This is a genomic window from Methylomonas sp. 2F7 (assembly GCF_057126975.1).
This window is the reverse complement of sequence record NZ_CP195203.1, coordinates 3,341,796-3,457,138: the sequence shown is the minus strand read 5'-3', so window position 1 is coordinate 3,457,138 and position 115,343 is coordinate 3,341,796. Positions and strand designations below refer to the sequence as shown.

Genomic DNA, 115,343 nt, shown 5'->3' with positions numbered 1-115,343 from the left:
ACCGACCGAGACAGTATGGTCGGCGATAGCCGGTATCGGCGGTCTGGAACGATGGTTTCCAGTGATTTCCGATTGTCGTGTGATAGGAAATGGCGTCGGGGCCACACGAATTTTGACTTTGGTGGCGGGCGGGGAAATGACTGACAGAATCGAGCTAATCGATGATGGCAACCGGCGCTTTCAATACAACCGCATTGAATCGCCGTTTCCGGTGAGTCATTATCTGGGAACGGTGACGGTTGGCGAAGCGGTTGATGGCGGTAGCATGCTGGAGTGGGTGGTGGATATTGAAGCGGAGGCTATAAGCGACGGCGTGGCTGGATTGGAGCGGGATTTGCTGACTTCAGCTGTGTCACGTTCGGCGTCGGAGGCTTTATGACTTGCGTCCAATCCATCAAATGTATGTCGTTGGCTGCGGCTATTTTCTCAACGCCGGCCAATGCCGCGCAGCGGATAGCGGTTTTGGGTTTCGAATTGAACGACATCACATCGCTGCCGAACACGCCGGAGGAAATAACCCGCACTTCCAGCATGGCGCCTTTGTTGATGGAAGTCTTGAGTCGGTCAGGTAATTATCAAATCAGAGTTGTCGATGCGGATAGTCAGAAAGCCGCCAACGCTAGTTTCGGTTATCTGTTCCGATTTCACGATTTGGCAGCGGACTTGGGTCGGCGGCAGGGGGCGGATTGGGTGCTGGTCAGTCAGCACAGCAAACCGAGCTTTTTATTTTCGTATCTGTGGGTTTATCTTGTCGACGTGAAGCAACGGGCGGCGGTAGCGCGTTACGATATCGAGTTGAAGGGTAATCATCAGAAAGTTACTCAGCATGGCATCGATACGTTGGCTGGAAAGATCAGTGCTACGCTTGCCGCGTATAGCGTTAAGTAGTTTGGCGGTTTCGACAGGCACAAAAAAAGCCGCTTTGCAGCGGCTTTTTCTTGTTCCCAATAAAGAGACGCTTAACGTTTTGAGTATTGAGGACGTTTTCTGGCTTTGTGCAGACCGACTTTCTTACGTTCAACTTCACGAGCGTCGCGAGTAACGTAACCGGCTTTTCTCAGTGACGGTCTCAAGGTTTCGTCGAAAACCATCAGTGCACGGGTCAGACCGTGACGGATCGCGCCAGCTTGGCCTGATGGGCCGCCGCCAGTAACGATGATGTTGATGTCGAAATCACCGGTTTTGCCCAACAATTCCAAAGGTTGTCTGGCAATCATTTCGTCAGTCTTGCGGCCGAAATATTGTTCAACAGGTTGTTTGTTGATAGTGAATTTTCCTGAACCGATGGTGGCGTAGACGCGAGCGATTGCGCTTTTGCGACGACCTGTTCCGTAGTATTGAGCTGCCATAAACTATCTACCTGCTTAGAATTCTAAAACTTTAGGTTGCTGAGATTGATGATTATGCTCAGAACCTGCGTAAACTTTCAATTTTTTGAACATGGCGCGACCCAATGGATTTTTGGGCAGCATGCCTTGTACGGCGGTGGTGATGATTCTGTCCGGGAAAGTTTGTCTTAACTTACCCAAAGAAGCTGACTTCATGTTACCGACATAACCAGTGTGGTGGTAGTACATTTTGTCTTTTTCTTTGTTGCCGGTAACGCCGATTTTTTCGGCGTTGATGACGATGATGTAATCGCCGGTGTCAACGTGTGGTGTGAATTCGGGTTTGTGTTTTCCGCGAAGACGTCGTGCAATTTCAGTAGCAAGGCGACCTAATGTCTTTCCTTCTGCATCAATCACGTACCAATCGCGCTTAACTTCTGCGGGCTTTGCACTAAATGTTTTCATCTTTGCTTTTTAGTCTGTTGAGGCTATAAAAACCGTGAATTGTACTTAATAGGGGCGTTAACTTCAAGTCAAATTAAAGCTTAATTTTCAGGGAATGGAGTTTTCGGTACAAATGTGTACGTTCCATACCGATAGCTGATGCTAGTTTGGCAACGCTGCCGCCGGTTTTTTCGAAATGATATTCCAGGTAGGATTTTTCAAAATGGTCGCGGGCTTCCTTCAGCGGCAAATTGAAAAACTCCGGTACATTCAGGCCCAGCTTGGGTTGCTCGGCGATCGAGCCCAGGGCGGTTTTGACTTCGTCCAGCTCAATGTCGTCACCGGCACCGAGTATCATTAGACGCTGTACGAGATTACGCAGTTCGCGCACATTACCCGGCCAGCTGTAATTACGCAAATAATTTTGCGCCGCCATCGAGAAACGCCGGAACGGCAGCTTTTCCTGGGTAACGAAATGATCAACATAAAAATTCAACAAGCTGGGCACATCTTCGCTGTGTTCACGCAGCGGCGGAATCTCCAGTGTCACCACGTTCAGCAAATAATAAAGATCCTGGCGGAAGCGGCCGCTGTTGACTTCTTCTTCCAGAGACATCCGGGTGGAGGCGACGACGCGCACATCGACGCGCACCGCCTGACTGCCGCCAACCCGCAGGAACGAGCTGGATTCCAGCGCGCTAAGCAAGCGAGTTTGAGTTTCCGGATCCATGCCGCCGATTTCGCCCAGAAATAGCGTGCCGCGATGGGCTTGTTCCAACAAGCCGCGATAAACCCTGCCGTTGTCTTCCCGCCCGAAAAATTCTACCGCCGAATTTTCCGGCGAAATACTACCGACCGACACGTCGACAAAGGAACCGTCGCGCCGCGAACTATTGTTATGCAAATAGCGGGCGAACATTTCCTTGCCGACCCCGGCTTCACCGACGAATAACACTCTGGCGTCATGTTGCGCCAGGCGTTTTAATTTGTCTTTGGTGCGCTCCACCACCGCGCTTTTACCGACCGGGTCCACGCCTATCATCAGCTGTTGCTTCAAACCGGCGTTTTCGCGTTGTAAGGAACTGGTCTCCAGTGCGCGTTCGACGATCAACAGTAATTTAGCCAGCGACAGCGGTTTTTCCAAAAAGTCGTAAGCACCAAGTCGAGTCGCTTCCACCGCCGACTCCACCGAGGCATGCCCGGACATCATGATTACCGGACACAGCGCGTCGTCTTCACTAACCCATTCCCGCAGCAGGGTGATGCCGTCGCTGTCCGGCATCCAGATATCCAGCAGGATCAGATTAGGCGGGCGCTGATTTTTCAGGGCTTTGGCTTCCGTGGCGTTTTCCGCCATGGCGACATCGTAGCCTTCATCTTCGAGAATTTCCGACACCAACTGACGAATGTCCTGCTCGTCATCGACCACCAAAATATACGGTGCTTGCTTATTCATTTAAAGTTCCCAAATTCAAAAACCGGCAGCTGGAGTAAAAACCCCGCGCCGCCATTATAAGACGTATCCACCCAAATCACCCCGCCATGTTCTTCGACGATCTTTTTGACGATGGCCAAGCCCAAACCGGTACCTTTGGCTTTGCTGGTCACATAGGGGTCGAAAATGGTTTCAAGCTGTTCCGCGTTCAGGCCGTTGCCGTTATCGTAGATGCCCAATTCGACATAGTCGGTGTTATTGCGGCTGACTTTGGCGATTTTGATCTCGATGCGGCAGGGGGCCGTGGTGGCCTCTTGGGCGTTTTTTATCAGATTGTGTAGTACTTGGCGCAGGCTGACCGGATCGGCTTCGACCAGTACTCTGTTGCTGGCGAATGCCGTGCTGAAAATGATGCCGGACGGCAGGTATAAGGCCATGACTTCCTGAATCAGATCGACCAGATTGATTTTTTCCACCTGTTTCTTGGATGGGCGGGCATACTCGGAAAAATCGTCCACCATCCGCTTCATCGCTTCCACTTGCTGGACGATGGTGCGGGTGCCGCGTTGCAGAAATTCGGCGGAACCGTCCTGTAACTCCTTGGAGAGCTTGTGCTGCAAGCGTTCGGCCGACAGCTGGATCGGCGTCAACGGGTTTTTGATCTCATGCGCCAGACGTCGCGCCACTTCGCCCCAGGCTGCGTTTTTTTGCGCCTGAATCAGGTCGGTGACGTCGTCGAATACCACGACCGCGCCGGTTCGGGCACCGTGCTGCGAGAACAGCGGCGTACCTCGGCACAACAACTCCTGGCGGCCGTTGGGGCCGAGAAACACGATGCGTTGCTCCCAAATGTCGTCGGCTTTTTCCAGCAAGCTTTGGATCGCGTTCAATACCTCGGCCAGTTCGCTGTGCATGGTCGCCAGGGTTGGCAACGTCTCCCCAACAAAATGGCTGACCGGGATGTGCAGAATCCGGTAGGCGGCTTGATTGGCGGTACGGATGTAAAAGGCCGCGTCGAAACTGATTACGCCGGCGGTCAGATTGGCGAGTATGGTTTCCAAATAGGCGCGCTGGTTTTCCACCTCCAGGCCGGCTGCACGGGTTTCGTCACGGGAGCGGGCGATACGGCGGGTCATCTGGTTGAAGGATTCCACCAGGAAACCCAGGTCGTCCTGATTCATTACCGGCAGCTGCTGTTGATAATCGCCGTCGGCGACCGCTTGCGTACCTTTTACCAATTCTTTTACCGGCGCGACGATGTTGCGGATGCTGATAAAGGCTACCCAAATGGCCGCCAACAGGCTGAGCAGCAACACCAGGAGCAGGATGAGCGAGAAGCTGGTTTTCAGCGAGTCGCGCAGGAAATTCATTTCCTGGTAACGAATGAAGGCAAACTCAATCGAGTCTGCCAGGTCGGTTACCCTAACCGGAATCGGAAACAAGGCTTGCAAAAATCGGCTTTGATCCGCTTCGATAGCCACGATGATGCGGACCAGCATTTCATCGTTATCGCCGGGGTCGAAAGCAAAATATTCCTTATTCTGCCTCAGCAGCAGCCAGATTTGCTCGTCGGGCAGATGCGGCAAAATATCGCTGGGGTTGACGCTGCTGGACGCTAATACCCGACCTTGATTGGAAAATACCGCAATCTCCAATGCCCCGGAATCTGCCCACAGCGAGCCGACTTCCATGGCAATCAAGGCTTCCGATTTGTCGCGGAGTTGATCGGCCATTTGCTTGGTTTGCTTGATATGCCAGTTCATGCGTTGATTCAGCGAGGATTGGCTCAACTCCAACGCATCGTCCATAGCCCGGTCGATTTCAACGTTAAACCAGCTGTCTATGCCTTGATGCAGGAATTGCACGGAGAAATAAAACACGATGGCCGCTGGCGCCAAGGCCAGCAAAACGAACAAGGACACCATGCGTGTGGTAAGTCGGGAGCCGGCTTCTTTTTTCTTTAATTCCCGCACCAACGAATAGGCGTTGAACGCGACCAAACCCAGCAAAATTACTGATCCCAGCGTATTGATGACCAACAGCCAGGAATACATTTCGCCGAGTTCCGATGATTCCTGGGTGGCGCTGCTCATCAATTGCAGCGATAGCAATACGAAGCCGAACAGCAGAATAATGGTGGCGCTGGCCGGTAACTTTATTTTTGAATGGGCCATGTGTACCAGGCACTAGAGAGAAACCAGCGGTTATCCAGATAGGCGACCGGACGCAGCGGTATCGGTAGCTGCTCGCGGTTGAATTGAGTTTTTACCGCCAGCAGGTAAGGTGTGCCGGCTGTCACGCGTTCGGCGGGAATTGGCGTGCTGTCATGCACGGCCGCCATGAAATTCATTGCGGCGCTCAAGGTTAAAAACATTTCGCTGCGATCGAACGGGGTTTGCACCACATATTGATTCAGCAAGGCATGGAATTGCAGGCTGTACGTCAGTTTGTGTTTATGGATTATCGTGTCCCACAACGCGCCGGGCTGGCGCAGTTCTATCGTTACCTCCCAGGTTAGCCGCACGCCTTTGTGCAATGCTTCCTTGGCGGTCGGGCTCAGTCGGTAATCGATATGAGCTCGCACGGTATAACCTTGATCGAGAGGTTGTAACTCGGCGTATTCGATGCGCGCGGCGTAATCGCTAGCTTTAACAAGGCCTGGCGCAAGTTGCAGGCAAAGCATCAATATCCCGTACCTAAGCGGCTTTATGAAGCTTGGCATAATAAAAGCCATCCATTTGCCGGTCGCCAGTGATGATTTGCCGGCCGAGTGGCCGCGCAATGCCCCAGTGCGCGTCGATGCGAATTTCGCTGGCGTTGCTGTGTCGGGCAAGGAATGCGGCGATTTGCGCTTCGTTTTCCTGTTTCAATATCGAGCAGGTGGCGTACAGCAAGATGCCGCCGGGTTTTAGCAATTGCCAGGCATTATCAAGAATCTTGGCTTGCAACGCTTGCAGGGCGGCAATATCGTCGGCGCGGCGCAGTAACTTGATGTCGGGATGGCGGCGGATCACGCCGAAGCCGGAGCAGGGCGCGTCCAGCAGTATCCGGTCGAATTGGCGGTCGCCAGCCCATATCGCTGGCTGGCTGGCGTCGGCGGCTAAGGTCTCGGCGTGTAAATCTAAGCGCTGTAAATTGTCGGTCACTCGTTCCAGGCGGTTTAGATCGACATCGACCGCCAGCAGACCGCCCAAAGCGGGTTGGCGCTCCAGAATCGCCGCCGTCTTGCCGCCCGGTGCGGCGCATAGATCCAGTACCTGCTGGCCGGGTAGGGCATCAAGCAGCTCTGCGGCTAGTTGCGCGGCAGTGTCTTGTACCGATACGCGGCCTTGAGTAAACGCCGGCAATTGCTCGACGGCCAAGGCTTGGTCCAGCCGTATCGCGCTCTCGCAACAATCTACCGGCTGCGCGGCGATGCCTTGCGCGGTGAGTTCGTCCAGATAGGCAGCTCGGCTACCTTGCAGCAGATTGACGCGCAAAGCCATCGGCGGCGCTTGGTCGTTGGCATGCAGGATTTTTTCGTAATGTTCCGGCCAGTCTTGCTTGAGCAAATCCACTATCCAGTTCGGATGGTTGTAGCGGGCCTGACTGTCCCCGGTACAGGCTTGCTGCAAGCTTTCGGCGTCGCGTAAATATTGTCTGAGTATCGCGTTCACCAAGGACTTGGCCCACGGTTTGTGGCTGGTGGCGGCTACCGTTTCCGAGACGGCGGCGTGCGATTTGACCCGCATATATTGCAGTTGATACAGACCAATCAGTAGCAAGGCTTTAATGTCGCTGTCTTTTTGTTTGAGCGGCTTGCTGAGCAGGCGGCCCAGCATAAAATCCAATGCGTAAAAATGACGGATTACCCCGTAGCACAAGGCTTGGACGAAAGCCCGGTCTTTGACATCCTTGATTTTGGGTAGGCCATGCTCCAGGGCGGCGGTCAGCGATTGGCCGTCGTTGAGGACGTGCGCGAGGATCTGTGCCGAGCAGCCGCGCAGATTCATAGGCCTAGGATGACGCGGTCGGCCGGATGGGCATTCATAAAATCTTTGCCGGCGATGCGTTTACCGCCGGGAAGTTGTACTTCCAGTAGGCGCAGTACGCCGTTACCGGTCGCTACGTCCAGCGCGTGTTCTGCGCAACTGACGGTGCCGGGGGCTTGCTCAGCGGTTTTATCGAGCACCTGGCTGCGCCAGACGCGCAACACTTGGCCTTGATAGAGGGTTTGTGCCACCGGCCAGGCGTTCAGGCCACGTACTTGACGATCCAGTTGTACAGCGGAGTTTTGCCAGTCCAAGTTTGATTCCTGTTTTTCCAGTTTGTGGGCGTAAGTGACTAGGGCCTCATCTTGCGGTTCGGCTTGCAGCGACCCATTGGCTATCTGCTCGACCACTTTAACCAGCCCTTCGGCGCCCATGTGCGCCAATTGATCGTGCAGGCTGCTGGAGGTGGCGTCGGCACTGATTGGGCATTCGGCTTTATAAAGCATGTCGCCGGCATCGAGTTTTTTTACTACTTTCATGATGGTGATGCCGGTTTTACTGTCGCCAGCCATGACGGCCCGATGAATCGGCGCCGCGCCGCGCCAACGCGGCAGCAGCGAGCCATGTACATTGATGCAGCCCTGCCTGGGAATGTCTAATACCGCCTTAGGTAGAATCAGGCCGTAAGCCACGACGACCATTAAATCGGCAGTGAGCGACGCTAATTGCGCAATCGATTCGGGGCTTTTGAAGTTTTCCGGCTGATAAACCGGGATATTGGCGGATATGGCCAGTTCCTTGATCGGGCTGGCGGTCAGCTTGCGGCCGCGTCCGGCTGGCCTGTCGGGCTGAGTATAAACCGCACAGACTTGATGCCGCGAATCCAGCAGGGCCTGCAAAGTTGGAACCGCAAAATCCGGCGTACCGGCAAACACGATTTTCATGAGATGTCCTGATTAGCCCTGCGACTTGTGAATTTTATCCAGCTTGGCTTTAATGCGGTTGCGTTTGAAGGCCGAGAGGTAATCGACGAATAACTTGCCTTCCAGATGATCCATTTCGTGTTGAATGCACACCGCCAGTAATTCGCTGGCCTCCAATTCAAAACTTTCGCCGTCGCGGTTTAGCGCCTTGACTTTAATATGTTCGGCGCGGCTGACTTTTTCGAAAAAGCCGGGTACCGACAGGCAACCTTCCTCGGATTCTTCAACACCGTCGCGCTCGATGATTTGTGGGTTGATCAGGCAGATCGGTTCGTCTTTGTTCTCGCTGACGTCCATCACTATAACGCGTTTATGCACGTTTACCTGAGTTGCGGCCAAGCCTACTCCCTTGGCGGCATACATGGTCTCGATCATGTTGTCGACCAAGGTCTTGATGCCGTCATCGACTGTGTCCACCTCGGCGGCGACCGTCCGCAGCCGTTTATCGGGAAACTCCAGAATTGTAAGAATACTCACCCATTACTCCACTTGCTAACTGTAATAGTGGGATTTTATCCGAAATTGCCCAGGGTTTGAACGTGAAGACTAAATAGGGCTGGGTTTAGGTTGGATCGGCTCGTGCTGGCATAATGCCCGAATTAATCTAAACTGTGCGGCAAATCGATGGTTGGTTTTTTACGCATTTGTTTCAATTTGGGCTAAGCGGCATGCACCAGATATTGACGCTTGCCGATTTTGCGTTTGGGCGCTTCGTCCGGCGGATTTTGAACGGTTTTATAAGCTCTGGCAGGATAAATTATGTTTTTTCGCGCGATACTGGGAATATTAATACCACTGGTTTTTGCCGCAGTGGCTTGGGCCGATGAGCTGAAAATAAACCCCAATCATCCCGATCAGTACACGGTTGTTAAAGGCGATACCTTGTGGGATATCTCCGGGAAGTTTTTACAGCACCCTTGGGAATGGCCGCAGCTATGGCATAACAATCCGCAAATCAAGGATCCGCATTGGATTTACCCGGGCGACACTTTGTACTTTTCTTATGTAAACGGCGTGCCGCGTTTGAGTTTCTCGCAGGATGGTAACGACGAAAAACTGTTGCCGCGAGTGCGCGAGTCGGAGATTGATCAAGCCATTAGAATGATCCCCAGCGATGCCATCGTGCAATTCTTGAATTCGCCGAAAGTCGTAACAGCGGAAGAGTTGCAGCACGCACCTTATGTCATCGGGTTTGTCGGCGAACATTTGATCGCCGGGGCCGGAGACGGGGTTTACGTCCGGGCCATCGAAAACCCATCGGGCTTGGGGTATACCATTTATCGAGCAGGCAAGGCCTATGTCAGTCCAGTTACCAAGGAAATTTTGGGCTACGAAGCGCAATATATCGCTGATACCACGCTACAGGAACCGGGTGATCCGGCCACCTTGCTGATTAATAAATCCGATATGGAAATTCAACGCGGCGACCGCTTGATGCCTACTTCAGAGGGTGAGTTAGCTTTAAATTATTTTCCAAGGCCGCCTAAACATCAGGTGGTGGGCAGCATCATTCAAGTGAAGGGCGGCGTGTCGCAGATCGGTCAACACGATGTAGTGGTCATTGACAAAGGTACTGCCGACGGTTTGGAGGTGGGGCATACCTTGGATGTGTATCGTAAAGGGCATGTCATCGTGGATAGGTATCAATCTCAGGAAGCGGTGGCGGTGAAAATGCCGGACGAGCTAGCTGGTGTGTTGATGGTGTTTCGGCCGTTCGAACGCGTCAGCTATGCGTTGGTGATGCAGGCCACTGCCGCGATGCATACGTTGGATAGAGTGCAGACGCCCTAATGGGTTATCTGCCATCAGCAGGCTTTAACTCGCTCTGGATTGCCGTTTAAGCTGTTTTGGAATCCGCACTCAATCCGCAAATCAAGTACTGGCTGGCGATGCTGCGTAGTCCCGGCGTCGGCAGTCAGGCCATTCAGCGCTTGCTGGCGCATTTCGAGCCCGAGCAGATATTCTCGGCGTCGCGAGCCACTTTAACTGGCTTGGGTTTCAGCGAGAAATTGATAGACGCTCTGCAAAAACCGGATTGGCAAAAGGTCGAAGACGACATTCGCTGGTTGGAGCAAGCCGGTAATTATGCATTCACCTTGGACGATGCCGACTATCCGGCGCAACTGCGAGAAATCGCCAATCCCCCGCCGATATTATTTGTCAAAGGCAATCCAGCCTTACTGCAAGAGCCGCAATTGGCAATGGTCGGTAGTCGCAATCCGTCGCCGGTTGGTATCAGCACCGCAATTCAATTTGCCGAGGCCCTAGCCGAGGCTGGTTTTACCGTGACCAGTGGTTTGGCATTAGGGATCGACGCAGCTAGCCACCAAGGTGCGTTAAACGTAAACGGGCAGACCATAGCTGTGGCGGGTACCGGGTTGGATCGAGTTTATCCTGCTTGTCATAAACAGCTGGCTACGCAAATTGTCGAACATGGCGCCTTGGTTTCAGAGTTTCCTCCGGGTACCAATGCCAAAGCCAATCACTTTCCCCGGCGAAACCGAATCATTAGTGGTTTGTGCGTCGGCTTGTTGGTGGTGGAGGCGGCCCAGCAAAGTGGGTCGTTGATTACCGCGCGTTTGGCGCTTGAGCAAAATCGGGAAGTTTTTGCGATTCCCGGCTCGATTCATAACCCTTTGGCGCGCGGTTGCAATGCATTAATTCGCCAGGGAGCTAAATTAGTCGAAACCGCACAAGATATTTTTGAGGAATTAGGTCATTATAATCAAAGGTATATGCGCGCTGAGTCGGAATTGCCGCAGACTTCGCTTGACCTGGAGCAGCAAAATCTATTGAAATTGATTCCGTACAGTCCCACAACGGTCGATACTCTGGTGCGAGATAGCGGTTGGTCGGCGGAAGAAGTTTCCTCGACGCTGCTGGTGTTGGAGTTACAAGGCTACATTGCCGCGCTTGCCGGTGGTGGCTACCTCCGAGTCAAATAAAGGTTCTAATGAAAGAAGATATTTTCGATGTGCTCATTTATCTGTTTGAAAATTATCTGGATGGCGACAGCGATAACTATCCGGATACTGCCGTCATTGCCAGCGAGTTGCTGGATGCGGGTTTTCAGCAGCCTGATGTCAATAAGGCGTTCGATTGGCTGGAGTCTTTAGCCGAAATTGAGAGCATCACACCGGCGGTTTCCTCGTCGTTCCGCATTTTTAGCGGTCAGGAAATCTCCGTGTTCGACATGGAGTGCCGGAATTTCTTGATGTATCTTGAGCACAGCGGCATCTTGACGCCGATCAATCGCGAGATCGCGATTGATCGGGCGATGGCCTTGAAAGACGAAAATATTACTCTGGATAAATTGAAATGGATTGTATTGATGGTGTTATTAAGTCAACCCGGCGATAGTGCCGCTTTTTCCAGAATGGAAGACATAGTTTACGATTTGATACCTACTTCTTTACATTGATTTTTCTACGGACAGCATGAGCAAAAGTTTAGTCATTGTAGAGTCACCGGCAAAATGCAAAACCATAGAGAAGTATCTGGGTAAGGATTTCCAGGTACTGGCGTCATACGGTCACGTCCGCGATTTGATTCCCAAAGAGGGCGCAGTCGATCCGGAAAACGGTTTTGCGATGAAATATCAGGTGATTGATCGCAACCAACGCCATCTGCAAGAGATCGGCAAAGCCATCAAAAATGTCGATACGCTGTATCTGGCGACTGACCCTGATAGGGAAGGCGAGGCGATTTCCTGGCATGTGTTCGAGCATCTTAAGGAAAAAAAGCTTCTAAAAAACAAAGAAGTGCTGCGGGTGGTGTTTCATGAGATCACCAAAAAGGCTGTTACTGAGGCTATCGCCCATCCCACCGAGTTATCTAATAATCTGGTCAACGCTCAACAGGCGCGGCGGGCTTTAGACTATTTGGTTGGTTTTAATCTATCGCCGTTGCTATGGAAGAAAATCCGCCGCGGCTTATCCGCTGGTCGCGTGCAAAGCCCTGCGTTGCGGATGATCGTCGAACGTGAGATGGAGATCGAGGCGTTCAAGACCCGCGAATACTGGTCGCATACCGCTGAAGCCAGTGCGCAAGGGCTGCCGTTTAAAGCCAAATTAACGCATTTCAATGGTGAAAAGCTGAATCAGTTCAGTTTTACCGATGAAGTGCAGGCCAATCAAGTCAAACAAAGCTTGCTGGATGCCGCCGACGGTCAGTTGATCGTTGCCAAGCTGGAGAAAAAGCAACGCAGCAAAAATCCGGCGCCGCCGTTCATCACTTCGACTTTACAACAGGAGGCAGCTCGCAAACTGGGTTTTACCACCAAACGGACGATGATGGTGGCGCAACAGTTATACGAAGGCATTGATCTGGGCGGCGAAACCGTTGGTTTGATTTCGTATATGCGTACCGATTCGGTCAATCTGGCTGAAGAAGCGCTGGCCGATATACGGGCCTTGATAGCCGAAAAATATGGTGCGGACGATGTGCCAAAAGAGCCGCGCCGTTTCAAAACCAAATCTAAAAACGCTCAGGAAGCCCACGAAGCGATACGTCCAACGTCCGTACAGCGCTTGCCCGAGCAGGTAAAAAGCCGGCTCAGCGCAGAGCAATTCAAACTCTACGATTTGATCTGGAAGCGTACCGTTGCTTGCCAAATGATCCACGCCACCTTGAATCAAGTAGCGGTCGATCTGAATTGCGGCAGCGATAAAAACGTATTTCGCGCTACAGGTTCCACGGTGACCAATCCGGGCTTCATGAAGGTTTATCTGGAAGGCGTGGACGACAGCAAGGAAGCAGCGGACGATCAAGACAGTCTGTTGCCGCCGATGGAAGAAGGGCGGCCGGTGGTGTTGAATGAGATTGCAGCCACCCAGCATTTTACCGAGCCGCCACCTCGCTACAGCGAGGCGAGTCTGGTCAAAGCCCTGGAAGAGCATGGCATTGGCCGTCCCTCCACCTACGCGACGATTATCTCGACCTTGCAAAACCGCGAATATGTGACCATCGATAACAAGCGGTTTTATCCGACTGATGTCGGGCGTATCGTCAACAAATTCTTAACCGAGCATTTTACCAAATACGTCGATTACAATTTTACCGCCAACCTCGAAGACGAGTTGGATGCGGTGTCGCGCGGAGAGAAGGACTGGATTCCGTTGATGGACGACTTTTGGCGGCCGTTCACGCAGTTGATCAGCGAGAAAGAAGAAAGTGTACAACGCAAGGATGTCACGCAGGAAAGCATAGACGAGCAGTGCCCGGAATGCGGCAGTCCGCTATCGATTCGCCTGGGTCGGAATGGCCGCTTTATCGGCTGTACCAATTATCCGACCTGTTCCTACACTCGAAATTTGGGTGATGACAACGCCGGTGCCGCATCGGCCGAGCCGGAGGTGGTGGAAGGGAGAGTGTGTCCCAAGTGCGAGTCGACGCTGGTTATAAAGACTGGCAAGTATGGAAAATTTGTCGGCTGTAGTGGATATCCGAAATGTAAGCACATCGAACCTTTGGAAAAGCCTTCCGATACCGGGGTTGAATGTCCGCAGTGCAAGAGCGGAGCGATCCTAAAACGCAAGGCGCGTAGTGGGAAAATTTTTTATTCCTGCTCGGAATATCCGAAATGCGATTATGCCTTGTGGGACGCGCCGGTCAAGGAAAGTTGCCCGGACTGCAACTGGCCGATTCTGACCTTAAAAACCACCAAGCGCCGCGGCACCGAAAAAGTCTGTCCGCAGAAAGAGTGCAAATACGCCACGCCTTACGAGGGTGATCCAGATGACGCAAACGGACCGGCTTGAGTCTAGGGAAGTGCCACTGTTTGCCCGACCTGGATTGCGTGTTTCTCGATAAAGCCCGCTGGCAGTTCCAGTATGTATCTGGCCGCTACTCTGGAATCGTAAATCCGGCACGGATCTTTGGGGCAGGGCTGTAACTTTTTTAACAGACCTGCAATCCGGCCGTCTCCGGTTAAAAACACCACATCCAAAGCCAGTAAGGTATTTTTCATCCACACTGCGCGCTGAGTCTGATCTGGATAGACAAAAAGCATGCCCTGGTCTTCGGCAAGTGTCTGGCGAAACATCAGTCCGTGTTCGCGTTCGCTTTCGTTAGCGGCGATGGCCGCGTAGACGATACGTTGTTGAGCTACAAATGTGATTGGGTTGTTGAACTCTGTAAACGCGTCTGCTAAAGCCCCAGCGCTGTTGAGTGCCGCAAGAAAAGCTATGCCGAAAATTGTGCGGGAAAGATAAGAGTGCATACGGAGTGTCAGTAATATAAGGTTGTCTTTGAGAGTGCGGCTGATTATAATGCCGCGTTCAATTATTTAGCGAGCGTGGCGAAATTGGTAGACGCGCTGGATTTAGGTTCCAGTGGTAACCCCGTGGGAGTTCGAGTCTCCCCGCTCGCACCATATCCTGCGTTATTCGTAACGATACGACCTTAAGTTCCCCAGATCTAAACATCGCCGGCCGGTCTCCCAAAATATAAAACCGTATTTTTAATTTTTTGAGGTAATGCAATGCAAGTTTCTGTCGAGAAGACATCAGAGTTAAGCCGAAAAATGACTGTTAGCATTCCTGATGCCGTGGTTCAGGAGAAAATGGAAACTCGCTTTAAAAAACTCGCTCGCGAAGTCAAAGTGGACGGATTCCGTCCGGGTAAAGTGCCGGCGAGCATGGTGAAAAAGCTGTACGCCGATAGAGTTAGAAACGAAGTAACCGGCGACTTGATTCAATCGACTTATTTTGAAGCGCTGCAACAACAGGATTTGAACCCTGCCGGTCATCCGCATATCCAGCCTACCGAGAAAGCCGAGGGTTTTGAATACATCGCCGAGTTTGAAGTCTATCCGGAGATCGTACTGGATAGCGTTAGCGAATTGAAAGTGGACCGTCCTTTTGCAACTGTGGAAGAGGCCGATGTCGATAACATGATCGAAAAACTGCGTCAGCAAAAGAAAACCTGGAACACTGTCGAGCGCGCTTCGCAGGATGCTGATCGGGTTACCATTCATTTCTCCGGCGTGGCCGATGGCGAGAATTTTACCGACGGTAAGGTCGAAAATTACCAGGTGGAAATCGGCGGCAAACAAATGATTCCCGGTTTCGAAGACGAATTGAAAGGCTTGGTCGCCGGTGCGAGCAAAACCTTTTCAGTGACGTTCCCAGAGCAATACAACAGCGAAAAATTAGCCGGTAAAGTTGCCGAATTTGAGATCGAGTTGGTTAAAGTCGAAGAGCCGGTTTTGCCTGTCGTCGATGCGGAATTTATCAAGGCTTATGGTGTTGAAGACGGCGATGCGGCAAGTTTCCGTAGCGATGTTCGGGCTAACATGGAGAGAGAGCTGAACCAAGGCCTGAAAAACAAGTTAAAAAATGCAGTGATGGATGCCTTATACGAAAACATCGTGATAGCGATGCCTAACGCGTTGATCGATCAAGAAATTCAAGCGTTGATGAAACCGTATGCAGAACGCGCGAAAAACATGCGTTTGAAATTGGAAGACCTGAACTTGCCTAGGGATGCATTTGAAGGTCAGGCCAAGCGCCGCGTGGCCTTGGGCTTGATTTTGGGTGAAATCATTCAAAAGAATGACATCAAGGTCGATGCCGATAAGGTTCGTGCGGTAATTGATGACATGGCGAAGAGTTATGAGCGCCCCGAAGACGTTGTGAACTGGTATTATGCCGACAAGGCTAGGCTGAATGATGTGCAGCAGATGGTTTTAGAAGATCAAGCTGTTGCATGGATTGTCAGTCAGGCTAAAATCACCGACGTAACAGTTGGTTTTGATGATGTCATGGAAAAACAGTAACGAATGAGGGCTAAACGTGTTTAACCAAAATGTGATGAGCGAAATGATGGCGCCGCAAGCGGCGGGCGGTCTAGTGCCTATAGTGGTTGAACAAACAGCCCGTGGGGAAAGATCGTTCGATATTTATTCCCGTTTGCTGAAAGAGCGGGTAATTTTTCTAGTTGGCCAAGTGGAAGATTACTCGGCGAATCTGGTGGTAGCGCAATTGCTATTCTTGGAATCTGAAAATCCGGATAAAGATATACATTTGTATATCAACTCTCCCGGCGGCTCGGTGACAGCAGGTATGTCGATTTATGACACCATGCAATTTATCAAACCGGATGTCAGCACCATGTGCATCGGTCAGGCTGCCAGTATGGGGGCTCTATTATTGGCGGGCGGTGCCCAGGGCAAGCGCTATTGTTTGCCTCATTCCAGGGTGATGATTCATCAACCTTTGGGTGGTTTTCAAGGCCAAGCTTCGGATTTTGATATTCACGCTCGGGAGATTTTGGCTATTCGTGATCGATTGAATAAAATCCTGGCTCATCATACCGGGCAACCGTTGGAAAAAATTCAGCAAGATACGGATCGAGATAACTTTCTGAGTTCTCAGCAAGCGGTTGATTACGGTTTGATCGACAAAGTATTGACTAGTCGTATTGCGTGATAAGTGTCGCGTCGCTTCGTCAAGAGTGCGACGTGATTTGAATGTTGGTTTTTGATATATTTCATCGCCATGACGAGGCAATGTATCACGGTGGAGTCTGTCTATGAGTAGAGACAAGAAAGGTAAAGACGATGAAAAGCTTCTTTACTGTTCTTTTTGCGGTAAAAGTCAAAATGAAGTCAGGAAACTGATTGCAGGTCCATCCGTTTATGTTTGCGACGAATGTGTGGAATTGTGCAACGACATTATCAGAGATGAGTTGCTGGAAGATGAAATGTCCGTGGCCGGCGGTGCGCTGCCTAAGCCGAAGGAAATCAAGCAAGAGTTGGATGGTTATGTCATCGGTCAGGAAAATGCCAAAAAAATTCTGGCCGTCGCTGTTTACAATCATTACAAGCGCTTGCGCAGCAACAGCAAAAAGAACGAAGTCGAGTTGGCGAAAAGCAATATCTTGCTGATCGGGCCTACCGGTTCCGGTAAAACCTTGTTAGCGGAAACATTGGCTAGATTGCTGGATGTGCCTTTCACCATAGCAGACGCCACCACACTGACCGAGGCCGGTTATGTCGGTGAAGATGTTGAAAACATCATTTTGAAGATTCTGCAAAAATGTGATTACGATGTGGAAAAGGCGGAGACCGGGATCGTTTATATCGACGAAATCGATAAAATCTCCCGCAAATCCGATAATCCGTCCATCACTCGCGATGTGTCTGGAGAAGGCGTGCAACAGGCCTTGTTGAAGCTTATCGAAGGGACTGTTGCTTCTGTCCCGCCGCAAGGCGGTCGTAAGCATCCCCAGCAGGATTTTTTGCAGGTTAATACTGCGAATATCTTGTTTATCGTCGGTGGGGCCTTTGCTGGTTTGGATAAGGTCATTAAACATCGCACCGAGAAGGGCGGCATCGGTTTTTCCGCGGAAGTTAAAACCAAGGACGATAAACGCAATGTAGGCGAGATCTTTGCCGATGTGCGTTCCGAGGATTTGATTAAATACGGATTGATTCCGGAGTTTGTCGGTCGTCTGCCGGTTATCGCCACGCTGGACGAGTTGGATGAAGCGGCGTTGATTCAAATTTTGACACAGCCTAAAAATGCTTTGATCAAGCAGTACAAGCATTTGTTTGAAATGGAAGGCGCAGAGTTGGAGTTCAGGGACGACTCGCTGGCTGCTATTGCCCGCAAATCGATGGAACGAAAAACCGGTGCTAGAGGCTTACGCACGATAGTCGAGAACGTGTTGTTGGATACCATGTACGAATTGCCGTCCAACGATAAAATATCGAAAGTCGTGATTGATGAGAACGTCATTTTAGGTAATTCGGAGCCCATTTTGGTTTACGAAGCTGAGCAAAAGCTGGTGGCTTCAGACGCTTCTTAAGTATGGGACTTTGAGCTGTCCTCGCGGTTTCGCAGAGAAATAATCAAATTGAAGGGGGCTTTTTCAATAAAGCCCCCTTTTTTTTGCCTGAAATTAAAGATACTTGTTTTCTGGGAGTTCATCCTCATATAGGATGACATCCAATGTTTTGAGCTGCTCAAGGGAGCAAATGAAATGACCGAGTTAAAAACCAAAGATGAATTAATTCCTGTCTTGCCGTTACGGGACGTGGTGGTCTATCCGCATATGGTGATTCCATTGTTTGTCGGTAGAGGCATGTCGATCGATGCCCTTGATGCCGCCATAAAACAAGACAAACAAGTGTTGTTGATTGCCCAGAAGCAGGCCGATGTCGATGAGCCGGGTTTTGATGACTTATACAGGGTCGGGACCTTGGCCAACATCCTGCAATTATTGAAACTGCCGGACGGTACTGTGAAAGTGTTGGTTGAAGGCAGTCAGCGTTGCTCCGTAACAAAATACCAAGAAGTTGATAATTATTGCGCGGCCAGCGTGGTCGAGTTGAGCGACGAATTAAATATCTCCGAACAGGAAGCGGAAGTTTTGCAGCGAACCGCGATTAACTCGTTCGATCAGTATGTAAAATTGAATAATAAAATTCCGCCTGAAGTATTGAACTCCCTGGCGGGCATTGATGATCCAAGTCGCTTAGCCGACACCATGGCCGCACATATGGCCCTGAAGGTTGAAGAAAAACAGCTGATGCTGGAAATGGTCGATGTCGCCAAGCGCCTGGAAAACTTGATGACGTTGATGGAAGGCGAAGTCGATATTCTGGAGATGGAAAAGAAAATTCGCGGCCGCGTTAAAAAGCAGATGGAAAAAAATCAGCGCGAATACTATTTGAATGAGCAAATGAAGGCTATTCAAAAAGAGCTGGGCGAGATGGACGAAGCCAGCAACGAGATTGAAGAACTGGAGCGAAAAATTGCCGCTGCCGGTATGTCCTCCGAAGCCAAAACCAAAGCTACGGCCGAGCTGAATAAGTTGAAAATGATGTCACCGATGTCGGCGGAAGCGACAGTGGTGCGCAATTACATCGATTGGATGGTCAACGTACCTTGGAAAAAGAAAACCAAGGTTAGGCACGATTTAAAAGTTGCCGAAGAGGTGTTGGAAGCCGAACATTACGGCCTGGATAAAGTAAAAGAGCGGATACTCGAGTATCTCGCGGTGCAACAACGCGTTAAAGCGTTGAAAGGGCCTATTCTGTGTTTGGTCGGTCCTCCGGGGGTTGGTAAAACCTCTCTTGGCCAGTCGATTGCACGGGCTACCAACCGCAAGTACGTACGGATGGCTTTAGGCGGGGTTAGAGATGAAGCGGAAATTCGCGGGCATAGGCGTACCTATATCGGCTCTATGCCCGGCAAAATCCTGCAAAATCTGTCGAAAATCAAAACCCGTAACCCCATGTTCTTGCTGGACGAGATCGACAAAATGGCTGCGGATTTTCGCGGCGATCCCGCTTCCGCGCTTTTGGAAGTGCTTGATCCCGAGCAAAACCATACCTTCTCCGATCATTATTTGGAAGTCGATTTCGATTTGTCCGATGTAATGTTCGTAGCGACAGCGAATACGATGAATATCCCGCCTGCCTTGATGGACAGAATGGAAATTATCCGGTTGGCCGGTTATACGGAAGATGAAAAAATCAATATAGCCATGCGCTTTTTGATTCCGAAGCAGATCAAAAACAATGGTCTGGCAGAAACGGAAATTTCTATCTCCGAAGCGGCGGTTAAGGACATTGTCAGGTACTACACGCGGGAAGCGGGGGTGCGGGGACTGGAGCGGGAAATTTCGAAAATTTGCCGGAAAGTCGTGAAAGATCTGTTGTTGAAATCCCGGAAAAGCCGCATCGCTGTTACGGAAAAAACGCTGGATAAATATCTGGGTGTCAGGCGGTTCAGTTATGGTATCGCCGAGGACAATGATCAAATTGGTCAAGTGACAGGTTTGGCATGGACTGAGGTCGGTGGTGAGTTGCTGACGATAGAAACCGCGGTAATGCCGGGTAAGGGCAAGCAGCTAGCGACAGGTAAGCTGGGTGACGTGATGAAAGAGTCTATCGAGGCTGCCGTTACGGTAGTCAGGAGTCGTGCCAATATCTTGGGTATCGACAGCGATGTGTTTCAGAAAAATGACATTCACATTCATGTACCGGAAGGCGCGACACCAAAAGATGGGCCTAGCGCCGGTATTGGCATGTGTACCGCCATTATTTCCGCGTTGACCAAAATTCCAGTGCGTGCTGATGTGGCGATGACCGGTGAGATCACCCTGCGCGGTGAAGTGTTGCCGATTGGCGGACTGAAAGAAAAGCTGCTGGCGGCGCATCGCGGAGGTATTGCGACTGTGGTGATTCCGGCGGAAAACGAAAAGGACCTCGCCGAGATCCCCGAAAATATCAAACGTAATTTGGCGATTAAGTGCGTCCGTTGGATAGATGAAGTGTTGGAGTTAGCTCTACAGCATATGCCCACCCCAATTGCAGCGATTCCAGTGGCTGAAATAACTGAAACTGCCGCCAGTAAGGCAGAGGTAAAAAAGCCGGGTGTTGTTGCCCATTAAAAGTCGAGTCGGGTCGGCGGAAACCATCAGTTTCGTGGCTTCCGCGGACTTCAGTGCTTGACATCGCTTGCAGGCGATTGATATAAATGTCGGCCTCTCGCACCAGGAGAGGCTGTAAATCGGGTTGGTGGAAAACCGGTTAGCGGGCAAATTCAAACATTTGTTTGCTGAGCATAATTAATACAACGACATCCTAAGGGGAAATAAATGAATAAATCGGAACTTATCGATGCAATCGCCAGTGCGTCCCAGTTAACTAAAGCTGATGCAGGTCGTGCTTTAGATGGTTTTATCAAAGCAGTAGAAGATGCTTTAAAACAAGGCGATTCCGTTGCCTTGGTTGGCTTCGGCACATTCGATGTTAAAGAAAGAGCAGAGCGTAAAGGCCGCAATCCGCAAACCGGTGAAGAGATTACTATTAAAGCCGCGAAAATTCCTTCATTTAAAGCTGGCAAATCTTTAAAAGATGCTGTAAACTAGCCGCTCTTTAGTCGGGTGCTTAGCTCAGCTGGGAGAGCATCGCCCTTACAAGGCGAGGGTCGGGGGTTCGAACCCCTCAGCACCCACCAGACTTTGGAGCGGTAGTTCAGTTGGTTAGAATACCGGCCTGTCACGCCGGGGGTCGCGGGTTCGAGCCCCGTCCGCTCCGCCAAAACAGAAACCTCGGGCCGTATGGTCCGAGGTTTTTTTTTGCCTGTTAATTTTATGGCCTGAAGCATTCGGGTTTAATACTGTTTAAGGACAGCGTTTATGCTTTTAGAGATTAGAGAAAAGGTGCATGGTCTGTTTGCATCGATCATATTGATTTTGATTTGTGTGCTTTTCGGATTGTGGGGCATCCAAAACTATCTTGGCGGCGGTAAAGAAGCGCCAGTGGTGTCTGTCGGAGATAAGGAGTTTTTTCAGCGCGATGTCAGTCAGGCCTATCAGCAATACGCTCAAAATCTGGCAGGGATGAAGTTCGACGAAGAGACGATAAAAAAACAGGCTTTGCAAAAGCTGGTTCGCGACGAGGTGTTGTTGCAATACGTTCAGGATCAAAACCTGTTGGTTAGCGATGAGACGGCAAGAGATTTCATTCAAACCCTGGAGTATTTCCAAAAAGACGGTAAATTCGATAAGACTCAATACCAAACCATGCTCGGTTCACAGGGTATGTCTTCCGCCGAGTTCGTCAATCGCATCAAAAAAGCCTTGGTTATGGAGCAGTTTCAACGCGCCGTGGTGGATAGCAGCTTCGTGACGCCGGCGGAAATCAATAACTTCTTTAAAATCCAGAACCAAACCCGCGATGTCGAATATGTGACCGTACCTTTAACCCCGGTCAGTCAACAGCCTGGCGAGGAAGAAATTACCGCTTATTACCAGCAGCATCAGGATGCTTATCAGACTCCCGAGCAGGTGGCTATCGAATACGTGGAATTATCGTTGGATAAACTGGCCGCGGAGATTAAACCTAGCGAAGAGCAGTTAAAAGCTTATTACGAAGAACAAAAAGTCCAATTCACCACGAAAGAGCGTAGAAAAATCAGCCATATTCTGTTCGCGTTCAGCAAGGATAAAACTGCTGATGAGCTTGCTTTACAAAAAGCCCTGAAGGCAAAACAAGATCTGAAAAGCAAGGATTTTGCCACCCTGGCCGCTGAAGTGTCCGACGATAAACTAACCGCGAAAAATGGCGGCGACCTAGGTTTATTCAATGTCGGCGTGATGGAGAAAGCTTTTGAAGATGCTGCGAGCAGTTTAAAACTAGGCGAAGTATCCGAGCCCGTTAAATCGGCTTTTGGTTATCATTTGATTAAAGTCACCGAATTGATACCCGGCGACGTAAAGCCTTACGAAGCGGTAAAAGCGGAAGTCAGCAAGGCTTATCAAAAAGCGCAGGCCGAAGCCAAATTTAACACCTTGGCCGAGAAAGTTGCCGAAGTTAGTTACGAAAATCCTGATAGTTTGGCGGCGGTTGCGCAATTGTTGGGTGGTGCGACCAGCAAGACCGAAGCCTTCACTCGCGCGGCGGGTGAAGGTATCGCTACCGACGAGAAAGTTCGGGCGGCTGCGTTTTCCGAAGATGTGTTAAAAGGCAGCAACAGCGAACCGCTGGAAATTGGCGGTGACAAAGTCGTGGTGTTGCGCATGTTATCGCATCAACCTGCCGCCAGCAGGGAACTCAAGGATGTTAAAGCGCAGGTCATTGCTGCGATTCAGCAAGATAGAGCAAAACAACAGGCCATCGCCACTGCCGATAAAATTAAGCAGGAATTGGCTGGCGGTAAAACGCTTGTGCAAATTGCCGAAGCGCTGCATTTGCAAACCAAAAAAATCAATGGCTTGACGCGTACTGCTAGTGATTTGCCGGCGGCCGTCACGCAGGAGATTTTTAGAACTGCCAAACCTAAGGCAGGTCAGCCTAGCGTTGCCGTAATCGATGAAGCTAAGGGCGGTAAATTGGTGGTTAGCGTCAACAGCGTTAACGAAGGCGTAATGTCGGACAGCGACAAGAGCAAACAAGCCTTGATTGCCAAAAACATCTCTACGGCCTTCGGTAAGGCGCAGATGGAAGCGGTATTGAATGCGTTGCAGACTAAAGCCGAGATCGTTATCAATACGCAAAAACAGTAAACCGTATAGCGGGCCTGCAAAAAGGGAGCTTCAAGCTCCCTTTTTTTTGCTTGTTTAAGAGGTTAGGTGCTTGCTGCAGTTGATTTCACTGCTGATTTTAGGTCGAGACCTTGAAAGTCCCGCTATTTCCGTTGCCCTTTGCGGCTATAGCTAGCAACACCCAACCCGGATTGGCTTTTAGGCTGACGTTTATTAACATAGCCGGCAGAAAGCCGAATACGGTGGTTTTTCGATCCAGAACGTATCGATATTATTTTCCTGTTCGGTCAACTCATGGGATAAACTTTAAAACCTATAACTAAAAAAGCTTGCTGAAGCAGCTCCCGTCTTAATTTTTATTAGCTCGATGTAAGGAACAACATGATTATCAAACCTCGCGTACGCGGATTTATGTGCGTCACCACCCACCCGGTCGGCTGCGAAGCCAATGTCAAACAGCAAATCGACTACGTCAAAAGTTTCGGCGCTATTCCCAACGGTCCCAAAAATGTGCTTATTCTGGGCGCATCCACCGGTTACGGCCTGGCCTCGCGTATTGTCTCGGCGTTTGGTTCAGGCGCGAAAACCCTGGGCGTGTTTTTTGAGCGCGAAGGTACTGCCGATAAACCTGGCACCCCCGGTTGGTACAACTCAGCAGCGTTTCATAAATTTGCCGAAGCAGAAGGCCTGTATGCCAAAAGTATCAACGGCGACGCCTTTTCCGACGAGATCAAACAGAAAACCATAGCCGCCATCAAACAAGATTTGGGCAAAGTCGATCTGGTGATTTACAGCTTGGCTGCGCCGCGCCGGACTAATCCTAAAACCGGTATCACCCACAACTCCACGCTAAAGCCAATCGGCAAGGATTTGGTACAAAACGGTATCGATACCGATAAAGAAGTCATCAAATCCTTCACCTTGCCAGCTGCTACCCAAGAAGAAATCGATAACACCGTCGCGGTGATGGGCGGTGAAGACTGGCAAATGTGGATCGATGCCTTGGCGGACGCCGGCGTCTTGGCGGAAGGTGCTAAAACCACCGCATATACCTATCTGGGCGAAAAAATTACTTGGGATATTTATTGGGACGGCACCATCGGCGCAGCCAAAAAAGATTTGGACAAACGTGTCATCGATATCCGCAGCAAATTAGCTACTTTGGGTGGCGACGCTAGGGTGTCGGTACTAAAAGCCGTGGTTACCCAAGCCAGTGCGGCGATTCCGGTCATGCCCTTATATCTGGCCTTGCTATTCAAAACCATGAAGGCAGAGGGAACCCACGAAGGTTGTATTGAACAGGTCAACGGCTTGTTCCGCGACAGTCTTTACGGTGCCCATCCCAGCTTGGACGATACCGGTCGCCTACGCGCCGATTTGAAAGAATTGCAGCCGCAAGTGCAAGACAAAGTCAACGCTTTGTGGGAACAAATCAACAATGACAATATCAACGAATTGAGCGATTTTGCCGGTTACAAACACGAGTTCCTGAAGTTGTTCGGTTTCGAGGTAGACGGCGTCGATTACGACGCCGACGTCAATCCCGAGGCACCTATCGCCAATTTGCTATAAAGTTGTATCCCGGTGGCTAGTGCGGCAGCGAGTCACCGGGTTAAAAAGTATGGACACCTGACGCTTTTGCTTACGGTCAGAACTACTTCGGATAGTTCTGACCGTAAGCAAAAGCGTCGCTCAAGTTTCTGTTTAATTTCTGCGAAACACTGGAAACATGCAAACACAATCAACTACCCGAGACTGGATTCTCTACGCGCTACTCAGTTTGACCATTGTGCTGATCGTGTTGGCGATGTATCAAATCGACCGGCAATGGCTGAAATTGAGCGAAATGCAAGCCGCGCTGTCCGAGCAAGCCAAGGATGTGCGCGAACTGCGCGGGGCGATTGCTTCCGGAGCGATTGCCGCCGCCAACCCTTCCGTGAACGCCACCGCGAGCGGTGATGTCGCCCAGGCCTTTCAACGCGCGCATGCTGCGAGTCGTATGCCGGATTACGCCCAGGGTGACTGGAGCGTGGAAGCCTTCGGCACCAATCTCAAGACCATCACGCCGCTGGTGTCCAGTGATGCGTATGCCTCCAATGTGCAAAGTTATGTGCTGGAGAGTCTGATTACCCGTAATCCAGACACCTTGGAATGGGAAGGTTTGGTGGCTAAGGACTGGACCATCAGCGAAGACGGCTTGGTGATTAGCTTCCGGATGCGCGAGGACGTCAGTTTCTCGGACGGTCAACCGCTGACTGCCGACGACGTGGTATTCAGTTTCAATTTCATCATGACCGACGCCATCCAGGCGCCGCGCGAACGCGCCTATCTGGAAAAGATCAAAAGCGTCACAGCCAACGGCAAGTACGAAGTGGTATTTACCTTCAAAGAGCCGTACTTCGAAGCGCTGTCCTTGGCCGGTGGCATCGGCATCATGCCCAAGCATTTTTACGAACCGTATTTAAAAGAGCCGCAAAAATTCAACGAATCCAAAGGTTTGTTATTGGGTAGCGGTCCTTATCGATTAAACGATCCGAAAAACTGGACGCCGGACAAAGGCAATATCGAACTGGTGCGTAACGAGCGTTACTGGGGCGACGTGCAACCGTCTTACCATCGCATTCTCTGGAAAATCATTCAAAACGATAGCGCGCGCTTAACCACCTTTCGCAATGGCGACATCGATTCTTATTCGGCGCGTCCGGTCGAATACCAAGAGCTGAAAAAAGACCCGCAAATCCAGGCCAAGAGCCAAAACTTCGAGTACATGCCACCGGTCGTCGGCTATAGCTACATCGGCTGGAACCAGGAACGCGGCGGCAAGCCAACCCGTTTTGCCGACAAGCGCGTGCGCCAGGCCATGACCTATCTCACCGACGTCAGCCGGGTGATTAAAGATGTGATGTTGGATTACGCCGAGCCGGCGGTCAGTCCGTTCAGTAAAACCAGCAAACAGCATGACGCGGCCTTACAGCCGTATCAAGCCGATTTGGATAAAGCCAAAGCCTTGCTAAAAGATGCCGGCTATCAGGATAAAAATGGTGACGGCGTATTGGAAGATAAGGCCGGTGCACCCTTTGAATTTAAACTGACCTACTTTCAAGCCAACGAAGACACCAAACGCATGGTGCTTTTATTGAAAGATCTCTACGCCCGCGCCGGCGTCAAGCTAATTCCAACCCCGCAGGAATGGCCGGTGATGTTGGAAAATCTGGATAAAAAAGATTTCGACGCGATTACTCTGGGTTGGACCAGCGGTATCGAAACCGATTTGTACCAAATCTTCCATAGCTCGCAAGCCGTCAGCAAAGGTGATAACTACGTCAGTTACAAAAATCCTGCTTTGGATAAATTAATCGACGATGCTCGCCGCACTGTCGATGAAAGCAAACGCATGCCACTCTGGCAGCAAGCTGAACATATCCTTTACGAGGATCAGCCCTATACCTTTTTGATGCGCCGCAAGAGTCTGTTGTTTGTCGACAAGCGTGTCCACAATCTGCAAATGACCAAACTGGGATTAAACTTCGGCTCCTTGCCGCTGGAAAATTACGTGCCGCTGGCGCAGCAAAAATACACCCAATAGGCCAAGGATTCGCCGATGCTGACCTATCTCCTGCGGCGCTTGCTGTTGATGGTTCCCACCTTGTTGGGGATTACCGTACTGGTGTTCAGCGTGATGGCCATGTCGCCGGGCGGCATCAGCGCGCAGACTTTGATCGGCGGCATGGACATGAAGCCGCAGGAAAAGCAGGCGCTGCTGGATTATTACAATAAACGCTACGGCCTGGATCAGCCGGCACCGGTGCAATATCTGCGTTGGCTAAATAATGTCTCGCCAATCGGTTTTGTTACCGACGCCCAAGGCCAGCGCGGCGAGTTTTCCTTCAGAAAGGGCATGGATCTGGGCACCAGCTTTCAATACGGTCGGCCGGTGTCGGACATTCTGGCCGAACGAATTCCGATCACCTTACTGCTAAATCTAGTCACGCTGCCACTTACGTACATCATCGCCATCATGGTGGGCATGAAGGCGGCTACCCAGCGCGGCAGCGCCTTCGATGTCGGCGCGGGTATGTCGATGCTGGCATTGTGGTCGATTCCGACCATGCTGGCCGGCGTGTTGCTGCTAGGGTTTTTTGCCAACATCCAGCATTTTCAATGGTTCCCCACCGCTGGCATCAGCAGTCTGGAAGCGCAGGATATGCCGTTTCTGCCGCATTGGGAGGAGGGTGGATTTGTCCGAGGTTTTTTATTAGACCGAATCTGGCATTTGATTTTGCCGGTGATTTGTCTCTCCTACGGCGGTTTTGCCGCGCTGACCAAATTGACCCGCACCTCGATTCTGGAAAATCTACATGCCGATTACGCCCGCACCGCGCGCGCCAAAGGTCTGGCTGAGAACGATGTGCTCTGGAAACACGTATTCCGCAACAGCCTGCTGCCCTTGATTACCGTCTCCGCTGGTCTACTGCCCAGTTTGCTGGCCGGTTCCTTGATCGTCGAAAATATTTTCAGCATCAACGGCATGGGTCAATTGGCGGTGGAAGCGGTGAAAGGCCGCGACCGCGAGTTGGTGCTATCGATTACCTGGATCAGCGGCTTTTTGACCCTGATTGGCTATTTGATCGCCGATTTTTGTTACACCCTGGCCGATCCGCGGGTGAGTTATGACTAAGCCCGTGATCAGCCGCGAATCGTTTTCTGCGCGTATTTGGCGCAAAACCCTGGCTGGCGTCGGCGTCAAATTTGGCTTGGGCTGGGTGGCGCTGTTAGTGCTTTGCGCGGTATTTGCACCGTTTCTGGCCAACTCCATGCCGCTGCTGATGAGTAAAGATGGCGTGATTTCCGCGCCGGTGTTGGAGTACCTCAGCGTCGAAGATGCCTGGATTTTGGCCAGCTTTTTTATCGCTTTGGCGGTTTATCGGCTTAGCCTGCCTGGCGGCAAGCAGATTTTGTTATTTTTACTGGGCAGTGCCTTGGCTGCCTTAGCGCTTAATATGTTCGTCAAACCGCCGGCCTTGGTGATCTACGACGACTTTCGCAGCACAGCTTACACGCAAGTGGACTGGAAAATCATGCCACCCATCCCCTATGCGCCGGTCGATTATCTGCGCGACTTGGGCAGCAAGGGCCTGGAAGCGCCGTTCGCCACTGAAGGCCACACGCATTTAATGGGCACCGAAGAAAACGGTGCCGACGTGTTAAGTAGGATGATTCACGCCTGCCGCATTTCCTTGAGCATCGGCCTGATCGCCTCCGGCATTGCCTTGGCTATCGGTATCGTAGTCGGCGGCCTGATGGGCTATTTCTCCGGTATCGTCGATATGCTGGGCATGCGGCTGGTGGAGATTTTCGAAGACATACCCACCTTGTTTTTACTGCTGACTTTCGTGGCCTTCTTTGGCCGCAGTTTGTACATGATGATGGTGATCATCGGGGTGACCGGCTGGTCTGGGTATGCACGGTACGTGCGCCAGGAATTTTTGAAACTGCGCAAACAAGATTACGTGCAAGCGGCGGTCGCCAGTGGTTTGCCCTTAAGCTCGATCTTGTTCCGGCATATGTTGCCCAACGGTGTGGCGCCTTTACTGGTAGCAGTCAGCTTTGGCGTGGCCGGGGCGATTCTGTCGGAAGCGACCTTAAGCTTTTTGGGCTTGGGCGTGGTCGATGCCCCTTCCTGGGGGGCGATGCTGGATCAGGCCGTTAAATCCTCGACCTTTAACTGGTGGATGGCGGTGTTTCCCGGTGGCTCTATCTTCATGACGGTGTTTGCCTACAACCTGATCGGCGAAGCATTTAGAGACGCGATTGACCCGCGCTTGTCGGATAAGGCCGGGGTCAAATCATGAGCCAAGCCTTATTGGAGGTGCGCAATCTGCGTACTTATTTAAGGTCCGGCGGCGGCGAAGTGCGGGCGGTGGACGACATCAGTTTCAGCATCCCCAAGGGCGAAACCTTTTGCTTGGTCGGCGAATCCGGCAGCGGCAAGTCGGTCAGTGCCTTGTCGGTGATTCGCTTATTGCCGGACGGTGTGGCTTCGCATCCCAGCGGCGAGATTTTGCTGAACGGTCAGGACTTGCTAACCCTGGACGATCCGGGCATCCGTGCCGTGCGCGGTTTAAAAATCGCCATGATTTTCCAGGAACCGATGACCTCCTTAAATCCGGTGATGAGCATAGGCGAACAAATCACTGAAGCCCTGCAATTACATCATGCCGATATGGACGATGCGGAAGCGACGGAACGTACCATCAAGGCCTTGGAACAGGTGCAAATCCCGAATGCCTCCAGCCGCTTTGCCGACTTCCCGCACCAACTCTCCGGCGGTCAACGCCAACGGGTCATGATCGCGATGGCCCTGGCCTGCCAGCCGCAATTATTGATTGCCGACGAGCCGACCACCGCGCTGGACGTGACCGTGCAAGCCGAGATTTTGAGGCTGATGCGCAAACTCCAGGACGACACCGGCATGAGCATGCTATTCATCACCCACGATTTCGGCGTCGTTGCGCAAATGGCGCATTGGGTAGGCGTGATGCAGCAAGGCAAACTGGTGGAAGTCGGCGCGTGCCAAGCAGTATTGCGTAATCCTCAGCATCCCTACACCCAACAATTGCTTGCGGCGGTGCCGGAAAATCTGGCCAAGCCGGTGGTCGAGCCTGCGCAAGCCGAAGACCTAGACCCAGCCGATGACGAAAGCCTGAGCGACAGCGATAAAAAACTGCTGTCGGTGCTGACGCGCGCCGGTTTACGTGGGAAGTCTAAGCGGCCTGTTTCTCTGGCTAATACGCCCGGTGCGCCGCCAAGTGCAGATGAGCAGCCCTTGCTGCAAATCCGTGACCTGAAAGTCTGGTTCCCCATCAAAAAAGGTTTGTTCCGGCAAACCGTCGATTACGTCAAAGCCGTGGATGAAGTATCGCTGGATATTCCGCGCGGTGAAATCGTCGCCTTGGTCGGCGAGTCCGGCTGCGGCAAAACCACTTTGGGCAGGGCGGTGTTGCAACTGGAATTGCCCACTGCCGGCAGTATCCGCATCGACGGCCAGGAACTCACCGGCTTGTCTGCGCGCGAACTGCGACCGCTGCGGCGCAAAATGCAGATTGCCTTTCAAGACCCGCAATCCTCGCTCAATCCGCGTCTACTGGTGGAAACCACCCTGACCGAACCCATGAAGGTGCATGGCATCGGTGTCAATCAAGAGCAGCGTATCGAACTGGCCGGGCAACTTTTGGAAGATATGCAACTTAGCCGCGAATCACTGTGGCGCTACCCGCACGAGTTTTCCGGCGGCCAACGGCAACGCATCGGTTTGGCGCGAGCTTTGGCCTTGAATCCGGAGTTTGTGGTCTGCGATGAAATCACCAGCGCGCTGGATGTGTCTGTGCAGGCGGAAATTCTGCAATTGCTGCTGGATATTCGTCGGCGGCGTAATCTGACCTTGTTATTTATTACGCACAATATTGGGGTGGTGGAGTATCTCAGTGATCGCACGGTGGTGATGTATAAGGGGAAGGTTGTTGAAGAAGGTTTGACTGCGAAGGTTTGTGGGGCGCCGGAGCATCCGTATACTCAGAAGTTGTTATCGGCGGTGCCGAGGTTGGTGGTGTAGGGGATTGTTTGCGTTGGCGTACGGAAATTATTTTATTGCTTGTTAGGCAATCCGGGGCGATATGAAGTTTGAGCTGGAAGAAAGTCTTAGAGGCGCACCCGATAAAGAACTGTTGGAAGACATGTGTCGAAGTGCCATGGCTCTCGGTAAGGAGACAATTACCATGGCCGAATACGAGAAAATTGGTAAAGCCCACCCAAGCACTATTCAGAGAAGATTTGGCTCTTGGCCTAAGGCACTGGAACTAGCGGAGCTGAAACCCAGTAGGTTTAAAATCGGAATTTCTGACAATGAACTTTTCGAGAACATTAAGTCCTTGTGGATAACGCTAGGACGCCAACCTAGATACAGCGAGGTCAGAGCACCAAATTCCCTGTTTTCAGTTGGAACTTATGAAAATCGATTCGGTTCATGGTCAAAGGCACTTCACGAAACTGTAGCATGGGTTAATTCTGAACCCGCAGATCAACCTGAACAGGTTGCAGAGGAGCATCGGTGCACGATGGATTCAATTTTGCAAACGCCTTCGGCAAAGCGCCGAACTCGCCGAGAAATATCGGACCGCCAAAGATTCCGTATTCTCGTGAGGGACGGTTTTCGGTGCAAAGCTTGCGGCTCAAGTCCATTAGTTAAGCCGGGAGTCGAATTACACGTTGACCATATTCTTCCATGGTCAAAAGGCGGGGAAACAACCGACGACAACCTTGAAACCAAATGTGCACAATGTAATCTTGGCAAAGGAAATGCGTTCCATGCCTAAAAGGCACATAGGATGTGCTGAACAAAGTGAAGCGCATCGGTCGCGTGATCGTTTACATCGTGTTGAATTGCCACGACCTATTTTAATGTCGGGTCTCGGCCCGACAGCCGAGATACTTTTCTTTGCTTGTCCAAAGAAAAGTATCCAAAAGAAAAGACACCCGGATGCCGCTTATTCCCTGCGCTCCTCGCTTTTGCACGGGGTCGCCGAAAGGGGCTTCCTGCCCCTTCGGCAACGCGCCGCATCCCTGCGGCGCCCCTAACGGGCAATTCCGTTCAAAAGCTCCGGTGCTCGGCGCGGCATACGGGAAGAAAACCATCCCGATTGCACGGTAGGGCCATAGGATGTGCTGAACAAAGTGAAGCGCATCGGTCGCGTGATCCTTCGCATCGCGTAGAATTGCCACGACCTATTTTAATGTCGGGTCTCGGCCCGACAGCCGAGATACTTTTCGCTACGAAAACCATCCTTGGTTTTCGCCCTTCGGGCCAGCCTATCGGCTGTTCAAATTCGCTCCAAGCGAATTTGTGCTTGTCCAAAGAAAAGTATCCAAAAGAAAAGACACCCGGATGCCGCTTATTCCCTGCGCTCCTCGCTTTTGAACGGGGTTGCCGAAAGGGGCTTCCTGCCCCTTCGGCAACGCGATGTATCCCTGCATCGCCCCTAACGGGCTGATCCGTTCAAAAGCTCCGGTGCTCGGCGCGGCATACGGGGAGAAAACCATCCCGGTTTCACTATAGGCCTGGGGTGGGCACGGCTTTCTGCCAACGATGATTGTATGGAGTTTTTATGCCTAATTGGATAATTAGCATCATTATGCTCATGTTGGCCATTTGGAAGATCGATAGGCTTCTGCGATACCGAAATCACGACTTGTTTCTTAAAGAAGTTGGAGGGGATTGGCTTGACCGAAGTAGATTGGCAGAAGCTGTCAGGGTCTTCCTTCGTATTGAAATTTTGTTCTTTTCTTCGTTGCCGATAATTCCAGCCGTTACATATATTGAATTTTTAAAACCGTATCTTTGGTATGTTTTTGCTGTGATTTTTGGGCCTATTTTTGTTGCACATTTGTGGTGGTTGTTCTACTACTCGGCCAGGAGACCTAAAGCGTGATTTAGCCCATAGGATGTGCTGAACAAAGTGAAGCGCATCGATCGCGTGATCGTACGCATAGTGTTGAATTGCCACGACCTATTTTAATGTCGGGTCTCGGCCCGACAGCCGAGATACTTTCGCTACGAAAACCATCCGTGGTTTTCGCCCTTCGGGCCAGCCTATCGGCTGTTAAAATTCGTTCCAGACGAATTTGTGCTTGTCCAAAGAAAAGTATCCAAAGACAAATCCGCCGGGAGCGGATTTGGACGCCATAGGCGCACGAAGTGCGAGCGCCCGGATGGCGCGAGTCAGCAGTCCACCCGGATGCCGCTTATTCCCTGCGCTCCTCGCTTTTGAACGGGGTTGCCGAAAGGGGCTTCCTGCCCCTTCGGCAACGCGATGCATCCCTGCGGCGCCCTTCGGGCTGCTCACTCGGTGCCTCTATGCTCTTCTCCCTTCGGGTGCTACGCATGCAAATCGGTTATCCTACCGATTTGTCCGTTCAAAAGCTCCGGTGCTCGGCGCAGCATACGGAATGTTACGGAGCAACAAGAGGTGAAGCCACAAGCCATCGGTGAACGGCGGCGGAAGTGGTGGAGAACCGGAGTCAGCAGTTTAGCGGACCAGCCGCGCTGTCGCCTGCTGAGCAAATTGACCCATGAGTATCGCCAACTACCCAAGGAATGGCTTGAAGCGGAGACGTTGACCTGTCGTGCATTGGGCCGTCACCTGACAACGGCATGCGGCGTGACGATCAGCGCCAGCCTTGCGGAACGAGTTGAAACGGATGGGCTACGCTTGGAAACGCACGCGCTACAGTTAAAAAAATACCCAAAAGGCGCAAGGAGTGAGATCCCGAGCGGTTCGAAGTAAGCCCGACGCGATATTTCAGCGTTGATAAACCACACGGGAGCCGGAGACATCGAGTTGGCCTAAGGGGATGCGGCCGGATTTGCGCCACAACCGCCGAATCGTTCTGTTTGGACGAAAAGCGGTGATGTTCATACGGTGATCGCCACGCGCGCGCAGTGGATGGATGTCGTCATAGGCAATTTACTTTCATCCGGCCGAGTCATACTGGTTAAACTGTGGCATAACATGAATACCCTTTGGTTATTTGGTTTTCTGATGGCCTTGATCGAAGGTTTCAGCAAACCCTTGGTGGTGTTTTGGATAACGCACCGATTCACAACGCCAAGAAACTGAAACCTTATTGGAATTTATTGGAGGAAAACGGCATGCGATTTTATTTTCTGCCGCCCTACAGGCCAGAGCTAAACCGGATTGAATTGCTATGATATAAAATCAAATACGAATGGCTGTTTTGTAAAATATTTACTCCCAATGAGCTTGAAAACGCTATAGATGAAATTGGACATGGGCTTGGCTAAAAAGACATGTTAACCTTTTGCAAGGTGCTTATTTAATAATGGATAATCGATATAGAAAAACTATTGTTTCTCACCACTCTCTGAGAGGGGTTGCTGCAGTATTGGTTGTGTTTTTTCATATTAGGGAAATATCTTACGATAAAGGCGTTGCTCTTGATTCAGTAACCAGTTTTTTTAGTATGGGGTATTTATGGGTAGACTTTTTTTTTATTTTAAGTGGTTATATTCTTTCTTATGTCTACGCTTCATTGTTTTTGCTTGATTACAAGAGTAATTTGATTAAATCTTTTTACGTTGCACGCTTCTCTAGAGTTTATCCTCTTCATTTTTTTACACTTATTTTATACCTTTTTTTAGAGTGGTCCTTTTACTCTAATCGGCCTGAAGTGGTTGGTATGCCGGGTGTAAGTTTTGAAAGCTTAGTTGCGAGTTTGCTTTTAATTCAGGGCTGGAGCTTATCTGATTTGACATTGGCACCCTTGAATAGTCCTGCCTGGAGTATTAGTACGGAGATGGCTTGTTATTTGCTATTTCCTTTTATAATAAAATGGCTGCGGTTCAATATATTTTTTGTTGGCATGATAGTTGTTAGCTTATCTGTCGCGTTGTATTTAATATATTATGGTGAGAAAGACGGTTTTGTTGTTATTCGTTGCTTTGCAGGTTTTATGTTGGGTATTTTCATTTTTATAGTATATAAGGAAATGCCGGTTACTGACTATAGGGTAGCTACGAGCTTGCAGCTAATAGGTGGGAGTGGCGTATTGTTTGCGATGCATTTTAGCTTAAGTCACTCTTTGGTTATTGCTTCCTTTGGCTTGTTATTGTATTCAACAGCGAGTGATTGTGGCTTCCTTGCAAAACTGTTAAATACACGAATATTTGTGCTTCTTGGTACGCTGTCTTATTCGATTTACCTCAATCATTGGATTATTTATAAGGCATACTTGTTTTATGGCGTTTATGTTTTTGGAGCGCTGTCAAGTAACTATAGCCCTATGAATGTTTCAATACTAAAGTATTTTTCTTTGATGTTCGTAATATTCGTGCTCTCATTTATAACCTATCGTTATATTGAAATTCCAGCTCAAAAGTACCTTAAAAGGACGCTTCAATAAAGCCGAGTAGGGCGGGCGTGGTTTTTGTGCCCACCCGGGTTGAATGTTCGAGCGCCAGATGTCCGGCATGGGCCGTTTGGTTGTTCGGATTCGTTCCGCGCATACCCATCGGTGGCTATCCTTGCGGTCTTCCGAATGCGTCGAGCTTTTTCTCGACGATTCTCCAAAATAACTCGGGTGTTCTCGCTAAAAGCTCGGGTGACGGCGTAATTTTGTGCAGTCGCCGCGTTCTGAACAAAAGTGTCCGACAAATTTTTTCGAATGTTGCGATTCGTGAGCGCAGTATTCGGTATGGTCTGCCGGTTGCGCAAATTCATCGTCTATTTGAGTCATCCTGGTGCAAAACAGCCGGATTTTGGTTGCATCTGGTGCAAATCTCCCGGCGTGGTATCGGCTCTGAGCCGCATAAATCCAGAAAAATCAAGGAATAGGTTATTTGGCATCAACCTTGCAACACTTAGCTTGTGTTGTTACTCCTACCTGTTCTCATGTGTGGACGTGGCGCTCTGGTTGGTCGAAGTTCTTCGGGCGGTCAGGGCGCATTTTTTTGTCCGCGATAAAGCTATCCCCGCTTAACCAGCCCGCTCCGCTTAAAATTTACATTTCAAATGATACTTCTGCACTCGGTAGCGTAGAGTTTCTCGAGTCGTGCCGAGCATTCGCGCCGCGCCGGTGACGTTGGCATCGTTGCGATTCAGGGCTTCCTGGATGATGAATTTTTCCATTTCGTGCAGGCTGATGCTGCCGTCCAGCGGAATGAACACGCCTTCCTGATTGACTTTGGCATTGTGATGCGCAGCGGCGGCTTGCGGGGCTTGTAACTGCAACCATTCCACCGGTAAATTATGATCGTTGGACAACAACACGCAACGTTCCAGTACATTGTGCAATTCACGGATATTGCCGGGCCAATCGTAGCTTTTCAGCGCCTGCCAGGCTTGCTCCGAAATATGGCTGACCGACTTGGCCGATTTGCGATTGCATTCGGCTATGAATTGCGGCACCAATTGATCCAGGTCCTGTTTGTGTTCGCGCAGGGCCGGCATGCGGATGTTGATCACGTTCAAACGATGATACAAATCCCGACGGAATAAGCCTTCGGCGACTTTTTCCACCAGGTCCAGATTGGTGGCGGCGATAATTTGCACATCGACGCTGATCTCCGCTTCGCTGCCGACCCGGCGGATACGCAAATCTTCCACGGCTTTTAACAGCTTGCTCTGTAAATCCAGATCCATTTCGCCGATTTCATCCAGAAACAGCGTGCCGGTGTGCGCTTGCTCGAACAGGCCGCGATGGCGCTTTTTCGCGCCGGTAAATGCACCGGCTTCGTAACCGAATAACTCGGCTTCCAGCAGTTCGCGCGGCAGCGCGGCGCAGTTGATTTCCACCAGCGGCGCGGCGGCACGGCTGCCGGAATAGTGCAGAATGCGGGCGATCATGCCTTTGCCGGTGCCGGTTTCGCCGCTGACGATCAGGCTGGAGAAGGGCACGTTGGCGATTTGTTTAAGCATCGCTCTAAGTTGCGTCATGGCCGGGCTGGAGCCGATCAAACTGTCGATGCTGTATTGATGGTTTTGGGTGGCGGTTTGTTGTTCTAAGCGGCGTTGGGCGCGGGCGCTGCGGGCGGCGCCTTCCACCAAGAGATTCAGGCGGTCCAGTGAGCAGGGTTTCTCGATAAAGTCGTATGCGCCCAGCCGCACGGCCCGCACCGAATCGGCGACACTGCCGTAGCCGGTGAGAAATACCCATTCGCTGCTGCCGATTTCCGGTTTGAGTTTTTCCAACAAATCCAGCGCGTTGCCGTCCGGCAGGTTCATGTCCGATAACACCACCAGAGGGTCCAGCGCTTGTCCGCTCAGAAACTGTTCGGCTTGTTGTAGGGAATGGGCAATGCTGACTTCCCAGCCACCCTTGCTAAAGTAGCGTGCCAATTCGGAGGCTAACAGGGCTTCATCTTCGATTATTAATAGGGTATTGGTCATCATGGTCGTGGCTGGTTTGCGAGTTACGGCATTGTATGCGACTTACCGGAGTTCGCCGGTCCATCGCTGATTTTTGCTCAGGGAAGTCAGTTCAAGTCAAAGGAATACTCAGGCTTACTCGGCCGTGGCCGGCGGCGTCGTTGTCGAGTTTAAGTTGGCCGCTCAGATCTTTGGCGAAACGTTGCACCATGACCAGTCCCAAGCCACTGCCATTTTCCTTCAGGCTGACGAAGGGGCGGATGCCTTGCCGTAAAAACGCCTCGCCAAAGCCGTCGCCGCTGTCGATCACTGTCACCGACAGGCGTTGAGCGTCTTGAGTAATATGCACCTGCACGCTGCCACTGCGGGTGCCGATTGCCTGCACGGCGTTTTGCAACAGATTTAATAGCGCTTGCCGGAATTCGATTTCCGGCAACATCAAGGAACTGTCGGCTTTTCCCTGCACAGTAAATTGGATTTTATCGGTTGCCTGGTATTTGAATAGCGTGATCAAGTCGTTGACCACCGCATTCACATCGGTAGGCTGGGCAATTTTGTTGCGATGGCGCGCCGAACTGAGCAGGTCATTAAGGTGGTTGGTCAAGCGTTGCACTTCGCTATGCAATAGACCGATGCGTTGGCGCAGGTCCGGGTCGCTGGCTTCGCACAACAAGTTCTCTAAGGCCGCTTGAATAATCGCCAGCGGATTGCGCAACTCGTGGGCGGTGCTAGCAGCCATTTCGGTCAAGGCCGCCAAGCGCTCGGCTTTGGCCAGGCGCTGGCTTTGCTCCAATAATGCGTGACTGGTTTGTCGTACTTGTTGCTCCAGGCGATTGGTGTAATGTAAATGTTCCTGTTCCAGTTCGATTAAATGGTCGACCAAGTGATTGTAGCGGTCGAATAAGTCGCGCAAAATCGGATCTGCCGTCTCGCGTCTGATAGGCTGCTTAACACCTTCCGCCAGGCCGGACAATAAATCGCGCAGCGCATCCAGTGGTTCCAACACGTTATTTCGAAAAAAATAATGGCCGATCCAAAACAGCAGCAAAGGCAGAATAACGGCCAATTGCAGTTCCAGTTGACTGTCGTCCTCGACGCCGATAAGCATTTTCTCTTCTTCGTTAGTCTGCCGGTCCAGCACTTGCCGAATCATATTCACCGAATCGATTAATGCTTTCGCGTCGCCGTTGCTGGCGGCGGCAAATTTGGTTTGTAAGGTGTTTAGATCGACTGCGGATGCGAATTCAGAGCTTTTATTGTGCGTTTGTAATAAATCCAGCAGCCGGTCTTGAATGTCGTTGATCTGCTCGGCGGCTACGTCCGGGTTACTGCGGTGCAAAGCCAGTTGCGATTGCAGTTCCAACAATTCAAAAATCGTTTCCTCCAAATAGCGGCCTTTGCCAATATCGGTTTCTATGGTTTGTATCCGCTCATGATTGCGCCAGGTCAGGCGGCCAATGGCCAGTAACTCGCCTATCACCAGGATGCTCATCACAATCGTGACGAAAATGACCGGACGTAGCAAAAGTTTTAGCATGTTCGAGATCTCTCGTTGTTGACGGCGAAGCCAAGTACCGCGTTGTGGGGTGTATATCCGGTCAAATTTTACGCCGACTCAAGGGATGATTATCAAACGTCTTGCGTACCTGCCGCCAATGCGCCAGAACCTGTTCGATACGGTTGCCGTCCTCGGGCTTGAGCAGGGTGAAACACTCGCTGCTGCGCACAAAGGCCGACAGAAAATCGCCCATGATGCGTTGTTGGGTTTTGTACTCGGCCAGCGCAGCCCGCTTCAAGTTGATTTGCACGGACGACAGATTGACGCAAGCCCGGCTATGGCCGCGCAGCGGCAAATCAGCCGGCAATAATAGCGGCTGGTCGCTCCAGTCCTGCGGCATGCCCCAGTTGGAACCGGTCGGCCAGCCGTGCTGCCAGTGAATCAAATAGGCGAGTAATTTCGGTTGCGCGCGGTGAACGGGATTTTGTAGCAGCCATTTATGCACTGCAAGCAAGGTAAACATGCCCAGTCCGGCGTGGTCGGAGTCGTTTTCCATCACATCGGGAAAAGCGATGATCGTGGGTTTGGTGTCCTGCAGAATGGCGACTAGTTCGTTCAGCAAATCCTGACCGTCTTGGGCAAAGCCGCGATCTTTGGCCTCCCGGTAAGGCACGTGGTCAAAGCCGGTGAATTCGGAGCGCATCGGATTATTACGCCGCCAATGCGACACCAATGCTGAATAAATGCTGCCGTCCGAGAACCCCAGTAAATCCAGATGCACAAAGCCCTTGCCTAAAACCTCGGCGGCGCGCCGCGATTCTTCCAGACGTTTTTCGCCAAAGTCCAGATAGTCTGCCGCTGTCCTGCATCACCGCGCCGACATAAGCATCGCCGGACGTCACTACCGTCGAACGCACGCTGCCGCCCTGTTGTAATACCTGCTGGATCAGGCCGGCAGAACTCAGTGTTTCGTCGTCGGGGTGTGGAGCCAGTACCAACAGGCGCTCACCTTTACCGATTTCCATAGTCTGTTGCGCAACTGCAGACATGGGCGTTGCCAGCAATAGCAGGCAAATACATAGGTAGCGTCTGTGACAAGATGAATGCATTGAGACTCCTTGATGTTTCTGGTTTCTGGGGTGTCAGGCAGGTTGTGACTACGGGCAAGGACATTTGTTATATGACTACTTGCTAAAAATACCTTGCCAACCGCCGGAGATCAGGCGGGTGATGATCATTAAAATAAACGGTAGCGAAATACCGGTCGGCACCGCCAAGTAGCGCGGTTGCCAGGTTGGGGCAAATTTAGCCTTGTATTCGTAAAGCCCTTCAAAATTGTAAAAGTGATCGCCCAAGTCGAAAATGGTGGTGCCGATCTTATGCCACAACGGTGCCAAAGGACGGCGTTCCAGCCCGGCTAGTGGTGCCATCCCCAGCGAGAACCATTGGTAATTTTCTGCCTTGCCCCACATCATCAGTTCGGCGAACAGAAAATCCATGATGCCTTTCGGGCTTTCCAGATCGTAACGCATCAGGTCGATGGATAGCTCTTGTCGATTGTGGGTTTGCCAGAGATTGGCAAACGCTTGGATCTTACCGGATGGGTCTTTGATCACCGCGACATTGGTAAGTCGAATGTAGGATTCAGCGAAAAAGCCTAGCGAAAAACCTTTCTCGCGGGTGTTTTTGTGCGTCAACCAGGCAGCGGAAATATGTTTCAGAATTGGCAGGGCGGCTGTGACTTCATCACCCGTGAGAATTTCGAACCGATAGTCCATTTTGCCAAATTTATTGCGGGCGCTACGCTGAGAATCGCGTTGTTTGCCTTGCAAGCTGAAAGTAGTCAGGTCCACCCGGGCTTCCTCGCCTAATTTGAACAAGGACATGCCTAAATCCAAATAGTAAGGCAATAAGCTTGGACCCACTTGATAGAACACGGCTTTCGCACCGTGTAGATTGGCCTGTTCGTGGAATTCCCACAGCAGATCTTCAATGGCGGACGGTTCGCCGATGGGGTCACCCATTGCGATCCAGAACTGGCCGGTGGTTTGATACATAATGAACGCGTTGCGTGGCGGGTTCCACAGCAGATACTTGTCCGCCAGTAACGCCAAAAAGCCGTGGGTATCATCGCAGTGAGTCAGTAGATTCCTTACTTCATCGATTTCCTCGGCCGTCGGTTTTTCCAAATCCTCCGGCGGAGCCACGTTGAGTAAACGCGACAGCCCATAAGACACGCTCACCACGGAGATCAATAACAAGGCCCGCAGAAATCGAGGTGCGTCGTCTTCGTAGGAAAACTGCCACCATAATTCATTGGCGTATTCGACATCACGATGAGCGAAAAATCCTAGCCAAGTTGAGCCTGCCAGGACCATTATCACGGTGGCTATCCAGGAGGCCGAAAACGACATGCGCAACAGCGACGAGCTACGTTGGAAGTGATTGCGTGTTGGCAATAACAACAGCATGATCATTGCCAAGACCAGTGCTTCCGGCCAATCGAATCCTTTCAGCAAGGAGGCGATAATGCCCATTCCCAACAGCATCAGGCTGTCGAACCACGCGGCATCAATCCGCAACCAAATGCCTCGCGCCAAAAACAGCAGCAGTAAACCGATTAAACTACCGGCCAGATGCGAAAACTCCACAATAGGCAATGAAATTGCATCGCGTAACCAATCCATGACTTCTGAGTTGGCGGGGATGGAGCCGGAAACGATCAGGAGGCCGCCGGCTACCAATAGCAGGAGTGAGTAAAGAGGTGGCAAGATCGCACTAAGAATCTTGCTGATCAAATCACTGCTTTCAGCTAGAAGGCTACTTCGGCTGTATAGTTCGTAGCCCAGCAAACCTACACCCGCCAGTAGCAGGGGGACGAAGTAGTAAATGACCCGATACAACAATAAGGCGCTGATCAAAATCAGATGCTGATCCGTTGCTTCAACGTCCGCCATCAGCCACAGAAATGCGCTTTCAAACACACCTATACCGCCCGGAACCTGGCTAATGACGCCCATCACCTGGGCCACCACGAACACCACCAGGAAGGCGCCGAAATCAATGTCCACCTGGTTTAGCAACAGCACCCACAACACGAGCGACGACAACACCACGTCGATACTGGCGACCAGGGTTTGCCAAAATGCCATTCGGGGTGAGGGCAGATGTAATTCGAAACCTTTAATCAATAAGGGCTTACGCCATAGAAAAACCCCACCCCAATAGGCTAGCAAACTAATCGCGCAAATCAGACTGACCCAATGAATGGCCGATGGTTCTTGAATAGTGCTGGATAAATAGTGAGGCAATATCAAGCTGCCCACCAGGCCCAAGGTCAGCGCGCCCAGCAGATAGGTCACTGTCTGAAACAAGGAAATCTTTAAAATGTCCCAGCCGTGCACGCCCCACCCGGAGTAAAACCGATAGCGGATCGAGCCGCCAGAGGCCCAGGCATGGCCGGTGTTATTGCTAATCGCGTAACTTAATAAAGCCGCCGGGATCACCTTTCCTAGCGGAATTAGGCTATGCCCGGTGAAACGTAATGCCAGCCAGTCATAACCGGCCAATACCAGATAGTTAATCACGGTCAGTAGCAAAGCGGCACCGATGATAAGCATCGGTGTGGTTTTCAGTGTGGTTAGAATGTCGCTTAGATCGTGCATGGCTAACTGCCGATGAGCGATGTAAAGCGCGCAGGCAAATAAGGCCACCGGCAGCCAATGGCTGATCCACTGTAAGAAGTGACTTAGGCTTTTGCGAGTCATGGGCTGTTATAAGTTGGGATGAAATCAGTGGATACCATGCTGTTGGTAAACGTCCAGAATTTGCCGGGTCAGCTTGGGGTAATCTTGGTCGAAATGGTGGCCACCAGGCAGTTCCAGAATGCGGGCATCGCTATTGGCCAAGGCCGTACAGGCGGTCTCGGATTTTTCGTCTTTGCCATAAATACACAAAATTTTCTGTTTCGGCAGCTTTATCAGTTCCGGTGCCAAAGTGTGTTCCCCGTCGCTTTGCCCGAGCCAGCCGGTCACGTGGATTTCAAAATCGGCGTGGTCAGCCAATGCCAACAATACCAGCAGCGATACGCTGTTTTGATCGGGCGCGGACAGGCGATTGTATATTGGCGGCAAAACGTCGGCGCCAAACGAATATCCAGCCAGCACAAAAGACTTTACGCCCCAGTTTTTTCCATAGTACGCCATGGTGGTGGCCAGATCGGCGGCGGCCTGTTCCGGCGTTTTATGCTCCCAGAAATAGCGTAAGACATCGACACCGACTACCGGATAATTTTGCGCCGCCATCTCGTCGGCGACGGTTCTATCCAGGTCGCGCCAGCCGCCGTCACCGGAATAGAACAGCGTCACCGTATCGCTGGCTTTGGCGGCAGGCACTTCCACCACCGGCATTGGTGGGGACGCCTGACTGCTTTGACCAATCGCTGATTTGACTGCCTCGATCAATAAGTTGTCCAACGGTGTGTCGTAAGCGGCAATTCGGGTATCAACATCGCCTAATGTCTGGATAAACACTGCGGTTTCGTCAGATGGTTGATCGGTCCACACCGATCGCCAGTTGCCTTTGGGGGCTGGCGCGGAAATCAGCAAGCCTTGCTGATTCTTCTGCGAGCTGCTTAATGGTGGGCATAAGTCTAAATCAGCCGGTAACATCACCGAAAAACCGATAGAAAGATTGATGGTTTCGTTCCCAATAGGGTCTTGAGCATTCAGAAACGGTAACAATGCCGCTTCGGCAACCCCCGCAACTATTAGTCGGTTAATCGCTGGGCGAGGCAGCTGTTTTATCAAACCATTAATGGAAGTGGCGATAAAGTGGCTATCCAGGCATTCCTTATTTTCAATATGAAATCGTTTAAAGATCGTGGCGGTATCAATGACGGCCGCAGTTACGCCGGTTGCCGCCAGTCGCTGTGCCAAGGCTCTTGGGGGATACTTTTGGCTATCGACAAACACTATTCCCATACCGTGAGAGTTCCAAAGGGGTTCGGCGACATTGATATCCCCGAAACCTTCGGTAGTGAGCTGTTTTTCTACAAGCAGCGGACTTTTTTGAACACTTAGCCAGACACCTGCCGACATGAGACCTAAAGTCAGAAACACCAAGAGTACTCTTTTGATTTTCATAGTCTGACCCATTAAAAAGCGCTTAAGGCATAGTGCATCATTGGTTTAAGTCCAAGAATGATGCAATTAACTGGTTAACCTGGCGTGCGTGAGTAACCGGTGCCGCATGGCCCGCGCCCAAGACAATTTCTATTTTTGCTCTTGCCAACATTTGCGCCAATTCGCCAGAGTGTGGGAGATCGATAATGTCGTTTTCGCCGGCGATGACTAAGGTCGGCGCGGTAATTTCCTGCAAATCTGTATGCTTGAGTTGCGGTGCCACTCGCCACAGGGCTTTAATCTCCGCTTCCAGAGCCGGGTGGTTTTCTCCCGCGCCAGACCACCAGCCTCGTAGCCAATCGAGTAACTTATGTTGCGGTGGGCTTATTGCATCAACTTGAGAGTTGTCGGCTGCCTGGATTACACCAGAGGGGTGGAAATTGGCGCTTATTGCGATGATTTTTCCCACGCGTTGCGGGGACTCCAGACCCAATATCAGCGCAATAATGCCGCCATCGCTCCAGCCAACAATATTGGTACGTTGAATACCGAGTCGGTCCAACACCAACAAGGTGTCTTCCGCAAAAACCTGATATGTCAGCGCAGAATGGCCGGGTGTCGACTCGCCGTGGCCACGCGTATCGATCAGTATTACACGTCGGCCCGATTCTACGAGCCAGGGTATCTGCGAAAACCAGCTGAGTTTATTGCTCAAGCCGCCATGCAGTAACAGGATGGGCTCGCCCTGACCGTAAGCGACATAACGAATTTGGGCGCCCTGATTTTCAATGTCGCCACTGACCGTTTGGGTGCTGGTAGTCGCTTTCCAGATTAGGTAATTTAGAAAATTTCCCGACATCGGGCTTAACCAAATCCAAACGGAGAAAAAAAAGACCAGTAAAAATACTCCGCTCATCTGCAATATGCGCTTCATTAAAATTGTTGCCTCACATTTGAGGTAGCCGGATCTCTTGGTTTGTCGCGTCTTTGAGCTAATCAGGCTTATATAATCTTGCAACTGATTAATGCATCCTCATTAAACTCGTAAATGGCGCACAAACGGTGGTAGCCATCGGCAATGATCACTTTGCCATTTTGTGAATCTCGGACCAGTAGTAAAGGGGAAAGACTTTTCTGTTTCCGGATCTTCTTTATATCCTTCTCTACGTGCGAATTGCTGACGCCCAATAATGACAGCTGTGAAGCCCTGAAGAGGTCCTTGGCCTTGAATTGCACCACGGCAGCGCCTCTTAATCGGGCTATCATCTCGGCTACCTTGTCGTCGCTGTAAAGAATGCTGAGATAAGAGCCGGCTGCCGGGTAATCATGTTCTTCGACATCGGGCAACCAATGAATCTCTGTTGTGTTTGTTTTAGGCATGACTAATTCTCCGGGGCGGACTGTGTTGAGCGGGCTAGACTAAAACTCAAAATGCGCCCTGACACCATACACATCGACAGGTCCGCGATCCGCGTTGTAAGCGGGGTTGGCGATGTGCTGGTAATCAAGCGTCATCCAGGCGGACTGCAGCAAGCGCAGTTTGTAATAAATATCCACTACTTGTTCGGGCCGGTAACGCAGATTGCCGTCGCCGATAAAACCGTCCACCCCGCCCAGGCGTAAATACTCGGCATGGCCCGCGGAAATCCAGCTCGTGGCATAGGCGATCCCCAGTGCGTCGTAATGTCGGCCCCAACTCTCGCCGCCGATTAACGTGCCAAACGATAGCGAGCGATCCGCCGAGGTATAGGAATACACTTCGGTTTTGCCGTCGCTGACCATGCCGCGTAAAAACACGCCGACACCATCAACCAACTGTTGCTCCATGTTGATGCCTATGCCCATTTTGACGTTGGCTCTTCGCACCCAGCACAGATCGGGGGCGCTGCTATTAGCCGAGTCGTAGTTAAAGCTGGTGCAATTCGCGGCGTTTTGCGCCGGATTGGCTTGGTAGGCGGCGATGGCATGGTCCCAGCGCCCCATGCGTTCGCGGTTACGATAGGCCAATAGCCTGATCGCACCCGGTTGCTTAAAAAGTTCATGGCGATGCTCAAGCTCCGCTTGATCGCCGTAGTATTTGAACAGCCGAAAATCCAGCGGTAAGTCGTTTGGATTTTGCGGTGTGGCGAAGCGGCCCAGGCGAAAGGTCCAGTCGTCAAAATAATATTCTGCCGCCAAGCCTACACTGTAACCTCGGGCATCGGCGGCAAAATCGTATGCGGCATTGGTTAGAAAGGCCATGTTTAGAAACTGCTGGCGCAAATCGGCGGCATAGCTGTTTTTATCGAAAATATCCAGGACACTGAGGTTGCCGCCGGCAATGACCAAGCGCTGGCTATTAAAACTGCCGGCCAACTGCATGGGCCCGGAGCTCACCGAATGGCTGTCGCCACCCAGATTGAAAGTCTGTTTTAAATAGAAACGCGATTTATACCAAGTCGCGCTGACCGAACCGGATTTTTGCAATTCAAAGTTTTGGATGCTGCCGCCGAGACCTTTTAAGTCCGACAAGGGCAGTTCGGAAATCATCTCCGGCGCTAGATAAATTTCACCGCCTTGCCAGGCTTTCAAGCCGAAATACGCCGTGACTGTGCCGGTGAAACTGCGCTCGGCATTCGGCAACAACGAATGCGGCGTACCATTTAGGTTGGTGTATTGAGCCGGGAAGGCCGGTTTCCAGCTGGAAATATAAGTGGCTTGGCCATAAGCATTCCAGCGCTCGTCGACCGTATCGTGCAGAGCGTGGTCGGCCAGCAATTGCATAAACGAAAAGTTAGCGTCTTCCCCATCAGATGGGTGTTCCGTGGCTTCAGCGTTGGCAAAACTAAGTGTTAGCGCCAACAGCGCGCCGTAGGAACATGTCGGGAGAGATAGATGGCACATAGGGTTCAGCCTAAATCCTTGTCCCGCTCGCCGCTGCTGACGCGGCCGCCTTCCAGCGCGTCCAGGATGTACACCTTGCCGTCGCCATGATGCCCGCTGTGGGCGCTACGCATGATGGTCTCGAAAATAATCTCCACTAAGTCGTCCGGCGCGAAAATCTCCAGACGCTTTTTCACGAGAAACGGCTTGTAGTCTTGACTGTGCTCCGTCCGCTCGCGGCCGAAGCCTTCGCAATCCACGATCGACATCCCAGGAAAGCCCGGTATCTCCATCAAGGCCATCGTGATCTGGCTGAGCTTGTGCGGCTGCACATAAGCGCGAATTTCTTTCATAGTAGTCCCCTAAAGCTCGTCAGGTTCGGCAAAGTAACGATATAGCGCGGGTAGCAGGGTCAAGGTCAAAAGGGTGGCAGTGATCAATCCACCGATAATGACGATGGCAAACGGCTTGGCGGTTTCCGAGCCGACGCTGGTCGATAACGCGGCGGGCAGTAAACCCAGCATCGCCATTAAGGCAGTCATCACCACCGGCCGCAAGCGGCTCACCGAGCCATTGACAATCGCGTCATGCAATTTTTGGCCGTCTCGGCGCAGCTTGTTCAATTGTGATACCAGAATCACCCCATTTTGGACGGCAATCCCAAATAGGGCAATGAAGCCAACCGCCGCCGACACGCTCAGGTTGATACCGGTTGCTAATAAAATCAGCAAGCCTCCGATCATGGCGAACGGCACGTTCATCACGATCAGCAAGGCATTTTTGATCGACATGAACGCCCAGAACAGCAACACGAAAATGAGTCCGAGACTGATCGGTACGATCACAGACAAGCGTTTCATCGCCCGCTGCTGATTCTCGAATTGGCCGCTCCAGACGATGTTATAGCCGGGCGGTAAATCAACTTGCGCTGCCACTTTTTGTTGAGCTTCGGCGACGAAGCTGCCCTGGTCGCGGTCGATCAGATTACATTTGATGGCAATCCGCCGCATATTGTCTTCGCGACTGATACGGGAAGCGCCTTGATTGATTTTGATGGTGGCCAGCTCCGAAATGGGGATGCGCTGGCCGCTTGGGGTTTGCACCGTCAAGCTTTCCAGATTGGCCACCGAATTGCGGGCACTGTCTTCATAACGCAAAGTGATGTCGAAGCGGCGTTCGCCTTCCAGAAATTGCGATGCCGCTTTGCCGCCCATGCCGATTTCCATCACCCGCTCCACGTCGGCGACATTGATGCCGTAGCGCGACACCTTGGCCCGGTCGATATCGACGATGACTTGCGCCAAGCCAGCTTGCTGTTCGGCGGCGACGTCGGTGGCGCCTTGAATGCCGGCCAGGATATGGGTGACTTGATCGGCTCGGTCTTGCAAGGTTTGCAAATCGCTGCCGAAGATTTTGATGGCGATTTCACCTTTTACGCCGGAAATGGCTTCTTCGACATTGTCCTGAATTGCCTGGGAAAAGTTGGTGAGGATGCCCGGAAAAATCGCCAGCGCTTTATCCATGGCCTGTACCAAATCGTCTTTTCGCTTATAGCGCCAGGTATCCTTAGGTTTCAGATCGATCAACACCTCCAAGTTATTAAAACCTTTGGGGTCGGTGCCGTCTTCCGGCCGGCCGAGTTGGGTGATGATGGTTTTGGCTTCCGAAAATGTTTCCAGGGTTTCGCGTACCTGCCTTTCCAATTGTTTGGCGGTGGTCAGCGACACCGGCGTTGGCAGGGTGATGGTTAGCCAAATATTGCCTTCGTCGAGTTTGGGCATAAACTCGGTACCGATCAGTTTCACCGACATAAAGCTCAACACCAAGGCGGTGCTTGCGGTGATGAATACCCCACGAGCATGCCGCAACACCCATTCCAGGACGCGTCGGTAGCGTTGTTCCATGGCGTGCACCAGCGGATTGTGTTGCTCGGCGAGTTTCGGACCCAGCAAATAGGTGAGCATCGACGGGACAAAGGTCAGGCTGAACAGCATGGACGCTACCAAGGCAAAGCTCAGGGTATAAGCCATCGGCGAAAAGATTTTGGCTTCGACGCGCTGGAAGGTAAAAATCGGCAAAAAGGCGATGATGATAATGGCTTTGGAAAATAGGATGGGGCGGCCCATTTCGGTGGCCGTGGTGAGTAGCGATTGCCGCAAATGCCGGATGTCGGCATTACGTTGCAAATCCAGCGTCACTTGCACCATCACGGCTTCCACCAGCACCACCGCGCCGTCGACGATGATGCCGAAGTCGATGGCGCCTAGCGAAATCAGGTTGGCGGAGATGCCGCCGAGATCCACCAGGATGAACGCGAACAGCAAAGATAAGGGAATAATCAAGGTCACCAGCAGCGCCGCGACAAAGCGCCGTAAAAACACCAGCAAGATGATCAGGATCAAGACCGCGCCTTCGATCATGTTATGTTCGACGGTATGGATGGTATGTCCGACCAGCTCGGTTCTATCGTAAAACGGCGTGATTTTCACGCCGGGCGGCAAGCCGAAGTCGTTGAGTTCCTGGACTTTCTGTTTCACGCCATTCAGCACATTCACCGCATCACGACCCTTAATTAAGAGCACGATGCCTTCAACCACATCATCGCGCTGATTCATGCCGACCATGCCATTGCGTGGTTGCGGCCCGACGCTGATATCCGCCACATCTTTGATGCGCACCGGTACGCCGTCGTTGGTAGCGACGACAATTTCGCCGATTTCCTCCGCAGACTTCAACAAGCCGGTACCCCGCACCACCAAGGCTTCATCGCCGTGTTCTATGTAGCCGCCGCCGGTATTGGTGTTATTGGCGGCGATGGCTGCGAACACTTGGTTGAGATCGACGCGATAATTTTTTAAGCGGTCGGGTTTAGCGGCGACTTTGTATTCTTTCACCCCACCGCCGAAACCGACGACATCGGCAACCCCCTGTACCGAGCGCAGCCGGGGTTCGATGATCCAATCCTGCAAGGCGCGCTGCTCCACTAACGGTAGATTTTTCGCATCGATCACGTAACGCAAAATCTCGCCGACGCCCGTCGATAACGGCCCCAATTGTGGTTTGGTATCGTCGGGAAGGTCGGCATATTGCAGACGTTCCAGCACTTGTTGCCGGGAGAAATAATCCTCGGCTGTGTCATCGAAGGTCAGCGTTACCACCGATAAGCCGAAAATGGATACCGAACGCATATTCAATAGATGCGGCAGGCCGTTCATTTCCCGCTCGATGGGCAGGGAGATTTGCTTTTCCACTTCTTCCGGTGCCTGGCCGGGAAATTGGGTGACTACCTGTACAAAAACGTTTTGTACATCGGGGAAGGCCTGCACCGGTAGATTTTCAAAGGCGATGATGCCGGATACGGCGATGGACAGTGTGGCACCGATGACCATCAGCCGTTGTTGTAAACAAAACGCGATAAGACGCTCGATCATGTCAGTGTCCTGGGTAAGGCGCTAGGGCTGGTGGGTGCTTTCGGTTTCGACTTCTTCTTCGGCGCGCAACATCAACGCCCCTGCGGTCACCAGCATTTCGTTGGCGTCCAGTCCTTGGGTGACCACCGCCTGGTCTTTCAAACGCAAACCTATATCGACGCGGCGTTGTCGGTAACGATTGTCGTCTAACGCAATAAACACATAATCGGCGTCGCCTTCGGTAAACACGGCGGTTAGTGGAATCACGAAAGCCAAATCATCGGCTGCGCTTTCTACCGTGATGGTGGCGTACATACCCGGCATCAGCCGACCCTCCGGATTATCGAGTTTGCAGCGCACTTGCACTGTGCGCGTGGTTTCATCGAGTACTTGGCCGATGTATTCCACTGTCGCTGGAAATATTTCGCCGGGGTAGGCGGGTACGGTTACGGCTACCTTCTGGCCCAATTTGATTTTGCCGATATTGATTTCAAATACCTCCATTAACACCGTAAGATGTTGCAGATCGGTGACTACGTACAAGGGCTTGTCAAAATCCGGCCTGACTTCCAAGCCCGGATTGACATTGCGTTCCACCACCACCCCGGCGAGCGGCGCGCGCAGTGCAAAGCGGCCATCGGCTTGCCGGGCCGACAAGTGCAGATTTTTTAGGCGGTCTGACGCGCGTTGCAGGTCGCTGCGGGCGCTGCTTAAGTCGCTTTGCGCTTGTTCCAATTCTTTGCGGGAAATCGCTTTGCCGGCGAATAACTCTTGCTGGCGCGTCAAGCTGTGCTCGGCCAAGGTGGCAGCGGCTTGGGCCTTGGCAAAGTCGGCTTCGGCGTCGGCAACATCGGGGCTGTCCAGTTCCAACAAGGTTGATCCGGCTTGAACCGCTGTGCCCAGTGCGATGGGCTTGCTAATCACTCGCCCGGCCACTGGCGAACTAATGCGCGAGGTCAAACTCTCGTCGTATACGATTTTACCGGCCAGGGGTTCCAGTAAAGGATGTTGAGCCAGGCTGAGTTTGGCGGTTTTGACGTAGGCTTTTTTCGGTGAGTCCGGTGCCAGGACGACTTCACCGACCGGAATGGCCGGCTTTGGCGGTTTAGGCGCATGGTCGGCGCCATCGGAACATGCTGTCAGTATGCCCATAGCCAGTAGCAAGCAAGAAACCGATGTGAGTTTGAGCAACGATTTCATGGGGTTTTTGATGTCCATAATTTGTTCCAATCTGCTATTGAATGTGCGTCTGTGCGCGTTCGCTGGCCTGGTCGTTGGCGACGCTGTTATTTCCCAGGTCCTCGCCCAGCGCCTTGGCCAGATCGTAATAAGCATTGGCTCGGCTGATGAGGGCCTGGCTGTAATCGCGCATCACGCTTTTGTAGCTGCGTTGTGCCTCGATAAAGTCCAAGACGCTGGTGGCGCCCTTGCTGTAGGCGAGTTCAGCGCTATCGCGCACCGCCCGTGCATCGTCCAGTAAGCCGCTTTGAAAACGGCGCACGATTTTGTCCGCGCTTTGCCAGGTCACTAAGGTTGTGGCGACATCGTTGCGAATCCTCAACTCGGTTTGCTCCACAGCCAGTTGGTTCTGGGTTAAAGAAACCGCCGCTTTGTCGGATTGGCCTTGGTACTGATCAAACAAGGGGACCGGTACACTGACGCCGACGAAAAATGAATTCAATGCGTTGTTGCTGGGATCACGCGCATAGCCGGCATTGACCGTTACATCCGGGTATTTCAGGCGTCGGGCCAATTCCAGTTCTTTTTCCGCTTGAGCGGCCCGTTGTTTGTCGGCCAGAAAATCCGGGCGCTGGCGTAGGGCAGTCTGCATTAAGTCATCAATCGAGCCGTTCTGCCCAAGGTCTTTGATCTCAGGCCATTGTTCTTTGGCTTCGAACGCCAGGCCGTCTTTCGGCCAGCGCAATATGACCGCCAAACCGGCCTGGGCCTGTTCCACCGCCGCTTGGGCAGTATCCAGATCGGATTGGGCGCGCATGGCTTCCATTTTTACCCGCAGAAAATCGGATTCGGCGATATCGCCGCTGTTCATTCTGAGTTGATTGGCCTTGGTGATGGTTTGGTAATGATCGACAATTTCCTGTGCCAACCAGCGATTCTTTTGCGCTAACAGCAAGTCGTAATAGGCGTCTCTGACCATATTGGAAAAGATGCGCAACGCATCCCGAAAATCGCTTTCCGCCGCCTGGGTGGCAAAACCGCTGCTTTCGATGCGCAGGCCGCGCTTTCCCGCCACCTCGATTAACTGACTGAAGGAGAAATATTCGGCCGGACCGCACGAAACGCTGGGATCGTGATTGCAGCCGCTGGCGTTCGAGCCCATGTTGGGCCGGTTGCTGATTTCCGAAATTTGTACCCCCAAGGTCGGATTGGGTATCGCTGCGGCAATCACCGCATCGGCGCGGGATTGGTCGATATTGTATTGGGCGGCGATCAGATCGAGATTGCGTTGGTAAAACAGAACCAGGGCTTCGTCTATCGATAAAGGTATGCTCTGAGCGTTACTCTGCATCGCCGTCAAACAGCCCAGCAAGCCTAATGCCGCTTTTTGGATTAAACGCTGGTATTTCATGGTTAGTCACCGTGGTCGAACCATTGAACGTGGTTGGTAACCAATGTTAGCAATTAGTTTGCCAAGGTGTCTGCATACCAAGTAAATGTCGGAAATTTGGCTGATTTCAACCTTGTTTCTAGTTAGGGATGGTCAAGCCAGTGGTTATTTACAACAAATACGGTTTATTTAAACCAGTGGTTTTCGGGGATTGGCCGGAAAAACCCAGCCGTTGAGGCAAGCATTCCGGGTGGCGGGAGCAAGTCGTGTTGAACGTTTGCTGGATTTTATGGCGGAACCGTTGCAGTGTCGCCAGGCGCACTCGGCAGCGGGCATTTGGGGTAGGCTAAGCGGATTAAGCGCTCGCCGGGTAGTCGGAATTTTTAGCTTTAAAAAATGCCGCCAATCCTTGGCAGCGAATCGAGAGATAATTAACTCTTGCCGTAAATTCGAATTCCGATTTACGGTAAGGTGCAAATGCCGTTTCCGCCGTCTCTAACGTAGTAGTCGGTGGACAGTGTGCCATTGGCGGCCGAAATTACGTTTAAACCCGCACCCAGAAAGATAGGCACTGATCTTCGGGTGGTTCCGTTCAATTGGGTTAAAGGCGTGCCGTTGATTGATACATTCAGCAAATAGCTACCGTTATCGAACAGGTTGACAAAAAACTGAGTATTGCCGGTGGCGGGATTCAAGGCGCAGCCAGGGGTCGTAAGAGTATAGGATTTACCGCTGGCGGCGTATTCTAGGGTGCTGTCGGCGCTGAACGTGTTACCTGACGTATCCGGTAAATTGCAGAAGCCCGGTTGTACGGTAAAAGTGTAAGTGTCGGCTGTTCTGGCGGACAGCGCGACCACTACAGTGTTATTGCCGTCATAAAGCCAGACGTTGGCGGAGGATTGCGCGGCACTAACCTTAGCTATAGCTCCTCCATTGAGAGTGATCGTGGCCTTATCTTTCGGTTTTGGGTTGAATAAGCCGGTTTGCGCGGTTGCGGCCTGCAAACCGGTTGCTGGGTTTACGGCGCACTGAACCATGGATGATGCAAAGGTTTTTCCGCTTGGGCCGATTTGGACGTTTGTTGCCGCTTCAACCGATGGTATTGAAGACAACACCGAGATAATTGCCAATAGATTTATTGACAAGCTTTTTATCGTTTTCATATTCCATACGCCTATAGATTAATTAGAGAGGTCTAATTTATCGGTCGGTCATGAACTCAATGTTAATTCCACATTAAAATCACGTTAAATCTCTCTTTCAAAAGGGGCCAATGTTCGCGGATTGATAGTCAAAATAGATCAAACAATTTCAAAGGAAAAAATGACGGCAATGACTGTCATCGACACCAGCCCAATTATAAAAAGCACTTCCGCCCAGCGTTCCAGCCCTATTGTTGACCGCTCCAGCCGAATCGATAAAAACGATAGTAGTGCGCTGATGGTGAATAGCAAACTGTCTATCGCCAGCGCCTTGTCGATAACATAGCCAACCATATCTGAAGGCTGACCTTTCACGATGCTGATGACCATAATACAAACACCTACCATCGTGGCCGAATTCGGCAAAATGTGTAGGGATAGGTCGTTGTTGTTAGTTCTCAAGGGGTATTTATACGGTATTAAAGCCGTGTGCGTGGTTTTTGCAGCAATGAATATGACTAGGTCGCGCACTACGATCTGTTGGAGTTGGGTCATGCTAGTTTTAATGAACGTCCAATACCCGACCGTTTAGTTTTTGTTCGGCGCGAGCATTGTCGTGATAGAACTTGCTGCTGAAATCTCTTATCTGCTGTTCCGATACTTCCAAGATGTCTTGCAGGACGAACCACTGCACGCCTTCGCTGCATGGCGGCGTCGTTAGTGAGCCGGCATAGGTATAGAAATGTTGGGTATGTTCCGGCAGTAATAGCGCGGGGCGGATCATGATCGGCGGATTGATGGTATCACCGATATGCTTGGGTGATTGTTCAAGAATTTCCTGGAATGCCGGGTTGTGTGCGCCGGCTTTGACTAATACACCCAGTACCGCCATCCGGCCGTCGGCGGTACCGTTGACAAAATGAATCTCCAGAGGGTAGGTCATACCATTCAGCAAGTGCTCGCTGGGTGCATGAAAATGAAATTGCAGCAAATCGTATTCGTTATTGCCGAAGTTTAACTTGCCTTTGCTGGTGTTGGCTCTGATGGTATGACCGTTGTTGGTCAGACTCAGCGGGATTTCCATGTAATTGGGTTGTAGCTCGTCAATCTTTTCGACTTTTACGGCGTTGCCCGCTTCGATGTTTACCGGCGATTGTTTTTGGCCGATGCCGCATCCGCGTACGGAAAAGGCGGTCTGTAGAGTTGGTCCTTTAATTCGCCCCAGCGTTCTTGTGCCTCGTAAGTCCAATGCGGGTCGGCATGGCCGTCGGCTGCGAAAGCTCTAATGGGGTTTAATATCAGACTGAAAACGGCTAAACAGGCGAGCAGCGTGAAGTTGTGGTTCATGGAGCGATTAAAAACCATCGATTGTTAAGTGAATTAAAGGCCGGCCAAGCGTCGAAAGCTTCTTAGCAAGTGTATCGAGGGTCTTTGCATTTTTCTAACAAACTCCGGCTCTTTCTAAACAACACATGACAGGAGATGCAGGTGTTGGTGATGGTGTCCAATGTGGCCGGAATTTCTCGCAATTGGTTTTGACCGGCCAAGTCTTGCATGTGTGCGGCACTCATGCGCAGTTTGTCCGCCAAAGCAAGAAAGGTGGTTTGTTCGTCGGGTTTTAGATTTAGTGAGGGTAGCGTTTCTACAATGGATTTTTCGCTGGCGGCCAGCTCGTTGGCAATTCTGGCGATTTCGGCAGTTTTCAACTCACGTTGCTCACCTAAATTGATTTCGCTGCTTAGTTGGGCGTAAACCAGTTCGTTGATTTGCTGCATCACTTGTTGCAAGCGATTATTTTGAATCGCATGCATGGCGGGTTCGCCGGTTTCCGGCGGCTCGAGGGTTTTGCTGCTTTTCGTTACTGCCGGTCGGGTGTCGGATGATTGCCGTGTGACGCTAGGTTCAAACCTTGAGTCGCTGGAGCAAGACGTGACGTTGAAAAATATTATAAAAATAATGATGATTCGGGTCATGTCATTTGCCTGTTCAGTGATATTTGTTAATGTCGATCGCAAATTGCACGTCGGCATCTGCTGATAGTACGAAACAATCTAGTTGATTAAGCAAGAAAAGTCGCAATACACCGTTTATAGCCGCCAAGTTAGAAATTAACAAACACTGACGCCATGCCCAAATGCCGCATCGTCGCCGCACTGTGATTGGCGTTATCGACATATTGATTCATGTAACCCAATTCTGTTCTAACATTTTTGTTGAAGCTCCAACCGAAACCGGCAAACGCCCGGTTTTGATCGAAGCCGGATTTACCGCCAAAGGTGGTGGAATTGACCCGGTAAAAAGCTTCATCCCAGGCGATCATGCTCAAGTGCGGTTCGAATTCGAACGGGTGCAGGAATCTGATCATTTGCCGGGGGCGTTCGCGCAACTGGTCGCCATTCAGAAAGTTGGTTTCCCACATCGTGCGGAAGGTAAAAGTGCCTATTTCGGTGGGCAACACATAGCGGAATGCCGGCCAAATGTCTTGTTGGGACACATAAGATTTGCCGATGTTTTGAGTCGGCAGCCAGGTATAACCGGCCCAGAGGGTGGCGCGGTCGCTCAAGGAATAACCCAGTGCAGTGCGAACCATGCCCTGATACCAATGGCCCCAATCGCCATCGAAGCGCGATTGGCCTTCTAGCCAGATGCGCCCGTTTTTCAGATTAGGATCGATAAAGCCCATGCTGCCTTCGGCCACGGTTTGTAACCAGGCGCCGGAGTCCTCTGTCAGATCGTTGGCCATAGCGTCGGCAGATATTACTGTTAGCGATAGGCAGCCTATAAACGACAAACAAAATTTTTTTCCGGATAGCTTGTGCATAAAGTTTCCCCAAAATTTAAACAATAGTCGGCTTATCTCCCTGCGTTATCGGGAGGTGAGGTCTTCTGTCGGTGTGGTTAAAACAAAGAGCTTATGGATGGCAAAGCGTCACTCCGGCGGTTCGACCGGTCGGAGTGACAGTGTTACCCGGTCAGAGCGCAATTTTGCGGCGTGCAGAGAGATGGTGGTCGGAATAACTTTCATGATCGTCCAAGCCGACAATTTCGCAACGGCCGCCTGCTTGCTTGTAGTCTTCGGCAAAATGGTGAATGAATTCCATCACGGTGTGGTCGATCAGATTGGCTTCGGTCAGATCGAAAAACACGATTTTGCGTTGCGGAAAATCGGCCAGCAAGCTTTTTAAGGTGATGAAGTTGGAGAACACCGCTGCGCCGGATACCTCAATGTGATAGGTGTCTGCATCGGCTTGGAACACGTTAAAAGCCATTGAAAATGCGTTACGCAGTTTTAAACCGCGGCTGACGTGAATCGCCAGTTCCACCGCGATGCCTATCGTTACACCAACCAATAAATCGGTAGCCAAGACGCCGAGGATTGTAATGACGAACACTGCAAAATTGTCGACACCCACCGCTAGGGTTTTCGCAAATTCTCTGGGTGAGGCTAGGCGAAAACCGGTGAAGACTAACAGCGCGGCCAGGGCCGATAGCGGGATTTCGTGAATCAGTTTGGGAAACAGTGCCACGAAGACGAGCAAAAATAGACCGTGAAAGAAGTTGGCCCAGCCTGTTTTGGCGCCGTTATTGATGTTTGCGGAGCTGCGGACGATTTCGGCAATCATGGGCAAGCCGCCGATCATGCCAGCGACCATGTTGCCGATCCCCACAGCCGTCAAATCGCGATTCAGGTTGGAGCTGCGTTTATACGGGTCGAGTTTATCCACGGCCGAGGCGCTCAACAAACTTTCCAGACTACCGACCAGCCAAATGGTTAATACCGCTAGCCAGAATTCGCCGGTGGCAATCTTGCCGAAGTCCGGCCAATAAAACCCGGCTAGAAAATGTTCCGGCACTGCTACCAGAAACGACGGGCCGACGCTGAATTCGTGATGCGGCAGAATCGTTGCATCCGGCAGAAACAGGTATTGATGGATATGATCCAAATCAAAATACTGACCCAAGGCCAAGCCCAACAATACCACCAGCAGCGGGGCGGGGATCATTTTCAAGGTCGGATGTTTGATCACCGACCAAAGTATCAATAGCAGCAAGCCGAGTAGGCCGATTAACGATACCTCCGGATTCATTTCCATCAGCGAATGCGGGATCTCGGCGATGGTGCCCAACAAAGATTTAGCTTCCGGCTTAACGCCGAGCAAGGTGTGAATCTGCTTGGCCATGATGATGATGCCGATGGCGGCCAACATGCCGTGCACGACCGATGAGGGAAAAAACGCGCTGAGCTTGCCAGCTTTGAACACACCGAGCAGCACCTGCAAGACGCTGGCAATAACGATGGCGGCCAGCGTGTAGCGATAACCGGCCATCGCATCACCTTGTCCTAGGGATTGGACGGCATCCACAATCACCACGATCAAGCCGGCGGCGGGACCGTTGATGGTCACGTAGGAACCACTTAGTCGCGATACCAAAACGCCGCCGATTATCGCGGAAATGATACCGGACATGGGCGGAAAGCCCGACGCCATGGCGATACCCAGACATAGCGGCAAGGCAATCAAAAACACTAAAAAACCGGATAGCAAATCGCTACGCCAGTTTTCAATCAAACCGGGTAGTCCGGTCTTTGGCAGGATGACTGGAGTTGATGTGGTCATGGTTTTTCTCAAGAAGCCAAGGAAAACCAAAGCACAGCGAGAAACATGCCAGTTTTGCACGAACTGTGTCAGGGCTGATATATCAAGGGTTGTGACAGTGGCTAGCCTTAAAATTGTTGTAGATTTGGTTCGCTGGCCTGGTTGATTCGTCCGCTTCAACCAGTTGGGTGGTTTATTTGCACCGATGGTGCTTGGCTTGGGGTTTAATTAATAAGCTGGAAACGTTGGTATGCCAGGGTTTAGGGATTTGGCACGCACTATGCAAAGTGAAGCATAAGAGGCTGTGTGCCTCAACTTCTGTTTGACTAGCGAGGTTTAAGTTACAGATGTCTGCTTCTGCCCATCAAAATGTTCACAACGCTGCTTTCGATCTAAATGCGGCTATCGAGCACATCGCTCATTGGCTGCCCAGCCAGGGGCCGATCAAGGATTTTATTCACCACAACACCTTGCATGCCGTGCAGGACTATCCGTTTCACGAAGGGGTGGCGGTGGCGGCTCAGGTGTATGGCGCGAAAAGCTATTTGCCCTTGGCCGATTACCTGAAACGCTATGACGAAGGCCGGATCAGCGATCAAGCACTGGAATGGGCGATTGCTCAGACCAATTGCAGCGTTTATCAAGAGCAGTCGTTGCGGTCATCTTTGTTTGAGCCGGATGATCATAGCCATTATCCGCCGCAGTCCTTGGCTAACCATGGTATCCGCAGCGCCTGGTTAAATCGCCTGGAAATCGACTTGAACGGTATGGTGCATCCGGTGATGTTCAGATTGTTAAGTAATTTTCTCGATCAAGGCATAAGCCGTTGGGCCATGCCGAAGCCGGACGAGCATTTTTGGGATTGCGTGTTGCGACTGGTGCAAAACAGCCTGTTGCCTTTGTATCCGTTTCATCAGCCTGTAGTGCGGCAGATGCTGGATGCCGGTCCGGATCGGGTGATTTTGAATTGCCTGGGCAAAATCGTCGGCGCTGAAACCTTGTACGGGCAATATCTATTGGAAGTGTTGCTGGCACATCCCGGTTGGTCCGGGATGGTGCGGATAATCGAAACCCAGCCCAATGTGTTGCTGGCGCCTCGGGCAATCTCGCTGAAAGAATTACTAGCGGTTGAACTGGCTTGCGAGTTGGCGTTTATTGATAAGAAATACGGACACGACTTTCAGCGCATCGAGCAACTGCCGAATTTACACGAAATTCCCTTATTGGAGCGTGATGCCATCAAGCCGCAGGTACCGCTGAAAATGCGGGTGTGGCATGAGGCAATGGAGTGGTCGCTGCATTCCGAATTGCTATTGGCCTTGCGCGAGCAGGCACCGGTGGTTCGAACGCCTGAGCAAGCGCCCAAAGTCCAGGCGCTATTTTGCATAGACGACAGAGAATGTTCGCTGCGGCGTTATCTGGAAGAAATGGATCCAGGGATTGAAACCTTCGGCGCGCCCGGTTTTTTTGGTATCGACTTTCTGTATCAAGGTTTGGACGATGTGTATCCGGTGGCGCAATGTCCGGTGGTGATTAAACCCAGACATTTGATTCTGGAATCGACCGATACGCCGCAGCCCGACAAATCCGATAAGGGCGAATCGCTGTCAACCCTGCATTTTGGCGCGCATTCCATGGTGCGCGGGTGGTTGTACACGCAAACGCTGGGTTTGGCATATGCGTTGCGCTTGGGATGGAGCGTATTGCGCCCCGGCGGCCAGTTGCCGGGTATCCAAAGCTTAAGTGAAGTGGAAGCCCATAGCCATTTGCATTTACTAAGGGAGAGCGACGAGCCCAACGAAGACGGCTACTTGCTGGGTTTTTCGTTAACGGAAATGGCCGACAGAGTAAGTGGATTGCTGCGCAATATCGGCTTGACCAAACAGTTTGCACCCTTGATTGTCGTGGTCGCGCATGGCTCCAGCAGCGTCAATAACCCGCATTTCGCAGCTTACGATTGCGGTGCGTGCTCCGGTAAGCCCGGTGCGCCGAATGCGCGAGCCTTCGCCTGGATGGCCAATCACCCGCAAGTTCGCGACATGTTGCGTGAGCGGGGGATAGACATTCCTGCCGGTACGCATTTTATTCCCGCTTTGCACAATACCAGTCGCGATGAGATCACTTACTTCGATCAGCAGCAACTGGATAAAGCCGCGCGTCACGAGTTTCACAATTTCCAACACAGCATGCAGCATGCCTTGCAGCGCAACGCGCGCGAACGCTGCCGCTGGTTTGAGTTGGGGCCAAAATCTCATAGCAACGCCGAAGCGCATAGTCATGTCGTGGCGCGGGCCTCGTCTATTTTCGAGCCGCGTCCGGAATTAAATCATTCGAATAATCTGTATTGTGTGGTGGGGCGGCGCGACTTGACTCGGCATTTATTCTTGGACCGGCGGGCGTTTTTGCAATCCTACGACCCCAACAGCGACAGCGACGGCTCGATATTGGTCAAGGTGCTGTCGGCGGTGATTCCGGTGTGCGGCGGTATCAACCTGGAGTATCTGTTTTCGCGCATCGACAATTCGGTCTATGGTGCCGGCACCAAGCTGCCGCATAACGTGATCGGTTTGTTGGGCGTTGCCAACGGCGTGGAAGGCGATTTACGCACCGGCTTGCCGTCGCAAATGATAGAGGTGCATGAGCCAGCGCGCTTGTTAATGGTGGTCGAACAAACGACCGCGGTTGCCGATCAGGCCATTGCTATGTTGGGTGGCTGGCGGGAATGGCTGGATAACGAGTGGATACGGCTGGTGGCTTGCGATCCCGTGAGCCGCGCCATGTATTTGTACAGTCGCGATGGCTGGAAGGTGGCCGAACCAGCGGCTGGCAGACCGTTGCCGATTGCCAGTCGCTCGGAAAAAATTATTGTCGGACAAAACCGGACGATTCCGGTCCACCAATTGGAAAGGAGACAGGCATGAGTACTTTATTATTGGCGTGTGTGTTATTGCCATTAATTGGATTTTTGCTGATTTTTTTCAGCCCGGACAACGAACATAGAATTGCCGCGATCAGCCTGTGGATGACTCGGATCAAGGGCGTAGCGGTGCTAGGTTTACTGGCTGCATGGGCCGCCCATGGCTTCGCTAACTTTGAATATCAATGGCTGGTGTTGTATCAACACGACGATTACCAGTTCCCCTTGCTGTTTTTTCTGGATAGGGTCGGTGCGGCGTATTTATTTGTGGTGTGGGCGGTGTTTTCGGCTATTGTGAAATATTGCCGGGTTTATTTGCACCGGGAAGCGGGCTACAAACGCTTCTTTCAGGCCATTTTTGGGTTTGCTTTCGGCTTGAATCTGATCGTACTGTCCGGCAGTATCGATATGCTGTTTGCCGGCTGGGAAATCGTCGGCATATCCTCATTCCTGCTGATCGCCTTTTATCGGCATCGGCCGCAACCGGTACGTAACGCCTTGCGTGCCTACACGATTTACCGTTTTTGCGATGTCGGTTTGTTGGTCGGTACCTGGATGAGCCATTTGCTGTTTCACGAAAGTCAGCATTTTAGCCAGTTGTTGACCATGTTCGATCCCAACAATATTCCGCCGGCAGGGTATGCGTCCTTGTCGATTTTATCCTGGCTGATTATTTTGGCGGCCTCCGGCAAATCGGCACAGTTTCCGTTCAGTTTTTGGTTGCCGCGTGCGATGGAAGGGCCAACACCGTCAAGTGCGATTTTCTATGGAGCCTTGTCGATTCATTTAGGGGTGTTTCTGTTATTGCGGACTATGCCGATCTGGAGTTATCACTATCTACCGCGTTTGATTGTCCTGAGTATCGGCGTGTTGACGGTGTTTGTCGCAACGCTGGCGGAAAAGACCCAATCCAATATCAAAGGTCAAGTGGCTTACGCCTCCATCGCACAAGTAGGGATTATGTTCGTCGAGCTGGCATTAGGCCTGGAAGACTTGGTGTTGCTGCACTTTATGGGCAACGCGTTTTTGCGCTGCTATCAATTGCTGGTGTCGCCATCCATCGTCGCTCATTTACTGCGGGTTGAAGGGAATGTCGATAGCGATTTTTATATTAAAAACAATGACCAACTGACTTTCTTGCCGGCGTCGATTCGCGATTCGTTGCCTGACGTTTTGCAAAACACCTTGTATGTATTTGCCCTGCAGGAAGGGCATTTGGAACTGTTGGTGAAGAAGATTTTATGGGAGCCGCTCAAAAATCTGGGTCGGCAACTGAACGCGGTGAGCCTTTGGATCAAGATTTTGGCGGGCCTTGCCCTGTTGGCGATCATCGCTATCGCCGCATCCGGCGTCAGCAGCGTCGCCAGAATTTACCTGTCTATGCCGATTTCGCTGGCGATGGCCGTGGTATCGTTGAGCGCGTTTAGCAACAAACACAGCCCATTCCAGGTTTGGCATAGCGTGGCCTTGAGCAGCATTTTGGCCGGCGTGGCGGTGTGGTTGATGGTGCCTTCAGCCTGGCCCGATGTCGCGTTGTTCTTTAGCGGCATCATTCCCTCCTGGGTCTTGGGCATCTGGGCGCTGAGCGTATTGCTGAGGAATTACAATTTTGCCGATGAACCTTTCGTGTTTCGGGCCTTCGCAGAAACCCGCCCCGGTTGGTCGCTGATGCTGTTTTTGAGCTTCCTGGGCTTGGTTGGCTTTCCGATTACTCCGGCATTCTTGGGCGAGGATTTGCTGCTGTCACATGCCAGTAGCCAACACCCCTGGTTTGCCGCGCCGATTACCGTGTCCTTTGTGATTAATGGCATTGCCATCGCCAGAGTCTATTTACGGCTTTGCATGGGGCGGCCCGTCGAGCTGCGAGAGGCGGTTTTTTAAAACAAACCGGCACTAATAAGCCGTACAAGACGGTTTGCCAAAGTAAGAGTAGGTGGTCAAGCGGTAGAGGCCAAATATCGAAAGTGGCTCTATGAACATCGCTAAAATGGGTTATGCAATCGGTTGGCCGGTTTGAACCCCCGGTTACAGATTCAGCGATGGCGGTGTTTATGAGCTTATTGCCTGCTCAGTAAGAACAGTAAAACGACGCTGATCAGAAAGAACAGCGCTGTCGTACTTTTCCAGAACAACAGCGGATTGCGCTCTATAAGTGGGATTTTATCTTCCGCTTTCAGAAATTGCGGGTTGGGAGTGGATAGGTCGTGCAGGAATTCGGACAATTCGTCATAGCGAAACCGTGGCGAAATCATCGTGGCCTTTTGCAAGGCGCCGTCTATCCAGATCGGCACCATCTCATTGCGGCGGATGCTGGGAATGTAAACCAGGCGCTCGAGATTGTTGCGGTTGGGTTTTTCCGGCATGTTGGCGAATGGCAAATTGCCGTTGAGCATTTCGTAACAGATGACGCCTAAGGAGAACAAGTCCGACTTCACCGTGCCGGTTTGCCCTAAGTGATACTCCGGCGCGGTGTAGTTCAGCGTGCCCAGAATATTCTCGGCTTGATTCCGGTCGAGAGGGGTGATCTCGGCGATGCCGGCGATCTTGACCGAACCGAAGTCTATGATCTTAACGCTGCCTTGCTCGGTGATCATGATGTTTTCCGGTTTCAAATCCTGATGCAGCATTTCCATACGATGAAAAGCGCGCAGCCCTTTGGCGATTTGTTCGATTAGGGTGCGAACCCGCTTGATCTCCGGCTTGGGGTTTTGAGTGATCCATTGTCTTAAGGTTTGCCCTTCGATAAATTCGGTTACGTAGTAAAGACAGCTTTTGGCGCGGTCGGATTCGAGTACTGTTAAGACGTTGGGATGGTTGATTCGTTTGCCAGCCCATTCTTCGTGCAAAAAATGCTCGATATAATGAGTGTCGTCGTTATACAGCACCGACGGTGTCTTCAAAATGACCCACCGGTTATGCAGCGTATCGAAGGCTTGGTAAATTTGGGTGCGCTTGCTGGCATGCAATTCCGCTTCGATCCGGTAGCCATCCAGCAGCATGCCGGGTGCCAGTGGCGGTGGGAAAGGCAAGTGCCCATGATGTCGCAATATTTCGTCTTCGCGCAGTTGCGGCAAGTCGTCGATCCGAACCAGTTGGCTGGTCACATTGTCGTCGCTCCCGTTAGCCAAGGCGGTTTTGACCAAAATTTCGGCAAGGGTTTGCAGATCGGAATCCTGCGAGAGCAGCGTTTTTAGGTGGTGCTCGCTAATAAAATCGTGGAGCCCGTCCGAAGTCATCAAGAATAAGTCGTTTTTTTCGACGGTCAGCGATTTGTAATCCACTTCCAAATGCGGTTCGATACCCATCGCGCGATTCAGATAGCTTTTGTCGTTGGACACCCAAAGCCTGTGGTCGCGCGTCAGTTGCTCCAGCCCATGTTGCCGCCATAAATAAATTCGAGAATCGCCGACGTGCAGAATATGGGCGGTGTTGGATTTAAGCACCAACACACTGAGCGTGCTGACCATGCCTTTTACCGAGGCATAGCGTATTTGTCCCTGACTGTGCAGCCAGGAGTTGGTAGCTGACAGGATTTTTTGTCCGGCTTTGGCTACTGACCAGGAATCCGGCGTGCTGTAGTAATCCTCCAGAAAAGCGGTGATACAGCATTGGCTGGCTTCCTTGCCGGCTTCACTGCCGCTCATGCCGTCCGCAATACCCGCTACGATGCCTTTTAGGGTCAGTTGCGGTTCCGCAGGGACGACAGCGCCCCAACAATCTTCATTTTCGGGTTTCACACCTTTGTCGCTGTGCGAACCGACCTTGATCGATAAGGTTTTGGCCATAGGCTGCGGATAACTGAAGTTGTGCGTGGCTTAGCAGGCGCGGTAATGGCGTAATTCCGCCAGGCGCTGCTCCAGTTTAGTCATCAGCAAAGCCTGATGATGGCGCAGTAACACCGAGTCGCTGGGGCGCGGGGGCAGGGTGGCTTCGATTTCGTGGTGGACCAGGGAAATGACATGCCGTCTCAGAACGGCATCTTCCGGCAAAAAAGGGCTGCTTTGGGACTGGGCGGGCTGTTGAGCAGCGTAGTGTTCTCCGCTGGATGTTTGGCAGGCGCAACGCCAGCAAACGATTAAAGTCAGGGTTAAGACGGCCAATAATGCTTCGATCATGGGTATTTCTCCAAATAACTAAATGTTAAAAATTGCTGTAACAATCTTCGGCAGATGACGAAGGGATGCTTTGCTGGTTAGACTATTTCGATCATGGCCACGCTGCCGTCTTCCATGATTTCTGCCATGTGGCCGGCGGGTTCTTCGATAAATTGCACTGCCAATGCGACCACGACGGCGGTGCCGGCGATGGTGAGAAAAAAGGCTTCCGGTGTGACGAAAGACAATACCGTCAGAAAGGTGACTCCGCCCACATTGCCGTAAGCGCCGACCATGCCGGCGATTTGCCCGGTCATGCGGCGTTTGATCAAAGGCACCATTGCGTAGACCGCGCCGCATCCCGCCTGGACGAAAAATGAACACAAAAAGGTCACGGTAAACGCCAGGGCAATCGGCCATTCCGAATTGATTTGCGACATGGCGGCATAGCCCAGTGCGCAACCGATTACACAAACGCTCAACGACAATTTGCGACCGTACTTATCGCTCAGCCAGCCACCGCCAGGCCGCGCGACCAGATTCATGAACGCGAAGCTGGATGCCAATAGGCCCGCTTGCACCGGGGTGATGCCGGCCTGTTTGAAGGTTTCGTGGAAAAACAGCGGCAGCATGGAGACCACGGCGAGTTCGGAGCCGAAGGTCACCAGGTATGCCAGGTCCAGAATGGCGACCTGCTTAAACTTGTATTGGTGTATCGGTTCAATGGGTTGGGTGAGATGTTCCTGATTAACATGCACGATTTTGTACAGGTTGTAGAGAAACAATAACCAAATCCCGATGTAAAGGCCGATAGTGGTGTCTTCGGATAACAGCTGCATGCCGGTTGGCGACAGTTTCCAAGTCAGCAAACTTAACGCTGCATACAAGGGAATGGTCATCAGGATGTAGAAGAACAGATCCCAGATGCTGGTGACTTCCATAGCGCCGGCTTTCTTGGGTTTGAAATACGTCGAACCTTTGGGCGTATCGCTGACGCTGAAAAAATAAATCACCGAATAGAGCAAAGCCATGATGCCGGTGCAGGCAATCGCATAACGCCAACCGTTTTCGCCGCCGAATGCCAAGGCTAATGACGGTAAGGCGATGGCGGCAGCGGCTGAGCCGAAATTGCCCCAGCCGCCGTAGATGCCTTCGGCAACACCGAGTTGTCTGGCCGGGAACCATTCGCCGACCATCCGGATTCCGATGACAAAGCCGGCGCCGACGAAACCCATCAAAAATCTCGCCAGGGCTAATTGCTGAAAGTCGTCGGCAGCGGCAAACATGAAGCAGGGAATACTGCTGATCGCCAACAAGCTTGAGTAGGTGCGTTTGGGGCCAAATTTATCCACCAAAATACCAATCGCAATCCGTGACGGGATCGTCAACGCCACGTTCAGTATCAAGATGGTTTTAATTTCCGCTTGACTGAGTTTAAGGCTCTCGGCAATCGCCAACATTAGCGGCGCATGGTTGAACCACACCACAAAGCTAATGAAAAACGCCAGCCAGCTCATGTGCAAAATCTGCATTTTGCCGGTAAAGCTAAAAAGATTGAGTTTGCTCGAGGACATAACTTACCTTTGAAAAGTAGGGAACAAAATGAATTTCGCTGGCCGGGTCTGGCGTCGGAAATTCGTATCAATCAGCTTGCATGCACAAGCTATTGCTCCCCTTGAAATGGGCTTATTTACTCATGAAGCGCGGGTGTCCTGAAACGAGCGAAGGCAGGCACAACAGACGAGTAAATCGCGTAGCTGAGCGTGAGTCAGCCTATTTCCAACGTCGTTGTTGAAGGGAGCAGAAGGTGCAGCGTTGCACGAGCTACATGATAGCACCGATTATGCCGAAGTATTCAATCCCGCTGTTTGGCGGGCATGCAGAATGAGCCGGCGAAGCGGTTTCGGAGCCTCCTAATGTTTATGGGTTTGGCTCCGAATATCAAATTGCCGAAGCGGGTTCAGGCCGCTTCGCCGGGTGTCTGTGAGTCGCGGGCGGCTAGGGTTCAATCATCTAGTAACCCGGCCCTTTTTACCACTGGTATTCCGTTCGGGCTGAGATTCTATGGTTTTCGTCAAGCTGCATTGTTGAGGCAAGCAATTTTCTGAGCGTCAGCGGTGATAAATCGCCGGATCATTTGGGCGTCCACTCGATCCGTCTTGCCCCGTCTGCCCAAACCCAGGGCATAATGGCGCATATCCCGTGGGTTCAGCACATAGACGACCATGCCCATCAATACCGCTTGCTCTGCCATGAGTTGATGATAATCGCTGGTGGCTTCCAGGCCAATATAACTCCCGGTCGGTAACGTCTTCAGCCAGGCATTGATGGCCTCTGCCGTATTGGCAAGCGTCAACAAACCCTGCTCTGAATCTATCACCAGTTCATCTTTTGCTACATCGATACCGATCAACATTTCGCTTGTCATACGTCCTCCACCTGTTGAAAAATAAGAGAGTCGGGGTGGTGCGTCTGCCGAGTAAGCTTGTGCACAAATCGGCGGTCTAACCGCTAGATTCTTCATCGACTCTGGAAGACGCGATGGGATGATTTCTCAGTGAGGTCTGTCTTAGCAGATGCTTGTCGATGTCCCTCCATCCCGACAACCAAAGTCTCCCCGATTCTCTTAACCTTTACCATACAAGCTCGTCGAAGCCCAGGCTGGTGTGCCCTTCGATAAACTCAACGGTATTTAAGAGCCGGGTTATTAGAACCACATGCACCTTGCGATTAGTGGGTGGGATCAGACTTTTTTTACAAATTCCGATTTCAATTTCATCGCGCCGATGCCGTCGATTTTGCAGTCGATATCGTGGTCGCCGTCCACTAGGCGGATGTTTTTAACTCGGGTGCCGACTTTGACAACGAGTGAAGAGCCTTTCACTTTCAGGTCTTTAATCACGGTGACGGTATCGCCGTCTTGCAGCTGGTTGCCGTTGGCGTCCTTGACTACTTTCGCCTCATCGTCGCTGTCACCGGCGGCATCGTTCGACCATTCGTGGGCGCAGTCCGGACAAATATTCATGGTGCCGTCGTGATAGGTGTATTCAGAGCCGCATTTTGGGCAGTTAGGTAAATCGTTCATGGTTGTTCCGTTGTATTGATAAGCTGCATGACAGCAGGTTTAATGAAAAAATCCAGATTAGCCGCATCCCCTAAAATCACAAACTCCATCATACTGGCCGGGATAAGAGCATCGACAGGCACTGAGTACTGTTTTCGAGCTATTCCGATAGTCTGGAGATCGGTAATCCAACGATCACCGTTTTACAGTTAGGTTTGGCTATCAACCTTTTCCGGCACCTAGCTGAAAGGTTGATTTAGAAAGTAAGCGGCTATAACGAATTCGCTGCTCGGTCTAGCGGCTGCCATTTTCTGGAATGACGAATCCGGGGAATTTAAGCTGAAGCGACGAGTATCTGGACGTTCAGTCCGGTATTTGAACCCGCTTGCTTTGTGTAATCGAATATGTGCTTTGCTTAATACCGGGATTCGACGACAAATCATAACCCGGCTTTATGAATTATTGGTATCTCGCGCGGATTTAGTGTTTGGAAGCCAGATGCAGTCTACGTTGCTTTCTTGCCGGAACAATAACTCATCAAAACGCGAGCGGCCGACCGGCCAGGAGATGACGGCGCGAGAATGATAACGGTAAAAACTCATCTGCTTGACCGATTGCCGAAAGCCTTGACATGTCAGTGTTTTAAGGTTGCGACAAATCGTCGCACTTTTTCTGGACAAAGCGATTTAAGTACACTAGAATGCGCCCACCTTGACTTAGGTCAATACGAGCCGAAAAGCTTCGTATCTATTGGGGGAGGGAATGCGACCGTGTAACGGTACAACAATAATAAAAGCGCAAGCTATTAACCTGTTATCGCAGATATCAGGCGTCCAAAAAACATAAAAATAACACCGGACGAAGCCCACTTAATAGTGGGCTTTTTTATGCGCAAATTACCATAAACCTGTTTGTTATTCAGATGGCCGAAAAATCAGATTCGCTTCCACAAGATATTATGGAGGCAGAGCGTTTCATTGATGAACTAATGAACGACACCAAGCACCCGGTTCACAATCATGCTCATCCTTTGCACAAAGAATCGGTTAAAGCATTAGATGAGCTGATGCAGAGTCTGGATACAATGCGCCATGAGTGGTTGTCTAAGGGATAGTTAAGAAAAACGCACGAATTTGTCTATTCAGATGTGGTAGCTGTACGTGTGGTTTTCTTTAAGGCTAGTAAATATATCTTTATTTTTTCTCAAAAACGGATATAATCGTCGGTTCGAGTATGTTGCAGTAACAAAGCGCATTAATAGTGTAGGGAGATAGTATGCTTATCTTGACTCGTAGAGTAGGAGAGACCTTGATGATTGGTGACGATGTGACTGTTACAGTTCTCGGGGTAAAAGGAAATCAAGTTAGAATTGGCGTAAATGCACCAAAAGATATATCTGTTCATAGGGAAGAAATCTACGAGAGAATTAAGAAAGAGCAGTCCGAAGCAGGGAGTACGGAGGGCTGAGTAAGTTATAGGAGAGATGGCCGAGAGGCCGAAGGCGCTCCCCTGCTAAGGGAGTATGTGCCAAAAGCGCATCGAGGGTTCGAATCCCTCTCTCTCCGCCACTAAATAAAGCCTTGACATAGGTTTCTAAAAGAAAGATAATAAGCGGCTCAGATAAGCGCCCGTAGCTCAGCTGGATAGAGTACTCGGCTACGAACCGAGCGGTCGGGAGTTCGAATCTCTCCGGGCGCGCCATATCGAGAACAGCAAAATATTAATCCCCTGTAGCTCAGTCGGTAGAGCGGGTGACTGTTAATCACTAGGTCGGCGGTTCGAGCCCGTCCGGGGGAGCCAAATAAATTAAGGCCTCACATGCAAATGTGGGGCTTTTTTTTGCCTGAATGGGGGCCTCCGGGTCGGTATTGGGGCAAAATTATCACCTTCCCGTCAGTGTTATTTGAATCTTCTTTAGATTTCTTGATAGCCTTCTTTTCTTTCTGAGTGTGGGCTGGTTTCTTCTTGTCTTCTTTATTGCTTTTTGGGGACTTACTCATGGCATTCTCTCCAAGTGATGACTCATACCGATCCAGACTAGAGGTTTTTTTGTCGAAGTCGGTGCGCTGGAGCACTTAGGCACATATATCGCGCAGGTTTTTCCGCTGTTATTTGTAGTCGGACCCCCAACAAACAAATCGCTGAGGGCATTTTGTCACATTGATGTCATAGGGCATTTGTAAGCTAAAGCTTCAAACAAGTGAAAATATGAGTCAGGAAAATGAGCGAATTTTTCTATAAGAAGCCGACAGAGCTTTTGGAGATTGAACGGGTGATAAACGATTTGATGGAAGATCTAACCCATCCGCTAAATAACAACCGACATCCCTACCATCGAGATTGTGTTCAGGCATTTAACGATTTGATAGCATATGCTGACAGTATTCGGCAGCACGCCGGGTTTCTTACCAGAACGTTCTAAGCGCACCGGTTGAACATTGACTGTGTCAGGTTGAATAGAAATTTGCCGCCTTACGCACCTGGATTAGGCTGCTCTGCTGGCAAACAAGACGATGTTACGGGTGTCCGACTGAGGCCATTCTTTAAAGTCGATGGGTAACTCTAACAAGGGCCCCGTCATGCAAGACTTTAACGATCCATCTATCGCAACGTACAGCCGCTTATTGTGCTTAGATGATTTGAATTGGTGATCTAAGTATGAGGGTTTAATGTCCATTACTGCCGAGTAGGGGAATTGAGCGAGCTTTTACTTTATAGAGCGCTTCTTAAAGTTGCCTTAAGAAATATTCCAGTTATTAGATGGTTATGTCATCTATCAAGAAATAGCTTTCATAAAATGCGGTAGCCACTCAAACGGCTCTATCGAATTTGCTGACAAAACTGACTTGGAAGTTTTGCTGAGTGATGCCGGATGCAATATGTTTGCTATGGCGAATGTATGAATCGTAAATGCCTTGGCCATCTTGGGATTGCATATTACGGTAGCCGTCGTATCCCTTCGGCGCCAAGAAGGCGTGATTAATCTGCTGCGTCAGGGTCATCTGTTTTTTTAGGGACATGGCCGTTTCCTGGTGATTTAAAACGCATGACATTACATCTTTATTGTCCGGTAATCTGTGATCTAGTGTCCGTAATGGTGATCGTCGGGTTCGATTCGTATTCACAAATCGCTAATGGTTGCGGGATCAGCTGTTTGGTAATGTGAGCCAGGAAATGTCATATTACCGTCAAATATTAAACGTATGCTGGACATAATCGCAGCGGCAGTAGTTTCTCGTGGTAGCTATTAACGGCAGAAGCATAGTTTTGTAAACCCCTATGGTCATTATTCACACCCGAACGCATCAGTTACAATAGATGCGTCACCACCCAATAAAAGACACTTAATTCCAGTGTAATTGGCAGCACGAAGAACATGGGATGATGTTTGATTGTGTAAAGCGACTCGATAACCTTGCTACGGTCATACGAGGGCGAATGCTCAGGATATCGAATCGCTGATGGAACTGACGCCGGTGCACTGCTGATAAAAAAATTATCATCGTCAAAAATCGAATCAAACAAATCGTCCAGCTTTTTTTGATTTTCAAAAAGGCCGTTTAAGGCATTTCTATCAAGAGTAATTGCGTTCATAACCTTCCCCCCACCCGTGTTCTTTAGAAAAGAGAGTACTGAATTGTCTGCCCATAATCTGTGAAAAATCTCATGTTACCGACAGATCGTTAACGGGTACCCGCTGAAAACCTTAGGCCGACCGCAACAAACCCTCATCAATCAACCAGGAGATCTGAATACCGACTGTTCTACTCAGTTGAAGCGTTAGCGTTAATTTGATACAAGTAATTCACGAACATGGATCTCAGGTGGAGCTAGCCCAGATCGCTCAAAATAAAACTAAATTTTGTTGAGGATGGAGGCGTTTTTTGTAGCGCCTACTCTATTTTAAGGTTACCCGATTAGCGGATGCGGTCGTGAACATTGGGACAGATCAATACGCTAAATTCTTTACCCATGGAGTCATTGACAATCATCGACTCTGCTGTAAACAGATCCTCACAGGGGGAAACTATGAAGATGAATACATTGAGCAAAGCCGTAACAATGGTGTTGATTGCAAGCTTTGCAGGTATAAGTTCTCAGCAGGTATGGGCTGACACCATCACAGTTAAGGGAACTGACGGGATTAACGGCACACCTGGCATACCCGGCAATCCGGGCGAAGATGGTGGAAACGGCACGGCAGGATCCACTGCGTCCGCACTTGCCAGCGGATTGACGGTGGATAATAGCGCGACTGCAATTGGCGGAGTGGGTGGTGCCGGTGGCAATGGCGGGGAAGGGTCGCCTGCCGGGGCGAGTAGTGGCAATGGCGGTAATGGCGCCAAAGGCGGAAATGCCAATGCATCTGCAATTACCAAGTTTAGCCACAACTCGACTGCTACAGCCTCCGCGTCTGCCACTGCGGGGGGGGGCGGCGTTGGCGGCTACGGTGCGATCCCTGGCGGTGCGGGAATTGGCGGCGATGCTTTGGCCACGGCGTCGTCGCAAAATATCGGAAACGGTGGAAGTTCTGCCAACGCAGTCTCATTTGGCGGCGCAGGTAGTACCGGAACGTCTGGCGGACACGCTGATTCAATAGCCAACGCAACCACTGACGGAGCAGGCCTAACGACAGCACAAAGTATCGCTCACGGCGGCAATGGTGGCAGTAATGGAGAGTTTTATACGTCTGGTGCCAGCGGTACGGCAAGTAGCGCAACGGCTAGGGGTATCTCCAGCGGAGGAGGTGATGTCCTGGTTAACGCTTATCAATATGGAGGTAACGCTGGATTTGGTAATGGATATGGTGGCAGTGGCGCAGATTCTGTCATGCAGAATGCCGTTTCCGGCAACACCAGTGGAATATTGACACTAGGCCAGTATGCAATTGGTGGCGCGGGTGGAGGAGCCGATTACTTTGGCGGTGGAAGCGGTGGCAAAGCTTCCTCGAGTCTCTTGGTAATTAACACCGAAAGCAGTTTGCTGAACACCCGCACAAGCGCCATCGGCGGCAACGGAGGTACCACCTCATCTCAAGGCCAGTCCGGGTCCGGCGGTAATGCCGTGACCAGCAATAGTACAGCGAGTATTGGCGACGGCCACGCCATTATTGCCAGCGGCTATGCTCAAGGTGGCAACGGTGGCAATGCGAACAGTGATTATTATAGTTCGGGTGCAACTGGCGGTAATGGCACTAGTACAACTACCGCTAATGCCAACGGGGATAGCGATGTCATGGCCAGCGACAATGCAATCGGTGGCAACAGCGGCAGAGCTGATTCTCCCAGCCAAGGCGAAAGGAGTAAAGGCGGTAGCGCCTCATCTACGGCAATTGCCAGCAATATTGGCAATCATGTGGTGTCTGCTAACACTAATGCGACTGGAGGGGGTAGTGGATTCGTAACATACACTAATAGATATGAAGGTCAGGCCAGCAATGCCGACGCGCATAGCAAGGCAAGCAGTTCAGGCGGTTTTGCCTCAAGCACGGCTATCGCAAGCGCCGGTAGCGGGAAAGCGCTAGCCGATCTGGTAACCGCAGACTCAATATCGGTGGGAGGGAATGGTTCGTATGCAAAAGCCGTCGCCGGCCAAAGCGGCTATGCTTCTGTTTCCGCCGAAGCTAGCGTACCTAACGCCGTTGCAGGTACCAGCGAAACCAGCGCTATGTTGGGGCGGTCAGTTCCGGTCACGGCGATAGCTAATGGCAAAGAAGCAGTCGCCAACGCCACTGCTCTGCCATTGTTAACCGAATTGACCGCCACCCTTGCCAATTCTGCAAACGTTAATCACGATTTCCTCAAGGTTGCCAATGCCCAGGTTTGGTTGCTGAGTAACCAGGGAGTGCTAAATACCGCACTCGATGGCAACTTCCATGACTATTCCAGCAAGATAGATTTAAGTATCAATACGACGGGATATAAGGACGAACATGCTTTGTCACTGGGATTGCTATCTCCTGAGTTCGGCGTCAATAATCTGGGTGCTAACGATATGCTTAACTTAAACATTGTCGTCACTGGTGTTCATGGCAGTTTATCGAAAAACTATAGTTTTACTGATTTGCTGAACATTAATGTACCAGGCAGCGCCGCTAATTTCTTTCACGACAAAATCCTGAACCTGGGGGTGTGGTCGGAGTTAATTTCGGCCAGCGACCCTAACCTGGATATCGCGCTAAGCCTAAATCTACACACACAAACTAGCAATGCTGGCATGAGATTTAATTATATTCTTGGTAGTGCTGTGCCAGTACCGGCAGCATTTTGGTTATTCGGCTCTATCTTGGCAGGCTGGATCGGCTTTTGTCGGCGCAATTGAAAGTTGGCATTTTGGATTTATAGGGTAGGGTGTCGGGGCGGCGGCTAAAAGCCCAGATGCCTTGGAAGCCATGCAATGCTGAGTGACGACTCAAGCCAATACACCCTGCAAGCAGAATCGTCGGCTGGATATTGAAATAGGCCGGAAGCTGTTTAGACGGCTATTGCAGGAAATACGGCCTTATGGCGACACTCATCCCGGCGCGGCTTTGGTTGAATGGCTGGATGATGTGTTGGACAAGTCGCCGTTTTGAATAAAAATCAAAATTTTTCAAAGTCGAGACTTACCGGAATAAAGTGCAGCAAAGTACGATCCTGAGCGAAGGTTACAATCAATGTTTCACTGGCGGTTCAGGGTCGACTCCAGGCGGACACCGACTGTCGCAACTGCCTTATAAGTGTGGGGATACCTCTCGATATCAGGGCTGACCAAAATAGCTTGTGTAAGCTTTTCGCCAATCACTAACCAGCACCTGTCTCGCAACCCTCAGCGCCAGACGTCCGGCACAGACCTCTTTATTTAGCCGATTTTCCAGGCGGTCTTTTAGGTGAGCATTTCAAGGGCGCTGCGATAGCTTTACTAACACACAGCCTAACGGAGGACATTAACCGATGAAATATTTACCGATAATCATTCTAGCGATGCCTGGGGCGGCGATCGCTAAAGACACTCCACTTTATCAAACCGATGCATTCGGCATTCGCCAGTACCATAAACCGGCACAGGTGATCAGGGGCGATGGCCGTATCATCGAAACCGGTCCCTACGGCAACCAGCAGCATCACAAACCGCAACACCAAATCAAAGGCAACAAGGTTTATCAAACCGACGCCGTCGGCAACATCCAGTATCACAAGCCGTCGTTAACCCTCAAAAAGTAACCCCGCTTTTCCATGCATCCGCCTGACCTTCACCCCAGGGTCGGGCTTTTTTTCTGCCCTCTACAAAGGAGTTTCAATGGCTAAACGTAAAGCCGATTCGTTTTTGTACAACTGCATCTGGTTCGTGCTGATCTTCAGTGTCCCCCAAGCACATACCCTCAACGAGTTGTTCAACAATCTTGCCAGAAAGGCACACGGTCAAGAATATCTGAAAAATTATGAAGCATTTTTGAAGCTGGCGTTGAAGGCACAAAGCCAATGCCGTGCAACATTGGAAACCCTAAGCAATATCAAAAATCCGCCAATTGTCTTCGCCTAACAGGCCAATATCTCTAACGGTCCGCAGCAGGTGAATAATGGCGTATCAATCCCGCACGCGGAAGAAATTAAAAATCAGCCAAACGAACTATTGGAGGTTACAGATGGTGAACGGTTGGACAGCAGAACGACGCAAGAAGCAGTCAGAAGCGATACAGCAATGGCAGCCCTGGAATAAGTCCACAGGCCCTAGAACTATTGAAGGTAAAACGTTAGCATCCCAAAACGCCTATACAGGAGGTTATAGCCCTTTATTGCAGGCAATATCTGCGTCTTTACGAGACCAGAAGGAGGCTCTAAAACTATTGGAATGATGTAGAATTTTTTAGTTACGGTGAAGCTTGTCAGATGCCAAGCTTCACCGTTTCATATATTAAGCTCTAATAGTCGTTTCGCGCTGTCTGCGAGTAAAAGATAAAAATCCCAGCCCTCCTGCAAACAGCCAGCCTGCAGCGGGAACTGGGACCGGTACGAGAAGCCCGAGATTGAGACCGGTAACTGGTAATTGTGTTTTCAAATTGAGATCAAAATTCAAGTTCAATACATCATTGTTCGAACTAGCAAATTGACTGAAAAAACCAAAGTCTAAGGTTTTAGCCGCAAAGAAGTTTTTAGCGTCCTCAATATTAGAGGCGCTGAATAAGTATGTATCCTGGCTTTTACCAACCGTGCCAAAAATACTGTAAGAAAACGTCAGAGTATCTCCGGCAGCGCGCAGAAGATTGGTAGTGCCTTGAAATGGATCCAAAAGATCTAACACGACATGCTGGGCATCGGACATCGATGTGGTTGTAATTTTAAGGTTTATCCCGCTGTGATAGTCAATCGTGCCGTCGGCTAATTGTGTGATATTGGCAACCGCTGCACCTTCGCTATAGTATGAGTTTACACGAGCAACTGTGGAGACTTTAACACCTGTCTTAGTTGCTAAGGCATTGGCGTCTACTCCCACTCCTCCAACGGACACAGCATGGGCGCTAACGCTGGCTGGTAATGCCCCTGTGCCACCGTTGGCTACCGAAGAAGCGTAAGCAAAACCACCACTGCTACTAGCATTAGCATGTGAATCGGCATTATCGTCGCGGTGAGAATCATCCTCAGTCTGTGAACTTTAGTCGACCCATAATAGGAGTTAGTTATGATTGTGTTATCCAATCCCCAGGCCGTCGCTGCGATTTCCTGGCCCGCAATACGCTGCTTTGTCTCGGAACGCATGACCCTGATGGCTGAGGACGGTCACTACGACCCGGACGAGCAGGGCTTTTTTCTCCTCATCGAGCCAGGAGATCGGGCCGAAACCGTGCAAGCTGATACGGGTTTCGTCTGGTGCGGCAATTTGCAACAACACTTCTTCGAGTAGCATTTTCCGCTGCTTGGACCAGCCGGCACGAGCGAGTTGGTTGTCGATTAAATCTACACGAGTACTAAACTCGTTAAGCTGAATGATTGGCACGAAATCCTTCTCTTAATTTGACCAAAAACTAAACCTAAGGTTAGCTGTTCGGCGACAATTACCCTGTCCGGTTTGACGACAACTATCTTGACCGGTTGACTGATACCAAGGACAACGGTGAGTTTCACTTTGATAGGGAGCTCACTCTTGCCTGGAAAACGTATCACTCGACATCAAGAGAGTTTATATATGAGCAAACGTCAACGAGGCCAAAGCCAGCAAACCGCGGCGGCGCAGGCAGCTATTTCTGAACGGTCTGGCCGCAGGATAGAAAAAGGGGAGCGCGTATCAATTCCGGGTGAACGCCATTGGCGAACGCGTGAAGATCCTTTGGAATCTATTTGGCAAAAGGAATTGGTGCCTCTGTTAGAAAAAGAATCGCAGCTCACCGGCTTGACGCTTTGGGAATATCTGGAAGATGAGCATGCTGGGCAATTTCCCTTCAGTGTCTTGCGTACTCTGCAGCGCCGCGTCAAACACTGGAAAGCCACCCAAGGCCCTGAGAAAGTGGTGATCTTTCGCCAGTCAGTGCCTGCCGGTCAGCAAGGCTTATCGGACTTCAGTCATCCGAACACGACCATCACCCTCCAGGGCAAAGTCTTTACGCATCTGTTGTACCAGTTCCGCTTTGCCTACAGTGGCTGGCGGTATGTGCAGATTGTGTTGGGCGGTGAAAGTTATTCGGCCTTGGCCGATGGCCTGCAGTCAGCATTAATGCTGGCCGGCGGCAGTCCACTTGAGCATCGTACTGACAGTTTAAGTGCGGCGTTTAATAACCATCGAGATGAGCAGACACTCACCCAGTCTTATGAGGCGCTCTGTACGCATTATCGATTACGGGCCACCCGCAATAACTGCGGCGTCAGCCATGAGAATGGCGCTATTGAATGTGCTCATGGGTCCTTCAAGCATCGCCTGGATCAAGCCTTAAAGCTCAGAGGGAGTAGCGATTTTGCTGACATCAAAGCCTATCAAGCCTTTCTTGATCACGTGTCTGAACGGTTAAATAGACGGTGCCAAGCCCGGTTTAGAGAAGAGCAATTAGCCTTACAGCCCTTGCCGGGTGGGCGATTTATGGATTATAGCGAGCTCAGCCTGAAGGTGACGAGAAGCAGTACCGTAGAAATTAAACGCGTGTTGTATACCGTGCCTTCACGGCTGATTGGCGAGCACGTCCGGGTGCATGTATACCATGATCGCTTGGTCATGTTTGTCGGCCAAGCCTTAACCGCAACACTCCCGCGTATTTATCCGAAAGCCGGTCAAGAACGTGCGCGACGCATTGATTACCGGCATCTTATCCATAGTTTGTCTGCCAAACCACAGGCCTTCCGGTTTTTACAATTCCGTGATGATTTGTTACCCACCGACATTTATCGCCAGTTATGGCTGCATAGTGACCGACAATTAGATGCCCGAGAGGCCTGTAAATGGATGGTGGGCGTACTGAGAATCGCTATGGATCATGATTGCGAAGAACGTTTGGGCCATGAGTTGCTGACGACTATCGAACAACATCAGCCACTGCCCAGCCTTAAGGCCTTACAGGAACGTTATTTAGGTCAGCACCCTGTGCCTTCGATACCCGCGCGGCAACATGACTTAGGCAGCTATGATCATCTGTTACAGGGTAGTTGGCATCAACCGGAGGTCGGTTATGCCTGAAACCATCGAGTTATTGCTCAAGCAGCTCAGACTGCCTACCTTTATCCGCCATTATCAAAGTCATCAAGAACAGGCGCTTGCCAAAGGCTATGGCCATGTCCGCTATTTGTCGGGGTTGTGTGAACAGGAAGCGGCTGATCGTTATCAAAAACGCGTGCAAAAATGGACTCGAGAAGCGGGTTTACCGGCGGGGAAAAGCTTCGCTAACTTGAATCAGGCAGAACTCAGCACCGCCGTGCAGCAACAGATTGCCGCCTTGAAAGATCATACGGACTGGGCTCATCGTGCCGGTAACGTCTTATTGATCGGCCCGTCGGGTGTCGGTAAATCGCACATTGCCGCCGCTATTGCCCATCAACTCATCGAACAAAACGTCCGTGTGAAATGGTTCTCAGCGGTGGCACTGGTGCAAAGCTTGCAGCAAGCCAAGCGGGACCTGGACTTAATGACCGCGATGACACGCCTGGATAAATATCAAGTGCTGATTGTGGATGATATTGGCTATGTCAAAAAGACCGATGCAGAAACCCAAGTGCTCTTTGAATTCATTGCCCATCGGTATGAAAGTGGCAGCTTGATCATCACGTCAAACCAGCCCTTCAGTCAATGGGATCACATCTTTCCAGACACCATGATGACGGTTGCAGCGATTGACCGCATTATCCACCACGCCACCATTATTGAAATCGAAGGAGAAAGCTATCGGAAAAAACAGCGTGTAAAAAAATAACCCATTATTTTTAACAAAAACCGGCCAGGGTAATTGACGTTAAACCGGAAAAGATAATTGACGCCGGACAGTTAGCCTTAAAAAAGAGGGTGTAAGAATTTTTGTGTAAACGGCCCTGAGGTAGGAAACTACCGATCCTGACAAGGAGGAAACCATGACCGTATCATCAAAAGCCATACCGGATGACCTACTCGACGCCTTGATGTCGCACTATCAAAAACCCGAGGACCTGATCGGTGCCAATGGTCTGCTGAAGCAGTTGACCAAAGCGATAGTCGAACGGGCCCTGGAAGCGGAAATGACCGCGCACTTGGGCCACGGTAAGCATGAGGCGGTGACCAACGCCAGCAGCAATGCCCGAAACGGCAAAAGCCGGAAAACGCTGAAAGGTGACTTCGGCGACTTGCCTATCGAGATTCCCCGCGACCGTCATGGCGAATTCGAACCGCAGATCATTCCTAAGCATCAACGGCGCTGGACCGGTTTCGACGATAAGATCATTTCGTTATATGCCCGAGGACTGACGGTACGGGAAATCCAAGCCCATTTATTCGAGCTTTACGGCACCGAGGTATCCCCCACCTTGATTTCCTCGGTGACCGACGCGGTACTCGAAGAGGTGGGCGTCTGGCAAAGCCGCCCGCTGGATCCGATTTACCCGATTGTGTACCTCGACTGTCTGCATACCAAAGTGCGCGATAGTGGCAGCGTGCGGGTCAAGGCCGTCTATCTGGCCATCGGTGTCAATCTGGACGGCCACAAAGAAGTGCTGGGGCTGTGGATTGCCCAAAGCGAAGGCGCCAAATTTTGGTTGCAAGTGGTCACCGAGCTCAAGAACCGTGGCGTCAACGACATCTTTATCGCCTGTGTCGATGGTCTGAAGGGATTTCCGGAGGCTATCGAAACCGTGTTTCCCAAAGCGGCCGTTCAACTGTGTATTGTCCACTTGGTCCGTCATAGCCTCAACTATGTCAGCTACAAAAGGCGCCAGTCGGTTGCCGACGACCTCAAGCAGATTTATCGAGCCGCAACGGCGAGGGAAGCCGAGCAAAAGCTGACCGAATTCGAGGCCAACTGGCTGGAGACCTATCCCACGATCGCCCCTATCTGGCGACGAAACTGGGGGCACATCATCCCTTTTTTTGACTATCCGCCCGAGATTCGCAAGGTGATCTACACCACCAATACCATCGAATCGGTGAATCGAAGTCTGAGAAAAATCATGAAAAACCGCGCGGTCTTCCCCAGTGATGACGCCTTGTCCAAACTGCTCTATTTGGCGTTGCGCAATATCAGCCAAAATTGGACCATGCCCGTCTACGATTGGAAAGCCGCTTTGAATCGGTTTAGTATTCAGTTCGAAGATCGCTTCCCTAGCCATTAAACCAAACTACCGTTTACACAAAATTTGGGACACTCCCTTAAAAAAACTAACGAAACGGGTTGAATCGAATTTATATTATCCTCTAAATAATATAAATCGTCGTAAATCAAGGTAAACAAAGATTGGTATTTTGTCCCAAAGGCTCAAAACTGCTTCTCGCAGGGTATTCCATCATAATCACCATCCATCTTGGTGCCGGGACAGTTGTCCAGATAGAACTCGGCTTCTTCCCGCGAACGCATTTCCGAGCAGTAGACCTTGCCTTGGCATTGGAAGATCTGTTTGGGAGCGGTCGGTAACGAAATCGAATGCATCGACGATTGGTCGATGGTGACCGTATTCCGGTGGCTGAATTTGTCGTAGCCATCTTCGCAGCCATGCAGATCTGCAACCGCCAGTTCAGCAAAGGCGAACCCTTGACCAGTCCGGACAAGGGGAAGGACTGTATGAAATTGAAATTGGCAGCGTTCGAGCACGAAGTATTCCTCTGCCTATTTTTGGACAACCAACATCGCGTCATCGCCTGTGATGAATTATTCAGAGGCACAATTGATGGTGCCAGCATCTATCCACGGGAAGTGGTGAAAGCCACGCTGCAATACAATGCGGCTGCCTTGATCATGGCGCACAACCACCCATCCGGCATCAGCGAACCCAGTCAGGCGGACAAAGTCATTACCGATAAACTCAAAGCCGCCCTGGCCTTGATTGATGTTCGCGTACTCGATCACTTCATCGTCGGTGAAACCGTATATTCATTCGCTGAGCACGGTTTGCTCTAAACCCGCCAATCCCTTTCCCAGTCCAGACACACTGATCACTTGCTTCATTGCGGAGAAATCCGTGCGTCCGTAACGTTCAGAAATTGGGGAAGGGGATCGACTTTCAGTCACAAAACAAAGGAGTCACGCCATGAACTCAGCCCACATCATCCGTAAGCAAATCCCCTTAACACAACGCCTGAACCATACCGAGAAGCTGTTTGGCTTGCACTTTTCCGGTACGCACTTTCAGTTGCAACCTTTCCGATGCGTTTATGCTGGCAAGCGAAACCGGGGATTTATGGGTCTTTATCTGCCAGTAACCTGCCATTGGAAAATTGGGGGCTATCTCGATCATGCGCATGTCATTGCATAAACTGAAGTCGGTTTTCACTTCATTGCTTTCTACGGAGTCGCATTATCAGAAATTCTTCGATTTGAGCGGAGAGAAACTCTTATTGGATTAGGTTCGATACCGCACAGACCGGCAGCTTTATGGTGCATATCATTATAAGGCAAATGATTGGTATCACATTCGTGGTGCTGTTTATGGTCATCGGCGCATAGCCAAATAAAAAATTGTCATCAGTATTCTAGAACATCAATTTTTGGAGAAAGCCATGAAAAAAATAAATCAATTAAAAGATAAGGCTATGACGTTTAGTCACCAGGTAGAAGGAAGGGTACTGCCACCGTTGCTATTATGGATGCTCGGTGTTCCAGGTGGGATTTGTGTGCTTTTATGGTTTTTTTTCTTTAGAGATTAGTAAGTTTTAATCGTATAAAAAGAGAATTAAAAACTGGCATCTCTCGGAGTATCGGTAGAATCCGAACCGCCTGCTACGGTAGAAATGCGGGTGAACAGCGGTGTTTCTTCACCCGTTTCGGTCAAGAGTTTAGCAGTTGTATTTTTTTCAGGGATTCGGTTCCTAAGATAGGATATTTGTCAGCTACGGTATCTTAATTTTTCTAGTAAGAAAGATAATTCATATGAATACATTTCTTCAGCTATATTTTACAGAAAAATCGACGCTTATTTTGTTGGTCGTGACCTTAACAGGTTGTTCACTCTATGTGAATTTGGTTACCGATAAACCTATTACACTTGTAATCGATAAACCTATTAAAGTCGACATCGACAAACCTATTAAAGTCGACGGAGACATTGCCGTCACCAAATTGCCCCCGATAACCTTAGGGAATCCTTTGAGAGAAAATAAAAAGTAATATTACACAATAGTCTATATTATATTTCGAACAAAACAGTTAAAGTTTATATGACTTTATTTTTGCCGAAAATTAGTAATAAGAAGTTAGTGTAGATAATAAATTTATTGCGCTCATCGATATAAATTGGGCGATTAGTTTATGCGCTATTCTGCTATTCTATAGCTATTGGACACTATAGAGCTCAAACCACCTAGTTAACGGATCTGTTGGATCTTTTCCTTTTAAAGTTTCAGCTTCACCTTTACCACTGGCAATTAGATAATTTGCTAGATACCCGACGTAATAATTCGGCGATAAGCCGACCGTCGAGGCTACTATCCAATTTTAATAGGTTAGGTGACTTTTGGACCAATAGGCGGTCCGCTATTTGGCGACCAAATTGACATTATCAACGCCTCACCCCGCCATTACTAGCCCATCTGGATTCGTTAGTTAATGGTTGGTCATCTAAACAAAGCTCAGAAGCAACCCAAGCGACAGCTCGTGTACGTTAGCGACAGACCAAGTCTGATTTAGTACCTTGAACCGCCCCGGTTTTCTCGGAGGCTCCAACCTTTGAGAGAATGGAGCAATGAAAGAGAAAACTACCAAGCATTATTCATCGGAAATTCGAGAACGAGCGATTCGCATGGTGCGGGAGCATCAAGATGAATACCCGTCGGAATGGGCAGCAATTCAATCGATTTCGGCCAAGTTTGGCTGTACGGCTGAGACCTTACGTCGTTGGCTGAGGTTGTCGCAATCAGCCCCCGTAAAGCCGAAGGACCTGACTAGCAGCGAATCGGAGCGGATCAAGGCGTTGGAGCGCGAAGTCCGTGAGTTACGCCAGGCCAACGAGATTCTGCGTAAGGCGTCGGCGTATTTTGCACAGGCGGAGCTCGACCGCCCGTCCAAACGATGAAAGCGTTCATTGACGATCATCGCGTCGTCTATGGGGTCGAGCCAATCTGCAAGGTATTGCCGATTGCCCCGTCGACGTATTACCTGCATGCGGCGCGCAAAGCCAATCCCGAGTTACGTTCTACCCGAGCCAAGCAGGACAAGGCGTTGAGTCAACAGATTCGCCGTGTCTGGGAGGAAAGCTTCCAAAACTATGGCGCTCGTAAAGTCTGGATTCAGTTACAGCGTGAAGGCTTAGCCGTGGCCCGTTGTACCGTGGAACGCCTGATGCACAGTCTGGGGCTAAAAGGCGTCAGGCGTGGCAAAACCATCAAGACCACGATCAGCGATGCCGACGCGGCTTGCCCCTTGGATCGCGTTAATCGGCAGTTCAGAGCCGAGCGGCCGAATACCTTGTGGGTGGCGGACTTCACCTATGTCAAAACCTGGCAAGGCTTTATCTACGTCGCCTTCGTGATCGACGTGTTTGCCCGTTATATCGTTGGCTGGAAAGTGTCGTCTTCCGCGCAAACGGGTTTTGTATTGGATGCACTGGAACAAGCTTTAAATGGCCGGCAACCCGCGCGGGATGGTGGCTTGATTCACCATAGTGATCGGGGCGTACAGTACGTCTCGATCCGCTATAGCGAGCGATTGGCCGAGGCAGGCGTTGAGGCTTCAGTCGGCAGCGTGGGCGACTCTTATGACAATGCCTTGGCCGAAACTATCAATGGTTTGTATAAAGCCGAGCTGATTCACAAGCAATCCTGGAAAAACCGCGAAGCCGTCGAGCTCGCCACGCTAACCTGGGTCGATTGGTTTAATCATCGACGTTTGCTGGGGCCTATTGGTAATATCCCACCTGCCGAAGCCGAGGCCATCTATTATCAACAGTTATCCGAGTCTGCTAAAGCGGCATGACTCACAACCTAAGGCCTCCGAGATTTCCGGGGCGGTTCACCTACATTAAATTGTCGTCCTGATTACATGTCAATGCATGGAGGCTAATTTATATAAAATCTGCTTCAATCTGACGGGTGTATATTCAACTCTAGTGGACTAATAGGCAGGTTATTTGAATGTGCGTCGATAGCCACTCTAGCTGCTAAAACTAAGAGAAAATAAGTAGTAAGGGGAGTGGGTAACGCAGCTCAGTTGTTGCCGTTTCGCTCCCGAGATTGCCTTAGCTTTTAGTTAGAAGACAAGTCACAACGATAAAAAACTATTCAATTTATTTGCAAAGGAGAACAAAAAATGTATACCTTGAGCAACCTATCAAAAATTACCGCCTTACTATTAGTCGTGACATCATTTTCTACGCAGGCATCTACTTGGCGTGCTATAAGTGCATTAGAAATTAATATTGGCGGTGATGATGATGGTGGTGGGGCCGCCGCCGTGTCCGAATACAGTTTCGGTGGGTCCTATTTTTCGGATGGTCAATTTAATTCATCGGAGTACCAAAAAATTTTGGTAAATTCGTCTGGCGGCGGTAGCTATTCATTCAATAATTGGTTCAGTTATATGAATGCACCTCAGGTTGATATTACAAACATGCGCGTTGATTTCAGCGCCTTAGTATTCACAGGGTGGTACTCTAATGGTACCCCAGCTATTGGTTGGGAAGTTGGCAGCAGCAATTGGATTCCAATAATAGACAATGGAAATAGCACATATACCGCTTCATGGATCACGCCTGCTGCGAGTAATTTAGCAAATCCTGGTGGTTATTCTTTAAGCATCACCTTCGCCCCTGTGCCACTTCCAGCATCCTTATTTCTTTTTGCTTCTGGCTTTATCACGCTTATGTCTAAGGCAAAATTCACAGCAATCAGAAATAAATTAATCTGTAGCAATCAATCTATGCTGACATAAAGCGTAAATCAATAAATCTCGCCTTCAGGTCGAATGCACTCAGTGACGAGTGCTCGCTTTCGAGAACCAGACGCTTATTGACCGCTTTGGCAATGAATTTGAAGAGAAAACGGTCGCTTTGCGACCCAGAGGAGTCATTGAGATCAGATTTTCGAATGGCGGCATATTCGTTTGAAAATGTCATTGATTAACTATAACTTTATGTTACATATTGCGAAGAAAATCGTCAGATGCAGGATGCCATATTAAATATAGATGGTTTGATGCGTTAAATCAGGGAAATTGATTATCTTGAAACGACCTGTCATCGGTAAAGAAAATTGAATTTGTCCTGCAGCAATCTACATAACCCGTTACGGATGCCTATATATTCCCGATAACTCTCTTTTATCATCGTTAATTTTTGAGATCCGTTTATGAAGAGTCTTTTTAAAAAATCAACTGATTCTATCAGTGTCGCCGCTGTGCCGATGAGATACCAATATTCATTTGCAGTTATGTTCGTTTACTTCACAATATCATCAGCTTTTGCAGGCAGTGCTATTGGCACCATCATCACCGATCCAACGGGACAATATAATTATATGCCTGCTGGTATTAACGATAATGCTCAGGTGGTAGGCTGGTATGGTGGAAGCTTTGTTGCTAGCTTTGAGTATAGCAATGGAATCTACACGACTATAAATAATCCCAATGGTCAAACCAGCGCGAGCGGTATCAATAATAACGGTCAAATAGTCGGCACTTTCTACACTAATGAGTTTAACAACGCTTATGGATTTGTATATAGCAATGGGGTTTATACAACACTTAGCGGCCCTAGTGATAACTATAATGGCGGTTTTACTATCGCCAATGGAATAAACAACCTTGGGGATGTTGTGGGAAACTATCTAAACTCCGAGCTTCAGCGCTATGGATTTATATATAGCAATGGCGTTTATACTACAATAAATGATCCCAATGCTTCAGTCGATTCACATAACGGTCTAATCACAGAAGCTACCGGGATAAATGACAGTGGCCAAATAGTGGGAACTTATAGTGATGTCAATGGCGCTTCACATGGTTTTGAATATAATAATGGAGTTTATACGACCATAGATCACCCTTCCACCGTGTTTTCTTACTCGTACGGTACTCAACTTACTGGCATCAACAACAATGGGCAAATAGTAGGTTTTTTTACCGGCAGTGATGGACGTGAATATGGCTTTGAGTACACCAACGGAGTTTTTAAGACCTTAAGCTATCCCAATCCTTTCGATGAACAGGCAGGCCCAGGAGATGGTACATTTATTCAGGGCATCAACAATAACGGACAATTGATAGGATATTATGCCACTCATAATAATATTGTTAGCTTCATTACATCTGCAGACTCTATTATTTCTAGTGGCCCACCTGTCCCTGTCCCTGCTGCTATCTGGCTGTTTGCATCGGCTTTGAGCGGACTCCTTTGTATAACGCGGCGAAGCAAAAAAGCCAACTAAAATATTTCAAATCAATCTATTGCTAATTTAGAACAGTAAGCCAATATAGATGTGTTTATAAAAGACTTTCTAAAAAACAATTGTTTCTAATCGGTATAGCTACAGCTTTGATCAGTTTCAATTGTGGGTCAGGGGTTGAGCAGTCGTTCAAAGGAAGGCGTTGATTGTCTCTTTCTGGCTGATAGGTTGAGGCCACCAACGTCTGCTTTATAGTCCAACAGGTAGAAGAATCTGTATTTCACTGAATGACCGGTTGGAGAAACTCGATAGACGGGTTTGGGTGTGCGCCGTGCAAAGGCGGCGCTTTACCAGTGGGTGAGAGACCCACCCGGCTAAATCGCTCCGGCCGGAAGCAATCGGAGCAGTCATGGAGGTAACGAAGTGGCTGGAGCCTCCGATGTAAAGAGATCGCTTTAGGCGATTCAGCGAGTGTGCAGGCCGTAATGTGAGTGAACACCGAGCAAGCCTCGAAAAGGTCGATGCGCAGGCCGACCCGACAACCCTTTCGGGGAAGGCTGATACGGCTGGGAAATCGAGCGAAGAGTATTTCCAGTCGCTGCGCCGGGGCAGTGGTGACAGCATGTACACAAGGTAAGCGCACGCAACACGGGAAGCCCTGTGGCGTGGCCAGCGATGACCAACCGGATGCCCGTGAGGGACAGGCCGGGCGCTGCAGGGTGGCGGAGAGGCTTGTAGTACCGAGGAAGCCGGGTAATGCTGGTGGAGGGAAGGGGCCTTAGTTCAAAATCAACGCAATAAGTGGAAAAGGACAGGAGATTGGGCAACCTATCAACTCCGTTAAGCGTTCAGAAACTACAGATGGCGTTACACGCAAAAGCGAAGGCTGAAACTGACTATCGCTTGTATGCGCTGTACGACAAGCTATACCGAGAAGACATCTTGGCGCATGCCTATGCCTGCTGCCGCGCCAACAAGGGTGCACCGGGTGTGGATGGTCAGAGCTTTGCGGATATAGAAGCGTATGGCGTGGAGCGGTGGCTTGCCATCACCAACAAAAATTTACGCTTGGCGGCATCGACACCTTCGGTAACTCGGCGAATCGCTTCGTTTTGATAATCACGACCGGCAATATCCGCGTTAATAGTGACTTCGTTCACTGGCAGCGCGTATTGCTTTTGGTGTTTCAGGCGTTCGAGGTCGTCACGAGTGTAAAAACCGTCAATTTTCCTGGGTGGGTAGCGGTCACGATCCCAAAACTGAATGTCCTTGCCGTTGGTTAGGAAGATAAACGGATCAATGCCGGTCTTGGCTTTGATCGCTTCGGCATAATCCGCCGCTTGTCGTTTGCCAGCCAATTCGTCGCGCGAAGTGCGCTTTGCTTCGACCACGGCCAACGGTTTACCGTCCGAGCCAAGCAAGACGTAATCAGCAAATTGGTATTTTCCGTAGGTTTCGTCTGGTGCGGCAATTTGCAACAACACTTCTTCGAGTAGCATTTTCCGCTGCTTGGACCAGCCGGCACGAGCGAGTTGGTTGTCGATTAAATCTACACGAGTACTAAACTCGTTAAGCTGAATGATTGGCACGAAATCCTTCTCTTAATTTGACCAAAAACTAAACCTAAGGTTAGCCTTAAAAAAACTAACGAAACGGGTTGAATCGAATTTATATTATCCTCTAAATAATATAAATCGTCGTAAATCAAGGTAAACAAAGATTGGTATTTTGTCCCAAAGGCTCAAAACTGCTTCTCGCAGGGTATTCCATCATAATCACCATCCATCTTAGTGCCGGGACAGTTGTCCAGATAGAACTCGGCTTCTTCCCGCGAACGCATTTCCGAGCAGTAGACTTTGCCTTGGCATTGGAAGGTCTGTTTGGGAGCGGTGGGTAACGAAATCGAATGCATCGACGATTGGTCGATGGTGACCGTATTCCGGTGGCTGAATTTGTCGTAGCCATAGACGCCGGCGATGATCAGCAATAGGAACGGCAGGCCGATTAATCCTGTTCTCGAATAACTTGTTCGGGGGCGTGGAACGTAAGCCGGTTTGCTCGTTTTCCTAAAGTGAGGAGCACCTGTGCTTTTTTTCGACATAGGCTCCAGCGTCATTTGTTTCGCTACGCCTTCGATGCTGGCGTGCACGGCGCGGATTTTTCCGTTGCTATCGAATTCGGTCTGGTAATGAATCGTGTCGCCAATAATGGGGGGGCGATTCATGCCCCTGAGGGCCGAAATATGGATGAAGACGTCGTTATCCTTCGAGTTCATCGTTAGCCAGCACGGCAGAATTTATGTCGTGAGAGCGGATGGCGGGAACACCTATGTTCACCGAATTGGCAGTAATAAGTTTCGCAATATCTTACGTGAAATGGCCAGTGCCGAAGGCATCAACCTGCGCAAGCAGGAACTGGCTGACCTTGTGGAATCGCTTATTCATCACGCGGAAGAAACAGGGGATAGACGCAATGTCTTTTACCGCGTGGCACCGATTGATGGCGGTATCGAAATTGACCTTGGTGATCTCGACCATACCAGGATTCGAATTACTGCCGGAAAGGTTGAAGTAATCACGCACGGTTCTGAAGTATTGTTTGAACGAACCGGATCGATGGAAGCGATGGTGATGCCCGCAGATAACGGTGATTTGAACCGGTTAAAACGGTATGTCAATTTTCACCCGATCCAGTTTACTCTTTTTATAGCCTGGCTCAGCTATACCTTGGCGCACCCTAAAATCAGCTCGTCAAAATATCTGCATCTTGTTTTGATGGGCGAGCAAGGTACCGGAAAAAGTCTGATCACCCGAATCATCATCGCCCTGATTGATCCCAGTCGACTCGGGTTGCAGGCGTTTCCAAGGCAGGAAAAAGATCTGGTCGCAATCACCAAAGATGCCCATGTGCGCTGTTTCGATAATATGCGCAGTATTCATCCGAGTATGGCGGATTTATTGTGTATGGCGGCAACTGGCGGCGCTAGTGGCAGTCGCGCCTTGTATACGGACTCCGATCTGCATGTTGACGCACTTCACGTCGCACTGGTTCTTAACAGCATCCACAGCTTCATCAATCAATCTGATCTGGCGCAACGCTGTTTGTGTTTGCAAACGCAAGCCATGCCGGAATCTGCTCGAAAATCCGAAGGTGCCATGATGCGTGAGTTCGAAGCGGATTTGCCCGTGATCTTTCGGGGATTATTGGATTTGATTGCCGAAATCTTCAAGCACCTGAATGATGTTGAAGTCAACAGTGCCTCGGTGGCCATCATGGTGGCGTCGAAGGTGGCGGTGTAAACGGGCAGCGTAGCAGCGACAACCGGGCACGGACGCCCAAACTTCCCCAACCTGGGCCCATACTGACCCCTCTTGCCACGTCCCGAGGGTGCCCATGGCGACGGTCATGGGGCCACCTCGCGCGCCATCTGCGACGCCGAGGAAAGGCGTTGGGATTGGTCTGTGCGAGATGATCACCTGGGGCGGTTCAAAATGGGGAGAGATGTGCGGAAGTTGTCGTTAACAAGTGCCGGTTAAATGAATGCTTTGCGCGGGCTCATTTTGAAGGTCTTATTAAAGGGTCAAATGGATGGTATTTGTTAGAGGCAATCGGCGCAGTATTTACTGAGGGGCTTTTAGCTTGTTTGATGAGGTCGATAGGCGGTACCCGGCCAATTAAGTGACACCCACTGCCTCTATGCCAATGACAAAAAACCGGCTCAAAGCGGCCTGATAGTTTGGATGCAATTATCGTAAACACAGTAGCCACGCCGTTTGATCAATTTTCGGATAAAGCTAGGCGATAATTGTCATTAAAACTTCACAAAATAAAGTTAGAAACAATTCACAAATTGTGCTAAGTTCGCTTGCACTGACAAAGCGACATTTGAAGGTCATTAACCCTCAAACCCTCAAACCCTCAAACCCTCAAACCCTCAAACCCTCAAACCCTCAAACCCTCAAACCCTCAAGTCCCAAATCGCCACAGTATAAATGCGGCCAAAAGCCTAGCGTCAAGCTCAAGTTGACAGACAGTATGCAAATTTTTTTAAATAACTTTGGAATAAGAGAATGAAACTGAAACCATCTATGCTGGCCGCCGGCCTGCTACTGAGCTTAACCACCCTCACTGCCGAGGCATCCTTAACCAGCTACACCGGCGCCGGCGGCGCAGGCCTGGTCTACAGCAGCGTCAGCAACGTCACCTGGACGCAAGACGCCAACCTGTTCAAAACCCTGTACGACGCCAACAACAATCTGGTCAATCTGATTACGGCGGTCACCCCGAGCTATACCGACCCGGCAAATGGCATACAAGCAATCGGAGACGGCGGCGCGATTGACGATTTTGATACCGCTTCTGGCCGCTTAAGCTGGTGGGGCGCCAAAGCCTTCGTCAACTACCTGAACAGCATCAACTACGCAGGCAGCATCCAATGGCGCTTGCCCACCAGTAACGCTATTGTTGGATACAACGGCACCGCCGGTAACGAACTCGGCCAATTGTTCTACAGCGAATTAGGCGGCGGTACAGCGGGCAACACTATCCCCAATACGGCTAACTTCACTAACGAGCAAGCCTATGTGTACTGGTATGGCACGGAGTACGCGCCCAATCCTACCAGCGCGTGGCTCTTCAATACCATCATTGGCCTCCAGGCCTACAGCGATAAGACCATTCAGCTCTACGCATGGGCCGTCAGCCCCGGACAAGTGGCCGCCGCACCGGTACCGGCACCAGGTGCTATCTGGCTGATGGGGACTGGGCTGTTGGGTCTATTGGGTGTGAAGCGTCGCGAGCACGCTGGGTAATTGGGTCATTCGGGTAATTGGGTTCTTTTTGGGGCCTGGGAGCCACAATTGTTTAGGGCAAGCGACTTTAAAGCGGGCTGTTGTCAGGGCTAACTAGTAGTACTTTGTTGATGGGTGTCTGGCTCCTCTGGGCCCAAATTCGCGACGTTTCCCCCATTGTGGCTTGAACCAAGTCCGACAACAAGGCAGCAAAATTAGGCGGACCCCGCACCCGACTTTTCCGAACTTCGGCGTTCGGTCGGTTCGGTGACCAAAAATTCCTTAGGATTGTTCCACTTAGCGGCAAGCTCGGCATATACCGACCAGAAAGTTTCGGGATAGGATCGGCTGGAGAACCACGAATTTCGGTCAACCGAAAAATTGTTTGCGGTTCTTCGACTTACTGGTTCGAGTTGGAGGGCACTCTGTTACTGTTAATCACTAGGTCGGCGGTTCGAGCCCGTCCGGGGGAGCCAAATAAATTAAGGCCTCACATGAAAATGTGGGGCTTTTTTTTTGTCCGAACGGGTGGACTATGGGAGTCTCCAGGTCGGTATTGGGTTTCGTAAGGTTTCAATGGGTTGGCTAATGCGGTCGCCACTGACGATAATTTCAGAAGTCACCGGTTCGGCATAAATGACAATTCGGAACCGTTATTATTTTCCCGTCAATAACCCGCCGCTGCTGTTATGTGAATCTTGTTTAGATTTCTTAATAGCCTTCTTTTCTTTCTGAGTGTGCGCTGGTTTTTTCTTGTCTTCTTTATTGCTTTTTGGGGACTTACTCATGGCAATTTTTCCGAGTGATGACTGATACGGATTCAGCTTAGAGATTTTTTGTGTCAAAGTCGGTGCGCTGGCACGCTTAGGGTGTAAATCGCGAAGGCTTTTCTGCTGTTATTTATGGTCGGGCATCCAACAAACAAATCAGTGAAAGCTTTTTGTCACATTGATGTCATAGGGCATTTGTAAGCTAACGCTTTAAACAAATGAAAATATGAGTCAGCAAAAATGAACGAATTTTTCTACAAGAAGCCGACAGAGCTTTTGGAGATTGAGCGGGTGATAAACGATTTGACGGAAGACCGAACCCATCCGCTAAATAACAGCAGACATCCCTATCACCGAGATTGTGTTCAGGCATTTAATGATTTAATGGCATATGCTGACAGTATTCGCCAACACACCGGATTTCTTACCAGGACATTCTGAGAATACCCGCCGAACATTGACTATGTCATCGCGTTGAAGCCGGCGTCGACTGATTGCGATTGTCCATTTACGGACGAACATTCTGGCCCCCCCTGTGATCGCAAAAAACTTCGATATTAGGCGGCTCTGCTGGCAAACAAGACGATGTTGCGGGTGTCCGACTGAGGCCATTCTTTAAAGTCGATGGGCAACTCTAACAAGGGCCCCGTCACGCAAGACTTTATCGATCCATCTATCGCAACGTACAGCCGTTTATTGTGCTTAGATGATTTGAATTGGTGATCTAGGTATGCGGGAGTGGTGTCCATTACTGCCGTGTAGGGGAATTGAGAGAGCTTAACTTTATAGGGCGTTTCTTAAAATTGTCTTAAGAAAGATTCTAGTTATTAGACGGTTATGTCATCTATCAAGAAATAGCTTTTATAAAATGCGGTAGCCGGCGATGGAGCCACTCAAATGGCTCTGTCGAATTTGCTGACAAAACTGACTTGGAAGTTTTGCTGGGTGATGCCGGATGCAATGTGTTTGCTATGGCGAATGTATGAATCGTAAATGCCTTGACCATCATGGGATTGCATATTGAGGTAGCCGTCGTAACCCTTCGGCGCCAAGAAGGTGTGATTAATCTGTTGTGTCAGGGTCATATGTTTTTTTAGGGGCATGGTCGTTTCCTGATGATTTTAAACGCTGACATTACATCTTTATTGTCCGGTAATCTGTGATCTAGGGTCCGTAATAATGATTGTCGGGTTCTATTCGTATTCACAAATCGTTAATGGTTGGGGGTTTCAGCTGTTTGCCAATGCCCGCCAGAATTGTCACATTAACGTCACATATTAGACGTATGCTCGACATTGTCGCAGCGGCGTTGGTTCAGACATACGCCCCTCTGCGACTATTAGTGGCAGAAACATAGTTTTGTAAACACCTATCAATTCGCCCCTCCTTATCCAATAACTTGTTTGTATTGTTCTAGCCAGAAACTCTGGGCTACCTACAATAACTTCACGATGAAAGATCATGCCAACTTTAAATATTCTTGTCGTTGACGACGAGGAATCCATCAGGGACATGCTACTGATGGTGCTGGAAAATGCCGGAATGAATGTAACCACTGTTGCAACGGCCGAAGAGGCGCAGCAATCATTAGCACAGATGTCTGTAGATTTGCTGGTTCTGGATTGGATGTTGCCGGGAATCAGTGGTATCGAAATGACGCGGCGCTTAAAAAACGATCCGAAATTCACTGCGCTACCCGTTATTCTTCTGACGGCACGGGCGGAAAGAAATGATCGGATTCGCGCGTTTGAAGTCGGCGTCAATGATTATATTACGAAACCGTTTTCGCCCCGAGATTTGATCGTCCGAATTAACTCGGCCATTAATATCAGTAAGAACCTAAACTGATAGCCGCCGGCTTCAATCAATGGTTTTTGAATTTTGGCCCCTTACACCAATTGCGTGCCTCACTTACTGACTTAAACACTCTGGATCTATACGGCCCAAACGCATCAGTTACAGCAGATGTGTCATTACCCAATAAAATACAGTTAATTCCAGTGCAATTGGCAACACGAAGAACAACGGATGATGTTTGATTGTGTAAAGCGACTCGATAACCTTGCTACGCTCATACTCTAGCGGATGCTCTACTTTCGATTCGGGGTAACGAATCGCTGATTGAGCTGGCGCGGGAGCACTACTGATAAAAAAATTGTCATCGTCAAAGATAGAATCAAACAAATCGTCCAGCTTTTTTTGGTTTTCAAAAAGGCCGTTTAAGGCATTTCTATCAAGAGTAATAGCGTTCATAACCCTTCCTCCACACGTATTCTTTGGAAAACAGAGTACTGAATTGCCTGTCGATAATCTGTGAAAAATCTCATGTTACCGGCAGATCGTTGGCGGGCCAACCGCAATAAAAAACTCATCAATCCGCCCCGGATAAGATCATGTAATCACCGAGTCGACATAAAGCTTGGTGGCAGGGGGGGCTACGGGGCAGTTGTAATTCGGTTGCCTATCAATTGACCACGTCCAACTTCTGCTGATCATCTCATGTCAAACAATGCCTTATGACACTGCATAGTTGCGCGGAATCGAAATCGACATAAGCACAGGATCCGACATCAAATGCTCTCAAATCACGGATAGATCAAGTCATGAGAAATTTTCCATGTGTATCGTTAATGCTTCGGACTAAGAACCGATGTGCGACAGCGCACCGACTTAGGCTTATGGAAGCGTTATTTTCAAACCTTTAGAAGATCACTTAGCGGCCAGCACGTATAAGTAATCAATTTATTTTGGATTAAACGCTTGTGAATGTACTCTCTGCAAACCTTAAGAATTATGCACGTTAAGGAATGGCAAAATGTAATTCTCTGCCGTTAATCTAACTCAAAGTGAGCTGAAAAATGGTTAAAACCAACCCGGCCAGTTTAGGCTCCAATGCGTTGACGGTTGTTAGTGCCGCCAAGCAAGCACCTAAAATTCAGAATACCGGCAAGTCAAATATTGATTCGGATAGTACGCCACCGATTATTGCCATAGGCACGTCCGCGGGCGGCTTGGAGGCCTTGGAACAGTTCTTTACCCATGTTCCGCGTGCTTGCGGCGTGGCGTTTGTGGTGATTCAACATCTCGACCCCAATCATCAGGGCATGTTGCCGGAATTGCTGCAGCGCGTAACGCCGTTGACAGTGACGCAAGCCGGCGAGCGCATGAAGATTGCGCCGAACTGGGTGTATGTGATTCCCTCCAACAAGGATTTGTCTATTCTGCACGGCAAGCTGCATTTGCTGGAACCGCTGGCACCAAGAGGCTTACGATTGCCGATAGATTCGTTTTTCCGGGCCTTGGCCGACGATCAACACGAACGGGCTATCGGCGTGGTTTTGTCCGGCATGGGTTCGGATGGCACCTTGGGCTTGCGCGCCATCAAGGAAAACGCCGGCTTGGCGGTAGTGCAAACCCCCGAGTCCGCGCAATTCGATTCGATGCCGCGCAGCGCGATTAAGGCCGGCGTGGCGGACATCGTCGCCACGCCGCCGGAGCTGTGGAGAAAAATACTGGCCTATATGCAGCATAGCCCGCGGGGTCTGCATGCCGTGCCGGACATTGTCCTGGATTTAAAAAACCAAAGTGCGCTGGAGCAAATCGTGATCCTGTTGCGCGAGCGCACCGGCAACGATTTTTTGCTGTATAAAAAAAACACGATATATCGCCGTATCGAGCGGCGCATGGGGCTGCACCAAATCGACTCGATAGCTAAATATGTGCGCTATTTACGCGAAAACCCGCAAGAACTGGATTTGCTTTTCAAAGAGTTGCTGATCGGCGTGACCAGTTTTTTTCGCGATCCGGCGGTATGGGAGTCTTTGAAGACCGATGCCATTCCCACCCTGCTCGCGCAGTATCCGGCCGGTAAAGCCTTGCGGGCATGGGTGGCGGCCTGCTCAACCGGCGAGGAAGCCTATTCCCTGGCCATTATATTTAAGGAAGCATTGGCGGCACGCCAAGCGCCGCAGCCGTTTAAACTGCAAATATTCGCCACCGATCTGGATCAGGATGCGATAGACAAAGCCCGCCAGGGACTTTATCCGGCCAACATAGCCGAAGATATGTCCGCGGAACGGCTGAGCAAATTCTTTAGCGTCGAAGGTGGCGGTTATCGAATCAACAAGGAAATCCGCGAGATGGTGATCTTTGCGCCGCACAACGTGATCATGGACCCGCCGTTTACCAAGCTGGATCTGCTGTGCTGTCGTAATTTATTGATTTACTTAAGCCAGGAATTGCAGAAAAAACTGATTTTGCTGTTCCATTACACGCTGGCCAATCAGGGGGTTCTGTTGCTCGGCAACGCCGAAACCACGGGCAACACCGGGCATTTATTCAGTGTCATCGACAACAAATCTCGACTTTATCGGCGGATCGGCACGCCTTTTCCTTTGGATGTGGATTTTCCCACCAAGTTTTTTCCTATAGCACCCATGACCAACGACACCGACAAAACCCCATCCATCGCCAATCTGCAAACCTTGGCGGATCAGTTGTTGCTGCAACATTTTTCGCCGGCGGCGGTATTGGTTAATGCCGGCGGCGATATTCTTTATATCAGCGGCCGTACCGGGAAATACCTGGAACCGGCAGCGGGCAAGGCCAATTGGAACATCCACGCGATGGCCCGCGAAGGCTTAAGACACGAACTGATTAACGCCTTAAAAAAAGCCCGTAGCCAGTCGGAAGCGGTACATGTTGCCGGGCTCAGTGTCGGTACTAACGGCGGCAGCCAAATAGTGAATCTGACGGTGCAGGCCATCACTAAACCCGAGGCCTTGAACGGCATGTTGATTGTGGTGTTTACCGATGTCGCGGCGCCGGCGGCCGGCAGCGCCATCCGTAAATCGCCCAGCGCCACGCAGAAAGCGTTGCAAAATGAACTGCAACAAGCCCGGGAAGATTTACAAAGCTTGCGCGAAGAAATGCAGACTTCGCAAGAAGAACTGAAGTCTGCCAACGAAGAGCTGCAATCGACCAATGAGGAATTGCAATCCACCAACGAGGAGTTGACCACTTCCAAGGAAGAAATGCAGTCGTTAAACGAGGAACTGCAAACCGTGAATGCCGAGTTACAGGTCAAAGTCGACGACCTGTCTCGGGCCAGCAACGATATGAACAATCTGCTGAATAGCATGGAAATTGCGACGGTGTTCTTGGATAACACCCTGAATATCCGCCGTTTTACCAGCCACATCAGCCATTTATTTAAGGTGATCGCCGCCGATGTCGGTCGGCCGCTATCGGATATTGTCACCGATCTGGACTATCCGGAACTGCAACAAGATGCCCAAGAGGTGCTGCGCAGCCTGGTGTTTGTGGAAAAACAAGTCAGAGCTCGCGACGATAGGTGGTTTAAAGTGCGCATCATGCCTTACCGCACTCAAGATAATTTAATCGACGGTGTGGTGATTACTTTCATCGACATCTCCGAAACCAAAAAGCTGGAAGCCGAATTAAGGAACAGCGATGAAAAAACGCCATGACGGCAGTAACAGTAACGGAGAATTACGCCAGCGAGCGGAGCGGCAATTGGTGGAGACCGCGCCGGTAAATGTCAATGAACCGCAGCTAAAGCTGGTGCATGAGCTGCAAGTACATCAGATCGAGCTACAGATGCAAAACGAGGCTTTACAAGAAGCCCGTACCCGCACGGAACAAGCCTTGCTACGTTATGCCGAACTGTTCGATTTCGCCCCGCTGGCTTATTTTACGCTGAGTAAGGAGGGCCGCGTCCAGCAGACCAATTTCAACGGCGAGCGGCTGCTGGGTGTCGAGCGCTATAAAATAACCGGGCGACACTTTGCCAATATCGTGGCTAGCGAATATCGAGCCGTTTTCAATGGGTTTCTGGAAAAGGTGTTTGCCAATCCCGGTGCGCAGCATTGCGAAATCGTTTTGGAGCCTGGCGGGCATACGACTTGGGTAACTATAGAAGCCATTGCCGACAGCGACCGACAAACTTGTCTGGCGGCTATCGTCGATATCAGCGAGCGCAAAAATAACGAGCAAGAATTACAACTGGCGGCCACCGTCTATCTGGCCATCGAAGAAGCCATTATGGTGGCCGATACCAATCATAAAATTATTGCCGTCAATCCGGCATTTACCAAGCTTACCGGGTACTCCCCCGCCGAGGCCATCGGCCAAACCACCTCTCTGCTGAAATCCAGCCGGCACGATGAGGCTTTTTTTACCGAAATGTGGAAGCAACTGAATACTACCGGCCAATGGCTAGGCGAGATTTGGAACCAGCGTAAAAATGGCGAGGAATATCTGGCGCGTTTGTCCATTAGCACCGTGTATGCCGACAATGGCCAGGAAATTCGCCGCGTGGCGATGGCGTCGGACATCACCGAACAGCGCCGCGCCGAAGAGCTGATTCATCAACAAGCTAACATCGATCCGCTGACCGGTTTGGCGAATCGACGCATGTTTCTGGACCGTTTGCGGCGGGCGATTAACAAATCGCACCGCGAGCATCAAAAGCTGGCCTTGATGTTCATGGATCTGGATCATTTCAAAGACATCAACGATACCTTGGGCCACGATGTCGGGGATAGATTACTCAAGGAAACCACGCAACGCCTGATGAGTTGTATTCGCGAGACCGACACGCTGGCCCGGCCGGGTGGCGACGAATTTACGCTGATCATGAGCGAACTGCATGAGATGAACAGCATCGACCGGGTGGCGCAGGCCGTGCTACGGACCATGACAGCGCCGTTTCAGCTAAATGACGAACGTTGCTTTGTATCGGTCAGTATCGGCATTGCCTTGTACCCGGATGATGCGGAGACGATGGAAGAGTTGCTGAAGAAGGCCGATCAGGCCATGTATGCCGCCAAAGACTTGGGCCGCAGCCGTTTTTGCTATTTCACGCCAGCCATGCAGGAGGCTGCCGAAATTAGATTACGGCTGACCAACGACCTTAGACATGCCTTGACCGATAGTCAAATCTGGGTAGCCTACCAACCGATTGTGGATTTGGCGACGGGCGAAATTAAAAAAGCCGAGGCGCTGTTACGTTGGCGGCATCCCACTCGGGGTTTGGTGAGTCCCTCCGAGTTTATTCCGATAGCGGAAGACAGCGGTTTAATCAACGAAATAGGCTCCTGGGTGTTCCATCAGGTAGCCAATCAAGTGGCCAAGTGGCGCGTTAATTACCACTCCATGTTTCAGATCAGTATCAATAAATCTCCGGCACAGTTTCACAATAACAGCGACAAAATGGCCGATTGGTTTGAACACTTAAACCGATTGGGTTTGCCGGGCGGCTGTATTGCCGTGGAAATTACCGAAGGACTATTGTTGGATAATTCCAGTATCGTCGCCGATAAATTGACGGCGTTTAAAGATGCCGGCGTGCAGACGTCTTTGGACGATTTCGGCACCGGCTATTCCTCCTTGTCTTATTTAAAAAAATATCACATTGATTTTTTGAAGATCGACCAAGCGTTTGTCTCAAATTTGCTAGCCGACTCCACCGATATGGCGCTCTGTGAAGCCATTATCGCGATGGCGCACGTACTGGGTATGAAAGTGATTGCGGAAGGAGTGGAAACGGCAGAGCAACGCGATTTACTGATTAAGGCCGGTTGCGATTACGGGCAAGGCTATTTATTCTCGAAAGCGGTGACCGCCGAGGAGTTTGAGAAGTTATTTCCGGTTGAAAAGACTGAATCTGCTGCACGTGATTAGTTGGCGGCTTATTGTGTAGGCTAGTCGTTAACCCGGCGCGCAGCTGCTTTTTGCCGTCAATCCCGCAAAAGCGTTAAGACCTCGCCCGGCAGCCAATCCGGGCGGGCACGACCTATAAATATCCGCAATTAAGGCCACTTCAGCGCCCACATCCAGCCAATGTTCGCCAGCGTACAGACTGTTCCCGGCTTTGCCCCTAGAATCGAAATTCGCTTTCAAACCGCCGGATCAGCTAACTACTTACGAATGTTCCTTATCGCATGCTGAGTCGGCACGTTTTCCGTAAACACCCATCCCCAAGGAATAAGCCATGAACCCTCACTCCGAATACCTCTATAAACTCTTCACCAGCAAACTATTTGCCATGGCCTGTTTGTCAGCCGCATTAGGGCTGGCTGCTTGTCAGCCGGAAGGTCAGGCGGAAAAAGCCGGACAAAAAGTCGATAAAGCCGTTGAAAATGCTGGACAAAAAATCGAACAAAGCTCCGAAAAGGCCGGGCAAAAAATCGACGCCGCGAAAGAATCGGTAGTACAGAAAGCAGAACAAGCCGGCGCATCGATCGATAAAGCTGCCGAATCCTCCAACGATGCTCTGGAAAAAGCCGGTAAACAAATCGATCAAGCCATCAATAACTCCGAAAAACGCATTGACGCGGCCAAGGAAGCGGTGGTGGATAGTACTAAAGCAACCGGCGAATATTTTGACGATTCCATGATTACCGCCAAAGTTAAGACAGCCTTGCTAAACGACGACTTTTTGAAACTGGTACCAATTGACGTGACGACAGTAAACGGCGTGGTCACCTTGCGCGGCACGGTGGACTCCGAACAACTGGTCGGTAAAGCGCTTGGCTTGGTCAGCAGCCAGGAACATGTGAAGTCGGTACAAAACGAATTGTTGGTTAAAACCAGCGTGCCGAGTAAACAATGAGGCATTATTCACTAAGCAGCTTAGCGGGCCTTTTATTGCTGTCCGCACCCATGGCGCAGGCTACGCCGGCCGATGATGCTTATATCGCCGGCTATGCCGCTGCCGCGATGAAACATAATTTAAAGCTCGATATGCCGGCGTTGACGGTAAAAGATGGTGTCATTACCTTGCCCGCTGCCGGGATGTCAGGCGCGGAGCGCGCCCAGGCCAGTAAAGTCTTGGCGGAGATTCCCGGCGTTAATGCCGTGAAAATAGCCGAAACCACTGAGGTAAATGCCAAAGAGGCCGCCGCGCTTGATGCAAATCCAACAACGCTGACTACAGCCGAGACCTTGGTGTTACCGACCGGACTGCTGCCGACCGGGCATTTGTTCAAAGCCTTATTGGCCGATCCGCGCTGGGCGCATTTTTCCGCGGCTTATCGTAATTACCAAAGTAATAACTTTGACGGTCGAAATATCGCGTCGGTCAGCTTTGGCGAAACCATTCCGTTTTATCGGGCCAATATCGGCAATTCCACGGCGCAATGGGAAGCCGGTTTGCAGGCCGGCGTGTTCAGCGACTTCAACCTGGATGCCTCGTCAGCCGACCTGGTGAATACCGATTTCATAGCTTCGATCTACTCCAGTGTGCGCACCGGGCAGTTTTCCGCATTCGGCCGCTTGTATCATCAGAGTTCGCACTTGGGGGACGAGTTTTTGCTGCGCAAGGTCAACACCACATTCGAGCGGGTTAATCTCAGTTACGAAGGGGTGGACCTAAAGCTGTCTTACGAATTGCCCTACGGCGTGCGCATCTACGGCGGCGGTGGCGGTTTGTTTCATAGAGAACCTTCCGCATTAAGAAAATGGTCGGCGCAATACGGTATCGAGTTCAGAAGCCCATGGCGTCTGGATTTTGCATCGATGCGCCCGATCATTGCCGCCGACATCAAGAATTACGATCAAAACAACTGGAGCACCGATATTTCGGCCAGAGCCGGTGTGGAGTTCGACAATTCCAAAGTCCTGGGACGCAAGCTACAGCTGATGGTCGAATACTTCAACGGCTATTCGCCCAGCGGCCAGTTTTATAAAGACAAAGTGGAATACGTCGGTTTGGGCGCGCATTACCATTTTTAGTTTGTCAGTCCGGGCAGGCGCATCGCGATGCGCGGTGTTAGACGGAATAGAAGGGACAGAAAGGATAGAAGGGGTCGGCAGCGCTAAAGCCCTTTTTCCGTCATCCCCGCCTGTACGGGGATGACGGTTTTTCGAGAAATGCTCACAAATATTCGCTGACATTATTACCCCGGAATCCAAGATCGGATCAATCCTTTAAACAACCTTGGCGTCACCGATGCAAACAGCTGAAGACTATGCCGCGACACTGCTGGCAGCCGATAAAGCCTTACGATTTTCGGAAGCGCGCTTTCGCCGGCTGTTCGAAACCGCGCAGGACGGCATCTTGCTGCTGAACGCGGAAACCGGCACCATCGAAGAGGTGAATCCGTTCCTGATGCAATTGCTGGGCTATTCGCATGAAGAATTTCTGGGCAAAAAGCTGTGGGACATTGGCGTGTTCAGGGATAGCGCACTGAACCGGGCCGAGTTTAGCGAATTGCAGACCAAGGGCCATATTCGCTACGACAACCTGCCATTGCAGACGAAAGATGGCCGCAGCATTCCGGTCGAGTTTGTCAGCAATATTTACGAATGCGATGGGATTGACGTGATCCAGTGCAATATTCGCGACAATACCAAACGCCATCTGGCCGAGATTGAGTTACGGGCGACGTCGCGAGCCCTGAAAATGCTTAGCGAAAGCAACGTAGCCTTAATCAGAGCCACCACCGAAACCGACCTGCTAAACGAATATTGCCGGATTGCCGTGGAAACCGGCGGCTATCGGATGGCCTGGGTGGGGTTTGCCGATGGCGGACCGGACAAACGCGTGGATGCCATAGTTTGTCACGGCCACGATGACGGCTATTTGACCCTCGCTAATATTAGCTGGTCGGACAGCACGGCCCACGGTAACGGCCCAACCGGTCGGGCGATTCGCTCGGAAAAAGTGCAGTTCGTCGAAAACATCGCTACCGATCCCAGCTATACGCCCTGGCGCGAACAGGCTTTGCAGCGCGGTTATCACTCGACGATTTGTCTACCGTTCAGACTATCCAGCCAGGCGGTTGCCTGTTTGAATCTGTATGGCGACAAGGTTGATGAATGGTCGCCTGCCGAACGGCAGTTATTGCAGGAAATCTCGGGCGATGTCGGCTTCGGTATCGCCGCACTACGCACTGCGATTGCCAAATTTGATTATCAAGAGCAGCTACGGGAAAGCCTGGAGAAAACCATACAGGTGATTGCCGATACCGGCGAAGAGCGCGATTCCTACACCGGCGGTCATCAACGGCGCGTCGCCAATATTTGTACAAAAATCGCCACCGAATTTGGCCTTGGCGCCGATAGAATTCACGGTTTACATCTGGCGGCGACGATACACGATTTGGGTAAAATCGGCGTGCCGGCGGAAATCCTGGCTAAGCCCCGGCGCTTGACCACCATGGAATTTGGCTTGATTAAAGAGCATCCGGCTATCGGCTTCAACATCCTGAAAGATGTGAGCTTTCCTTGGCCGATTGCCGAAATTATCCGTCAACACCACGAACGGATCGATGGTTCCGGCTATCCGCAAGGACTGCATGGCGACGATTTGCTACTGGAATCCAAGATACTGGCGGTCGCGGATATAGTCGAAGCGATGGCGTCGCATCGGCCTTATCGCCCAGCATTGGGCATTGAAGCGGCGCTAACGGAAATTATCAGCCAACGCGGGATTAGTTTGGACGCGCAAGTAGTTGATGTTTGTCTGCGGATTTTTCAGGTGCATGGATACATAATCGAAGACTAGGCATTCATGCATCTGAAACGGTTTATCTAGGCCATTACTGCAACCAACAGGCTGTCCAAGGTGCGCATATGTCTTTGCTGAGCAGGCAGCAGTTTTGTTTCGATCAAAGCGCGAATGTCCGATGGCAGTTCATGATCCTGCAATACTTTTTCATATTCCTCGAAGCCGGTTAACTCGCCCTCGCGCAAGGCCTTTAGCGCAGCTTGTTTACCTAACAATATCGCGCCGGCCATGAATATTTTTGCCCAAGCCCCCCATGCTCCGGAATCTTGAACGGCTACACCGCCCAATTGTTGAATTTTGCCCTGCAAATTGGAGACGGCGGCCTTATGTTCCTCAAAAGAAGACATTAAAACGTCCATTTCTCCCAGCGCAGTCTGTTTCCGAAACTTATTCAGTGCCTGTTGATACGCGGCTACGGCGGATAATTCATTTTGTAGCAAGCTATTGATTAATGGTATGTGAGACATAATGAAACTCCCAGATAAGTGGTTTCGGGGGATTGACAAAGAGTCGATCAGTTGATTGCGCCGCTTAATATTTAATAACAAGGCTCCATGAAAGTCGGTACGCTGCCGCACATCGTTGATCGGAATGCGTGAAAATATCTAGCTAATGGACTTATTCAGATTGAGAGTATCCAAAGTACTTTTGGACGATTTGTCCGAAACGCTGAGTACCGATTCGCTAAGATTGTCGGGGGCCTCCGCAGAAATAGGTATCAGCCTGTCAAATTCGGTTTTTATCACTTGGTAGCATTCGCAAACTTGTGCTTCCAAACCAGCGCGATTCAACACGTTGAGATGGCCTCTGCTGTAACTGATCAGGCCTTTTTGTTGTAGTTTGCCGGCGGCATCGGTGATGCTTTCCCGGCGCACGCCAAGCATATTGGCGATGTGATCATGGGTTACCAGCATCTCGTTCGAGGAATATCGGTCAAGATTCAGAAGCAACCAGCGGCACAGTTGTTGGTAAATGGAATGGTGGCGATTGCAAGCCGCGGTTTGGGCTATTTGAGTCATCAATGCCTGTATGTAACGCAGCAGCATCTGGAATAACGATCTGTCCGTGCTGCTCCCGTTCCCGGATTCGAATTCTTTTATAAACAATTGTCGTCGCAGCCTATATCCGTAGCCGGTCCTGCTGACCAAGGCTTGATGCGGCATGGTGCGCCCGCCCGTAAACAGGCCGAGGCCGATAAAGCCTTCGTTGCCGACGATGGCAAGTTCGCTTGAAGTGCCGTCTTCAACAATGTAAACGTTGGACACCACGCTCGTCGTTGGGAAATAGGCGTAACGCAATTCGCTGCCCGGCTCGTATATGACTTCGCCGCAAGACATTTGAATAAGTTCCAGATCAGGCAGCAGGCGTTCGTAAGTCTCCGCCGGCAATGCACCCAATAGTAAGTTCTGGCTAGGGCTATTTAGTTTGGTCATAAGCAGTCTCCATCTGTGTTGTTGACTTAATGGCCTTGATCTTCGAGGTCAAAATCCTACTGTTAAAGATTTTCTAATTTTTCCTGAGACGGTATCTCAGGTTTAATAGATCAGAAAACGGGTAACACTGGCCGAGTGGGCGAGCTTACCCAGTTTGTCTAAATCCATTAAAAGTATTGCGGCTTGTGGCCTTTTTTAATTTTTTCTCGGAAATTACCGAGTTTGCTTTCCAGTTTGCCCGGCCTCTTGCGTGAGCATCTTTCCAGTTCCATATCACCCAACCCTACCACATAGTCGGTGGCATTGATGTCAGATCCAGCTGTTTGAGTTAGGTATTCCTGATGTTCTTTATTCATAACGGCTCCCTGATAATTTGTAATAGTCATCAAAGCTCAGAGCGGCCAATGTCGGCGCTCGATAAAACTTTATAAATAAAATGGAAATTGTTCTGTTCGTTAGCACACACAGCGCTAACACTAGTCGCTGTGAGGGCTTATTGCGTTTTAGCGGTGTTAACGGGATAGCCGGGTTTCTCAGAGGCCTATTGCTATCGCAAAAAACCGCAAGCATGAGTATGTGTGCCAGCGAACCGACTTAGTCACTGAGTAGAGCGTAGACTCAAGCTGTATCGAAGAATAAATTACCTAGGTCGGCAAGCCGGCGCTTTGCTTTGCGCAGCCTAATTTGTATTCCGAAACAATTCTATCTATGAATCAAATGGAATCGTAATTATTCAGTCAAAACAGCCTAAATCAATCGTAGGCTGGATAAGCGAAGCGCATCCGGCAATCTTGGTGGATGCGCACGGCTTATCCACCCTACAGATCACTATCCATTAACCAGAGTGAATCATCATGAAAACCAATAAAACGACAAGCAATACGTCTGACAATATCAGTCAATTTTCTAAAGTTATCCGGATAGCCGGCGTGCTGGCTATCGGCCTGGGCGCGATCATGCAGCCGACGAACGCGGAAAATTCGCAAGTCAATCCGGCTAAAAAATCGCCGGACGGGAAGGGTAATATGCCCACGTTTGCCCAAGCCGATGTGAATGGCGATCACGTCGTCACTAAAAGCGAATTACTGAATTTTCCTTACTTATTGCAAACCTTCGACAAAGTGGATGCCGGTAATGACGGCCAGTTGGAACAGCATGAGTTCCAGAACTTGAAAATGGAAACCAAACGGGAAGGCGAGGTTAAATAAGTCGATAGACCACGGGTTACGCGCACCTTAGTGTCTCGGTGGTTCGGGGCAGATAAGTTCCCGGCGTTCCTTCGAAAAACCCGCATACTGGCGGGTGAGGGTCCATGATTTTGATTGTTGTCCTGGGTTCCCGCATTCGCGGGAGCGACGAGCTAAGGTTTTTCGACCCCTACCAGGTAAAGAGCTGTTTTAAACTCGCGTACTGCCTGCTTACAAAACCCGCTTAGGTAAGTTGAGTGCCTTCTGCGGCTTTGAATTTTTTCTTGGCTTCGTACATTCTAGAATCAGCCTGATTAACCAATAAATTGGGTTCCGCAAACTCGTGCGGACCGGTCTGAACAATACCCACACTCAAACTCACATCCTCCAACTCTTGTTTAATAACGGTGTTGAGTCGCGTGATATAAATGTCTTGGGCATGGGTTTCTTGGCAGTTTGGCAGAATCAAACAAAACTCATCTCCCCCGTAACGAAAGCAGCGATCTTCCATTCGCGATACTTTTTTTATAGCCGCGGCAACGATACGCAGGATTTCATCGCCGCGGCCGTGACCTAGAGTGTCGTTAATCGCTTTGAAGTCGTTAATGTCTATGTAGGCAATCGATACTGGTTCGGAACGACGCTGAGCCGCACGCAGCGTTTGCGTCAGCGTCTCCGTTAAGTAGCGCACACTCAGCAAGCCCGTCAGCGAATCGATGCGCGTCATCTGCTCTAGTTGTTGCGTACGCTCCCGAACTTTCTCCTCCAGCGCGCAGGCGTAACGTTCGGATTTTTGCTTAGAAATTTCGATTTCGGAAACCAGGCTGCGGATATACGTTTCAAACACCAGCGTGATGTCAAACAAAAACAATTTATCCAGGGCCGCCGCCATAGTCTGGCGCTCGGTGTCGTCGGTTAATGCCTCAAAAATTATTTCGATTAATAAGCTTTTTAGTGTGTTGATTGCCGAAAGATACAGCTTAGGTTCTACTCCGATCCGCTTATGGACTAAACCGATGCGCAGGCGATTATTGACATAGTCGAGATCGTAAACGCCGCTGAATAGATCGAGCACATAGCGACGTTGGGCATTTTCCAGACGGTGCAGGGTGTCGGCATCGCCGATCAACAGCGCGATTTCCGGAACGCTGGTTTGCATTTCGTAGAAGCGGGCAACCAGAGAATCGATGCGCGGTGTAATGACATCACTAAAGCTGCTTAAAAGTTTAAAGTCTGCATCGGTCAGAGACAGCAAGGTTTTGCGATTGGCAATATCAAATTCGGTAATTTGTAATTGTTCCAGCAGGGTCTGTTCGGTTTGCTTCACTTACCCTCCAGTTCATTCAACTAGTTAATCTAAAGGCTTTACATTATAGACTGTCGAATAACGGACCGCGCTGTATCGCATCTGGTCTTTACTAACTGTATTACTTAGGGGGCTTTGTGAGTCATGGTAACAAACTCTTCGGCAGCTGTCGGATGGATGCCGAGAGTCGAATCAAAGATGGCTTTGGTCGCGCCGGCACGCATCGCCACAGCCATGCCCTGAATAATTTCCGGTGCATCAGCGCCTATCATATGCAGACCGATCACTCGGTCCGTCTCGCGCTCCACGATCATTTTCATCAAGGTGTTTTCATCCTTTCCCGATAGCGTGTTTTTGATGGGTTTGAATTCGGTTTTATAAATATCGATATCCGGATATTTTTGCCGCGCCTGCACTTCGGTTAAACCGACGCTGGCGATATTGGGTTGGCAAAATACGGCGGTGGGGATGTTGTCGTAATTTACCGGTCGCGGCTGCTTGGTAAATAAATTACTTACCAATGCCTCGCCTTCGGCTATCGCTACCGGCGTCAGGTTCACTCGGTCGGTGACATCGCCTAGCGCATAAATGGACGGCAGATTGGTTTGATAGTGGCTATCGACGATGATCGCGCCTTTGTCGTCCAGGGCCACGCCAAGCTGCTCTAGTCCAAAACCTTGCGAGTTGGGCGTTCTGCCGGTGGCGTACATCACCAAGTCGGTCGTCATGGTATTGCCGTCCAGCAAGCTGACGCTAAAGGCATTACCTTCCGGCGCAATGGCTTGGACATCGCAATTCAACAGAATCTTAATGCCTTGCTTGCGCATCGCGACGGCCAGAAAGTCGCGAATATCCTCGTCAAAGCCTTCCAGCAGTTTTTCGCCGCGTTGACAAATAGTCGTATCGACACCCAGGCCGTTAAGAATGCTGGCAAATTCCACCGCGATGTAGCCGCCACCGACAATCACGATGCGCTCCGGTAATTTATCCAGGGAAAATAGTTCGTTGGAAGTAACAATGAACTGCTTACCGGCTATATCAGGCACAAACGGCCAGCCGCCGGTGGCCAGCAGAATGCGTTTTGCCGTGCATTGGCTGCCGGCGACCGCGACCGTGTGGGCATCGAGCAATTGCGCTTTGCCGGTAAAGATGGTCACGCGGTTTTGTTGCAAGTGCTGTTGATAGACCGCTTGCAGGCGTTCGATTTCCCGATTTTTGTTGGCGATTAGGCTGGGCCAATCGAAGGAGGCGTTGTCCAGCGTCCAACCGAACCCGACCGCAGCGGCAAAGTCGTCTTTAAATTGCGCGGCGTAGACCAACAGTTTTTTCGGAACGCAGCCCAGGTTCACGCAGGTGCCGCCAAAATGGCGAACTTCCGCTATTGCTACCCGCGCGCCCTGATTGGCTGCGGCATTGGCGGCGCGCACGCCGCCGGAGCCGGCACCCACCACGAATAGATCATAGTCATACACAGTCATAGGGATAGGCTCATTTTTGTTTCTGCAGATAAGCCAACATGGTATCCACATCACTGAGGGTAAACGGATCGTCCGGGCAGTTATCGATTTGGCCGGGTTCGCTAAAAAGTTGCATAATTTTTTTGTCTTCGACCAACATCGAATAGCGCCAGGACCGGCTGCCGAACCCCACATTGTGTTTTTTCACCAGCATGCCCATGGCTTCGGTAAATTCGCCATTGCCGTCCGGCAGCATTTTGACGTCGGCTATTTTGAGATGCTGACTCCATTGATACATCACAAAGGCATCGTTGACACTCAGGCAATAGACCTCATCGATGCCATGAGCCTTAAGCTCTTGGTATTTGGCATCATAGCCCGGTAGATGCTTGTTCGAACAAGTGGGCGTGTAGGCGCCGGGTAAGGCAAAAATCACGATGGATTTACCTTTGAAAATCTCGTCGCTGCTGACATCCTGCCAACGAAATGGATTTTCGCCGGGGATACTTTCATCGCGAACCCGGGTTTTAAAGATTACGTCGGGAATAGTGGTAAGCATGGTGTGGAACTCCTTGAAATTATGACAAGGGCAGCGAGATAAACGCTGCCCTTGTTTGCTGGATTAAACGTAATGGAATGCTAGAGATGTCGCTAAGCGGCCAGCGAACTCATCATTTGATCCAAGGTATCAATATGCGCATGTTGCGCGGGGAGCAGCTTGAGTAGGATTAAGGTACGGATATTGGAACCGAGTTTCTGGTCCAACAGCGCTTTTTCATAGTCGCCCAGACCGCTCTTTTCGCCTTCCTGCAATACTTTTAGCGCGGCCTGCTTGCCGAAGGCATTAGCGCCGCCTTGAATCAAGCTGGCCCAAGAACCCCATACCCCGGAATCCTTGGCCGGCGTACCGCCCAGCTCGCGAATTTGAGTTTGCAAACTGGAAACGGCTGCTTTATGCGCCTCGTAAATCGGCAGCAGTAGTTCTGATTCGCCGAGTGAAACCTCTTCCTTAAGTTTTTTTAATACCTGACTGTAGGTCTCAGTGGCGGCAAGTTCGTCAATCAGTAAACTGTCTATCATTTCAATGCTGTGCATAGTAAAAGTCCTGTGTGGTGGTTTTTGTAGTGTGGCAAAGGCGCGTCAAACGGTGAGCGTTACTTCTTCCGATGAGGAAATATCTTCGGCTTCAGCCTGCTGGAAAATCGTGTTTGCGGTATCCCGGGTCTCAGCCGTTGCCGTATTAACAGCAATCAGCGTACGTCCGGCTTTGATTTTTTCTTGGTAGTGCTTGGCTTCATGCGCCGGAATGCCGACGCCAATTAAGGCGGCAATTAAATCGGCAACCTGGTCTTTTTCAGGTGTGCGACATAATTCAACCATAATCGGCCCGGCGGCAATGAAGCGGCCGACGCCCGGAATATCCAGGCTATCGATTTTGCTGGTCCATTCCAGGCCGTAGCTGTCGTTTTCGGCAGCATCCACTTTTTCGTCGGCGTTTTGTTGGCGGGAGGGGAGGGTGGCGTTATCCGGAAATAACAGGGATATTTCAGTGTTAGAAAACCCCGCCATTTTAAGATTATTAACAATAGCGGCTGTCTGACCGATGTCTTGGCAGATGCAAAAAACAGGTTTATACATAATAGTCTCTTCGATCTGAATAACAGCGGATTTTGCTACTGCTATCGGGATGAATATTTACGGCGATTTCATTAATAACGACGGACTTTTCTAAGAAGTCTGATAGCTATTAATGATTTATTTATCGATCACTAAAATATCGAATATTTACTAGTCAATATTTTGTATTGGAATTTGAATATACAGTTAAATCAGGTTTGAGTCGGTACGCTGTCACACATTCGCGGTAAACAAGCATGGCGAATTAGTAAAACGCCAAAGCTAATTATCGAGATATTTTTCCCGGCAGCAATTACCGACCGTTCAGGTTTTTAAAAACGCAAGCAGGTCGCTATTTAGCTGGTCTTTATGTGTGTCGGCTAGGCCATGCGGTCCGCCGGGATAGATCTTCAGCGTTGCGTTATTAATGAGTGTAGCCGCAGTAAGGGCGGAGGCGGCAATCGGCACAATTTGATCGTCATCGCCGTGGATAATCAGGGTCGGTATCTCAAATTTTTTCAGATCATTGGAAAAGTCGGTTTCTGAAAAGGCCTTGATGCATTCGAGCTGGTTTAGTAATCCACCTTGCATACCTTGCCGCCAGAATGCGTCGCGCACGCCTTGGCTGACCGTTGCGTCCGGCCGGTTGGCGCCGTAGAACGGGGCTGTCAAATTCATGAAAAATTGCGAGCGATCAGCTGCGACGCCGCTGCGAATGTCGTCAAATACCGTAATGGGTAGGCCAATAGGATTATTATCGGTTTTCAGCATCAACGGTGTTACCGAACCCACCAACACCGCACCTTTGACGCGTTGGCAGCCATGCCGCCCGATATAACGCGCCACCTCGCCGCCACCTGTCGAGTGGCCGACTAAGGTTATGCCGTTTAGGTCGAGCTTTTCTATGAGTTCCGCTAAGTCGTCGGCATAGGTTTCCATATCATTACCGATCCAAGGCTGATCGGAACGGCCATGACCGCGTCTATCGTGGGCAATACAGCGATAGCCGTTTGCCGCCAGATAAACCATTTGATTCTCCCAGGCATCGGCGTTTAGCGGCCAGCCGTGGCAGAACACCACGGCCGGTCCCAATCCCCAGTCTTTGTAGTAAATTTTTGTGCTGTCTTTGGTGATTATCGTGCTCATGATAGGTTCTCCTTCGCTTGCGTGAGTCAAGCTTAAATATTTTTGTTAGCTCAGCAGATAACTGGATGCAGGTTGGCGCGGCAATTGATTTTGCCGAGTAAAGATCTGTTGGCGGCGTGGCTGTCCGGCCAGACGGCGGGAACTTGCTGGGTGCTCTGCAAAGCTGTCGCACAGGCAGACAAGAGCATCGCAGTAGTCGCCGCCAATAATAGGGATCTAGGACGCATGACGCCGGCGGCTCCGTGCTTAATGTTGTGTGCTGAGCATTTGCCGGCAACTGTCGGCGCATTGTTGGCAGGCCACAACGCAATCTTTCATATCGCCGATCTCATCGCATTCGGCTGCACAGGCTTCGCAAATCTCCGCACAAAGCTCGTGCAGGCTATGTAGAAAATGCGAGCCGGTCAGTTGAAAATTGGCTGAAGTCTGACAGATCTCGGCACAGTTCAACATTAGGCGTAAATGTTTGGCTTTGACGTGCTTACCACCGGTTTCCAGGCAATGGTTCATCGCGGTTTGCAGACAAAGCTGGTGGCAAAGGCTGCACGCGGCAATACAAGCTTGCCTGGCATGTTCTGATTGGGATGTTTGATGCATGGAATTCTCCGTTAAGTGGGGGAGTCAGTTCGCCCCTGAATCAAATGCAGACGCAGAAAGCGCTAGCTTTTGCCACTAACAGATGGACTGTTCCGTGGCGGTGGCAGAAACGCAAAATATTGCGTCTCTGCCGTTATATCCACAGCTAGCCGGCAAACGTTAACACCAAAGGGGGGAGGCGATAGGTCGACGAGCTAGCTGCTTTTTCTTACTTGCCTTCCTTAATATCCTGCTTAATATCGCCATAGCCTTTTTGGGCTTTGCCGAGATTTTTTTGGACATTACCTTCCACTTCCATGCCTTTGTCGTCGATGATCTTGCCGGTCACTTCCTTGACCTTGCCTTTGGTTTCTTCGACCCGGCCTTCGACCTGATCTTTATTCATCGGGGCTTCATGGTCTGCGGCGAGGGCGCCGAATGAGCAAAGCGCTGTCAGTACGCCGGCAGATAAAATATAGCGTTCGGTTTGGGTAAATTTCATGATGTGGCCTTTGGGAAGTTAGATGCGGTGGATGAACTGGCGAACATTGTTATTCGTCGTCAACAGCCTTTTTAATATCGTCTTTTACATCGCCAAAGCCCGCCTGAACTTTACCGACGTGTTTTTGCACCTTACCTTCCAACTCCATATCGTCGTCGTTCATTAGTTTGCCGGCGACTTCTTTGATTTTGCCTTTGGTCTCTTCGACGCGGCCTTTTACTTGATCTTTGTTCATGATGATTCCTGGTGGTGTTTTAATTTTATTGAAGCGAACGAGCGTTTTTTAGCGCTCGGAACCCACCATACTCGCGACCTTGGCCGTAGTCGGTGCGTCAACGCACATTGAGTCGGCAGCCAATATCCAGACCGCGCTGACAGCAAGTTTTTATGGGATGTGGGTGCTGTAGCGTACAGACTTGCAGCGCAATGCAGCGCACGCTGTAGCTGGCGGTTGCAGGCTTTATCAGCACGCATCTTAGATGCGCTGAAACTTTCAAAATCGCCGATATAAGTTAATTTACCGTGGAGCGCTATCGTGCCGGGTCAAACTGGATTTTTCTTTAAGTTTCTGAAACTGGCGGGGCCTTTTTGGCGGTCTGAGCACCAGGTGCGTATCTGTAGACGGACCTTAAATTTACTGATTTTGACTGTGCTGCAAATCGTCATTGCGGTGATGATTACGCAATGGAGCGCCGCGCTATTCGACGCCTTGGAACAGCGCAATATGCCAGGGCTGATGACCCAAGTCCGCGATCTGGGATTAATTTTTGTAGCCAGTATGCTGGTGACGGTTTTACATTTAAAAATCAAGCGGGATTTGCAAATCAGTTGGCGAGCATGGCTAACGGCGCATGTTATCGGTCGCTGGATGAATAAAGGCCATCATTACCAAATCGCTCAGATACTGACGGTGGGCCACGACAATCCCGATGGCCGCATCGCGGAGGATATTCGCATCGCTACCGACGAAGCCGTTAATCTGTGTTACACGCTGTTTTACAGCTTATTATTGCTGGCGAGCTTTACCCAAATTCTCTGGACGCTGTCCGGTACCGTCATGCTGGATTTTGGCGGTATGCGATTGCCTATTTACGGACACTTGGTTTGGTTGGCCCTGTTGTACGCGGCGCTAGCCTCGATGTTGGGTTGGTGGGCCGGCCGGCCGCTGACTTTAACCACCAATGCGATGCAAACGGTTGAAGCTAATTTTCGCTTCGGTTTGGTCAAGGCCCGGGAAAACGCCCAAGCTATTTCCGTGCATAACCGCGAAGCGCACGAAAAAAAGCGCTTTCTTAGTCTGTTTCAAGACATTAACGGTATTTATGATCTGCAAACGCGGGCCTGGGAGCACATCATCTTGTTCAGCTCCGGCTACGCAGTGCTATCGATGGCGCTGCCCATTCTAATCACTGCGCCGCGCTTTATTCTGGGGAGTATTACGCTGGGGGCGTTGATGCAGTCGGTACAGGCCTTTCAACAAATGGCTGCGGCTTTGTCCTGGCCCGTGAATAACATGCCGGTGATTGCGCAATGGCATGCCTCGGTGGATAGGGTTTTGGGCTTGGTCGAGGCCTTGAATGATTTAGAACAGCAGCAAGACGTTTGCCCTGAACCTTCCACCGAACTTAAATGAGCTTTCCGGTTGGCTTATCAGCCATCGTCCGTAAAAAAATGCGCAAAAAAGAATGCCCGGTCCGACT

104 protein-coding genes, 6 tRNA genes and 1 other annotated feature (1 of these 111 only partly in view) are annotated in these 115,343 nt (G+C 50.5%); of the genes, 54 read left to right on the top strand and 56 right to left on the bottom strand.

All coding sequences use genetic code 11. The features are described from left to right. Both ACR64Q_RS15490 and ACR64Q_RS15485 read left to right on the top strand, forming a co-directional pair. Window positions 1-379, top strand: the 3' portion of a protein-coding gene (locus ACR64Q_RS15490) for an SRPBCC family protein (protein ID WP_313732388.1). Its footprint begins 38 nt before the window's first position; the window shows 379 of its 417 coding nt (coding positions 39-417); the start codon falls outside the window, past its left edge; its stop codon occupies window positions 377-379. Next, window positions 376-888 carry a DUF2380 domain-containing protein gene (locus tag ACR64Q_RS15485; protein WP_313732387.1) on the top strand — a complete coding sequence of 171 codons (513 nt, stop codon included), beginning with the start codon at window positions 376-378 and terminating at the stop codon, window positions 886-888. The genes ACR64Q_RS15490 and ACR64Q_RS15485 overlap by 4 nt, the downstream gene beginning before the upstream one ends. A 71-nt stretch (window positions 889-959) precedes the next feature. Here the strand turns inward: ACR64Q_RS15485 and rpsI are convergent, their stop codons facing one another. The 8 genes from rpsI to def form a co-directional block, all read right to left on the bottom strand. Further along, a complete protein-coding gene (rpsI, locus tag ACR64Q_RS15480) occupies window positions 960-1,349 on the bottom strand; it encodes a 30S ribosomal protein S9 (protein WP_020482942.1) in 390 nt (129 codons plus the stop codon). A gap of 15 nt (window positions 1,350-1,364) precedes the next feature. Then, the gene (rplM, locus tag ACR64Q_RS15475; protein WP_026601904.1) at window positions 1,365-1,793 is read right to left on the bottom strand and encodes a 50S ribosomal protein L13; all 429 of its coding nucleotides are present in this window, start codon (window positions 1,791-1,793) and stop codon (window positions 1,365-1,367) included. A gap of 73 nt (window positions 1,794-1,866) precedes the next feature. Continuing rightward, complete coding sequence (locus ACR64Q_RS15470) at window positions 1,867-3,228, bottom strand: sigma-54-dependent transcriptional regulator (RefSeq protein ID WP_026601903.1); 1,362 nt, start codon at window positions 3,226-3,228, stop codon at window positions 1,867-1,869. Beyond that, on the bottom strand, window positions 3,225-5,381 hold the full coding sequence (locus ACR64Q_RS15465) for a sensor histidine kinase (RefSeq protein WP_313732386.1): 2,157 nt from the start codon (window positions 5,379-5,381) through the stop codon (window positions 3,225-3,227). The genes ACR64Q_RS15470 and ACR64Q_RS15465 overlap by 4 nt, the downstream gene beginning before the upstream one ends. Next, a complete protein-coding gene (locus ACR64Q_RS15460) occupies window positions 5,363-5,890 on the bottom strand; it encodes a DUF4390 domain-containing protein (protein WP_313732385.1) in 528 nt (175 codons plus the stop codon). Before ACR64Q_RS15460 ends, ACR64Q_RS15465 begins: the two co-directional genes overlap by 19 nt. Before the next feature lie 13 nt (window positions 5,891-5,903). Continuing rightward, the gene (gene rsmB, locus ACR64Q_RS15455) at window positions 5,904-7,199 is read right to left on the bottom strand and encodes a 16S rRNA (cytosine(967)-C(5))-methyltransferase RsmB (RefSeq protein ID WP_313732384.1); all 1,296 of its coding nucleotides are present in this window, start codon (window positions 7,197-7,199) and stop codon (window positions 5,904-5,906) included. Then, window positions 7,196-8,122, bottom strand: a complete 927-nt coding sequence (fmt, locus tag ACR64Q_RS15450; protein ID WP_313732383.1) for a methionyl-tRNA formyltransferase — start codon at window positions 8,120-8,122, stop codon at window positions 7,196-7,198. Before fmt ends, rsmB begins: the two co-directional genes overlap by 4 nt. Window positions 8,123-8,134: 12 nt before the next feature. Further along, entirely contained in the window at window positions 8,135-8,638 is a 504-nt protein-coding gene (gene def, locus ACR64Q_RS15445; protein ID WP_020482935.1) for a peptide deformylase, read from the bottom strand. A gap of 282 nt (window positions 8,639-8,920) precedes the next feature. Here def and ACR64Q_RS15440 point away from each other — a divergent pair, with 282 nt between their 5' ends. The 4 genes from ACR64Q_RS15440 to topA are packed head-to-tail and all read left to right on the top strand — an operon-like array spanning window position 8,921 to window position 13,920. Beyond that, window positions 8,921-9,952, top strand: coding sequence for a LysM peptidoglycan-binding domain-containing protein (locus ACR64Q_RS15440; protein ID WP_313732382.1), 1,032 nt, complete (start codon window positions 8,921-8,923; stop codon window positions 9,950-9,952). Between the two features lie 56 nt (window positions 9,953-10,008). Further along, window positions 10,009-11,106: a DNA-processing protein DprA gene (dprA, locus tag ACR64Q_RS15435; protein WP_313732381.1), complete on the top strand. Its 1,098-nt coding sequence runs from the start codon at window positions 10,009-10,011 to the stop codon at window positions 11,104-11,106. Window positions 11,107-11,114: 8 nt separating this feature from the next. Then, entirely contained in the window at window positions 11,115-11,582 is a 468-nt protein-coding gene (locus ACR64Q_RS15430; protein WP_020482932.1) for a Smg family protein, read from the top strand. A gap of 16 nt (window positions 11,583-11,598) precedes the next feature. Then, a complete protein-coding gene (gene topA, locus ACR64Q_RS15425; protein WP_313732380.1) occupies window positions 11,599-13,920 on the top strand; it encodes a type I DNA topoisomerase in 2,322 nt (773 codons plus the stop codon). 2 nt (window positions 13,921-13,922) lie between these two features. On the opposite strand, the gene ACR64Q_RS15420 is transcribed toward topA, so the two are convergent. Continuing rightward, window positions 13,923-14,381 carry a DUF192 domain-containing protein gene (locus ACR64Q_RS15420; protein ID WP_313732379.1) on the bottom strand — a complete coding sequence of 153 codons (459 nt, stop codon included), beginning with the start codon at window positions 14,379-14,381 and terminating at the stop codon, window positions 13,923-13,925. A 69-nt stretch (window positions 14,382-14,450) separates the two neighbouring features. Between ACR64Q_RS15420 and ACR64Q_RS15415 the strand changes: the two genes are divergently transcribed. The 17 genes from ACR64Q_RS15415 to ACR64Q_RS15335 all read left to right on the top strand — a co-directional run bounded on the left by ACR64Q_RS15415 (window position 14,451) and on the right by ACR64Q_RS15335 (window position 35,137). Further along, a tRNA-Leu gene (locus ACR64Q_RS15415) sits at window positions 14,451-14,534 on the top strand. Window positions 14,535-14,642: 108 nt separating this feature from the next. Then, complete coding sequence (gene tig / locus ACR64Q_RS15410) at window positions 14,643-15,938, top strand: trigger factor (protein ID WP_026146941.1); 1,296 nt, start codon at window positions 14,643-14,645, stop codon at window positions 15,936-15,938. A gap of 46 nt (window positions 15,939-15,984) precedes the next feature. Next, complete coding sequence (gene clpP / locus ACR64Q_RS15405) at window positions 15,985-16,590, top strand: ATP-dependent Clp endopeptidase proteolytic subunit ClpP (RefSeq protein ID WP_197027017.1); 606 nt, start codon at window positions 15,985-15,987, stop codon at window positions 16,588-16,590. A 103-nt stretch (window positions 16,591-16,693) separates the two neighbouring features. Continuing rightward, window positions 16,694-17,971 carry an ATP-dependent Clp protease ATP-binding subunit ClpX gene (gene clpX / locus ACR64Q_RS15400; protein ID WP_020482927.1) on the top strand — a complete coding sequence of 426 codons (1,278 nt, stop codon included), beginning with the start codon at window positions 16,694-16,696 and terminating at the stop codon, window positions 17,969-17,971. 174 nt (window positions 17,972-18,145) lie between these two features. Beyond that, window positions 18,146-20,563, top strand: a complete 2,418-nt coding sequence (lon, locus tag ACR64Q_RS15395; protein WP_313732378.1) for an endopeptidase La — start codon at window positions 18,146-18,148, stop codon at window positions 20,561-20,563. A 207-nt stretch (window positions 20,564-20,770) separates the two neighbouring features. After that, window positions 20,771-21,043, top strand: coding sequence for an HU family DNA-binding protein (locus ACR64Q_RS15390; protein ID WP_020482925.1), 273 nt, complete (start codon window positions 20,771-20,773; stop codon window positions 21,041-21,043). A 13-nt stretch (window positions 21,044-21,056) separates the two neighbouring features. Then, window positions 21,057-21,132 (top strand) — tRNA-Val (locus ACR64Q_RS15385). A gap of 6 nt (window positions 21,133-21,138) precedes the next feature. Continuing rightward, window positions 21,139-21,215 (top strand) — tRNA-Asp (locus tag ACR64Q_RS15380). Window positions 21,216-21,313: 98 nt separating this feature from the next. Beyond that, window positions 21,314-23,182, top strand: a complete 1,869-nt coding sequence (locus tag ACR64Q_RS15375; protein ID WP_313732377.1) for a SurA N-terminal domain-containing protein — start codon at window positions 21,314-21,316, stop codon at window positions 23,180-23,182. 360 nt (window positions 23,183-23,542) lie between these two features. Further along, window positions 23,543-24,733 carry an enoyl-ACP reductase FabV gene (gene fabV / locus ACR64Q_RS15370; RefSeq protein ID WP_313732376.1) on the top strand — a complete coding sequence of 397 codons (1,191 nt, stop codon included), beginning with the start codon at window positions 23,543-23,545 and terminating at the stop codon, window positions 24,731-24,733. 157 nt (window positions 24,734-24,890) lie between these two features. Then, complete coding sequence (locus ACR64Q_RS15365) at window positions 24,891-26,747, top strand: peptide-binding protein (RefSeq protein ID WP_313732375.1); 1,857 nt, start codon at window positions 24,891-24,893, stop codon at window positions 26,745-26,747. Window positions 26,748-26,762: 15 nt separating this feature from the next. Next, window positions 26,763-27,839 carry an ABC transporter permease gene (locus ACR64Q_RS15360; RefSeq protein WP_313732374.1) on the top strand — a complete coding sequence of 359 codons (1,077 nt, stop codon included), beginning with the start codon at window positions 26,763-26,765 and terminating at the stop codon, window positions 27,837-27,839. After that, the gene (locus tag ACR64Q_RS15355) at window positions 27,832-29,013 is read left to right on the top strand and encodes an ABC transporter permease (protein ID WP_313732373.1); all 1,182 of its coding nucleotides are present in this window, start codon (window positions 27,832-27,834) and stop codon (window positions 29,011-29,013) included. Before ACR64Q_RS15360 ends, ACR64Q_RS15355 begins: the two co-directional genes overlap by 8 nt. Continuing rightward, window positions 29,010-30,773: an ABC transporter ATP-binding protein gene (locus tag ACR64Q_RS15350; RefSeq protein WP_313732372.1), complete on the top strand. Its 1,764-nt coding sequence runs from the start codon at window positions 29,010-29,012 to the stop codon at window positions 30,771-30,773. Before ACR64Q_RS15355 ends, ACR64Q_RS15350 begins: the two co-directional genes overlap by 4 nt. Before the next feature lie 61 nt (window positions 30,774-30,834). Further along, window positions 30,835-31,533, top strand: a complete 699-nt coding sequence (locus ACR64Q_RS15345) for a homing endonuclease associated repeat-containing protein (RefSeq protein WP_483823344.1) — start codon at window positions 30,835-30,837, stop codon at window positions 31,531-31,533. 2,204 nt (window positions 31,534-33,737) lie between these two features. Beyond that, window positions 33,738-33,926, top strand: a complete 189-nt coding sequence (locus ACR64Q_RS15340; protein ID WP_081733784.1) for a transposase — start codon at window positions 33,738-33,740, stop codon at window positions 33,924-33,926. Window positions 33,927-34,057: 131 nt separating this feature from the next. Further along, window positions 34,058-35,137, top strand: coding sequence for an acyltransferase family protein (locus ACR64Q_RS15335; RefSeq protein ID WP_313732370.1), 1,080 nt, complete (start codon window positions 34,058-34,060; stop codon window positions 35,135-35,137). 590 nt (window positions 35,138-35,727) lie between these two features. On the opposite strand, the gene ACR64Q_RS15330 is transcribed toward ACR64Q_RS15335, so the two are convergent. The 19 genes from ACR64Q_RS15330 to ACR64Q_RS15240 form a co-directional block, all read right to left on the bottom strand. Next, window positions 35,728-37,122 carry a sigma-54-dependent transcriptional regulator gene (locus ACR64Q_RS15330; RefSeq protein ID WP_313735030.1) on the bottom strand — a complete coding sequence of 465 codons (1,395 nt, stop codon included), beginning with the start codon at window positions 37,120-37,122 and terminating at the stop codon, window positions 35,728-35,730. Between the two features lie 91 nt (window positions 37,123-37,213). Continuing rightward, window positions 37,214-38,638 (bottom strand): sensor histidine kinase, encoded by a 1,425-nt coding sequence (locus tag ACR64Q_RS15325; RefSeq protein ID WP_020482916.1) that lies wholly within the window; start codon window positions 38,636-38,638, stop codon window positions 37,214-37,216. Between the two features lie 61 nt (window positions 38,639-38,699). Beyond that, window positions 38,700-39,425, bottom strand: a complete 726-nt coding sequence (locus tag ACR64Q_RS15320; RefSeq protein ID WP_313735029.1) for a PIG-L deacetylase family protein — start codon at window positions 39,423-39,425, stop codon at window positions 38,700-38,702. After that, window positions 39,310-39,648 carry a PIG-L family deacetylase gene (locus ACR64Q_RS15315; protein WP_313732368.1) on the bottom strand — a complete coding sequence of 113 codons (339 nt, stop codon included), beginning with the start codon at window positions 39,646-39,648 and terminating at the stop codon, window positions 39,310-39,312. The genes ACR64Q_RS15320 and ACR64Q_RS15315 overlap by 116 nt, the downstream gene beginning before the upstream one ends. Before the next feature lie 135 nt (window positions 39,649-39,783). Next, entirely contained in the window at window positions 39,784-42,366 is a 2,583-nt protein-coding gene (mprF, locus tag ACR64Q_RS15310) for a bifunctional lysylphosphatidylglycerol flippase/synthetase MprF (RefSeq protein WP_313732367.1), read from the bottom strand. A gap of 24 nt (window positions 42,367-42,390) precedes the next feature. Beyond that, complete coding sequence (locus tag ACR64Q_RS15305) at window positions 42,391-43,743, bottom strand: virulence factor family protein (RefSeq protein ID WP_313732366.1); 1,353 nt, start codon at window positions 43,741-43,743, stop codon at window positions 42,391-42,393. Between the two features lie 37 nt (window positions 43,744-43,780). Beyond that, window positions 43,781-44,581, bottom strand: a complete 801-nt coding sequence (locus tag ACR64Q_RS15300; RefSeq protein WP_313732365.1) for an alpha/beta fold hydrolase — start codon at window positions 44,579-44,581, stop codon at window positions 43,781-43,783. A gap of 143 nt (window positions 44,582-44,724) precedes the next feature. Next, window positions 44,725-45,102, bottom strand: a complete 378-nt coding sequence (locus ACR64Q_RS15295; RefSeq protein ID WP_020482911.1) for a hypothetical protein — start codon at window positions 45,100-45,102, stop codon at window positions 44,725-44,727. Between the two features lie 39 nt (window positions 45,103-45,141). After that, window positions 45,142-46,605 carry a carbohydrate porin gene (locus tag ACR64Q_RS15290; protein ID WP_231499608.1) on the bottom strand — a complete coding sequence of 488 codons (1,464 nt, stop codon included), beginning with the start codon at window positions 46,603-46,605 and terminating at the stop codon, window positions 45,142-45,144. A gap of 5 nt (window positions 46,606-46,610) precedes the next feature. Next, window positions 46,611-46,937, bottom strand: coding sequence for a P-II family nitrogen regulator (locus ACR64Q_RS15285; RefSeq protein WP_020482909.1), 327 nt, complete (start codon window positions 46,935-46,937; stop codon window positions 46,611-46,613). A 9-nt stretch (window positions 46,938-46,946) separates the two neighbouring features. After that, the gene (locus ACR64Q_RS15280; protein ID WP_313732364.1) at window positions 46,947-50,015 is read right to left on the bottom strand and encodes an efflux RND transporter permease subunit; all 3,069 of its coding nucleotides are present in this window, start codon (window positions 50,013-50,015) and stop codon (window positions 46,947-46,949) included. Window positions 50,016-50,036: 21 nt separating this feature from the next. Next, window positions 50,037-51,212, bottom strand: coding sequence for an efflux RND transporter periplasmic adaptor subunit (locus ACR64Q_RS15275; RefSeq protein WP_483823343.1), 1,176 nt, complete (start codon window positions 51,210-51,212; stop codon window positions 50,037-50,039). Between the two features lie 16 nt (window positions 51,213-51,228). Further along, entirely contained in the window at window positions 51,229-52,584 is a 1,356-nt protein-coding gene (locus tag ACR64Q_RS15270) for a TolC family protein (protein ID WP_313732362.1), read from the bottom strand. 440 nt (window positions 52,585-53,024) lie between these two features. After that, window positions 53,025-53,726 (bottom strand): hypothetical protein, encoded by a 702-nt coding sequence (locus tag ACR64Q_RS15265; RefSeq protein WP_313732361.1) that lies wholly within the window; start codon window positions 53,724-53,726, stop codon window positions 53,025-53,027. A 138-nt stretch (window positions 53,727-53,864) separates the two neighbouring features. Beyond that, on the bottom strand, window positions 53,865-54,095 hold the full coding sequence (locus ACR64Q_RS15260) for a hypothetical protein (protein ID WP_026601869.1): 231 nt from the start codon (window positions 54,093-54,095) through the stop codon (window positions 53,865-53,867). Between the two features lie 172 nt (window positions 54,096-54,267). Then, on the bottom strand, window positions 54,268-54,954 hold the full coding sequence (locus ACR64Q_RS15255; RefSeq protein WP_483823342.1) for a carbonic anhydrase: 687 nt from the start codon (window positions 54,952-54,954) through the stop codon (window positions 54,268-54,270). Between the two features lie 160 nt (window positions 54,955-55,114). Next, on the bottom strand, window positions 55,115-55,678 hold the full coding sequence (locus ACR64Q_RS15250) for a hypothetical protein (protein ID WP_313732360.1): 564 nt from the start codon (window positions 55,676-55,678) through the stop codon (window positions 55,115-55,117). Between the two features lie 128 nt (window positions 55,679-55,806). Continuing rightward, on the bottom strand, window positions 55,807-56,526 hold the full coding sequence (locus ACR64Q_RS15245) for a DUF2490 domain-containing protein (RefSeq protein ID WP_313732359.1): 720 nt from the start codon (window positions 56,524-56,526) through the stop codon (window positions 55,807-55,809). A 151-nt stretch (window positions 56,527-56,677) separates the two neighbouring features. Next, a complete protein-coding gene (locus ACR64Q_RS15240; protein ID WP_313732358.1) occupies window positions 56,678-58,324 on the bottom strand; it encodes a SulP family inorganic anion transporter in 1,647 nt (548 codons plus the stop codon). Window positions 58,325-58,650: 326 nt separating this feature from the next. Here ACR64Q_RS15240 and ACR64Q_RS15235 point away from each other — a divergent pair, with 326 nt between their 5' ends. Both ACR64Q_RS15235 and ACR64Q_RS15230 read left to right on the top strand, forming a co-directional pair. Continuing rightward, window positions 58,651-61,224, top strand: coding sequence for a YbcC family protein (locus ACR64Q_RS15235; RefSeq protein ID WP_313732357.1), 2,574 nt, complete (start codon window positions 58,651-58,653; stop codon window positions 61,222-61,224). Beyond that, window positions 61,221-63,101: a proton-conducting transporter transmembrane domain-containing protein gene (locus ACR64Q_RS15230; protein ID WP_313732356.1), complete on the top strand. Its 1,881-nt coding sequence runs from the start codon at window positions 61,221-61,223 to the stop codon at window positions 63,099-63,101. The genes ACR64Q_RS15235 and ACR64Q_RS15230 overlap by 4 nt, the downstream gene beginning before the upstream one ends. 176 nt (window positions 63,102-63,277) lie before the next feature. Here ACR64Q_RS15230 and ACR64Q_RS15225 read toward each other — a convergent pair whose 3' ends face one another. The 5 genes from ACR64Q_RS15225 to ACR64Q_RS15205 form a co-directional block, all read right to left on the bottom strand. Beyond that, the gene (locus ACR64Q_RS15225) at window positions 63,278-65,005 is read right to left on the bottom strand and encodes a bifunctional protein-serine/threonine kinase/phosphatase (RefSeq protein ID WP_313732355.1); all 1,728 of its coding nucleotides are present in this window, start codon (window positions 65,003-65,005) and stop codon (window positions 63,278-63,280) included. A gap of 30 nt (window positions 65,006-65,035) precedes the next feature. Next, window positions 65,036-65,335 (bottom strand): hypothetical protein, encoded by a 300-nt coding sequence (locus ACR64Q_RS15220; RefSeq protein ID WP_313732354.1) that lies wholly within the window; start codon window positions 65,333-65,335, stop codon window positions 65,036-65,038. Window positions 65,336-65,412: 77 nt separating this feature from the next. Beyond that, a complete protein-coding gene (locus ACR64Q_RS15215; protein WP_313732353.1) occupies window positions 65,413-66,888 on the bottom strand; it encodes a NarK family nitrate/nitrite MFS transporter in 1,476 nt (491 codons plus the stop codon). Window positions 66,889-67,388: 500 nt separating this feature from the next. Then, window positions 67,389-67,742 carry an IS110 family transposase gene (locus tag ACR64Q_RS15210; RefSeq protein WP_313732352.1) on the bottom strand — a complete coding sequence of 118 codons (354 nt, stop codon included), beginning with the start codon at window positions 67,740-67,742 and terminating at the stop codon, window positions 67,389-67,391. Window positions 67,743-68,057: 315 nt separating this feature from the next. Next, window positions 68,058-68,399, bottom strand: coding sequence for a zinc ribbon domain-containing protein YjdM (locus tag ACR64Q_RS15205; RefSeq protein ID WP_026601856.1), 342 nt, complete (start codon window positions 68,397-68,399; stop codon window positions 68,058-68,060). A 901-nt stretch (window positions 68,400-69,300) separates the two neighbouring features. Between ACR64Q_RS15205 and ACR64Q_RS15200 the strand changes: the two genes are divergently transcribed. The 5 genes from ACR64Q_RS15200 to ACR64Q_RS15180 all read left to right on the top strand — a co-directional run bounded on the left by ACR64Q_RS15200 (window position 69,301) and on the right by ACR64Q_RS15180 (window position 70,178). After that, window positions 69,301-69,492 carry a hypothetical protein gene (locus ACR64Q_RS15200; protein WP_020482892.1) on the top strand — a complete coding sequence of 64 codons (192 nt, stop codon included), beginning with the start codon at window positions 69,301-69,303 and terminating at the stop codon, window positions 69,490-69,492. A 161-nt stretch (window positions 69,493-69,653) separates the two neighbouring features. Then, window positions 69,654-69,845: a carbon storage regulator CsrA gene (gene csrA, locus ACR64Q_RS15195; protein WP_020482891.1), complete on the top strand. Its 192-nt coding sequence runs from the start codon at window positions 69,654-69,656 to the stop codon at window positions 69,843-69,845. Between the two features lie 10 nt (window positions 69,846-69,855). After that, a tRNA-Ser gene (locus tag ACR64Q_RS15190) sits at window positions 69,856-69,946 on the top strand. A gap of 56 nt (window positions 69,947-70,002) precedes the next feature. Next, window positions 70,003-70,079 (top strand) — tRNA-Arg (locus ACR64Q_RS15185). A gap of 23 nt (window positions 70,080-70,102) precedes the next feature. After that, a tRNA-Asn gene (locus ACR64Q_RS15180) sits at window positions 70,103-70,178 on the top strand. Window positions 70,179-71,188: 1,010 nt separating this feature from the next. On the opposite strand, the gene ACR64Q_RS15175 is transcribed toward ACR64Q_RS15180, so the two are convergent. Together ACR64Q_RS15175 and ACR64Q_RS15170 are read right to left on the bottom strand one after the other, a co-directional pair. Further along, window positions 71,189-71,398: a hypothetical protein gene (locus ACR64Q_RS15175; RefSeq protein ID WP_313732351.1), complete on the bottom strand. Its 210-nt coding sequence runs from the start codon at window positions 71,396-71,398 to the stop codon at window positions 71,189-71,191. A gap of 289 nt (window positions 71,399-71,687) precedes the next feature. Beyond that, on the bottom strand, window positions 71,688-71,972 hold the full coding sequence (locus ACR64Q_RS15170; RefSeq protein ID WP_313732350.1) for a hypothetical protein: 285 nt from the start codon (window positions 71,970-71,972) through the stop codon (window positions 71,688-71,690). Between the two features lie 435 nt (window positions 71,973-72,407). On the opposite strand from ACR64Q_RS15170, the gene ACR64Q_RS15165 reads away from it, so the two are divergent. The 4 genes from ACR64Q_RS15165 to ACR64Q_RS15150 all read left to right on the top strand — a co-directional run bounded on the left by ACR64Q_RS15165 (window position 72,408) and on the right by ACR64Q_RS15150 (window position 75,899). Then, complete coding sequence (locus ACR64Q_RS15165; RefSeq protein ID WP_313732349.1) at window positions 72,408-74,699, top strand: beta strand repeat-containing protein; 2,292 nt, start codon at window positions 72,408-72,410, stop codon at window positions 74,697-74,699. A gap of 82 nt (window positions 74,700-74,781) precedes the next feature. Next, on the top strand, window positions 74,782-74,952 hold the full coding sequence (locus ACR64Q_RS15160) for a hypothetical protein (RefSeq protein WP_313732348.1): 171 nt from the start codon (window positions 74,782-74,784) through the stop codon (window positions 74,950-74,952). Between the two features lie 358 nt (window positions 74,953-75,310). Beyond that, window positions 75,311-75,580 carry a hypothetical protein gene (locus tag ACR64Q_RS15155; protein ID WP_313732347.1) on the top strand — a complete coding sequence of 90 codons (270 nt, stop codon included), beginning with the start codon at window positions 75,311-75,313 and terminating at the stop codon, window positions 75,578-75,580. A 76-nt stretch (window positions 75,581-75,656) separates the two neighbouring features. Then, the gene (locus tag ACR64Q_RS15150; protein ID WP_313732346.1) at window positions 75,657-75,899 is read left to right on the top strand and encodes a hypothetical protein; all 243 of its coding nucleotides are present in this window, start codon (window positions 75,657-75,659) and stop codon (window positions 75,897-75,899) included. Window positions 75,900-76,271: 372 nt separating this feature from the next. Here ACR64Q_RS15150 and ACR64Q_RS15145 read toward each other — a convergent pair whose 3' ends face one another. Further along, window positions 76,272-76,850: a VPLPA-CTERM sorting domain-containing protein gene (locus ACR64Q_RS15145; protein WP_483823341.1), complete on the bottom strand. Its 579-nt coding sequence runs from the start codon at window positions 76,848-76,850 to the stop codon at window positions 76,272-76,274. Window positions 76,851-77,036: 186 nt separating this feature from the next. Here ACR64Q_RS15145 and ACR64Q_RS15140 point away from each other — a divergent pair, with 186 nt between their 5' ends. The 4 genes from ACR64Q_RS15140 (at window position 77,037) to ACR64Q_RS15125 (ending at window position 81,130) form a co-directional block, all read left to right on the top strand. Continuing rightward, window positions 77,037-77,258 (top strand): hypothetical protein, encoded by a 222-nt coding sequence (locus ACR64Q_RS15140; RefSeq protein ID WP_313732344.1) that lies wholly within the window; start codon window positions 77,037-77,039, stop codon window positions 77,256-77,258. Window positions 77,259-77,540: 282 nt separating this feature from the next. Next, window positions 77,541-79,016, top strand: a complete 1,476-nt coding sequence (gene istA / locus ACR64Q_RS15135) for an IS21 family transposase (RefSeq protein WP_409521147.1) — start codon at window positions 77,541-77,543, stop codon at window positions 79,014-79,016. Next, window positions 79,009-79,746, top strand: coding sequence for an IS21-like element helper ATPase IstB (istB, locus tag ACR64Q_RS15130; protein WP_313732341.1), 738 nt, complete (start codon window positions 79,009-79,011; stop codon window positions 79,744-79,746). The genes istA and istB overlap by 8 nt, the downstream gene beginning before the upstream one ends. 154 nt (window positions 79,747-79,900) lie before the next feature. Continuing rightward, a complete protein-coding gene (locus ACR64Q_RS15125) occupies window positions 79,901-81,130 on the top strand; it encodes an IS256 family transposase (protein ID WP_026600850.1) in 1,230 nt (409 codons plus the stop codon). Window positions 81,131-81,273: 143 nt separating this feature from the next. Here ACR64Q_RS15125 and ACR64Q_RS15120 read toward each other — a convergent pair whose 3' ends face one another. Beyond that, window positions 81,274-81,444, bottom strand: coding sequence for an excalibur calcium-binding domain-containing protein (locus ACR64Q_RS15120; protein WP_313732340.1), 171 nt, complete (start codon window positions 81,442-81,444; stop codon window positions 81,274-81,276). On the opposite strand from ACR64Q_RS15120, the gene radC reads away from it, so the two are divergent. From radC to ACR64Q_RS15105, 3 genes are all read left to right on the top strand, one after another. Continuing rightward, window positions 81,439-81,912, top strand: a complete 474-nt coding sequence (gene radC, locus ACR64Q_RS15115; RefSeq protein ID WP_313732339.1) for a RadC family protein — start codon at window positions 81,439-81,441, stop codon at window positions 81,910-81,912. The genes ACR64Q_RS15120 and radC overlap by 6 nt on opposite strands. A 130-nt stretch (window positions 81,913-82,042) precedes the next feature. Continuing rightward, on the top strand, window positions 82,043-82,267 hold the full coding sequence (locus tag ACR64Q_RS15110) for a hypothetical protein (protein ID WP_313732338.1): 225 nt from the start codon (window positions 82,043-82,045) through the stop codon (window positions 82,265-82,267). Between the two features lie 244 nt (window positions 82,268-82,511). Further along, window positions 82,512-82,658: a hypothetical protein gene (locus tag ACR64Q_RS15105; RefSeq protein ID WP_313732337.1), complete on the top strand. Its 147-nt coding sequence runs from the start codon at window positions 82,512-82,514 to the stop codon at window positions 82,656-82,658. A 26-nt stretch (window positions 82,659-82,684) separates the two neighbouring features. Here the strand turns inward: ACR64Q_RS15105 and ACR64Q_RS15100 are convergent, their stop codons facing one another. Beyond that, window positions 82,685-82,813, bottom strand: a complete 129-nt coding sequence (locus ACR64Q_RS15100; RefSeq protein WP_313735026.1) for a catalase — start codon at window positions 82,811-82,813, stop codon at window positions 82,685-82,687. Window positions 82,814-83,692: 879 nt separating this feature from the next. Here ACR64Q_RS15100 and ACR64Q_RS15095 point away from each other — a divergent pair. The 3 genes from ACR64Q_RS15095 to ACR64Q_RS15085 all read left to right on the top strand — a co-directional run bounded on the left by ACR64Q_RS15095 (window position 83,693) and on the right by ACR64Q_RS15085 (window position 87,368). Continuing rightward, window positions 83,693-84,921 (top strand): IS3 family transposase gene (locus ACR64Q_RS15095; RefSeq protein WP_313732336.1). Its coding sequence is split into 2 segments (ribosomal slippage): window positions 83,693-83,984 and window positions 83,984-84,921, totalling 1,230 coding nucleotides; the frame shifts between segments, so codons are not numbered across the junction. After that, window positions 83,977-84,093, top strand: a sequence feature (AL1L pseudoknot). It overlaps the preceding gene by 117 nt. Window positions 84,922-85,254: 333 nt before the next feature. Next, entirely contained in the window at window positions 85,255-85,875 is a 621-nt protein-coding gene (locus tag ACR64Q_RS15090; protein WP_313732335.1) for a hypothetical protein, read from the top strand. Window positions 85,876-86,291: 416 nt separating this feature from the next. Continuing rightward, window positions 86,292-87,368 (top strand): hypothetical protein, encoded by a 1,077-nt coding sequence (locus ACR64Q_RS15085; protein WP_313732334.1) that lies wholly within the window; start codon window positions 86,292-86,294, stop codon window positions 87,366-87,368. Between the two features lie 956 nt (window positions 87,369-88,324). On the opposite strand, the gene ACR64Q_RS15080 is transcribed toward ACR64Q_RS15085, so the two are convergent. After that, window positions 88,325-88,915, bottom strand: a complete 591-nt coding sequence (locus tag ACR64Q_RS15080) for a type I restriction endonuclease (protein WP_313732333.1) — start codon at window positions 88,913-88,915, stop codon at window positions 88,325-88,327. Between the two features lie 152 nt (window positions 88,916-89,067). Next, entirely contained in the window at window positions 89,068-89,550 is a 483-nt protein-coding gene (locus ACR64Q_RS15075) for an excalibur calcium-binding domain-containing protein (RefSeq protein ID WP_313732332.1), read from the bottom strand. 22 nt (window positions 89,551-89,572) lie between these two features. On the opposite strand from ACR64Q_RS15075, the gene ACR64Q_RS15070 reads away from it, so the two are divergent. Further along, entirely contained in the window at window positions 89,573-90,625 is a 1,053-nt protein-coding gene (locus tag ACR64Q_RS15070) for a hypothetical protein (protein WP_313732331.1), read from the top strand. Between the two features lie 771 nt (window positions 90,626-91,396). Continuing rightward, a complete protein-coding gene (locus ACR64Q_RS15065; protein WP_313732330.1) occupies window positions 91,397-92,137 on the top strand; it encodes an Lcl C-terminal domain-containing protein in 741 nt (246 codons plus the stop codon). Window positions 92,138-92,772: 635 nt separating this feature from the next. Here ACR64Q_RS15065 and ACR64Q_RS15060 read toward each other — a convergent pair. Then, a complete protein-coding gene (locus ACR64Q_RS15060) occupies window positions 92,773-92,904 on the bottom strand; it encodes a hypothetical protein (RefSeq protein ID WP_020482755.1) in 132 nt (43 codons plus the stop codon). 875 nt (window positions 92,905-93,779) lie between these two features. Continuing rightward, entirely contained in the window at window positions 93,780-93,989 is a 210-nt protein-coding gene (locus ACR64Q_RS15055) for a hypothetical protein (RefSeq protein ID WP_026601714.1), read from the bottom strand. A 358-nt stretch (window positions 93,990-94,347) separates the two neighbouring features. Between ACR64Q_RS15055 and ACR64Q_RS15050 the strand changes: the two genes are divergently transcribed. After that, on the top strand, window positions 94,348-94,734 hold the full coding sequence (locus ACR64Q_RS15050) for a response regulator (protein WP_313732329.1): 387 nt from the start codon (window positions 94,348-94,350) through the stop codon (window positions 94,732-94,734). Between the two features lie 108 nt (window positions 94,735-94,842). On the opposite strand, the gene ACR64Q_RS15045 is transcribed toward ACR64Q_RS15050, so the two are convergent. Next, entirely contained in the window at window positions 94,843-95,139 is a 297-nt protein-coding gene (locus tag ACR64Q_RS15045) for a hypothetical protein (RefSeq protein WP_313732328.1), read from the bottom strand. 605 nt (window positions 95,140-95,744) lie between these two features. On the opposite strand from ACR64Q_RS15045, the gene ACR64Q_RS15040 reads away from it, so the two are divergent. The 5 genes from ACR64Q_RS15040 to ACR64Q_RS15020 all read left to right on the top strand — a co-directional run bounded on the left by ACR64Q_RS15040 (window position 95,745) and on the right by ACR64Q_RS15020 (window position 104,416). After that, entirely contained in the window at window positions 95,745-98,375 is a 2,631-nt protein-coding gene (locus tag ACR64Q_RS15040) for a chemotaxis protein CheB (RefSeq protein ID WP_313732327.1), read from the top strand. Continuing rightward, entirely contained in the window at window positions 98,359-100,590 is a 2,232-nt protein-coding gene (locus ACR64Q_RS15035) for a sensor domain-containing protein (RefSeq protein ID WP_313732326.1), read from the top strand. Before ACR64Q_RS15040 ends, ACR64Q_RS15035 begins: the two co-directional genes overlap by 17 nt. 310 nt (window positions 100,591-100,900) lie before the next feature. Then, window positions 100,901-101,521, top strand: coding sequence for a BON domain-containing protein (locus tag ACR64Q_RS15030; protein ID WP_313732325.1), 621 nt, complete (start codon window positions 100,901-100,903; stop codon window positions 101,519-101,521). Next, entirely contained in the window at window positions 101,518-102,642 is a 1,125-nt protein-coding gene (locus tag ACR64Q_RS15025) for a DUF1207 domain-containing protein (protein WP_026601707.1), read from the top strand. The genes ACR64Q_RS15030 and ACR64Q_RS15025 overlap by 4 nt, the downstream gene beginning before the upstream one ends. A 217-nt stretch (window positions 102,643-102,859) precedes the next feature. Beyond that, complete coding sequence (locus tag ACR64Q_RS15020) at window positions 102,860-104,416, top strand: HD domain-containing phosphohydrolase (protein ID WP_313732323.1); 1,557 nt, start codon at window positions 102,860-102,862, stop codon at window positions 104,414-104,416. A gap of 26 nt (window positions 104,417-104,442) precedes the next feature. Here ACR64Q_RS15020 and ACR64Q_RS15015 read toward each other — a convergent pair whose 3' ends face one another. The 3 genes from ACR64Q_RS15015 to ACR64Q_RS15005 all read right to left on the bottom strand — a co-directional run bounded on the left by ACR64Q_RS15015 (window position 104,443) and on the right by ACR64Q_RS15005 (window position 106,208). Next, window positions 104,443-104,886, bottom strand: coding sequence for a DUF2383 domain-containing protein (locus tag ACR64Q_RS15015; RefSeq protein ID WP_313732322.1), 444 nt, complete (start codon window positions 104,884-104,886; stop codon window positions 104,443-104,445). A 138-nt stretch (window positions 104,887-105,024) separates the two neighbouring features. Further along, window positions 105,025-105,852 carry a Crp/Fnr family transcriptional regulator gene (locus ACR64Q_RS15010; RefSeq protein WP_313732321.1) on the bottom strand — a complete coding sequence of 276 codons (828 nt, stop codon included), beginning with the start codon at window positions 105,850-105,852 and terminating at the stop codon, window positions 105,025-105,027. 167 nt (window positions 105,853-106,019) lie between these two features. Further along, on the bottom strand, window positions 106,020-106,208 hold the full coding sequence (locus ACR64Q_RS15005; protein ID WP_155931104.1) for a hypothetical protein: 189 nt from the start codon (window positions 106,206-106,208) through the stop codon (window positions 106,020-106,022). 498 nt (window positions 106,209-106,706) lie between these two features. On the opposite strand from ACR64Q_RS15005, the gene ACR64Q_RS15000 reads away from it, so the two are divergent. After that, on the top strand, window positions 106,707-107,060 hold the full coding sequence (locus tag ACR64Q_RS15000) for an EF-hand domain-containing protein (protein ID WP_313732320.1): 354 nt from the start codon (window positions 106,707-106,709) through the stop codon (window positions 107,058-107,060). 223 nt (window positions 107,061-107,283) lie between these two features. Here ACR64Q_RS15000 and ACR64Q_RS14995 read toward each other — a convergent pair whose 3' ends face one another. The 10 genes from ACR64Q_RS14995 to ACR64Q_RS14950 all read right to left on the bottom strand — a co-directional run bounded on the left by ACR64Q_RS14995 (window position 107,284) and on the right by ACR64Q_RS14950 (window position 113,878). Then, a complete protein-coding gene (locus ACR64Q_RS14995; RefSeq protein WP_026601701.1) occupies window positions 107,284-108,366 on the bottom strand; it encodes a protoglobin domain-containing protein in 1,083 nt (360 codons plus the stop codon). A 104-nt stretch (window positions 108,367-108,470) separates the two neighbouring features. Continuing rightward, window positions 108,471-109,823: a glutathione-disulfide reductase gene (gene gorA, locus ACR64Q_RS14990; RefSeq protein ID WP_313732319.1), complete on the bottom strand. Its 1,353-nt coding sequence runs from the start codon at window positions 109,821-109,823 to the stop codon at window positions 108,471-108,473. A gap of 10 nt (window positions 109,824-109,833) precedes the next feature. Next, window positions 109,834-110,361, bottom strand: a complete 528-nt coding sequence (locus ACR64Q_RS14985; RefSeq protein ID WP_313732318.1) for a peroxiredoxin — start codon at window positions 110,359-110,361, stop codon at window positions 109,834-109,836. A 92-nt stretch (window positions 110,362-110,453) separates the two neighbouring features. Next, window positions 110,454-110,897 carry a DUF2383 domain-containing protein gene (locus tag ACR64Q_RS14980; RefSeq protein ID WP_313732317.1) on the bottom strand — a complete coding sequence of 148 codons (444 nt, stop codon included), beginning with the start codon at window positions 110,895-110,897 and terminating at the stop codon, window positions 110,454-110,456. A gap of 45 nt (window positions 110,898-110,942) precedes the next feature. Continuing rightward, window positions 110,943-111,440, bottom strand: coding sequence for a hypothetical protein (locus ACR64Q_RS14975; protein ID WP_020485167.1), 498 nt, complete (start codon window positions 111,438-111,440; stop codon window positions 110,943-110,945). A gap of 303 nt (window positions 111,441-111,743) precedes the next feature. Further along, on the bottom strand, window positions 111,744-112,565 hold the full coding sequence (locus tag ACR64Q_RS14970; protein ID WP_020485168.1) for an alpha/beta fold hydrolase: 822 nt from the start codon (window positions 112,563-112,565) through the stop codon (window positions 111,744-111,746). Between the two features lie 50 nt (window positions 112,566-112,615). Beyond that, a complete protein-coding gene (locus ACR64Q_RS14965) occupies window positions 112,616-112,792 on the bottom strand; it encodes a hypothetical protein (RefSeq protein ID WP_313732316.1) in 177 nt (58 codons plus the stop codon). A gap of 19 nt (window positions 112,793-112,811) precedes the next feature. Next, on the bottom strand, window positions 112,812-113,162 hold the full coding sequence (locus ACR64Q_RS14960; protein WP_026601638.1) for a four-helix bundle copper-binding protein: 351 nt from the start codon (window positions 113,160-113,162) through the stop codon (window positions 112,812-112,814). Between the two features lie 208 nt (window positions 113,163-113,370). Next, entirely contained in the window at window positions 113,371-113,643 is a 273-nt protein-coding gene (locus tag ACR64Q_RS14955; RefSeq protein WP_026601637.1) for a CsbD family protein, read from the bottom strand. A 49-nt stretch (window positions 113,644-113,692) separates the two neighbouring features. Then, window positions 113,693-113,878 (bottom strand): CsbD family protein, encoded by a 186-nt coding sequence (locus ACR64Q_RS14950; protein WP_026601636.1) that lies wholly within the window; start codon window positions 113,876-113,878, stop codon window positions 113,693-113,695. A gap of 300 nt (window positions 113,879-114,178) precedes the next feature. On the opposite strand from ACR64Q_RS14950, the gene ACR64Q_RS14945 reads away from it, so the two are divergent. Beyond that, window positions 114,179-115,276 (top strand): SbmA/BacA-like family transporter, encoded by a 1,098-nt coding sequence (locus ACR64Q_RS14945; protein WP_313732315.1) that lies wholly within the window; start codon window positions 114,179-114,181, stop codon window positions 115,274-115,276. Window positions 115,277-115,343 lie beyond the last annotated feature (67 nt).

What these genes read in the sequence shown, in the direction of transcription:
- ACR64Q_RS15175 (WP_313732351.1), bottom strand. Translation starts at nt 71,398, where the DNA reads ATGTCCCTAAAAAAACAGATGACCCTGACGCAGCAGATTAATCACGCC.
- ACR64Q_RS15070 (WP_313732331.1), top strand. Translation starts at nt 89,573, where the DNA reads ATGAAGACGTCGTTATCCTTCGAGTTCATCGTTAGCCAGCACGGCAGA.
- ACR64Q_RS15315 (WP_313732368.1), bottom strand. Translation starts at nt 39,648, where the DNA reads ATGTCTGCAGTTGCGCAACAGACTATGGAAATCGGTAAAGGTGAGCGC.
- ACR64Q_RS15330 (WP_313735030.1), bottom strand. Translation starts at nt 37,122, where the DNA reads ATGACCAATACCCTATTAATAATCGAAGATGAAGCCCTGTTAGCCTCC.
- clpX (WP_020482927.1), top strand. Translation starts at nt 16,694, where the DNA reads ATGAGTAGAGACAAGAAAGGTAAAGACGATGAAAAGCTTCTTTACTGT.
- ACR64Q_RS15045 (WP_313732328.1), bottom strand. Translation starts at nt 95,139, where the DNA reads ATGAACGCTATTACTCTTGATAGAAATGCCTTAAACGGCCTTTTTGAA.
- ACR64Q_RS15485 (WP_313732387.1), top strand. Translation starts at nt 376, where the DNA reads ATGACTTGCGTCCAATCCATCAAATGTATGTCGTTGGCTGCGGCTATT.
- ACR64Q_RS14985 (WP_313732318.1), bottom strand. Translation starts at nt 110,361, where the DNA reads ATGCTTACCACTATTCCCGACGTAATCTTTAAAACCCGGGTTCGCGAT.
- ACR64Q_RS15305 (WP_313732366.1), bottom strand. Translation starts at nt 43,743, where the DNA reads ATGAAAATCAAAAGAGTACTCTTGGTGTTTCTGACTTTAGGTCTCATG.
- ACR64Q_RS15215 (WP_313732353.1), bottom strand. Translation starts at nt 66,888, where the DNA reads ATGTCCTCGAGCAAACTCAATCTTTTTAGCTTTACCGGCAAAATGCAG.
- ACR64Q_RS15275 (WP_483823343.1), bottom strand. Translation starts at nt 51,212, where the DNA reads ATGGACATCAAAAACCCCATGAAATCGTTGCTCAAACTCACATCGGTT.
- ACR64Q_RS15230 (WP_313732356.1), top strand. Translation starts at nt 61,221, where the DNA reads ATGAGTACTTTATTATTGGCGTGTGTGTTATTGCCATTAATTGGATTT.
- fmt (WP_313732383.1), bottom strand. Translation starts at nt 8,122, where the DNA reads ATGAAAATCGTGTTTGCCGGTACGCCGGATTTTGCGGTTCCAACTTTG.
- ACR64Q_RS14965 (WP_313732316.1), bottom strand. Translation starts at nt 112,792, where the DNA reads ATGCGTCCTAGATCCCTATTATTGGCGGCGACTACTGCGATGCTCTTG.
- ACR64Q_RS15300 (WP_313732365.1), bottom strand. Translation starts at nt 44,581, where the DNA reads ATGTCGGGAAATTTTCTAAATTACCTAATCTGGAAAGCGACTACCAGC.
- ACR64Q_RS15040 (WP_313732327.1), top strand. Translation starts at nt 95,745, where the DNA reads ATGGTTAAAACCAACCCGGCCAGTTTAGGCTCCAATGCGTTGACGGTT.
- ACR64Q_RS15440 (WP_313732382.1), top strand. Translation starts at nt 8,921, where the DNA reads ATGTTTTTTCGCGCGATACTGGGAATATTAATACCACTGGTTTTTGCC.
- ACR64Q_RS15360 (WP_313732374.1), top strand. Translation starts at nt 26,763, where the DNA reads ATGCTGACCTATCTCCTGCGGCGCTTGCTGTTGATGGTTCCCACCTTG.
- ACR64Q_RS15295 (WP_020482911.1), bottom strand. Translation starts at nt 45,102, where the DNA reads ATGCCTAAAACAAACACAACAGAGATTCATTGGTTGCCCGATGTCGAA.
- clpP (WP_197027017.1), top strand. Translation starts at nt 15,985, where the DNA reads ATGGCGCCGCAAGCGGCGGGCGGTCTAGTGCCTATAGTGGTTGAACAA.
- istA (WP_409521147.1), top strand. Translation starts at nt 77,541, where the DNA reads ATGAGCAAACGTCAACGAGGCCAAAGCCAGCAAACCGCGGCGGCGCAG.
- rpsI (WP_020482942.1), bottom strand. Translation starts at nt 1,349, where the DNA reads ATGGCAGCTCAATACTACGGAACAGGTCGTCGCAAAAGCGCAATCGCT.
- ACR64Q_RS15270 (WP_313732362.1), bottom strand. Translation starts at nt 52,584, where the DNA reads ATGAAATACCAGCGTTTAATCCAAAAAGCGGCATTAGGCTTGCTGGGC.
- ACR64Q_RS15225 (WP_313732355.1), bottom strand. Translation starts at nt 65,005, where the DNA reads ATGGCCAAAACCTTATCGATCAAGGTCGGTTCGCACAGCGACAAAGGT.
- ACR64Q_RS15205 (WP_026601856.1), bottom strand. Translation starts at nt 68,399, where the DNA reads ATGAACGATTTACCTAACTGCCCAAAATGCGGCTCTGAATACACCTAT.
- rsmB (WP_313732384.1), bottom strand. Translation starts at nt 7,199, where the DNA reads ATGAATCTGCGCGGCTGCTCGGCACAGATCCTCGCGCACGTCCTCAAC.
- lon (WP_313732378.1), top strand. Translation starts at nt 18,146, where the DNA reads ATGACCGAGTTAAAAACCAAAGATGAATTAATTCCTGTCTTGCCGTTA.
- ACR64Q_RS15030 (WP_313732325.1), top strand. Translation starts at nt 100,901, where the DNA reads ATGAACCCTCACTCCGAATACCTCTATAAACTCTTCACCAGCAAACTA.
- ACR64Q_RS15350 (WP_313732372.1), top strand. Translation starts at nt 29,010, where the DNA reads ATGAGCCAAGCCTTATTGGAGGTGCGCAATCTGCGTACTTATTTAAGG.
- ACR64Q_RS15265 (WP_313732361.1), bottom strand. Translation starts at nt 53,726, where the DNA reads ATGAAAACGATAAAAAGCTTGTCAATAAATCTATTGGCAATTATCTCG.
- ACR64Q_RS15060 (WP_020482755.1), bottom strand. Translation starts at nt 92,904, where the DNA reads ATGAGTAAGTCCCCAAAAAGCAATAAAGAAGACAAGAAAAAACCAGCG.
- ACR64Q_RS15125 (WP_026600850.1), top strand. Translation starts at nt 79,901, where the DNA reads ATGACCGTATCATCAAAAGCCATACCGGATGACCTACTCGACGCCTTG.
- ACR64Q_RS15010 (WP_313732321.1), bottom strand. Translation starts at nt 105,852, where the DNA reads ATGACCAAACTAAATAGCCCTAGCCAGAACTTACTATTGGGTGCATTG.
- ACR64Q_RS15325 (WP_020482916.1), bottom strand. Translation starts at nt 38,638, where the DNA reads ATGCTAAAACTTTTGCTACGTCCGGTCATTTTCGTCACGATTGTGATG.
- ACR64Q_RS15050 (WP_313732329.1), top strand. Translation starts at nt 94,348, where the DNA reads ATGCCAACTTTAAATATTCTTGTCGTTGACGACGAGGAATCCATCAGG.
- ACR64Q_RS15285 (WP_020482909.1), bottom strand. Translation starts at nt 46,937, where the DNA reads ATGAAAGAAATTCGCGCTTATGTGCAGCCGCACAAGCTCAGCCAGATC.
- rplM (WP_026601904.1), bottom strand. Translation starts at nt 1,793, where the DNA reads ATGAAAACATTTAGTGCAAAGCCCGCAGAAGTTAAGCGCGATTGGTAC.
- ACR64Q_RS15335 (WP_313732370.1), top strand. Translation starts at nt 34,058, where the DNA reads ATGGATAATCGATATAGAAAAACTATTGTTTCTCACCACTCTCTGAGA.
- ACR64Q_RS14955 (WP_026601637.1), bottom strand. Translation starts at nt 113,643, where the DNA reads ATGAAATTTACCCAAACCGAACGCTATATTTTATCTGCCGGCGTACTG.
- ACR64Q_RS15240 (WP_313732358.1), bottom strand. Translation starts at nt 58,324, where the DNA reads ATGACCACATCAACTCCAGTCATCCTGCCAAAGACCGGACTACCCGGT.
- radC (WP_313732339.1), top strand. Translation starts at nt 81,439, where the DNA reads ATGCATCGACGATTGGTCGATGGTGACCGTATTCCGGTGGCTGAATTT.
- ACR64Q_RS15390 (WP_020482925.1), top strand. Translation starts at nt 20,771, where the DNA reads ATGAATAAATCGGAACTTATCGATGCAATCGCCAGTGCGTCCCAGTTA.
- ACR64Q_RS15120 (WP_313732340.1), bottom strand. Translation starts at nt 81,444, where the DNA reads ATGCATTCGATTTCGTTACCGACCGCTCCCAAACAGATCTTCCAATGC.
- ACR64Q_RS14960 (WP_026601638.1), bottom strand. Translation starts at nt 113,162, where the DNA reads ATGCATCAAACATCCCAATCAGAACATGCCAGGCAAGCTTGTATTGCC.
- ACR64Q_RS15090 (WP_313732335.1), top strand. Translation starts at nt 85,255, where the DNA reads ATGTATACCTTGAGCAACCTATCAAAAATTACCGCCTTACTATTAGTC.
- ACR64Q_RS15015 (WP_313732322.1), bottom strand. Translation starts at nt 104,886, where the DNA reads ATGTCTCACATACCATTAATCAATAGCTTGCTACAAAATGAATTATCC.
- ACR64Q_RS15290 (WP_231499608.1), bottom strand. Translation starts at nt 46,605, where the DNA reads ATGTGCCATCTATCTCTCCCGACATGTTCCTACGGCGCGCTGTTGGCG.
- ACR64Q_RS15140 (WP_313732344.1), top strand. Translation starts at nt 77,037, where the DNA reads ATGATTGTGTTATCCAATCCCCAGGCCGTCGCTGCGATTTCCTGGCCC.
- ACR64Q_RS15165 (WP_313732349.1), top strand. Translation starts at nt 72,408, where the DNA reads ATGAAGATGAATACATTGAGCAAAGCCGTAACAATGGTGTTGATTGCA.
- ACR64Q_RS15250 (WP_313732360.1), bottom strand. Translation starts at nt 55,678, where the DNA reads ATGACCCGAATCATCATTATTTTTATAATATTTTTCAACGTCACGTCT.
- ACR64Q_RS15065 (WP_313732330.1), top strand. Translation starts at nt 91,397, where the DNA reads ATGAAACTGAAACCATCTATGCTGGCCGCCGGCCTGCTACTGAGCTTA.
- ACR64Q_RS15355 (WP_313732373.1), top strand. Translation starts at nt 27,832, where the DNA reads ATGACTAAGCCCGTGATCAGCCGCGAATCGTTTTCTGCGCGTATTTGG.
- ACR64Q_RS15005 (WP_155931104.1), bottom strand. Translation starts at nt 106,208, where the DNA reads ATGAATAAAGAACATCAGGAATACCTAACTCAAACAGCTGGATCTGAC.
- ACR64Q_RS15035 (WP_313732326.1), top strand. Translation starts at nt 98,359, where the DNA reads ATGAAAAAACGCCATGACGGCAGTAACAGTAACGGAGAATTACGCCAG.
- ACR64Q_RS15210 (WP_313732352.1), bottom strand. Translation starts at nt 67,742, where the DNA reads ATGACAAGCGAAATGTTGATCGGTATCGATGTAGCAAAAGATGAACTG.
- gorA (WP_313732319.1), bottom strand. Translation starts at nt 109,823, where the DNA reads ATGACTGTGTATGACTATGATCTATTCGTGGTGGGTGCCGGCTCCGGC.
- ACR64Q_RS15025 (WP_026601707.1), top strand. Translation starts at nt 101,518, where the DNA reads ATGAGGCATTATTCACTAAGCAGCTTAGCGGGCCTTTTATTGCTGTCC.
- ACR64Q_RS15245 (WP_313732359.1), bottom strand. Translation starts at nt 56,526, where the DNA reads ATGCACAAGCTATCCGGAAAAAAATTTTGTTTGTCGTTTATAGGCTGC.
- ACR64Q_RS15075 (WP_313732332.1), bottom strand. Translation starts at nt 89,550, where the DNA reads ATGAATCGCCCCCCCATTATTGGCGACACGATTCATTACCAGACCGAA.
- ACR64Q_RS15085 (WP_313732334.1), top strand. Translation starts at nt 86,292, where the DNA reads ATGAAGAGTCTTTTTAAAAAATCAACTGATTCTATCAGTGTCGCCGCT.
- ACR64Q_RS14970 (WP_020485168.1), bottom strand. Translation starts at nt 112,565, where the DNA reads ATGAGCACGATAATCACCAAAGACAGCACAAAAATTTACTACAAAGAC.
- ACR64Q_RS14975 (WP_020485167.1), bottom strand. Translation starts at nt 111,440, where the DNA reads ATGTATAAACCTGTTTTTTGCATCTGCCAAGACATCGGTCAGACAGCC.
- mprF (WP_313732367.1), bottom strand. Translation starts at nt 42,366, where the DNA reads ATGACTCGCAAAAGCCTAAGTCACTTCTTACAGTGGATCAGCCATTGG.
- ACR64Q_RS15345 (WP_483823344.1), top strand. Translation starts at nt 30,835, where the DNA reads ATGAAGTTTGAGCTGGAAGAAAGTCTTAGAGGCGCACCCGATAAAGAA.
- ACR64Q_RS15420 (WP_313732379.1), bottom strand. Translation starts at nt 14,381, where the DNA reads ATGCACTCTTATCTTTCCCGCACAATTTTCGGCATAGCTTTTCTTGCG.
- ACR64Q_RS15055 (WP_026601714.1), bottom strand. Translation starts at nt 93,989, where the DNA reads ATGCCCCTAAAAAAACATATGACCCTGACACAACAGATTAATCACACC.
- ACR64Q_RS15365 (WP_313732375.1), top strand. Translation starts at nt 24,891, where the DNA reads ATGCAAACACAATCAACTACCCGAGACTGGATTCTCTACGCGCTACTC.
- ACR64Q_RS15220 (WP_313732354.1), bottom strand. Translation starts at nt 65,335, where the DNA reads ATGATCGAAGCATTATTGGCCGTCTTAACCCTGACTTTAATCGTTTGC.
- ACR64Q_RS15235 (WP_313732357.1), top strand. Translation starts at nt 58,651, where the DNA reads ATGTCTGCTTCTGCCCATCAAAATGTTCACAACGCTGCTTTCGATCTA.
- ACR64Q_RS15170 (WP_313732350.1), bottom strand. Translation starts at nt 71,972, where the DNA reads ATGAACGCAATTACTCTTGATAGAAATGCCTTAAACGGCCTTTTTGAA.
- ACR64Q_RS15460 (WP_313732385.1), bottom strand. Translation starts at nt 5,890, where the DNA reads ATGCTTTGCCTGCAACTTGCGCCAGGCCTTGTTAAAGCTAGCGATTAC.
- ACR64Q_RS15260 (WP_026601869.1), bottom strand. Translation starts at nt 54,095, where the DNA reads ATGGTCATCAGCATCGTGAAAGGTCAGCCTTCAGATATGGTTGGCTAT.
- ACR64Q_RS14950 (WP_026601636.1), bottom strand. Translation starts at nt 113,878, where the DNA reads ATGAACAAAGATCAAGTAAAAGGCCGCGTCGAAGAGACCAAAGGCAAA.
- fabV (WP_313732376.1), top strand. Translation starts at nt 23,543, where the DNA reads ATGATTATCAAACCTCGCGTACGCGGATTTATGTGCGTCACCACCCAC.
- topA (WP_313732380.1), top strand. Translation starts at nt 11,599, where the DNA reads ATGAGCAAAAGTTTAGTCATTGTAGAGTCACCGGCAAAATGCAAAACC.
- ACR64Q_RS15155 (WP_313732347.1), top strand. Translation starts at nt 75,311, where the DNA reads ATGAAATATTTACCGATAATCATTCTAGCGATGCCTGGGGCGGCGATC.
- ACR64Q_RS15000 (WP_313732320.1), top strand. Translation starts at nt 106,707, where the DNA reads ATGAAAACCAATAAAACGACAAGCAATACGTCTGACAATATCAGTCAA.
- ACR64Q_RS15020 (WP_313732323.1), top strand. Translation starts at nt 102,860, where the DNA reads ATGCAAACAGCTGAAGACTATGCCGCGACACTGCTGGCAGCCGATAAA.
- ACR64Q_RS15105 (WP_313732337.1), top strand. Translation starts at nt 82,512, where the DNA reads ATGAAAAAAATAAATCAATTAAAAGATAAGGCTATGACGTTTAGTCAC.
- ACR64Q_RS15200 (WP_020482892.1), top strand. Translation starts at nt 69,301, where the DNA reads ATGGCCGAAAAATCAGATTCGCTTCCACAAGATATTATGGAGGCAGAG.
- ACR64Q_RS15465 (WP_313732386.1), bottom strand. Translation starts at nt 5,381, where the DNA reads ATGGCCCATTCAAAAATAAAGTTACCGGCCAGCGCCACCATTATTCTG.
- istB (WP_313732341.1), top strand. Translation starts at nt 79,009, where the DNA reads ATGCCTGAAACCATCGAGTTATTGCTCAAGCAGCTCAGACTGCCTACC.
- ACR64Q_RS15430 (WP_020482932.1), top strand. Translation starts at nt 11,115, where the DNA reads ATGAAAGAAGATATTTTCGATGTGCTCATTTATCTGTTTGAAAATTAT.
- ACR64Q_RS15375 (WP_313732377.1), top strand. Translation starts at nt 21,314, where the DNA reads ATGCTTTTAGAGATTAGAGAAAAGGTGCATGGTCTGTTTGCATCGATC.
- csrA (WP_020482891.1), top strand. Translation starts at nt 69,654, where the DNA reads ATGCTTATCTTGACTCGTAGAGTAGGAGAGACCTTGATGATTGGTGAC.
- ACR64Q_RS15280 (WP_313732364.1), bottom strand. Translation starts at nt 50,015, where the DNA reads ATGATCGAGCGTCTTATCGCGTTTTGTTTACAACAACGGCTGATGGTC.
- ACR64Q_RS15110 (WP_313732338.1), top strand. Translation starts at nt 82,043, where the DNA reads ATGAACTCAGCCCACATCATCCGTAAGCAAATCCCCTTAACACAACGC.
- ACR64Q_RS15150 (WP_313732346.1), top strand. Translation starts at nt 75,657, where the DNA reads ATGGCTAAACGTAAAGCCGATTCGTTTTTGTACAACTGCATCTGGTTC.
- ACR64Q_RS14980 (WP_313732317.1), bottom strand. Translation starts at nt 110,897, where the DNA reads ATGCACAGCATTGAAATGATAGACAGTTTACTGATTGACGAACTTGCC.
- ACR64Q_RS15470 (WP_026601903.1), bottom strand. Translation starts at nt 3,228, where the DNA reads ATGAATAAGCAAGCACCGTATATTTTGGTGGTCGATGACGAGCAGGAC.
- tig (WP_026146941.1), top strand. Translation starts at nt 14,643, where the DNA reads ATGCAAGTTTCTGTCGAGAAGACATCAGAGTTAAGCCGAAAAATGACT.